Annotated in this window: 113 protein-coding genes and 2 riboswitches (1 of these 115 only partly in view); of the genes, 59 read left to right on the forward strand and 54 right to left on the reverse strand. The window is 67.0% G+C overall.

The annotated features are described in order from the left end of the window. The 3 genes from D6M19_RS20045 to D6M19_RS20055 all read right to left on the reverse strand — a co-directional run. Positions 1–287: aldehyde dehydrogenase family protein (locus tag D6M19_RS20045; RefSeq protein WP_123027123.1), on the reverse strand; the 287-nt coding region annotated here is incomplete at its 3' end. Beyond that, positions 284–1,576, reverse strand: a complete 1,293-nt coding sequence (locus D6M19_RS20050; RefSeq protein ID WP_123027015.1) for a GAF domain-containing protein — start codon at positions 1,574–1,576, stop codon at positions 284–286. The genes D6M19_RS20050 and D6M19_RS20045, both read right to left, overlap by 4 nt. Before the next feature lie 44 nt (positions 1,577–1,620). Beyond that, entirely contained in the window at positions 1,621–2,667 is a 1,047-nt protein-coding gene (locus D6M19_RS20055; RefSeq protein WP_123027124.1) for a 2,3-butanediol dehydrogenase, read from the reverse strand. Between the two features lie 157 nt (positions 2,668–2,824). On the opposite strand from D6M19_RS20055, the gene D6M19_RS20060 reads away from it, so the two are divergent. The 9 genes from D6M19_RS20060 to D6M19_RS20100 all read left to right on the forward strand — a co-directional run bounded on the left by D6M19_RS20060 (position 2,825) and on the right by D6M19_RS20100 (position 12,686). After that, on the forward strand, positions 2,825–4,651 hold the full coding sequence (locus D6M19_RS20060; RefSeq protein ID WP_123027016.1) for an NAD(P)/FAD-dependent oxidoreductase: 1,827 nt from the start codon (positions 2,825–2,827) through the stop codon (positions 4,649–4,651). A gap of 93 nt (positions 4,652–4,744) precedes the next feature. Continuing rightward, on the forward strand, positions 4,745–6,742 hold the full coding sequence (locus D6M19_RS20065) for a prolyl oligopeptidase family serine peptidase (protein WP_407665378.1): 1,998 nt from the start codon (positions 4,745–4,747) through the stop codon (positions 6,740–6,742). A gap of 61 nt (positions 6,743–6,803) precedes the next feature. Continuing rightward, positions 6,804–7,109: a DUF2563 family protein gene (locus D6M19_RS20070; RefSeq protein WP_123027018.1), complete on the forward strand. Its 306-nt coding sequence runs from the start codon at positions 6,804–6,806 to the stop codon at positions 7,107–7,109. Then, positions 7,102–8,619, forward strand: a complete 1,518-nt coding sequence (locus D6M19_RS20075; RefSeq protein ID WP_123027019.1) for a putative alpha/beta hydrolase — start codon at positions 7,102–7,104, stop codon at positions 8,617–8,619. Before D6M19_RS20070 ends, D6M19_RS20075 begins: the two co-directional genes overlap by 8 nt. 16 nt (positions 8,620–8,635) lie before the next feature. Further along, positions 8,636–10,318: a TNT domain-containing protein gene (locus tag D6M19_RS20080; RefSeq protein ID WP_234834951.1), complete on the forward strand. Its 1,683-nt coding sequence runs from the start codon at positions 8,636–8,638 to the stop codon at positions 10,316–10,318. A 49-nt stretch (positions 10,319–10,367) separates the two neighbouring features. Continuing rightward, complete coding sequence (locus tag D6M19_RS20085; RefSeq protein WP_327389813.1) at positions 10,368–10,700, forward strand: Imm63 family immunity protein; 333 nt, start codon at positions 10,368–10,370, stop codon at positions 10,698–10,700. Further along, complete coding sequence (locus tag D6M19_RS20090) at positions 10,697–11,107, forward strand: Imm63 family immunity protein (protein ID WP_234834952.1); 411 nt, start codon at positions 10,697–10,699, stop codon at positions 11,105–11,107. Before D6M19_RS20085 ends, D6M19_RS20090 begins: the two co-directional genes overlap by 4 nt. After that, positions 11,108–11,764, forward strand: coding sequence for an NAD(P)H-binding protein (locus tag D6M19_RS20095; protein WP_123027022.1), 657 nt, complete (start codon positions 11,108–11,110; stop codon positions 11,762–11,764). A gap of 16 nt (positions 11,765–11,780) precedes the next feature. Next, positions 11,781–12,686, forward strand: a complete 906-nt coding sequence (locus D6M19_RS20100) for a crotonase/enoyl-CoA hydratase family protein (protein WP_123027023.1) — start codon at positions 11,781–11,783, stop codon at positions 12,684–12,686. 75 nt (positions 12,687–12,761) lie between these two features. Here D6M19_RS20100 and D6M19_RS20105 read toward each other — a convergent pair whose 3' ends face one another. The 7 genes from D6M19_RS20105 to D6M19_RS20135 all read right to left on the reverse strand — a co-directional run bounded on the left by D6M19_RS20105 (position 12,762) and on the right by D6M19_RS20135 (position 19,008). Further along, on the reverse strand, positions 12,762–13,877 hold the full coding sequence (locus tag D6M19_RS20105) for an epoxide hydrolase family protein (protein ID WP_206428581.1): 1,116 nt from the start codon (positions 13,875–13,877) through the stop codon (positions 12,762–12,764). 274 nt (positions 13,878–14,151) lie between these two features. Further along, entirely contained in the window at positions 14,152–15,006 is an 855-nt protein-coding gene (locus D6M19_RS20110) for a hypothetical protein (RefSeq protein ID WP_123027025.1), read from the reverse strand. Positions 15,007–15,035: 29 nt separating this feature from the next. Continuing rightward, positions 15,036–15,896, reverse strand: coding sequence for a polyphosphate kinase 2 (gene ppk2, locus D6M19_RS20115; RefSeq protein ID WP_327389814.1), 861 nt, complete (start codon positions 15,894–15,896; stop codon positions 15,036–15,038). A 67-nt stretch (positions 15,897–15,963) separates the two neighbouring features. Beyond that, positions 15,964–17,484 carry an aldehyde dehydrogenase family protein gene (locus tag D6M19_RS20120; RefSeq protein ID WP_123027026.1) on the reverse strand — a complete coding sequence of 507 codons (1,521 nt, stop codon included), beginning with the start codon at positions 17,482–17,484 and terminating at the stop codon, positions 15,964–15,966. Positions 17,485–17,493: 9 nt separating this feature from the next. Next, positions 17,494–18,048 carry a phosphatase PAP2 family protein gene (locus D6M19_RS20125; protein ID WP_234834953.1) on the reverse strand — a complete coding sequence of 185 codons (555 nt, stop codon included), beginning with the start codon at positions 18,046–18,048 and terminating at the stop codon, positions 17,494–17,496. A 31-nt stretch (positions 18,049–18,079) separates the two neighbouring features. Beyond that, positions 18,080–18,601, reverse strand: a complete 522-nt coding sequence (locus D6M19_RS20130; protein ID WP_123027027.1) for a mycothiol transferase — start codon at positions 18,599–18,601, stop codon at positions 18,080–18,082. Positions 18,602–18,621: 20 nt separating this feature from the next. After that, positions 18,622–19,008: a VOC family protein gene (locus D6M19_RS20135; RefSeq protein ID WP_123027028.1), complete on the reverse strand. Its 387-nt coding sequence runs from the start codon at positions 19,006–19,008 to the stop codon at positions 18,622–18,624. Positions 19,009–19,054: 46 nt separating this feature from the next. Between D6M19_RS20135 and D6M19_RS20140 the strand changes: the two genes are divergently transcribed. The 3 genes from D6M19_RS20140 to D6M19_RS20150 all read left to right on the forward strand — a co-directional run bounded on the left by D6M19_RS20140 (position 19,055) and on the right by D6M19_RS20150 (position 22,552). Then, on the forward strand, positions 19,055–20,830 hold the full coding sequence (locus D6M19_RS20140; protein WP_123027029.1) for an N-acyl-D-amino-acid deacylase family protein: 1,776 nt from the start codon (positions 19,055–19,057) through the stop codon (positions 20,828–20,830). A 93-nt stretch (positions 20,831–20,923) separates the two neighbouring features. Further along, positions 20,924–22,180 carry a threonine/serine exporter family protein gene (locus D6M19_RS20145; protein WP_164478593.1) on the forward strand — a complete coding sequence of 419 codons (1,257 nt, stop codon included), beginning with the start codon at positions 20,924–20,926 and terminating at the stop codon, positions 22,178–22,180. A gap of 9 nt (positions 22,181–22,189) precedes the next feature. Then, complete coding sequence (locus D6M19_RS20150; protein WP_123027031.1) at positions 22,190–22,552, forward strand: pyridoxamine 5'-phosphate oxidase family protein; 363 nt, start codon at positions 22,190–22,192, stop codon at positions 22,550–22,552. A 58-nt stretch (positions 22,553–22,610) separates the two neighbouring features. Here D6M19_RS20150 and groL read toward each other — a convergent pair whose 3' ends face one another. Both groL and D6M19_RS20165 read right to left on the reverse strand, forming a co-directional pair. Further along, positions 22,611–24,236: a chaperonin GroEL gene (gene groL, locus D6M19_RS20155; RefSeq protein WP_123027032.1), complete on the reverse strand. Its 1,626-nt coding sequence runs from the start codon at positions 24,234–24,236 to the stop codon at positions 22,611–22,613. Positions 24,237–24,419: 183 nt separating this feature from the next. Continuing rightward, positions 24,420–24,980, reverse strand: coding sequence for a TetR/AcrR family transcriptional regulator (locus D6M19_RS20165; protein WP_123027033.1), 561 nt, complete (start codon positions 24,978–24,980; stop codon positions 24,420–24,422). A 94-nt stretch (positions 24,981–25,074) separates the two neighbouring features. Here D6M19_RS20165 and D6M19_RS20170 point away from each other — a divergent pair, with 94 nt between their 5' ends. Then, the gene (locus D6M19_RS20170; protein WP_123027034.1) at positions 25,075–26,004 is read left to right on the forward strand and encodes an SDR family NAD(P)-dependent oxidoreductase; all 930 of its coding nucleotides are present in this window, start codon (positions 25,075–25,077) and stop codon (positions 26,002–26,004) included. A 1-nt stretch (position 26,005) separates the two neighbouring features. Here the strand turns inward: D6M19_RS20170 and D6M19_RS20175 are convergent, their stop codons facing one another. Next, positions 26,006–26,668 carry a M24 family metallopeptidase gene (locus D6M19_RS20175; protein WP_123027128.1) on the reverse strand — a complete coding sequence of 221 codons (663 nt, stop codon included), beginning with the start codon at positions 26,666–26,668 and terminating at the stop codon, positions 26,006–26,008. A gap of 62 nt (positions 26,669–26,730) precedes the next feature. Between D6M19_RS20175 and D6M19_RS20180 the strand changes: the two genes are divergently transcribed. After that, positions 26,731–27,228: a cupin domain-containing protein gene (locus D6M19_RS20180; protein ID WP_123027035.1), complete on the forward strand. Its 498-nt coding sequence runs from the start codon at positions 26,731–26,733 to the stop codon at positions 27,226–27,228. Here the strand turns inward: D6M19_RS20180 and D6M19_RS20185 are convergent. Beyond that, positions 27,215–29,758 (reverse strand): excinuclease ABC subunit UvrA, encoded by a 2,544-nt coding sequence (locus tag D6M19_RS20185; protein ID WP_123027129.1) that lies wholly within the window; start codon positions 29,756–29,758, stop codon positions 27,215–27,217. The two genes, D6M19_RS20180 and D6M19_RS20185, sit on opposite strands and share 14 nt — an antisense overlap. Before the next feature lie 220 nt (positions 29,759–29,978). On the opposite strand from D6M19_RS20185, the gene D6M19_RS20190 reads away from it, so the two are divergent. Then, positions 29,979–31,670 carry a DEAD/DEAH box helicase gene (locus tag D6M19_RS20190; RefSeq protein ID WP_123027036.1) on the forward strand — a complete coding sequence of 564 codons (1,692 nt, stop codon included), beginning with the start codon at positions 29,979–29,981 and terminating at the stop codon, positions 31,668–31,670. On the opposite strand, the gene D6M19_RS20195 is transcribed toward D6M19_RS20190, so the two are convergent. From D6M19_RS20195 to D6M19_RS20215, 5 genes are all read right to left on the reverse strand, one after another. After that, entirely contained in the window at positions 31,667–32,170 is a 504-nt protein-coding gene (locus D6M19_RS20195) for an SRPBCC family protein (protein WP_123027037.1), read from the reverse strand. The genes D6M19_RS20190 and D6M19_RS20195 overlap by 4 nt on opposite strands. 116 nt (positions 32,171–32,286) lie before the next feature. Continuing rightward, positions 32,287–33,105 (reverse strand): HAD-IIA family hydrolase, encoded by an 819-nt coding sequence (locus D6M19_RS20200; RefSeq protein WP_123027038.1) that lies wholly within the window; start codon positions 33,103–33,105, stop codon positions 32,287–32,289. 45 nt (positions 33,106–33,150) lie between these two features. Next, the gene (locus D6M19_RS20205) at positions 33,151–34,578 is read right to left on the reverse strand and encodes a PH domain-containing protein (protein ID WP_123027130.1); all 1,428 of its coding nucleotides are present in this window, start codon (positions 34,576–34,578) and stop codon (positions 33,151–33,153) included. Positions 34,579–34,625: 47 nt separating this feature from the next. After that, positions 34,626–35,108 (reverse strand): PH domain-containing protein, encoded by a 483-nt coding sequence (locus D6M19_RS20210; protein WP_123027039.1) that lies wholly within the window; start codon positions 35,106–35,108, stop codon positions 34,626–34,628. Next, positions 35,095–35,601, reverse strand: a complete 507-nt coding sequence (locus D6M19_RS20215; RefSeq protein WP_123027040.1) for a PNPOx family protein — start codon at positions 35,599–35,601, stop codon at positions 35,095–35,097. Before D6M19_RS20215 ends, D6M19_RS20210 begins: the two co-directional genes overlap by 14 nt. A gap of 38 nt (positions 35,602–35,639) precedes the next feature. Here D6M19_RS20215 and D6M19_RS20220 point away from each other — a divergent pair, with 38 nt between their 5' ends. The 5 genes from D6M19_RS20220 to D6M19_RS20240 are packed head-to-tail and all read left to right on the forward strand — an operon-like array spanning position 35,640 to position 41,543. Continuing rightward, positions 35,640–36,551 (forward strand): SDR family NAD(P)-dependent oxidoreductase, encoded by a 912-nt coding sequence (locus D6M19_RS20220; protein ID WP_123027131.1) that lies wholly within the window; start codon positions 35,640–35,642, stop codon positions 36,549–36,551. Beyond that, complete coding sequence (moeA, locus tag D6M19_RS20225; RefSeq protein ID WP_123027041.1) at positions 36,551–37,753, forward strand: molybdopterin molybdotransferase MoeA; 1,203 nt, start codon at positions 36,551–36,553, stop codon at positions 37,751–37,753. Before D6M19_RS20220 ends, moeA begins: the two co-directional genes overlap by 1 nt. 22 nt (positions 37,754–37,775) lie before the next feature. Beyond that, a complete protein-coding gene (locus tag D6M19_RS20230; protein ID WP_123027042.1) occupies positions 37,776–38,477 on the forward strand; it encodes a phosphatidylserine decarboxylase in 702 nt (233 codons plus the stop codon). Continuing rightward, positions 38,474–39,340, forward strand: coding sequence for a CDP-diacylglycerol--serine O-phosphatidyltransferase (pssA, locus tag D6M19_RS20235; protein ID WP_123027043.1), 867 nt, complete (start codon positions 38,474–38,476; stop codon positions 39,338–39,340). The genes D6M19_RS20230 and pssA overlap by 4 nt, the downstream gene beginning before the upstream one ends. 1 nt (position 39,341) lies before the next feature. Beyond that, entirely contained in the window at positions 39,342–41,543 is a 2,202-nt protein-coding gene (locus tag D6M19_RS20240; RefSeq protein WP_123027044.1) for an AAA family ATPase, read from the forward strand. A 4-nt stretch (positions 41,544–41,547) separates the two neighbouring features. Here D6M19_RS20240 and D6M19_RS20245 read toward each other — a convergent pair whose 3' ends face one another. Next, on the reverse strand, positions 41,548–42,600 hold the full coding sequence (locus tag D6M19_RS20245) for a class I SAM-dependent methyltransferase (RefSeq protein ID WP_123027045.1): 1,053 nt from the start codon (positions 42,598–42,600) through the stop codon (positions 41,548–41,550). 160 nt (positions 42,601–42,760) lie between these two features. On the opposite strand from D6M19_RS20245, the gene D6M19_RS20250 reads away from it, so the two are divergent. Next, complete coding sequence (locus tag D6M19_RS20250) at positions 42,761–43,222, forward strand: DUF1707 domain-containing protein (protein ID WP_123027046.1); 462 nt, start codon at positions 42,761–42,763, stop codon at positions 43,220–43,222. Between the two features lie 79 nt (positions 43,223–43,301). On the opposite strand, the gene D6M19_RS20255 is transcribed toward D6M19_RS20250, so the two are convergent. Next, positions 43,302–44,735: an FAD-dependent monooxygenase gene (locus D6M19_RS20255; protein ID WP_123027047.1), complete on the reverse strand. Its 1,434-nt coding sequence runs from the start codon at positions 44,733–44,735 to the stop codon at positions 43,302–43,304. A gap of 46 nt (positions 44,736–44,781) precedes the next feature. Between D6M19_RS20255 and D6M19_RS20260 the strand changes: the two genes are divergently transcribed. Genes D6M19_RS20260 through D6M19_RS20290 form a run of 7 tightly spaced genes read left to right on the forward strand, consistent with a single transcriptional unit; the run spans position 44,782 to position 51,790 of the window. Further along, the gene (locus D6M19_RS20260; RefSeq protein ID WP_123027048.1) at positions 44,782–47,661 is read left to right on the forward strand and encodes a Na+/H+ antiporter subunit A; all 2,880 of its coding nucleotides are present in this window, start codon (positions 44,782–44,784) and stop codon (positions 47,659–47,661) included. Beyond that, the gene (locus D6M19_RS20265; RefSeq protein ID WP_123027049.1) at positions 47,658–48,128 is read left to right on the forward strand and encodes a Na(+)/H(+) antiporter subunit C; all 471 of its coding nucleotides are present in this window, start codon (positions 47,658–47,660) and stop codon (positions 48,126–48,128) included. The genes D6M19_RS20260 and D6M19_RS20265 overlap by 4 nt, the downstream gene beginning before the upstream one ends. Then, positions 48,125–49,732: a Na+/H+ antiporter subunit D gene (locus D6M19_RS20270; protein ID WP_123027050.1), complete on the forward strand. Its 1,608-nt coding sequence runs from the start codon at positions 48,125–48,127 to the stop codon at positions 49,730–49,732. Before D6M19_RS20265 ends, D6M19_RS20270 begins: the two co-directional genes overlap by 4 nt. Next, a complete protein-coding gene (locus D6M19_RS20275) occupies positions 49,729–50,262 on the forward strand; it encodes a Na+/H+ antiporter subunit E (RefSeq protein WP_123027051.1) in 534 nt (177 codons plus the stop codon). The genes D6M19_RS20270 and D6M19_RS20275 overlap by 4 nt, the downstream gene beginning before the upstream one ends. Beyond that, positions 50,259–50,546, forward strand: a complete 288-nt coding sequence (locus D6M19_RS20280) for a monovalent cation/H+ antiporter complex subunit F (protein WP_123027052.1) — start codon at positions 50,259–50,261, stop codon at positions 50,544–50,546. The genes D6M19_RS20275 and D6M19_RS20280 overlap by 4 nt, the downstream gene beginning before the upstream one ends. Next, complete coding sequence (mnhG, locus tag D6M19_RS20285) at positions 50,543–50,869, forward strand: monovalent cation/H(+) antiporter subunit G (RefSeq protein WP_123027053.1); 327 nt, start codon at positions 50,543–50,545, stop codon at positions 50,867–50,869. The genes D6M19_RS20280 and mnhG overlap by 4 nt, the downstream gene beginning before the upstream one ends. 15 nt (positions 50,870–50,884) lie before the next feature. After that, a complete protein-coding gene (locus tag D6M19_RS20290) occupies positions 50,885–51,790 on the forward strand; it encodes an SAM-dependent methyltransferase (RefSeq protein WP_123027054.1) in 906 nt (301 codons plus the stop codon). On the opposite strand, the gene D6M19_RS20295 is transcribed toward D6M19_RS20290, so the two are convergent. Genes D6M19_RS20295 through D6M19_RS20315 form a run of 5 tightly spaced genes read right to left on the reverse strand, consistent with a single transcriptional unit; the run spans position 51,772 to position 55,047 of the window. Continuing rightward, on the reverse strand, positions 51,772–52,407 hold the full coding sequence (locus tag D6M19_RS20295; protein WP_123027055.1) for an LON peptidase substrate-binding domain-containing protein: 636 nt from the start codon (positions 52,405–52,407) through the stop codon (positions 51,772–51,774). The genes D6M19_RS20290 and D6M19_RS20295 overlap by 19 nt on opposite strands. A gap of 2 nt (positions 52,408–52,409) precedes the next feature. Beyond that, on the reverse strand, positions 52,410–53,540 hold the full coding sequence (locus D6M19_RS20300; RefSeq protein WP_123027056.1) for a glutamate--cysteine ligase: 1,131 nt from the start codon (positions 53,538–53,540) through the stop codon (positions 52,410–52,412). Then, positions 53,521–54,213, reverse strand: a complete 693-nt coding sequence (sodC, locus tag D6M19_RS20305) for a superoxide dismutase[Cu-Zn] (RefSeq protein ID WP_123027057.1) — start codon at positions 54,211–54,213, stop codon at positions 53,521–53,523. The genes D6M19_RS20300 and sodC overlap by 20 nt, the downstream gene beginning before the upstream one ends. A 9-nt stretch (positions 54,214–54,222) precedes the next feature. Then, complete coding sequence (locus tag D6M19_RS20310; RefSeq protein WP_123027058.1) at positions 54,223–54,696, reverse strand: LytR C-terminal domain-containing protein; 474 nt, start codon at positions 54,694–54,696, stop codon at positions 54,223–54,225. A gap of 42 nt (positions 54,697–54,738) precedes the next feature. Then, positions 54,739–55,047, reverse strand: coding sequence for a nucleoid-associated protein NapA (locus tag D6M19_RS20315; protein WP_123027059.1), 309 nt, complete (start codon positions 55,045–55,047; stop codon positions 54,739–54,741). Between the two features lie 120 nt (positions 55,048–55,167). Here D6M19_RS20315 and D6M19_RS20320 point away from each other — a divergent pair, with 120 nt between their 5' ends. The 3 genes from D6M19_RS20320 to D6M19_RS20330 are packed head-to-tail and all read left to right on the forward strand — an operon-like array spanning position 55,168 to position 57,487. Then, positions 55,168–55,761, forward strand: coding sequence for a peptide deformylase (locus D6M19_RS20320; RefSeq protein WP_123027060.1), 594 nt, complete (start codon positions 55,168–55,170; stop codon positions 55,759–55,761). A 1-nt stretch (position 55,762) separates the two neighbouring features. Beyond that, the gene (locus D6M19_RS20325; protein ID WP_123027061.1) at positions 55,763–56,677 is read left to right on the forward strand and encodes an N-acetylglutamate synthase, CG3035 family; all 915 of its coding nucleotides are present in this window, start codon (positions 55,763–55,765) and stop codon (positions 56,675–56,677) included. A 9-nt stretch (positions 56,678–56,686) separates the two neighbouring features. Next, the gene (locus D6M19_RS20330) at positions 56,687–57,487 is read left to right on the forward strand and encodes an exodeoxyribonuclease III (protein WP_123027062.1); all 801 of its coding nucleotides are present in this window, start codon (positions 56,687–56,689) and stop codon (positions 57,485–57,487) included. A gap of 6 nt (positions 57,488–57,493) precedes the next feature. Here D6M19_RS20330 and D6M19_RS20335 read toward each other — a convergent pair whose 3' ends face one another. From D6M19_RS20335 to D6M19_RS20355, 5 genes are all read right to left on the reverse strand, one after another. Continuing rightward, positions 57,494–58,045: a hypothetical protein gene (locus D6M19_RS20335; RefSeq protein ID WP_164478594.1), complete on the reverse strand. Its 552-nt coding sequence runs from the start codon at positions 58,043–58,045 to the stop codon at positions 57,494–57,496. 13 nt (positions 58,046–58,058) lie between these two features. Beyond that, positions 58,059–58,901: a hypothetical protein gene (locus tag D6M19_RS20340; RefSeq protein WP_123027064.1), complete on the reverse strand. Its 843-nt coding sequence runs from the start codon at positions 58,899–58,901 to the stop codon at positions 58,059–58,061. Positions 58,902–59,011: 110 nt separating this feature from the next. Continuing rightward, a complete protein-coding gene (locus D6M19_RS20345) occupies positions 59,012–59,947 on the reverse strand; it encodes a lysophospholipid acyltransferase family protein (protein WP_123027065.1) in 936 nt (311 codons plus the stop codon). Between the two features lie 50 nt (positions 59,948–59,997). Beyond that, the gene (locus tag D6M19_RS20350) at positions 59,998–61,836 is read right to left on the reverse strand and encodes an AMP-dependent synthetase/ligase (protein ID WP_234834954.1); all 1,839 of its coding nucleotides are present in this window, start codon (positions 61,834–61,836) and stop codon (positions 59,998–60,000) included. A gap of 64 nt (positions 61,837–61,900) precedes the next feature. Beyond that, on the reverse strand, positions 61,901–63,658 hold the full coding sequence (locus tag D6M19_RS20355) for an MFS transporter (protein WP_206428580.1): 1,758 nt from the start codon (positions 63,656–63,658) through the stop codon (positions 61,901–61,903). A 98-nt stretch (positions 63,659–63,756) separates the two neighbouring features. Then, a riboswitch (TPP riboswitch) is annotated at positions 63,757–63,870 on the forward strand. Between D6M19_RS20355 and thiD the strand changes: the two genes are divergently transcribed. From thiD to D6M19_RS20380, 5 genes are all read left to right on the forward strand, one after another. Then, complete coding sequence (gene thiD / locus D6M19_RS20360) at positions 63,860–64,711, forward strand: bifunctional hydroxymethylpyrimidine kinase/phosphomethylpyrimidine kinase (protein ID WP_123027067.1); 852 nt, start codon at positions 63,860–63,862, stop codon at positions 64,709–64,711. It overlaps the preceding riboswitch by 11 nt. Then, positions 64,708–65,325: an alpha/beta hydrolase family protein gene (locus D6M19_RS20365; protein WP_123027068.1), complete on the forward strand. Its 618-nt coding sequence runs from the start codon at positions 64,708–64,710 to the stop codon at positions 65,323–65,325. The genes thiD and D6M19_RS20365 overlap by 4 nt, the downstream gene beginning before the upstream one ends. Beyond that, positions 65,322–66,080, forward strand: a complete 759-nt coding sequence (locus D6M19_RS20370; RefSeq protein WP_123027069.1) for a DUF4190 domain-containing protein — start codon at positions 65,322–65,324, stop codon at positions 66,078–66,080. The genes D6M19_RS20365 and D6M19_RS20370 overlap by 4 nt, the downstream gene beginning before the upstream one ends. Positions 66,081–66,098: 18 nt before the next feature. Continuing rightward, the gene (locus tag D6M19_RS20375; RefSeq protein WP_123027070.1) at positions 66,099–67,586 is read left to right on the forward strand and encodes a flavin-containing monooxygenase; all 1,488 of its coding nucleotides are present in this window, start codon (positions 66,099–66,101) and stop codon (positions 67,584–67,586) included. Between the two features lie 14 nt (positions 67,587–67,600). Further along, a complete protein-coding gene (locus D6M19_RS20380) occupies positions 67,601–67,876 on the forward strand; it encodes a DoxX-related protein (protein WP_234834955.1) in 276 nt (91 codons plus the stop codon). Here the strand turns inward: D6M19_RS20380 and D6M19_RS20385 are convergent. Next, entirely contained in the window at positions 67,843–69,108 is a 1,266-nt protein-coding gene (locus D6M19_RS20385; protein ID WP_123027072.1) for a TetR/AcrR family transcriptional regulator, read from the reverse strand. The two genes, D6M19_RS20380 and D6M19_RS20385, sit on opposite strands and share 34 nt — an antisense overlap. A 143-nt stretch (positions 69,109–69,251) precedes the next feature. Between D6M19_RS20385 and D6M19_RS20390 the strand changes: the two genes are divergently transcribed. The 7 genes from D6M19_RS20390 (at position 69,252) to D6M19_RS20420 (ending at position 74,966) form a co-directional block, all read left to right on the forward strand. Continuing rightward, a complete protein-coding gene (locus tag D6M19_RS20390) occupies positions 69,252–69,590 on the forward strand; it encodes a hypothetical protein (protein WP_123027073.1) in 339 nt (112 codons plus the stop codon). 16 nt (positions 69,591–69,606) lie between these two features. Next, positions 69,607–70,827 carry an APC family permease gene (locus tag D6M19_RS20395; RefSeq protein ID WP_123027074.1) on the forward strand — a complete coding sequence of 407 codons (1,221 nt, stop codon included), beginning with the start codon at positions 69,607–69,609 and terminating at the stop codon, positions 70,825–70,827. 22 nt (positions 70,828–70,849) lie between these two features. Further along, positions 70,850–71,284: a MarR family winged helix-turn-helix transcriptional regulator gene (locus D6M19_RS20400; RefSeq protein WP_123027075.1), complete on the forward strand. Its 435-nt coding sequence runs from the start codon at positions 70,850–70,852 to the stop codon at positions 71,282–71,284. Between the two features lie 16 nt (positions 71,285–71,300). Next, the gene (locus tag D6M19_RS20405; RefSeq protein WP_123027076.1) at positions 71,301–72,170 is read left to right on the forward strand and encodes an LLM class F420-dependent oxidoreductase; all 870 of its coding nucleotides are present in this window, start codon (positions 71,301–71,303) and stop codon (positions 72,168–72,170) included. Between the two features lie 15 nt (positions 72,171–72,185). Further along, positions 72,186–73,466 (forward strand): uracil-xanthine permease family protein, encoded by a 1,281-nt coding sequence (locus D6M19_RS20410; RefSeq protein WP_123027077.1) that lies wholly within the window; start codon positions 72,186–72,188, stop codon positions 73,464–73,466. Beyond that, on the forward strand, positions 73,466–74,254 hold the full coding sequence (gene ddaH, locus D6M19_RS20415) for a dimethylargininase (RefSeq protein ID WP_123027078.1): 789 nt from the start codon (positions 73,466–73,468) through the stop codon (positions 74,252–74,254). Before D6M19_RS20410 ends, ddaH begins: the two co-directional genes overlap by 1 nt. A 190-nt stretch (positions 74,255–74,444) precedes the next feature. After that, positions 74,445–74,966: a glyoxalase superfamily protein gene (locus D6M19_RS20420; RefSeq protein ID WP_164478595.1), complete on the forward strand. Its 522-nt coding sequence runs from the start codon at positions 74,445–74,447 to the stop codon at positions 74,964–74,966. Positions 74,967–75,007: 41 nt separating this feature from the next. Here D6M19_RS20420 and D6M19_RS20425 read toward each other — a convergent pair whose 3' ends face one another. After that, the gene (locus D6M19_RS20425; RefSeq protein WP_123027080.1) at positions 75,008–76,183 is read right to left on the reverse strand and encodes an acyl-CoA dehydrogenase family protein; all 1,176 of its coding nucleotides are present in this window, start codon (positions 76,181–76,183) and stop codon (positions 75,008–75,010) included. A 59-nt stretch (positions 76,184–76,242) separates the two neighbouring features. Here D6M19_RS20425 and D6M19_RS20430 point away from each other — a divergent pair, with 59 nt between their 5' ends. From D6M19_RS20430 to D6M19_RS20440, 3 genes are all read left to right on the forward strand, one after another. Beyond that, positions 76,243–77,436 carry an NAD(P)/FAD-dependent oxidoreductase gene (locus D6M19_RS20430; RefSeq protein ID WP_123027081.1) on the forward strand — a complete coding sequence of 398 codons (1,194 nt, stop codon included), beginning with the start codon at positions 76,243–76,245 and terminating at the stop codon, positions 77,434–77,436. Beyond that, positions 77,433–77,777 carry a cupin domain-containing protein gene (locus D6M19_RS20435; RefSeq protein ID WP_123027082.1) on the forward strand — a complete coding sequence of 115 codons (345 nt, stop codon included), beginning with the start codon at positions 77,433–77,435 and terminating at the stop codon, positions 77,775–77,777. The genes D6M19_RS20430 and D6M19_RS20435 overlap by 4 nt, the downstream gene beginning before the upstream one ends. 102 nt (positions 77,778–77,879) lie before the next feature. Further along, positions 77,880–79,316 carry an FAD-dependent oxidoreductase gene (locus tag D6M19_RS20440; protein WP_123027083.1) on the forward strand — a complete coding sequence of 479 codons (1,437 nt, stop codon included), beginning with the start codon at positions 77,880–77,882 and terminating at the stop codon, positions 79,314–79,316. A 33-nt stretch (positions 79,317–79,349) separates the two neighbouring features. On the opposite strand, the gene D6M19_RS20445 is transcribed toward D6M19_RS20440, so the two are convergent. From D6M19_RS20445 to D6M19_RS20460, 4 genes are read right to left on the reverse strand one after another with little or no spacing between them, the layout of a single operon-like run. Further along, on the reverse strand, positions 79,350–80,633 hold the full coding sequence (locus tag D6M19_RS20445; RefSeq protein WP_123027084.1) for an acyl-CoA dehydrogenase family protein: 1,284 nt from the start codon (positions 80,631–80,633) through the stop codon (positions 79,350–79,352). Positions 80,634–80,668: 35 nt separating this feature from the next. Next, positions 80,669–81,049: a DUF4267 domain-containing protein gene (locus tag D6M19_RS20450; protein WP_123027133.1), complete on the reverse strand. Its 381-nt coding sequence runs from the start codon at positions 81,047–81,049 to the stop codon at positions 80,669–80,671. A 22-nt stretch (positions 81,050–81,071) separates the two neighbouring features. Next, positions 81,072–81,389, reverse strand: coding sequence for an NIPSNAP family protein (locus D6M19_RS20455; protein WP_123027134.1), 318 nt, complete (start codon positions 81,387–81,389; stop codon positions 81,072–81,074). Next, positions 81,389–81,865, reverse strand: a complete 477-nt coding sequence (locus tag D6M19_RS20460) for a DUF1772 domain-containing protein (RefSeq protein WP_123027085.1) — start codon at positions 81,863–81,865, stop codon at positions 81,389–81,391. Before D6M19_RS20460 ends, D6M19_RS20455 begins: the two co-directional genes overlap by 1 nt. A 99-nt stretch (positions 81,866–81,964) precedes the next feature. Here D6M19_RS20460 and D6M19_RS20465 point away from each other — a divergent pair, with 99 nt between their 5' ends. Beyond that, positions 81,965–82,537 (forward strand): TetR/AcrR family transcriptional regulator, encoded by a 573-nt coding sequence (locus D6M19_RS20465; RefSeq protein ID WP_123027086.1) that lies wholly within the window; start codon positions 81,965–81,967, stop codon positions 82,535–82,537. A 1-nt stretch (position 82,538) separates the two neighbouring features. Here the strand turns inward: D6M19_RS20465 and D6M19_RS20470 are convergent, their stop codons facing one another. From D6M19_RS20470 to xylA, 4 genes are read right to left on the reverse strand one after another with little or no spacing between them, the layout of a single operon-like run. Next, positions 82,539–83,798, reverse strand: coding sequence for a sugar ABC transporter permease (locus D6M19_RS20470; RefSeq protein WP_123027087.1), 1,260 nt, complete (start codon positions 83,796–83,798; stop codon positions 82,539–82,541). A gap of 34 nt (positions 83,799–83,832) precedes the next feature. Next, positions 83,833–84,612 carry an ATP-binding cassette domain-containing protein gene (locus D6M19_RS20475; RefSeq protein ID WP_123027088.1) on the reverse strand — a complete coding sequence of 260 codons (780 nt, stop codon included), beginning with the start codon at positions 84,610–84,612 and terminating at the stop codon, positions 83,833–83,835. Positions 84,613–84,644: 32 nt separating this feature from the next. Beyond that, positions 84,645–85,718, reverse strand: a complete 1,074-nt coding sequence (locus tag D6M19_RS20480) for a sugar ABC transporter substrate-binding protein (protein WP_123027135.1) — start codon at positions 85,716–85,718, stop codon at positions 84,645–84,647. A gap of 41 nt (positions 85,719–85,759) precedes the next feature. Continuing rightward, positions 85,760–86,980 (reverse strand): xylose isomerase, encoded by a 1,221-nt coding sequence (xylA, locus tag D6M19_RS20485; protein WP_123027089.1) that lies wholly within the window; start codon positions 86,978–86,980, stop codon positions 85,760–85,762. Between the two features lie 108 nt (positions 86,981–87,088). Here xylA and D6M19_RS20490 point away from each other — a divergent pair, with 108 nt between their 5' ends. Next, positions 87,089–88,228, forward strand: coding sequence for an ROK family transcriptional regulator (locus tag D6M19_RS20490; protein WP_123027090.1), 1,140 nt, complete (start codon positions 87,089–87,091; stop codon positions 88,226–88,228). On the opposite strand, the gene D6M19_RS20495 is transcribed toward D6M19_RS20490, so the two are convergent. Together D6M19_RS20495 and D6M19_RS20500 are read right to left on the reverse strand one after the other, a co-directional pair. Beyond that, complete coding sequence (locus tag D6M19_RS20495; protein WP_123027091.1) at positions 88,169–90,202, reverse strand: acetate--CoA ligase family protein; 2,034 nt, start codon at positions 90,200–90,202, stop codon at positions 88,169–88,171. The genes D6M19_RS20490 and D6M19_RS20495 overlap by 60 nt on opposite strands. After that, positions 90,199–91,833 carry a phytoene desaturase family protein gene (locus D6M19_RS20500; RefSeq protein WP_123027092.1) on the reverse strand — a complete coding sequence of 545 codons (1,635 nt, stop codon included), beginning with the start codon at positions 91,831–91,833 and terminating at the stop codon, positions 90,199–90,201. The genes D6M19_RS20495 and D6M19_RS20500 overlap by 4 nt, the downstream gene beginning before the upstream one ends. A 116-nt stretch (positions 91,834–91,949) precedes the next feature. On the opposite strand from D6M19_RS20500, the gene D6M19_RS20505 reads away from it, so the two are divergent. After that, the gene (locus D6M19_RS20505) at positions 91,950–92,585 is read left to right on the forward strand and encodes a TetR/AcrR family transcriptional regulator (protein WP_123027093.1); all 636 of its coding nucleotides are present in this window, start codon (positions 91,950–91,952) and stop codon (positions 92,583–92,585) included. On the opposite strand, the gene D6M19_RS20510 is transcribed toward D6M19_RS20505, so the two are convergent. After that, on the reverse strand, positions 92,572–93,723 hold the full coding sequence (locus tag D6M19_RS20510) for an ABC transporter ATP-binding protein (protein ID WP_123027094.1): 1,152 nt from the start codon (positions 93,721–93,723) through the stop codon (positions 92,572–92,574). The two genes, D6M19_RS20505 and D6M19_RS20510, sit on opposite strands and share 14 nt — an antisense overlap. 13 nt (positions 93,724–93,736) lie before the next feature. Further along, positions 93,737–95,113 (reverse strand): aspartate aminotransferase family protein, encoded by a 1,377-nt coding sequence (locus tag D6M19_RS20515; protein ID WP_123027095.1) that lies wholly within the window; start codon positions 95,111–95,113, stop codon positions 93,737–93,739. Positions 95,114–95,207: 94 nt separating this feature from the next. On the opposite strand from D6M19_RS20515, the gene D6M19_RS20520 reads away from it, so the two are divergent. From D6M19_RS20520 to D6M19_RS20550, 7 genes are all read left to right on the forward strand, one after another. Next, positions 95,208–96,461: a polyamine ABC transporter substrate-binding protein gene (locus D6M19_RS20520; protein WP_123027096.1), complete on the forward strand. Its 1,254-nt coding sequence runs from the start codon at positions 95,208–95,210 to the stop codon at positions 96,459–96,461. An 84-nt stretch (positions 96,462–96,545) separates the two neighbouring features. Further along, complete coding sequence (locus D6M19_RS20525) at positions 96,546–97,409, forward strand: ABC transporter permease (protein ID WP_234834956.1); 864 nt, start codon at positions 96,546–96,548, stop codon at positions 97,407–97,409. Then, positions 97,406–98,284 carry an ABC transporter permease gene (locus D6M19_RS20530; RefSeq protein WP_123027098.1) on the forward strand — a complete coding sequence of 293 codons (879 nt, stop codon included), beginning with the start codon at positions 97,406–97,408 and terminating at the stop codon, positions 98,282–98,284. The genes D6M19_RS20525 and D6M19_RS20530 overlap by 4 nt, the downstream gene beginning before the upstream one ends. A 46-nt stretch (positions 98,285–98,330) precedes the next feature. Beyond that, positions 98,331–98,894, forward strand: coding sequence for a (2Fe-2S)-binding protein (locus D6M19_RS20535; protein WP_164478599.1), 564 nt, complete (start codon positions 98,331–98,333; stop codon positions 98,892–98,894). 8 nt (positions 98,895–98,902) lie between these two features. Beyond that, positions 98,903–99,880 (forward strand): FAD binding domain-containing protein, encoded by a 978-nt coding sequence (locus tag D6M19_RS20540; RefSeq protein ID WP_123027100.1) that lies wholly within the window; start codon positions 98,903–98,905, stop codon positions 99,878–99,880. Further along, entirely contained in the window at positions 99,877–102,042 is a 2,166-nt protein-coding gene (locus tag D6M19_RS20545; RefSeq protein ID WP_123027101.1) for a xanthine dehydrogenase family protein molybdopterin-binding subunit, read from the forward strand. Before D6M19_RS20540 ends, D6M19_RS20545 begins: the two co-directional genes overlap by 4 nt. Positions 102,043–102,092: 50 nt before the next feature. Next, complete coding sequence (locus D6M19_RS20550; RefSeq protein WP_123027102.1) at positions 102,093–103,250, forward strand: aromatic ring-hydroxylating oxygenase subunit alpha; 1,158 nt, start codon at positions 102,093–102,095, stop codon at positions 103,248–103,250. On the opposite strand, the gene D6M19_RS20555 is transcribed toward D6M19_RS20550, so the two are convergent. From D6M19_RS20555 to thiO, 8 genes are all read right to left on the reverse strand, one after another. Beyond that, positions 103,216–104,676 carry a M28 family peptidase gene (locus D6M19_RS20555; protein WP_234834957.1) on the reverse strand — a complete coding sequence of 487 codons (1,461 nt, stop codon included), beginning with the start codon at positions 104,674–104,676 and terminating at the stop codon, positions 103,216–103,218. The two genes, D6M19_RS20550 and D6M19_RS20555, sit on opposite strands and share 35 nt — an antisense overlap. Beyond that, positions 104,673–106,190 carry a M28 family metallopeptidase gene (locus D6M19_RS20560; protein WP_123027103.1) on the reverse strand — a complete coding sequence of 506 codons (1,518 nt, stop codon included), beginning with the start codon at positions 106,188–106,190 and terminating at the stop codon, positions 104,673–104,675. Before D6M19_RS20560 ends, D6M19_RS20555 begins: the two co-directional genes overlap by 4 nt. 44 nt (positions 106,191–106,234) lie before the next feature. Further along, positions 106,235–106,951, reverse strand: coding sequence for an ABC transporter permease (locus tag D6M19_RS20565; RefSeq protein WP_123027104.1), 717 nt, complete (start codon positions 106,949–106,951; stop codon positions 106,235–106,237). Next, complete coding sequence (locus tag D6M19_RS20570) at positions 106,948–107,850, reverse strand: ABC transporter ATP-binding protein (RefSeq protein ID WP_123027137.1); 903 nt, start codon at positions 107,848–107,850, stop codon at positions 106,948–106,950. Before D6M19_RS20570 ends, D6M19_RS20565 begins: the two co-directional genes overlap by 4 nt. Before the next feature lie 70 nt (positions 107,851–107,920). After that, a complete protein-coding gene (locus tag D6M19_RS20575) occupies positions 107,921–108,700 on the reverse strand; it encodes an SGNH/GDSL hydrolase family protein (RefSeq protein WP_268812324.1) in 780 nt (259 codons plus the stop codon). After that, a complete protein-coding gene (gene thiG / locus D6M19_RS20580; protein ID WP_123027106.1) occupies positions 108,697–109,452 on the reverse strand; it encodes a thiazole synthase in 756 nt (251 codons plus the stop codon). The genes D6M19_RS20575 and thiG overlap by 4 nt, the downstream gene beginning before the upstream one ends. After that, positions 109,445–109,642, reverse strand: coding sequence for a sulfur carrier protein ThiS (thiS, locus tag D6M19_RS20585; RefSeq protein ID WP_123027107.1), 198 nt, complete (start codon positions 109,640–109,642; stop codon positions 109,445–109,447). The genes thiG and thiS overlap by 8 nt, the downstream gene beginning before the upstream one ends. Next, positions 109,639–110,670 carry a glycine oxidase ThiO gene (gene thiO / locus D6M19_RS20590; RefSeq protein WP_123027138.1) on the reverse strand — a complete coding sequence of 344 codons (1,032 nt, stop codon included), beginning with the start codon at positions 110,668–110,670 and terminating at the stop codon, positions 109,639–109,641. Before thiO ends, thiS begins: the two co-directional genes overlap by 4 nt. Beyond that, positions 110,659–110,774, reverse strand: a riboswitch (TPP riboswitch). (Overlaps the previous gene by 12 nt.) A gap of 18 nt (positions 110,775–110,792) precedes the next feature. On the opposite strand from thiO, the gene thiE reads away from it, so the two are divergent. Further along, on the forward strand, positions 110,793–111,473 hold the full coding sequence (gene thiE, locus D6M19_RS20595; RefSeq protein WP_123027108.1) for a thiamine phosphate synthase: 681 nt from the start codon (positions 110,793–110,795) through the stop codon (positions 111,471–111,473). Here thiE and D6M19_RS20600 read toward each other — a convergent pair. Then, positions 111,445–111,945, reverse strand: coding sequence for an NUDIX hydrolase (locus tag D6M19_RS20600; RefSeq protein WP_123027109.1), 501 nt, complete (start codon positions 111,943–111,945; stop codon positions 111,445–111,447). The genes thiE and D6M19_RS20600 overlap by 29 nt on opposite strands. Positions 111,946–112,090: 145 nt before the next feature. Between D6M19_RS20600 and glnX the strand changes: the two genes are divergently transcribed. Next, the gene (glnX, locus tag D6M19_RS20605; protein WP_123027110.1) at positions 112,091–113,410 is read left to right on the forward strand and encodes a protein kinase G-activating protein GlnX; all 1,320 of its coding nucleotides are present in this window, start codon (positions 112,091–112,093) and stop codon (positions 113,408–113,410) included. A gap of 62 nt (positions 113,411–113,472) precedes the next feature. After that, a protein-coding gene (locus D6M19_RS20610) for a glutamate ABC transporter substrate-binding protein (RefSeq protein ID WP_407665382.1) crosses the window boundary here: on the forward strand, positions 113,473–114,030 show its 5' portion. Its footprint extends 375 nt past the window's final position; 558 of the gene's 933 nt are visible here — the first part of the coding sequence; the start codon lies at positions 113,473–113,475; its stop codon lies off the right edge, out of view.

Genomic DNA, 114,030 nt, shown 5'->3' on the forward strand with positions numbered 1-114,030 from the left:
AGGTTCTCCTCGATGCGATCGGCGATCTTGTTCAGGATCACCGCACGCTCGGCCGGCGACGTCTTGCCCCAGGCCGGAGCCGCGGCGTGCGCGGCATCCAGCGCCTTCTCGACGTCGGTTTCGTCGGAGCGGGGTACCTCGCAGAACACCTGACCCGTCACGGGACTCGGGTTCTCGAAGTATTCGCCGCCCGCCGGCGGGACCCATTCGCCCCCAATGAAATTGCCGTAGCGCGACTCGTAGGCCATCAGGGCGTCTGCTGAACCGGGGCGGGAGAACACTGTCATGACTGACTCCTTCGGATGGAACGGATGGCGGGCGCCGTCGACGACCGCAACAGCGTGGACATATCCACGGGGTATGTGACTTCGAGATCAACCGTCGCCGCGAATCGATACGGTTGAGCGGCAAGCAATCCCGCGAACTGCTTGCGGATCCGTGAGACCTCGGCGCGTACGGTGACTCCCCGCGACGGGTCGCCGTAGAGGTCGGCGGCCAGTTCGGTGGCGGTCCTGCCCGCCGATGACGTCGCCAACACCAGAAGGATCTCGGCGTGGCGCAGTGAGATGTCGTGTCGCCATGCGGCGAACTGCCCCGTCATCGCCAACGACGGCGCATCGGGGTTGCTCAGGTCAAGTGTTACGTGAGCGAGTCGGCCCGCCGAGTCGTCGGTGGCCAGCCGCACCAACCAGCCTCCCGGCAACGGCTCGACGTCGCACGGGCCCAGCGCCGAGAGCCGCACGCGTCCCGGCGCGATGTCCATGATGTCGGCGGGCAGAAGGATGCGGTTGTGCAGCGGCATCGCGTCAACGGCCGCCACCCAGCCGTCCTGATCGACCGCGAGGGCGGGGCTGCCGATGCGCGCGAGGATGGGCGCGGCCACCGTCCGCAGCCGGTTCAGCGTGCGGTCGTGCTGTTCGCGCAGGTGTGACTCGGCCAGCCGGGCTACCGCATCCACCAGCGCGACGGTGGTCGGATGGACGGTCGCCGCGGGCCCCGATACGTCGACGACGCCGATGACGTGACCGGTTCTCGGATCCCTGATCGGCGCACCCGCGCAGGTCCACGGATGGTGACTACGCAGGTAATGCTCGGCGGAGAACACCTGAACCGCCCGTTTTGACGCCAGCGCGGTGCCGATCGCGTTCGTGCCGACGGCGTTCTCACCCCAGTGCGCGCCCTCGACGAAGCCGAGCCGGTCGGCGTGGTTGAGCACCTGCGTCGACCCCGACCGCCACAGCACCCGGCCGGCAGCGTCGGCCACGACCAGGATGTTCTCCCCTTCGGCGACAAGCGATTCCAGCCCGTGCGCGATCTCGTCGAGAACGTCGAGCAGACCTGATGCACCGCGCAGCGCCTCCAGCCCGACCGACTCGACGATCGGCGCGGGCATCTCGTCGGGACCTATCCCCTGCGACATCAATCGCCGCCACGAGTCCTCGATGACCTGACGCGGACGCGCAGGCGCGCGGTCGCCCGCCATCGTGGCGTCGTATACAGCCGACATCAGCCGGGCGTAGGTACGCGGATCCTCGCCGACCGCCACCGCGGGCTCAGGCACTAGCTGACCTTGCATCAGTGCCGATTGTGCTCTCCATCACACTTCCCCGCCAGCCGCCCCTAGACCGCCGGATCGACCAGCACTTTCATCTTCCTGCCCGCGTGCAACGCCTCGAAGCCCTCGTCGATGACGTCGTCGAGCGCGATTTCTGTCACCCAGCCGGTGGTGTCATAGGCGTCTCGCGCCATCAGCGCGATGACCGCCTCGAAATCTTCTGCGGTGTAGCACAGCGAGCCTTGGATGCGGGATTCGTTCATCACCAGGTTCAGCAGCGGTGTCATCAGCGGCTTCTCGTAGATCGCGACGCTGACCATCGGCCTGCGGGCGCCAACGCACGCAAGGGCGGTCTGGATCGCGGGCGTGACGCCCGCCGCGTCGTATACGGCGTCGGCGCCGCGGCCGTCGGTGTGCTCGGCGATGAACGCCGGGATGTCGACGCTGGCCGGATCCAGCGTGCGCGCACCAAGTGCCTCGATCGACGTGCGCCTCGTCGGCGATGGTTCGACGACGAACGTGTCCTCTAATCCCTTGCCGCGCAGCGCGAACCAGAGGCCGATGCCGATCGGACCCGCCCCGAAGACCATCGCGGTGTCGCCTGACTTCACGTCTCCGAGCGTCGCCGCGTGGTAGGCCACCGACATCGGCTCGACGAGAGCGCCCAATTTCAGGGACACGTTGTCGGGCAGCTTGTGCAGCATGTTGGTGGGCACCACGGTGTACTCGGCCATGCCACCGTCAGACATCAGCCCGTGAAAGCCGATCTGGGCGCAGATGTTGTAGTTGCCTGCCGTGCATGCCGGGCAGTGGCCACACCGGTAGATGGGTTCGACGGCCACCCGGTCCCCCTCGGACCACCCGGCGACTCCTGCGCCGACGTCTGTGATGACGCCGGAGAACTCGTGGCCGATGACCAAGGGCATCTGCGCGTGGGTCAGCGGGTGCGGTTCGGTCGGCACGAAGATCGGGCCTGCGTAGTACTCGTGCAGGTCGGTGCCGCATATCCCGTTGAAGCCGACCTTGATCTTCACCGTGCCCGGCGCAGGCGACGGCTCGACGACGTCGGCGATCTCGATCTTGTTCGGTCCGTGGTACACAGCTGCTCGCATCACCCAGTTGTATGTGACCGCTGCCACATGCCGAAAGAGTTGCAGACCGTTGCATGCCTCGCCTGCATGCCTCTCCTGGTTGCCGTGGGAGGTCATTGCCGCTGCAACCCGGTGCAACCCTTGTGGCGGGCGGCGTCGAGGGTGTGTGGTGGGTCACATGACTCAGACGCTTGACCCTGCCACCGATCTCACCCCGCAGGACCGCATGACTGCCTGGCTCGCCGACTTCGAGGCGGCGTTGGCGGCACGCGATATCGACCGCGCGGTGGCGAAGTTCGCCACCGACAGCTTCTGGCGCGACCTGGTCGCCTTCACTTGGAACATCAAGACCCTCGAGGGTCGCGACCAGATCGCAGGAATGCTCGGTGAACGGCTGGCCGGCACCGAACCGTCGGGGTTCCGCACCCGCGAAGAGGCGACCGAGGACGGCGGCGTCGTCTCGGCGTTCATCGAGTTCGATACGGCCGTCGGCCGCGGCATCGGCCACCTGCGCCTCAAAGACGACCAGGCGTGGACGCTGCTCACGGCACTTCAGGAACTGAAGGGCCACGAGGAACCCAACGGCCCTTCGCGGGTGCTGGGTGCGGTGCACGGCTCCGACCCGGACCCACGGTCGTGGGCGGAGAAGCGTCAGGCCGAGGACGAGTCGCTCGGCTACACCACCCAGCCGTACGCGTTGGTCGTCGGCGGCGGCCAGGGCGGCATCGCCCTTGGTGCGCGGCTTCGGCAGCTGGGGGTCCCCGTGATCGTCGTCGACCGCCACGAGCGCCCAGGCGACCAGTGGCGCAAGCGCTACAAGTCGCTGTGCCTGCACGACCCGGTCTGGTACGACCACCTGCCCTATCTGCCGTTCCCGCAGAACTGGCCGGTCTTCGCGCCGAAGGACAAGATCGGCGATTGGCTCGAGTTCTACACCAGGGTGATGGAAGTGCCGTACTGGTCGAAGACCGCGTGCTTGTCGGCTGTGTTCAACCCTGGGGTCGACGGGGGCCCTAAGACCTGGACCGTCGAGGTGGACCGCGACGGCGAGCGGGTGACTCTCCGGCCGACGCAACTCATCCTGGCCACCGGCATGTCGGGCAAACCCAACGTGCCGACATTGCCAGGCCAGGACGTCTTCAAGGGCGACCAGCACCATTCCAGTGCACATCCCGGCCCCGACGCGTACGTGGGCAAGCGGGCCGTCGTCGTCGGGTCGAACAACTCGGCACATGACATCGCAAAGGCGCTGTACGAGAACGGCGTCGACGTGACGATGGTGCAACGCTCGTCGACGCACATCGTCAGGTCGGACACGTTGATGGACATCGGGCTCGGCGACCTCTACTCCGAGCGTGCAGTGGCAAGCGGAATGACCACGGAGAAGGCCGATCTGACGTTCGCATCGCTGCCGTACCGGATCATGCACGAATTCCAGATCCCGCTGTACGACAAGATGCGCGAACGGGACAAGGAGTTCTACGACAGGCTGGCGGCGGCGGGCTTCGAACTGGACTGGGGCGACGACGATTCCGGGCTGTTCATGAAATACCTGCGCCGCGGCTCCGGCTACTACATCGACGTCGGCGCATGCGACTTGGTGGCCGATGGCAGGATCAAGCTGGCCCACGGTCAGGTCGAACGGCTGACCGAGGATTCGGTGGTGCTGGCCGACGGCACGACGTTGCCCGCCGACGTCGTCGTCTATGCGACCGGATACGGCTCGATGAACGGCTGGGCGGCCGACCTCATCGGCCAGGACGTCGCCGACAAGGTCGGCAAGGTCTGGGGCCTTGGCAGCGACACGACCAAAGATCCCGGGCCGTGGGAGGGCGAGCAGCGCAACATGTGGAAGCCGACCCAGCAGGAGAACCTCTGGTTCCACGGCGGGAACCTGCACCAGTCGCGGCATTACTCGCTCTACCTGGCGCTGCAGATCAAGGCGCGTCAGGCTGGCATCCCCACGCCCGTCTACGGCCTGCAGGAGGTCCATCACCTGAGTTGACTTCGCCTCGTCGAGATCGACGAAATGGTGGACTGCACTGGCACTTCTGCTCCCAAATGTCGGTTTGGGCGTGGGGGACCGCACAATGTGAGGGTGACCGACCCCTACCTCTGGCTGGAGGACATCACCGGCGACGACGCGCTGGACTGGGTTCGCAGGCACAACGAGCCGACGCTGGCCCAGTTGTGCGACGAACGCTTCGAGCAGATGCGGGCCGAGGCGCTGGAGGTGCTCGACACCGATGCGCGTATTCCCTACGTCCGCCGCCGCGGCGACTGGCTGTACAACTTCTGGCGCGACGCGGCGAACCCCCGCGGCCTGTGGCGTCGCACCACGCTGGACAGTTACCGCACCGACGCGCCGGACTGGGAGGTGGTGATCGATCTCGACGCACTGGCCGCCGAAGAGGACGAGAACTGGGTATGGGCAGGTGCCAAGGTGATCGAACCCGACCATTCTCTCGCGCTGATCACCCTGTCGCGCGGTGGCTCTGACGCCGGGGTGGTGCGCGAATTCGATATGCGCACAGGCGAATTCGTTGTCGACGGTTTCGAGGTGCCCGAGGCCAAGACCCAGATCAGCTGGGAAGACGAGAAATCCGTGCTGATCGGCACGGACTGGGGCGAGGATTCGCTGACCGATTCCGGCTATCCGCGGCTGGTCAAGCGCTGGCGAAGGGGCACCCCGCTCGGCGATGCCGAGACGCTGTTCAGCGGTGCACATTCCGACGTGATCGTCGCGGCGTCGAGGGACCGCACACCCGGCTTCGAGCGGACGTTGCTGAGCCGCGCCGTCGACTTCTTCAACGACGAGGTCTACGAACTGCGCGACGACGAGTTGATCCGCATCGACGCACCCACCGACGCGACCGTGTCGATGCACCGAGAATGGCTGCTGATCGAGCTGCGCACCGACTGGTACACCGGCACCGGCTCGCTTCGGGCGGGTTCCCTGATCGCCGCCGACTACGACGAATTCCTCGCCGGGACAGCCGATCTCCATGTCATCTTCGAGCCCGACGACCACACCAGCCTCAACCACTACGCGTGGACGAAGGACAAGCTTGTCATCGTCACGCTCGCCGATGTGGTGAGCCGGGTGCACACGGTGACACCGGGCAGCTGGGTCACCCAACCGGTGCCAGGGATCCCGGACAACACCAACGCCGTCATCGTCGACACCGACGACCTGGGTGACGAGATATTCCTGGACTTCAGCGGGTTCACCACGCCCTCGCGGCTGCTCTACGGGCCCGTCGAGGGCCCGCTCGAAGAGATCAAGTCGGCGCCCGCCTTCTTCGACGCCGACGACCTCACCGTCACACAACATTTCGCCAAGTCGGCGGACGGCACCGCGATCCCCTACTTCGTGGTCGGTCACCGCGACAGCGCCGGGCCAGGCCCGACCTTGCTCGGCGGCTACGGCGGCTTCGAGGTATCCCGGACGCCGGGCTACGACGGTGTGCTCGGCCGTCTGTGGCTGTCCCGCGGCGGCACCTACGTGTTGGCCAACATCCGCGGCGGCGGCGAATACGGACCGGGTTGGCACACCCAGGCGATGCGGGAGGGGCGCCACCTCGTCGCCGAGGACTTCGCGGCTGTCGCACAGGATTTGGTGCAAAGCGGGATCACCACGGTCGAACAGCTCGGCGCGCAGGGTGGCAGCAACGGCGGCCTGCTGATGGGGATCATGCTGACCCAGTACCCGGAGTCGTTCGGGGCGCTCGTGTGCAGCGTGCCCCTGCTCGACATGCGGCGGTTCCACCTTCTGCTTGCGGGCGCGTCCTGGGTGGCGGAGTACGGCGACCCCGACAGCACGGAGGATTGGGAGTTCATCGGCGAATACTCGCCGTACCAGAACATCTCGGCGGTGCGGCGGTATCCACCCGTGCTGATCACCACATCGACGCGCGACGACCGAGTCCACCCCGGACACGCACGCAAGATGACCGCAGCGCTCGAGGAGGCGGGCCATCGCGTGCACTACTACGAGAACATCGAAGGCGGGCACGCAGGAGCGGCCGACAACGCGCAGACCGCATTCCGGTCCGCCCTGATCTATCAGTTCCTTCATCGCACGCTGTCAGATTGATGTCACGGGCTGTATCGAACCGCCGGTAAGCTGACAGCAAACGTCGTTCGGAGGTCGTCGAATGTGGGTTGAGCCGGAATTGCTGCACTCGGGCGGTGACGTGGCGCGCAGCGCAGGCCAGCGTGTCCTCGGTGGTGCGGAGGCGCTGTCCGCGGCCGCGATAGGGTCGAGCATCTTCGGCGACTTCGACGCGGCACGCTCGTTTCATCAGCGCCTGAGCGCACATCGGACCAGCCGCGTCGATGCCATGCGGGGCAACCATCAGACGCTGACCGACGTCGGACAGAAGGCGCAGACCGCGTCGGGCTGGTTCAGCCAAACCGAGCGCGAGAACACCAGAGACGTCTCGCACATCACGGATGCCTAGCTATCCGCAACTGGTCTACCTGAGTGTTCCCGAACTGATCGGTGCGGCCGGAGGCGACCCCTGGCAGATCGACGACACGATTCAGGCGGGCGCACCGGGCGAGATCAGCGAGCTCGCGACGTCGTTCCGAAATGCGGGTCTGTGCATCACCGAGACCGACGAAGAGTTCTATCAGGCCAAGAAGCGCTTCACCGAAGCCTGGGACCGCGACGATCCCGCGCATCCCGTCAACGACTCCGAAGAGGTCAGGCGCGCAACGCAGTGGCTTCGGCTCAGCCCGCGACAGATGGCGAAAGTTGCCGCCGACCTTCAGGACATCGCCGCCACGCTCGCCGAGGCGCAGCGCAGCGGTCACGTCTCGGTGAGCAACCTCAACGGCAGGCTCGTCCAGATCGACAACACGATCGCCGCAGAGATCGCGCGAGCCCAGGCCGACGGCGTCAACCTGGACTGGTCGGAACTCAAAGCCGCCGCCATCGAGGCCACCAGAAACTCGCTGGGCGAGATGACCGCGGTCCGCGACGCGTACGGCACCAAGTTGGATGCCGCCGAGTTGGACATGGCGGCCGACGGTTACGACATGGATGCCATCCAGGGTGCCGAGGGCGAGGGCGACCCGTCCCTGCAGGACCAGGCTCGAAGCGCCGCCCAGAGGTATGACGAGACCCAGCGCGCGGGCGACGAGGCGCTTGTCAACAGCGGCGGCCCGATGACGCCGGAGAAACAGGCGGCGGCCGCACGCCTGCGCGACTTCGCCACGGCCAACGATCCCACCGCCAACCCGTACGCCAAGCAGTATGCGGGCGAGCGCCTCGACGACTTCAACATGTCCAATTTCGTCGGGCCGCTGCCCGTCGACCCGGTCCTTGGCACCGATGCCCGCCAACAGGCGAGAACGCGGCTGGAGTTCCAACAAAAGCTGGAAGCGGGTCTTCTCGGTTCGGGGCCGATGTCCCCGGACGCCGCGACCGCGTTTCTGGACAGCTCCGAAACGCAGGCCAGAGCGATGGTGCTGAATCGAGCGGAGCAGCAGCTCACCCAGAACGGCATGACGCACGACGGCGCCATCACCGTGATCAAGGGCCTGGCGTCGCTGTCCGACAGCATCGGCACCGGCGTCGGTCAGTACGGCGATTCGGTGGAGACCGGACGGCACGCACTGGACGGCCTTTCCAAGGCCGACGCCGAACTCTTCTCCAAATGGGGTGGTCGGCTGGGCAACGTCGGCAACGTGGCGCAGCTTGTTCTCGCGATGACGGAGTTCGACAACAACACCTGGAATCCCAACGAAGAGTTCGGCGAGGGCGTCGGCGGCGTGGTGGGCAGCGTCCTTGCCGGCATGGGCTCGGGTGCTGCCGTCGGCTCGTTCGGCGGCCCCTACACAGCGGCAGCCGCCGCGATCATCGGCGGGCTACTCGGCGGCTTCGCGGGCAGCGACATCGGCGGTGGGCTCGGCAGTCTCGCCGACCCGAGTCGCTACCTTCCCGGTGGCGGAGCGGGTAGTTGGTAACTGCGCGATGCTCGCCTTGAAACATCTGAGCGTCGCCGAACTGATCGGCGCCGCAGGCGGCGACCCGTGGCAGGTGAACGACACCATCGCGGCCGGATCGCCCGGTGAAATCAGCGAGCTCGCAACGTCTTTCCACAACGCCGCGGTATGCACCACACAGACCGGTGAGGAGTTTGCGCAAGCCAAGAAGCGCTTCGCCGAAGCGTGGGATCGCGACGACCCGGCGCATCCGATCAACGACGCCGACGAGGTCCGGCGCGCGACCGAGTCGTTGCACATGAGCAGCCAACAGATGGGCCGCGTGGCAGTCGACCTGCAGGACATCGCCGCAGACCTCGCCGAGGCGCAGCGCAGCGGGCACATCTCTATCGGCAACCTGGAAGCTCGGCTCACACAGATCGACGACCTGATCGAATCGGAATTGCAGGCTGCGGCCGCGGCGGGCCATCAGCTCGACTCGTCGGAGCTCAAGAGGGCCGCCGTCGACGCCACCAAGCATTCACTGGGCGAGATGACCGCGCTCCGCAACGCGTACGGCGCCAAGCTCGACGCGACCCAACGGGAGATGGCGGCCGACGGATACGACACCGATACGGTCAACGGTGCCGTCCCGAATTCCCCTGCGGCACAATCGAACGAAAGGCACGGCAGCCAACCAGGCAGTCTTGACGACGCCCTCGACCAGATCGCCGGTGCCCCTGTGCCCGCTGCGGCCCCTGCACCGCAGCGGGCGCCGATGGATCCGAAGGACGTCGAGACCTTCAAGGCGATGGCTCGAAAGGTGCTCGAAGCACAAGACGTGCCTGCCGACCAGATCGAATCGCGGCTGACCGCGATGGTCGCCCAGGCTCAACAGGGTTTGGGCCGCCCCAGCCATCGGGCGCCAGATCCGCCGCGTCAGCCACCCCCGGGCTTCGGAGAGGGGTTCGCCGACCGTTGGTTCTCCACCGAGCAGGGCATCAAGAACCTTCTCGGCCAAGGCGGTCCTGGCGCGCCCGGGGTACTCGAGTCCTGGGGCGGGCTGCTCCAGGGCACCGCCGAGACCGTCGTCAACCCCGCCGGTGCCGCGGTTGAGGAAATCAAGAACGCCGTGAACTCACCATCCCCGGCCTACTACCTGGGCGAGAAGACGTTCGATGCGGCGTCCACCGCCGTCACCCTGCCCTGGGGCGGCGAAGGTGCTGCGATTCGGGACGCCCTTCCTGTCAGAACTATCGTCGAGGGCGGCGCGCCGGAGGCTCTCGTGCGGGGCTGGCACCCCACCGGCGGCATGCCCTCGGATGAGTTCGGGCCACGGTTCGGCGCCCCCGGGTCCCGAATCTGGCCGGAGAACAACGGGTTTCCCCCTGGCTACGAACCGCAGCCCGTCCAGCTGCCCGCGGGGACCATCATCGACAGGTTCGGCCATGAGGGGGGCCGTTATCTCGCGCCGGACGGCACGCTCTTCGCGGATCGCGCCCTGAGTCCGGAGACGGTCAGCGTCGAGTACCACCGGTACTCGGTCACCGGCAAACCGCTACCCGATGGCTGGCAGATCCTCGAAGGGCCCGTGGAACCCTGGTATGGCCAGACGCCGTCGCCGGGAACCGTCCAATATATGATCGTGGGCCCGGACGGCGTCAAAGTTGATGTAGAAGAGCTGGTCGACAAGGAGATTCTTACTGACCATGGACCCGTCCTCGGATACGAATACAAGTGAACTTCAAAGCGAGATCAACCGGCTGGCGGAGAGACTCGACGTTCGTCCGATGACTGTCGGACTGCTAACGAACGATGGACTGAACATCTTCGTCGACGACGACGGCACCTACCACTACACGACCTACGAGCGAGGAAAACTCGTCTGGGACAACGCAGGCAGCCGCGACGACGTCCTGTACTGGTACTGCAAAGGAATCGTGCGCGGCCAAGGCTCCAGATACTTCGAGGACCGCAAGGAACGCTTCCTGTTCGAGTACCAGGTACTGAGCCATTACCACCCCGACTGGGCCAAGCGACGGGTGCGTGAACTGGCCGCGTCGTTCCGAGACAGTCAGCCGGAGGACATCGCGTTACTCCCCGACATCGGCGAACCGCTGTGACAACGACAGACAAATCCAGTCACCTCCAAGCGGAGATCGATCGGCTCGCAGAGGGGCTCGGGGTAGAGCCGACGCCCGTCGGGCTCGGACTGCGAAAGAACGACGACCTCTACGTGTTCGTCGATGACGACGGCACCTACCACTACAGGTATTACGAGCGGGGCAAGCTCGTCTTCGACGATGCAGGCAACTTGGACGATGTTCTGTACTGGTACTGCGCTGGCGTTGTCGGCAGCCTCGCCGGCTTCGGCGACCGCAAGGACCGCTTCCTCTTCGAGTACCAGGTACTGAGCCACTACAACCCCGACTGGGGCACCAGAATGGTGCGCGAACTGGCCACGAAATTTCGTGAATGGGGAAACCCGCAGGACGTTGCGCTGCTTCCCGATATCGGCGAGCCTCTGTAAATGCACGTAGTCATCGCGGGCGGACACGGAAAGATCGCGTTGATCCTCGAGCGGCTGCTGTCGGCGCGAGGCGACTCGGTGGCCGGATTCATCAGGAACCCGGCGCAGGTCGCTGACCTGGAGGCGGCGGGCGCGGACGCGTTGGTCGTCGATCTGGAAAAGGCGTCGGTCGACGAGGTGGCCGGCCACCTTCGCGGCGCCGACGCCGTCGTCTTCGCCGCGGGGGCGGGCCCGGGCAGCGGTGCGGCGCGCAAGGAGACCGTCGACCGCGACGCCGCCGTCCTGCTGGCCGACGCGGCGGAAGCGGCTGGCGTCGAGCGGTACGTGATGGTCTCCTCGATGGCGGCCGACCCGCAGGCCACCGCCGACGACGAGGTCTTCCAGGCGTACCTGCGCGCGAAAGGCGTTGCCGATGAGGCGATCCGGGGTCGCGCCGCGCTGAAATGGACCATCGTGCGGCCAGGGGCGCTGACAAATGGTGCGGCCATCGGCCGCGTGGCCATCGCCGAGTCGACCGGCCGGGGCAGCATTCCCCGCGCCGACGTCGCGGCGGTGCTGGTCGCGGTGCTCGACGAACCGCGCACCGCCGGCCGCAGCTTCGACCTGATCTCGGGTCAGACGCCGATCGCCGAAGCCGTGTCCGCGCTCGTGCACTGACAGCGATACTGCAGGTATGCCGACGACGCCCCCGTTCGAGACCCTGCTGTACAAGACGGAGCCGCCCGTCGCCACCATCACGCTGAACCGCCCCGACGAGCTGAACACAATCGTTCCGCCGATGCCAGACGAGATCGAGGCGGCCGTCGGGCTGGCCGAACGCGATCCGGCGGTCAAGGTGATCGTGCTTCGCGGAGCCGGCCGCGCATTCTCGGGGGGCTACGACTTCGGCGGCGGCTTTACGCACTGGGGTGAATCGATGAGCACCGACGGCCGCTGGGATCCGGGCAAGGACTTCGCGATGGTCAGCGCCAGGGAGACCGGGCCGACGCAGAAGTTCATGGCAATCTGGCGCGCGTCGAAACCCGTGATCGCTGCGGTACACGGCTGGTGTGTCGGCGGTGCAAGCGATTACGCGCTGTGCGCGGACATCGTGATCGCCAGCGACGACGCCGTCATCGGCACGCCGTACGCCAGGATGTGGGGCGCCTACCTGACCGGGATGTGGCTGTACCGGCTGAGTTTGGCTAAGGCGAAATGGCATTCGCTGACCGGTGAGCCACTGACGGGCCGCGAAGCAGCGGACGTCGAACTCATCAACGAGTCCGTACCCTTCGAGCGGCTGGAGGCCCGGGTAGCCGAGGTGGCGGCGATGTTGTGTCGAATTCCGTTGTCGCAGTTGCAGGCCCAGAAGCTGATCGTCAACCAGGCCTACGAGAACATGGGGCTGGCGTCGACGCAGACTCTCGGCGGCATCCTGGACGGACTGATGCGCAACACACCCGACGCACTGCAGTTCATCGAGACCGCGTCGACCGAAGGCGTGCGGGCCGCAGTCGAGCGCCGCGACGGCCCGTGGGGCGACTACAGCCAGGCACCGCCCGAGCGGCGCCCCGACCCGTCACATGTCATCGAGCCCTAGAGCCCGGACACCGAATGTTTGGGAATGGCTCTCCGCCGAGAGGACGCAAGCGTCGGGGGTCTCGGGGCACCGAGGCTAGAACCGCTGGAAGAACGAACGAAGTTCGGCGACAAACAATTCCGGTTGCTCGAGTGCCGCGAAATGGCCACCCTTTTCGAGCTCGTTCCAATGTTGGATATTGGTGAATCGACGCGCCGCCCAGCGGCGCGATGGTCGCTGGTTCTCCTTGGGGAAGATCGAGCAGGCAGTAGGGACGTCCACGGTGTCTCCCACCTCTTCGGTGATGATGTCGTTGACGCGCCTGATGCTCTCCCAGTACAGGCGGCCCGAGGAGGCCCCGGTGCCGGGAAGCCAGTAAAGCATCAGGTTGTCGAGCAGCTCGTCGCGCGAGACGGCGTCCTCGAGGTGCTCATCGCAGTCGGTCCATGCCCAGAACTTCTCCACGATCCAAGCGCACAGACCCGCAGGTGAGTCGACGAGCCCATATCCGACGGTCTGCGGACGAGTGGCGTGTTCCTCGGCGTAGCCGGAGTCCCAGCTGCGCGAGTGCTCCAGCGCGTCAAGGGCCGCCTGTTCCGGCTGAGTGAGGTCGTCGAATGTCGCCGGGTCGGGCGGCGCGAGCGGCGGGATGAGATGAATGCCGGCGACATGCTGGGCGTCTTGTTGTGCGATGCTCGTGGAAATGCTTGTGCCCCAGTCGGACCCAGCGGCACCGTATCGCTGGTAGCCGAGCCGCGCCATGAGTACGGACCAGGCGCGTGCGATCCGCTCGACCCCCCAGCCGGGCTCAGTTGGCTTGTCGCTGAAACCGTAGCCGGGCATTGACGGGCATACGACGTCGAACGTATCCGAGAGCGGTTCGATCACCTTCTCGAATTCGACAATTGACCCGGGCCAGCCGTGGGTGATGATGAGCGGCAGCGCGTCCGGGCGTCGGCACCGTACGTGCACGAAGTGGATTCCCACCCCGTCGATCTCGGTGCGGAACTGCGGCAGGGCGTTCAGCCGCGTCTCGGTGGCTCTCCAGTCGTACTCGTCGGCCCAGTAGCGGCATAGCTCCTGGACGTACTCAAGCGGAACGCCCTGCGACCAATCATCGACCGTCTCCCGTTCCGGCCAACGCGTGCGCCGAAGTCGGTGGCGCAGGTCGTCGAGCGCGGATTCGGGAGTCTGGATGCGAAAGGGCGTCACATCGTCGGACATCGTTGCCCCTGTACCCATACCTGCGCGGCGCAAAACAACCTCGCCAGCCCGCGTGCCCCGGTGTTCGCCCTGGACGCGGGCACCTGCCGCGTTGGAGGTGAGGATGTGAGCGACCTTCGCCGAGCCTCATAAGGCCTGTCTCCCACCACATCTGGACCAGCCCCATGCGGTGCAGCTCCTCGGGGTCGTACTGGCGCCGGCGCGACCCGCGCTCCGCTGGACTCAATAGCCCACGCCTTCCCAATACCGCAGCGGCGAGACTCTAATCGCTGCGGCGCATGCCGCCGAGCATCGAGACCACGATGCCGAACACCAGCAGCACGCCGCCCACCGCCAGCGTCAGGTTCAGCCAGTGGTGCAGGCTGGCTTGCGCCACGCCGACCATGACGTCGGCCACCTGGCGGATGTCACCGGTCGTCTTGTTCAGCGCGTCGTCGATGTAGCGTCTGCCCACCTCCAGGCCAGCCCATCCCGCCGCGCCGACCAGAAGCGCCGAAACCCCGAGCGCAGCAAGGGCTTTACCGCGGGAACGCGCTGAAGCGAGGGTCAGTAGGGCGAACACCCCGGTGACCACGCAGACGCCGATGCTCGCCAACGGACCCCACGTCGACAACACCATCAGCTCGCCGGGCCGCAGCGAAGAGGACTCGGGCACGGTGATCGGGACGGTCAGCGTCTCTGGAACGTCGAGATTGAGGTCGCCGAGCGTTTGGCGAAGCGAGTCGTCGCGCAGCATCGGCGCGATGTCGACCAGCCACCGGTCATCAGAACCTGGATCGTGGCGGACCGAGTCGGTGAACATCCACCGGTGCGCGATGCGGTTGGCCTGGGCGAACTGACCAGGGAATCCCGCGTTTGCGGTATAGGCAGATGTGACCCCGCCGACGAGCTCGGTGTTGGCGAGGTCATACCCGTTGTCGGCGGCCAGCGCGGTGATCTGCGTCGTCAACTCCGACGCCATCGCCTCCTGCAACTGCGGATCTTTGGCGGCCGTCGCGGCGAGCGAGGCGTAGCCGTCCTCGCTGACCACATTCGTCTGCGCCCACGACACCGGCACCGCAACCGCCAGCGCCGCCGTCGTGACGAGCCAGAACAGCAGCGCCGCCAGAAACCGCACGCTGCCCTCCTACGGAAGGGACGCGCCGTTCAGTCGGCCAATGCGCGTCCGACGATGAGGGGGTCGGGCCGGCCGACCACCTCATGGTCCTTGTTGTCGTAGTCGAACTTACTCAGTACATGCCGCATCGCATTGATGCGGGCACGCTTCTTGTCGTTGCTCTTGACGACTGTCCACGGCGCCGCCTCGGTGTCCGTCCAGGCGAACATGTCCTCCTTGGCCGACGTGTAGTCGTCCCACTTGTCCAGCGAGGCGAGGTCCGTCGGCGACAGCTTCCACTGCCGGACCGGGTCGACCTGACGGATGGTGAACCGGGTGCGCTGCTCGGACTGCGTCACCGAGAACCACAGCTTGGTGAGGCTGATGCCGTCGTTGACCAGCATCTGCTCGAACAAGGGGACCTGACGGATGAACTCGGCATGTTGCTTGGGGGTGCAGAACTCCATCACGCGCTCGACGCCTGCACGGTTGTACCAGGATCTGTCGAACAACACGATCTCGCCCGCGGCGGGAAAGTGGTTGATGTATCGCTGGAAATACCACTGCGTGCGCTCGCGGTCGGTCGGCTTCTCCAGCGCGACCACCCGCGCCCCGCGTGGGTTGAGGTGTTCCATGAAGCGCTTGATGGTGCCGCCCTTGCCCGCTGCGTCGCGACCCTCGAACACGATGACGTGCCGGTGGCCGTGCGCCTGGCCCCATTTCTGCAGCTTCAGCAATTCGATCTGCAGCAGCCGCTTCTGCTCCTCGTACTCATCGCGCTTCATGCGCTCGTCGTACGGGTAGTTCTCGCGCCAGGTGTCGACCACCTCGCCGCCGGGATGGATCAACAGCTCCGGGTCGTCATCGTCATCGTCGCGAACGGTATAGCTATAGCTCTCTGCCAGGGCCACGCGGCAAAAGGTAGCGACCGAGGTGAACGCAACGGTGACGCGCCGGTGAACGGCGGGTGTCGACGCGCTATTTCGCGGTTCGGCGCGGACGCCGAAGGGCCAGCCGGGTCATCAGCTTGTTCATCCGCGTCAGAGCCTTGTGCGAGTTGTTGTAGTAGTTACCACCCGCCCCGACACTCGTCCGCGGCGCGACAACGGTTTCCTGCCTGCAGTACTTGCGCAGACCCTCGGCCCCGCCGAAGCGTGCACCCATCCCCGAGGTCTTCCAGCCGCCCATCGGCGCGGTGGTGCACATCAGGTTCGAGATCACGTCGTTGACGTTGACCGCCCCGCAATCAAGCTGCACCGCAACGTCTTTGGCGCGCTCAACGTCCTTGGAGAACACCGAGGCCGAAAGGCCGTATGGGCTGTCGTTGGCGAGGCGGATCGCTTCGGAGACCGTCGACACCTTCATGATCGGCAGCGTCGGGCCGAACGTCTCCTCGGTCATGCAGGTCATCGAGTGATCGACGTCGACGAGCACCGTCGGTGGGTAGAAGCTGCCCTTGCCCGTCGTGCGCTCTCCGCCGGTGAGCGCCTTGGCGCCTGCGGCCACCGCTTCGCGCACATGCCGTTCGGTGACGGCGACCTGGTCGTCGTCGATCATCGCGCCGAAGTCGTAGCCCTGCCCCGCGCCCACCTTCAGCTTCTCGACGTTGTGCACGACCGCGTCGACGAACTGGTCGTAGACCGGCTCGAGGACATAGACCCGCTCGACCGACACACACGTCTGGCCCGCGTTGAACATCGCCCCCCACACTGCGGCGTGCGCGGCCAGGTCGATGTCGGCGTCCTCAAGCACGATCATCGGGTCCTTGCCGCCGAGTTCGAGGCTGACCGGCGTGAGCCGCCGCGCGGCCCGCTCCATCACCTTGGCGCCGGTGGCGCACGACCCGGTGAACTGGATGAAGTCAACAGTGTCGATGACGGCCTCCGACACCTCGCGGGCACCCTGAGCCAGCGCCAACACCTCGGGCGCTCCGGAGTCCTGCCATCCGCGCAGCAGCACCTCCGCGGTCAGCGGGGTGCGTTCGGACGGCTTAAGCAGCACCGAGCAGCCTGCTGCCAGCGCGCCGATGGCGTCCATCAGGGCGTTGGCCACCGGGTAGTTCCACGGCGCGATGATGCCCACCACGTGGCGTGGCCGGTAGTGCACGGTGACCTTCTTGATCGCCAGGAACGGCAGCGACGCGGGCCGCGTCTCGGGCGCGAGCGCCTTCTCCATCGTCTTGATGTAGTACGACAGGATCATGATCAGCAGCGGAACCTCTTGGGCCGCATCGACGGCGGACTTGCCCGTCTCCTCGATCAGCAACGACTCGATCTCGTCGCGGTGCTCGCCGAGCCAGACGGCGTAGCGGGCGAGCACCTTGGCGCGGCCCCTGGCGCCGCGCGCCTCCCACTGTCTCTGCGCCTCTCGTAGCCCGGCCGCGATGCGCGGCACGTCGGCGGGGTCGGTCCAGCGCACCTGTCCGGCGACGGCTCCGGTGGCCGGGTTGCGGATCGTGGTCGCAGACGTGGGCGAATCAACTTCTGGCGTCGCGGTCATGGAGCAATGTTAACCACCGGTGTGATCTGCATCGCAGCCGGGTTGACGCGTGTCAAGTTTGCCGATGAGCGCGGCGATGCACACGACCGCGCTGCCAAGCAGCAGGCCGCCGACCGTATCGGTGAAGTAATGGAACGTGACACCGACACCCAGCATGACAAGCGGAATCAGGACAACGGCGAGCGCGACCGCCCATCTGGCGGCGCACGCCGCGAGCACGACAAGGCCCACCACGATCACCGTGGCGGTCACGTGGCCGCTCGGATAGGCCAGCCCGCCCTCCTTCTCCCGCTCGAATATCGGTTTGATCAGCCTGACCACGGCAATGCCGACCAGCGGCGCGATGACAACCATGGCCGCCAGTCGCCGACGCCGCTGATAAAGGAGGACGGCGAACACCGCGATGCACGCCGCGACGAGCAGAAGCGGGTTTGCGATGACCACGAGGTGCCGGGCCTCGCTGTCGCGGTACCGGCCGAACCAGTCGTCGACGGGCGTCGATGTCTTCCCGACCGCGAAGCCGAGGATGAGCATTGCCGCAACGGCGATTGGCGGCCACAGCACGACCGCCCTTTCGGCCGCCGTGTGGCGCACGTCAGACCGCGATGCCGCGAATGTAGGCGGCCTGCCCCAGGTGCTGTGCGGCGTCGTCGACGATGCTGACCAGCCGCGCGCTTGCGGTGACCGGCGGTGTCCAGTGGGTGTCGACGACGCGGTTCAACTCCTCGATCGTCACCGACGCAACGTACTCCAGCGTCACCTTGTGCACCGCGTGGTAGTAGCCGGCCAGCAGGTCGGCAGGTACGCGGACCTTCCCGACATCGTCGGGGCTGTGTCCGTAACCGTTGTCGTTGCCCGCCAGGTCGAGGCCGAACCGGTCGTCCCAGCCGTCGCGGGTCCACACCTGCTCGATGCCCGCGATGTCGCAGAGTTGGAGGTCCTGCTGACGGGCGCTGTGCCAGATCAACCACGCGATGCTGTTGGCTTCGGCCGTCGGCCGGAAGAACGACACCTCGTCGGTCAGGTCGTCGGTGAGGTCGTCGACGTGCTCGATCTGCCGGGTGAACGCGTCGCGCAGAAGTTCGCGGACGGCTTGCAGGTCGTCGGTGTCAGCCATGCGGTTGACGCTACCCGGGGCTACTGCGATGGGATGTCGTGGAATACCGCCTCGACGTTGTTGCCGTCCGGATCGCGGACGAAGGCGCCGTAGTAGCCAGGGTGGTACTCCGGCCACAGCCGGGGTGCGTGCAGCGACTCGGCGCCGAGTTGCAGCGCGGTGTCGTAGAAGGTGTGCACGGCGTCACGATCCTTGGCGTGGAACGCGACGTGCACCTCGCGGTTGGGGCCGGCGGCCTCACCGGCATTCATGTCGGCGATCCAGAAGTCGGGCTTACCGTTCGTGCCGTAACCGATGGCCACTTGGAAGTCCATCTGCCGGGTGTAGCCAAGCACGCCAAGCACCCCGTCGTAGAAGGACTTCGACTTCTCCCAGTCCGCACAGTTGATTCCCAGGTGATCGATCACGGCCCCATCCTGGCATGGCCCCCTGACACAGTCGTAAATTCAGCCTATGGCGCACGACTCCGGAGTCGCACCGGTGACGACATTCGACATATGCATTCGCAACGGCACCATCGTCGACGGCCTCGGCGGCGAGCCCTTCGTCGGTGACGTCGCGATCTCCGACGGTGTGATCACCGCGGTAAGCCGCGCAGACGGCACGGCCGTCGGTTCCTTCGACGGCGGGGCGCGCCGTGAGATCGACGCCACCGGGCTGCTGGTCACTCCTGGCTTCGTCGATCTGCACACCCACTACGACGGGCAGGCGATCTGGTCGGACCGCATGACGCCGTCGTCGGCGCACGGTGTGACGACCGCGGTGATGGGCAACTGCGGCGTCGGCTTCGCGCCGTGCCGGCCCGCCGACCACGAGGTACTCGTCGACGTGATGGCCGGCGTCGAGGACATCCCAGGGGTGGTGATGGTCGACGGGCTGCCGTGGACGTGGGAGACCTTCCCGGAGTTCATGGAGGCGCTCGACGCGGGCAGACGCGACATCGACGTCGCCGCGTTCCTGCCGCACTCGCCGTTGCGCGTTTACGTGATGGGTCGGCGTGGCGTCGACCGCGAACCCGCGACGCCCGAGGATCTGTCGCAGATGCGCAAACTGGCCGCCGAGGCGATAGACGTCGGGGCGCTCGGGTTCGCGTCGTCGCGGCTGACGATCCACAAGACCGAGAGCGGACACCCGATTCCGAGCTACGACGCGGGCCACGACGAGATCGAGGCCATCGCACGTGGCGTGGATGACGCGGGCGGAGGGCTCATCCAGTTCGTGCCCGACCTCGTGGCAGGTGATTACGAACCGGCGCTGCAGACGGTGTTCGACGTCGCCGCCGACGTCGGATTGCCGGTCACGTTCACGCTGGCGATCGGCAACGCGGGCCCGGCCTTCTTCGAGAATGCGTTGACGATGGTGGAGAAGGCCAACGCCAACGGTGGGGACATCACCGCACAGGTCTTTCCGAGGCCGATCGGCCTCGTGATCGGGCTCGAACTGTCGGGCAACCCGTTCGTGATGTACCCCAGCTATCGCGAGATCGCCGATCTGCCGCTCGCCGAGCGGGTGGCCGAGATGCGCAAACCCGAAGTGCGGGAACGCATTCTGAACGACAAGCCGGCATCTGACGGCCATCCGCTGATGTTCGCGGTGCAGGCCTTCGACTGGATCTTCCCGCTCGGCGATCCGCCCGACTACGAGCCCGATCCCGCCAACAGCATCGGCGCTAGGGCCAAGGCCCGCGGCGTGAGCCCGCAGGAGGAGGCCTACGACCGACTCCTCGACGACGACGGCCACGCGATGCTGCTCGTGACGCTGGCCAACTTCCGCGACGCCTCGCTGGACACCATCGCCGAACTGGTCCGCCGCGACGACGTCGTTCTCGGGCTGGGCGACGGCGGTGCGCACTACGGGATGATCTGCGATGCAAGCTTTCCCACCTTCATGCTCACCCATTGGGTGCGCGACCGCGCGTCGGGCAGGCTGACTGTCGCCGAGGCGGTCCGCGAGCTGACGTCGGCGCCAGCCCGCGTCGCGGGTCTTGCCGATCGCGGCCGAATCGCGGTGGGATACAAGGCCGATCTGAACATCATCGACCACGACGCGATGCGACTGCACAAGCCGACCGTGCGATACGACCTGCCCGCGCGCGGGCGTCGACTCGACCAGACCGCCGACGGCTACGTCGCGACAATCGTCTCAGGCGAGGTCATCGCCGAGAACGGTGTGCCCACCGATGCGCGCCCCGGCAGGCTGGTGCGCGGCCGTCAGCACGCGCCGGGCTGACGCCGCCCCTGGCCGATTGTGCGGATTTGGACACCAGCACGGCGTGTCGCGTACGAAACTGCACAATCGGCGGCCAGAAATAGGATGAGCGGCATGAGCGGCCGCGACGACAGTGCCGAAAGCGACAGTGCCGAACGCTACGACACCCTGCTTGCGGCGAGCGCGCTGCTGTACGCCAACGGTCAGTCCACCCAGATGACCCAGACCGCCGTCCAGCGGCTCAATCGCGGGCTGGAAACCGACGCCGTGGTGGTCCCGTCCTGGTCGATGCTGACGCTGACCGCGGCAGGTTCGCGCGCCACGGTGTTGACCGCCGCCGTATCACCGACGGCGATCAACATGCATCGGGTCGCCACCATGATGGGCGTCGTCGACCGGGCACAGGACGGTCCGTTGGAACTCGAACGCGTGGCCGAAGGGATCGCCGAGGCCGAGGCCCAACCAGTCTCCAACACAGCGGCTTTCGTGGTCGCCTGCGCAACGGGCGCCGCCGCGCTGGCCGTGATCTATGGCGCAAGCCAGCCGCTGGCGATACTGCTGGTGGCGCTCGCCGCGGCGGTCGGCGGTCTGCTGCGAAGGTGGTCGGGCGCGCTTGGCGCGGGCCCGCTGGTGCAGGTGTTCGCGGCAGCGCTGATCGCGGGGGCGGTCGGCGCGGCGGCCACCCATCTGCATCTCGGCGCGTCGGCCGCGGTGGTCGCCATCTGCCCGGCGATGGTGCTGGTGCCGGGACCGCACCTCCTCAACGGTGCACTGGATCTGCTCGACCTGCGGGTGACGCTCGGACTGGCGCGGCTGGCCTACGGGCTGCTGCTGCTGACCTCGATCAGCGGGGGTCTGATGCTGGGCCTGCACACCGGCGGCCAGACGCTTGCGGTGACGGCGCCGTCGAGCAGTGCACCCTTCATCGTCGACGTTCTCGCCGCGGGTGTCGCCGCGGCGTCCTACCCGGTCTACTTCTCGATGCCGTGGCGGATGATCGGCTGGTCGGTCGGCGCAGGCATGCTGGCCCACGCCGCGCACTGGGTTGCCCTTTACGCGGGAGCCAACCTGGCGATCGCGGCGTTCGTATCCTGCCTGCTGGTCGGGGTGCTGTTGGTGCCGGTGTCACACCGCATGCGAATCCCCTTCGCGGGCATCGGGTTTGCCTCCGTCGTCGCGCTGGTGCCCGGCGTATTGGTGTTCCGCACGCTGGCGGGTTTCGTCGAATTCGCCAGCCACCCGTCGGCGCAGCTGTTCACCTCCGCTTCGGCGGATCTGATCGTCGCGACGGTCATCATCGCGGGGATGGCGCTCGGCCTTGCGCTGCCGATGCACCTGCGCGCCGACGGCGCTGTTCCGGCGCGGGCATAGGCTCAAGCCATGAGCGTGAAGGTGGATCTCGACCGGCTGGCCGACGAATTGGCCAACTACAAGTTCGCCTATCTGGTCACCGTCGGCGACGACTTTCACGCGCACACCGTCGCGGTCGAACCCGTCTTCGTCGACGGCAGATTCGACGTCGGCCCCGTCGGCGGCACCACGAGCAGAAACCTCGCCTCCCACGACAGCGCCACGCTCGTCTGGCCGCCCAGCGCGCCTGGTGGTTACACGCTCATCGTCGACGGCCGCGCCGACTCGCGATACGTCGTCCCCGACCGCGCGGTCCTGCACCGCAAGGCACCCCCTGGCGTCGCAACCAAGCCCGGCTGCAAAGACGACTGCCACCCGCTGGAAAGAAGCTGAGACACGAAAAAACCCGACCCCTTGTGGGGGCCGGGCCTTTTCGTAGGCGAAGGACTCTTTAGAAGTCCATGCCGCCCATGCCACCGGTCGGGTCGCCCGCAGGTGCGGCGGCCTTCTCCGGCTTGTCTGCGACGACCGCTTCGGTCGTCAGGAACAGCGCAGCGATGGACGCCGCGTTCTGCAGCGCCGAACGGGTCACCTTGACCGGGTCGGCGACGCCGGCCTTGAGCAGGTCCTCGTACTCGCCGGTGGCGGCGTTGAGGCCGGTGCCCGCCGGGGAGTTGCGAACCTTCTCGGCGACCACGCCGGGCTCCAGACCCGAGTTGAAGGCGATCTGCTTCAGCGGGGCTTCGAGTGCAACCTTGACGATGTTGGCGCCGGTGGCTTCGTCACCGGTCAGCTCCAGATCGTCGAGCGCAGGCGAGGACTGCAGCAGGGCCACGCCACCGCCGGCGACGATGCCCTCCTCGACGGCCGCCTTCGCGTTGCGGACGGCGTCCTCGATGCGGTGCTTGCGCTCCTTGAGCTCCACCTCGGTGGCGGCTCCGGCCTTGATCACCGCAACACCGCCTGCCAGCTTGGCCAGGCGCTCCTGCAGCTTCTCGCGGTCGTAGTCGGAGTCGCTGTTCTCGATCTCGGCGCGGATCTGGCTGACCCGGCCCGCGATGGCGTCCGGGTCACCGGAGCCCTCGATGATCGTGGTCTCGTCCTTGGTGACGACGATCTTGCGCGCCTTGCCGAGCAGCTCGACGCCTGCGGTCTCCAGGGAGAGGCCGACCTCTTCGCTGATGACCTGGCCACCGGTGAGGATCGCCATGTCCTGCAGCATCGCCTTGCGACGGTCACCGAAGCCGGGCGCCTTGACGGCGACGGACTTGAAGGTGCCGCGGATCTTGTTCACCACGAGCGTGGAAAGGGCCTCGCCCTCGACATCCTCGGCGATGATCAGCAGCGGCTTGCCGGACTGAATGACCTTCTCCAGCAGGGGCAGCAGATCCTTGACGGTCGAGATCTTCGACGAGACGAGCAGGATGTACGGATCCTCGAGGACCGCTTCCTGACGCTCGGCGTCGGTCACGAAGTAACCCGAGATGTAGCCCTTGTCGAAGCGCATGCCTTCGGTGAGCTCCAGCTGCAGGCCGAAGGTGTTGCTCTCCTCGACGGTGATGACGCCCTCGTTGCCGACCTTGTCCATGGCCTCGGCGATCAGCTCGCCGATGGACGGGTCGCCTGCCGAGATGCCCGCGGTGGCAGCGATCTGCTCCTTGGTCTCGACCTCCTTGGCCGACTTCAGCAGCGTCTCGGTGACCTTCTCGACGGCCTTCTCGATGCCGCGCTTGAGGCCGAGCGGGTTGGCACCCGCCGCGACGTTGCGCAGACCCTCGCGCACGAGCGCCTGGGCCAGCACGGTGGCGGTGGTGGTGCCGTCGCCCGCGACGTCGTCGGTCTTCTTGGCGACTTCCTTGACCAGCTCAGCGCCGATCTTCTCGTAGGGGTCCTCCAGCTCGATCTCCTTGGCGATGGACACACCATCGTTGGTGATCGTGGGGGCGCCCCACTTCTTCTCCAGGACGACGTTGCGGCCCTTGGGACCCAACGTCACCTTTACCGCGTCGGCGAGGGCGTTGAGGCCCCGCTCGAGGCCGCGACGGGCCTCTTCGTCGTACGCAATTGTCTTGGCCATTGCGAAGTAATTCCTCCGGATTGGGGATGGCACACGTATGTGGTCGGGTGCAGTGCCCGCGACGGACGGCTGTGGGTGTGCTCCGCGTGTGCGGACCCTGGCCTCACCGTCCCGACCTAGCACTCACTGGTCGCGAGTGCCAACTGCATTTTTAGCACTCGGGCATGGAGAGTGCAAGCAGGTTCACCGCGGGCGAAGCCCGTCAAGAACAACTTCGGCCAACCGCTCGGCCTGAGCCGGGGTGGATGCCTGGATGGCCAGGTACCCGCCGAGGATCGCCTTTACGTCGCGCACGTCGATATCGGAGCGCACGGCGCCCGCCTGCTGGCCGACGCTCAGCAGGTCGGCCAGCATCTGGAGAAAGGCTTCCTCGACGTCCGGCAGGGCCGTCTCGATATTGATGCCGATCCCCGCGAGCGCGTCGGTCAGGCCACGGTCGGTCGCGCCCCACTGCAGGACGATCGACCGCAAGAACGTGAACAGCGCCTCCGGGTCCTGGCCCGCCACTAGCGCCTGACCCTGGTCGACGAGGTGACGGATCCGGTCCTCGACGACCGCCCGGAACAGATCCTCCTTGGTGGGGAAATGCCGGTAGACGGTGCCCGCGCCGACTCCAGCGCGACGGGCGATCTCGTCGATGGGTACCGAAAGCCCTTCGGCGGCGAACGTGTCGTAGGCGACCTCGAGCACCCGCGCGCGGTTGCGGGCGGCGTCCGCACGTAGCGGACGGTCCGGTTGAGCCACCTGTCACCTCGGGAATAAGAAAGCGGGGCGCGCGTTCCGTATAGTCGTATCAAACGGAGCCGACGCCCCGTTTACCCGATTCTAGGAGATTCTCATGGCCAACTGGACCACTACCGACATTCCCGACCAGGCCGGTCGCACCGCCGTCGTCACCGGATCCAACACGGGCCTCGGCTTCGAAACCGCCGCAGCACTCGCCGCCAAGGGCGCCCACGTGGTGCTCGCGGTCCGCAACGTCGACAAAGGCAATCAAGCCGCCGCCCGCATCGGCGACCGGACGCCGGGCGCCAGCGTCGCGGTGACCGAACTCGACCTCACCTCGCTGGACTCCGTTCGCGCGGCCGCCGAAGCGCTGCGATCCGAGCACGACACCATCGACCTGCTGATCAACAACGCAGGCGTGATGATGACGCCGAAGGCGACCACCAAGGACGGCTTCGAATTGCAGTTCGGCACAAACCATCTGGGCCACTTTGCGTTCACGGGCCTGCTGCTCGACTGCCTGCTGCCGGTGCCCGGCTCTCGCGTCGTCACAGTCAGCAGCGTCGGACACCGCTTCGCGCGCAACGGAATCCGCTTCGATGACCTGCAGTGGGAGAAGGACTACGGCCGCGTCGCGGCGTACGGACAGGCCAAACTCGCCAACCTGATGTTCACCTACGAACTGCAACGCCGCTTGCAGAACACCAACAGCACCACCATCGCCGCCGCCGCGCACCCTGGCGGGTCACGGACCGAACTGATGCGCAACCTGCCGCGGGTGCTCGTTTTGGCGGCCACGCCGGTGATCGAGCCGCTCATCCAGGACCCCGACATGGGTGCACTGCCGACCCTGCGCGCCGCCACCGACCCCGGCGTCATCGGCGGGCAGTACTTCGGCCCCGACGGTTTCGGTGAGCAGCGCGGCTACCCGGTCGTGGTGGCCTCCAGCAGGCCATCGCACGACGTGGCAGCGCAGAAGCGGCTGTGGACCGTCTCCGAAGAGCTGACCGGCGTGACGTTCCCAGTCCCTGCCCTGGTCTGAGTCACCGGATGTCGAGCAGCTCCTCGTAGAAGCCGCCGAACCCGCGCACTGGGTCGGTCAGGTGCACTTCGAGGATCCAGTGGCAGACCTGCCCGGTGCGGTCGGTGCGCCGCATCGGGTGGTCTGACCCCGGCGCGATGTAGGACTCGACGTCTTCGCCGTCGATCTTTTCGTGCGGGAACTCGCCGACCAGATGTCCTGCGATCGTTCCGCCGAACTCCCAGCCCGCCTCGTGGCTGAGCTCGACGACGTGAGCGAACAGCTGGGCACCCGTGACGTCGGGGTTGGCCTCGAAGTAATCCCGCCCCTTCGCCCACACCCGAGCCAGGTCGTCGCGCAGAGCATGCTTACCGGCGTCGTCGCCGAGCACGAACGTGCGGCCGAAGTCTGCCTCCCAACGATCGAAGATCGGGCCGAAATCGCAGAACACGATGTCGTCGTCGGTGATCAGCCGGTTCGGCGGATTCTTCGAATAGGGATGCAGCGTGTTCTCGCCCGCCCGCACGATCCGCTTGTGCCAGTGCCTGCTGACGCCGAACTTCTCCGCGGCCAGATCCCGGATCTCATCGGACAACTCCTTCTCGCGAACGCCCGCGCGGACCATCCCGCTACGCTCGATCTCGGCGAACAACTCCGCCGCCTTGTTCTGGGCGTCGAGAAGCATCTCGACACGGGAACCCTCGATCTCACCCACCCTGGAATGCTACGACCGCAACGGGAGCGTTGATGTCACTCGTCGTGCCGCCCTACCCACCGCAGCGATACACCAAGGACACCCCGGAGATCAGCGCCTGGCTTCGGAGAGGCAGCCAACCCGCCGACTACGACTCGTTCGGCCTAGTGCAGTACCACTACCTCGCCAACCAGAAACAGACGAACGGCGACTACGGCCTTTACCGCGTCGACATCGCGCCCAACGGCGGCGGCCCAGGGCCACACTTTCACCGTGCCATGTCGGAGGCGTTCTTCGTGCTGTCGGGAACCGTCAGGCTCTACGATGGCAGCCAATGGGTGGACGGAACACAGAACGACTTCCTGTACGTCCCGCCCGGCGGCATCCACGGTTTCCGCAATGAGGCCGACGCCGAGGCGTCCATCTTGATGCTGTTTGCTCCGGGCGCGCCTCGGGAGCATTATTTCGAGGGCTTCGCCCAACTGGGTGACCTCACCGACGAGGAACGACGAGAGTGGTTCATCAAGAACGACAACTTCATCGTCGAGTGACCAGCCGCGCGGCCAGGTACGGCGCGGTGCGGCTGCCCTTGGCCTGACTCACCTTTCGCGGTGTTCCCGTCGCGACAACCCGACCGCCGTCATTGCCTGCACCCGGTCCCAGATCGATCACCCAGTCCGAGCCGGCCACCATCCGCATGTCGTGTTCGGCCACCACCACGGTGTTGCCCGAGTCGACGAGCCGATGCAGCTGCGCATCGAGAGTGTCCACATCGGCGGGATGCAACCCGGTGGTGGGTTCGTCGAACACGTAGAGCGTGTGGCCGCGGCGGGGTCGTTGCAGTTCCGAGGCCAACTTGATCCGCTGCGCTTCGCCGCCGGACAGTTCGGTGGCGGGCTGCCCGAGACGCAGATAGCCCAACCCGACCTCGTGCAGCGTTGTCAGGCTGCGCGCCGCGCCCTGGATATCAGCGAAGAACTCCGCCGCCTCGTCGACAGTCATGGCCAGTACGTCGGCAATCGTGCGCTCGCGGTACCGCACACGCAGCGTGGCCTCGTTGTATCGCGCGCCGTTGCATGCCGGGCAGGTGGCGTAAGTGCCCGGCAGGAAAAGCAATTCGACCGATACGAAGCCCTCACCTTGACAGGTCTCGCATCGGCCCTCGGCGACGTTGAACGAGAACCGGCCGGCCGTCCAGCCGCGTCGGCGCGCCGCGGGCGTCGCGGCGAATTCCCGCCGAACGGCGTCGAAAAGTCCCGTATAGGTGGCAAGTGTCGAGCGCGGAGTCCGCCCGATCGGCCGCTGGTCAACGGCGACCAGTCGGCCGATCGCAGCCACGCCGTCGACTGTCACTCCGACACTGGCGTCGTGATCGAGGTCGATGATCTCGGTGTCGGAATCGTCTGCGTCGGTGTCGGTTTCGGGTTGACCCGCCGCGCGGCCCAGTTGGCGCTTGACCACGTCGCCGAGAACCTTCACGACGAGCGTTGACTTACCCGAGCCGGACACACCGGTGACCGCGGTGTAGACGCCCAACGGCAGGTCGACGTCGATGTCGCGCAAATTGTGAAAGCAGATGCCCCGCATCCGCAAGCGTCCCGACGGCTTGCGCGGGGTCCGCGTCTTTGCGGACACATCGCTACCGAAAAGGTACCTGCGGGTGATCGACTCGTCGATGTCGACCAGACCCGGCACGGGCCCGCTGTAGAGAACTTTGCCTCCGTGTTCGCCTGCGCCGGGGCCGACGTCGACGATCCAGTCGGCACGGCGCACCACATCCATGTCGTGCTCGACCACGAACAGCGAATTGCCTGCTCGCCGAAGTCGATCCAGAACATCGAGCAGCGGTTCGGCGTCAGCGGGATGCAGGCCTGCTGATGGTTCGTCCAGCACGTAGAGCACTCCGAACAACCCTGCGCGCAGCTGCGTGGCCAACCGCAGCCGCTGTAGTTCACCCGGTGAGACGGTCGGGGTGCGACGGTTCAGTGTCAGATAACCCAGGCCGAGATCGATGAGCACCTGGATGCGGGCCACGAGGTCGGCGGCGATCATCGCGGCGACCTCGGTCAGTTCACCGGACTCCGTCGACTCGAAGGCCGCTCCGGCATCCCTGAGCGCCGCGGTCGGGCCCAACACGTCGGCGAGTTCGGCCAATGGCATTGCCACGTAGTCGGCAATGGTGCGGCCCGCGAAGCTCACCTTCAGCGCCTCGGGCCGCAGTCCCGAGCCATGGCACAGTCCGCATTCGACGCTGTCGACGAACTGCAGGACGCGACGGCGCATCATCGCGCTCTGCGAGTTGGCCAGCGTGTGCCGAACGTGGCGTTCGGCGCTGGAGAAGGTCCCGTTGTAGTAGTAATCTGCGGTGACCGGATGTTGGCTCGGATCGATCTCGACGGTCGGCTGCTCGTCGGTGAACAGGATCCAATCACGTTGTCGCTTGGGCAGTTTCCGCCACGGTTTGTCGATGTCGTAGCCAAGGGTGATGAGGATGTCCCGCAAATTCTGTCCCTGCCAGGCGCCCGGCCATGCGGCCACTGCGCCCGCGCGAATGGTCAGCGACGGGTCAGGCACGAGCGTCTGTTCCGTCACCTGATGGATCCGGCCGAGACCGTGGCACTCCGGGCACGCACCGACCGCGGTGTTGGGCGAGAACGCATCGGAGTCGAGTCGTTCGGTGGCTCCGCGCGGGTACGTCCCGGCACGCGAGAACAGCATCCTCAGGAGATTGGACAGTGTCGTGACAGTGCCCACCGTCGACCGCGACGTCGCCGACCCTCTGCGCTGCTGCAGCGCGACGGCCGGTGGCAGTCCCGTGATGTCGTCCACCTTTGGCGCGCCCGTCGGCAGCAGCAGCCGCCTCGCGTACGGCGCGACGGACTCGAAGTACCGGCGTTGCGCCTCGGCGTAGATGGTGCCGAAGGCGAGCGACGACTTGCCCGACCCCGAAATCCCGGTGAACGCGACCAGCGCGTCGCGGGGGGCCGCAACGTCGACTCCCCTTAAATTGTGTACCCGGGTGCCAAAGACGCGCACGCAGGGATCGATTTCGTCGTTTCGCGGATCAGGGGTCGCTGGCATGGTGGGCAGAGGGTACCCATGCTGTACCGGGGCAAGCATCATGTTTGCTGCCGTTGACCGCGGTTGGACGCGCCGCGCCGGTTGGCAGCCTTGGCCGATGGGCTAGGCCGCGGGTGTCGGCCACCCGCGACACTCCGTCTGTCCGGCGACGCGCCACGCAGAGATGCGTACTCGTAATCCGTTGCGTTAGGCTGCTGTCCGATCAGTTGAGGAGTCTTGGGTGCGGGCTAACGGCGCGCCCGACACCCAGGCTCTGCGGAGCTGGCAGCGTCGGGCATTGGTGCGGTATCTTGCCGCGCAGCCGCGCGATTTTCTGGCCGTGGCAACCCCCGGCTCGGGTAAGACGGCGTTTGCCTTGCGGGTCGCCGGCGAGCTGCTGGCCGATGGCGTCGTCGAGCAGATCACCGTCGTGGTGCCCACCGAACACCTCAAGACACAGTGGGCGCTGGCAGCCGCACGGGTGGGTATCGCACTCGACCCGAAGTTCAGCAACTCCGCGGCGCACACGTCGTCGGAATACCACGGCGTCGTGGTCACCTACGCCCAGGTCGCCAGCCACCCGACGCGGCACCGGGTGCGCACCGAGAACCGTCGGACGCTCGTGGTGTTCGACGAGATCCACCACGGAGGCGACGCGAAAAGCTGGGGTGACGCCATCCGCGAAGCCTTCGACGATGCGACGCGACGCCTTGCGCTCACCGGCACGCCGTTCCGCAGCGACGACTCCGCGATCCCGTTCGTCACCTACGCGCCCGACGCCGACGGGCTGATGCGCTCGACGGCGGACCACACCTACGGCTATGCCGAGGCGCTCGCCGACGGCGTGGTCCGGCCGGTGGTGTTCCTCGCGTACTCCGGGGAGGCGCGCTGGCGAACCAGCGCGGGCGAGGAACATTCGGCCCGGCTCGGCGAGCCGCTGAACGCCGAGCAGACGGCGCGGGCCTGGCGCACGGTCCTCGACGCCAAGGGCGAGTGGATACCTGCGGTGCTGCAGGCCGCCGACACCCGGCTCACCCAGAAGCGCAACGGCGGCGTGCCCGACGCGGGCGCCATGGTCATCGCGTCCGACCAGAAGGCGGCGCGCGCCTACGCCGCCGTGCTGACAAAGCTGACCGGCGAGACTCCGACCGTGGTGCTGTCCGACGACCCCGGCTCGTCGGCGCGGATCTCGGAGTTCGCGGCGGGAACCGCCCGTTGGCTCGTCGCCGTGCGAATGGTGTCAGAGGGTGTCGACGTGCCCCGGCTTGCGGTGGGCGTGTACGCCACCAGCGCGTCGACGCCGCTGTTCTTCGCCCAGGCGATCGGCCGCTACGTTCGTTCGCGGCAGCCCGGTGAGACCGCGAGCATCTTCCTGCCCTCGGTGCCGACGCTGCTCGACCTGGCCAGTCAGATGGAGGCCCAGCGCGACCACGTGCTCGGCAAGCCGCACCGCGAGGAGCAGGGCTTCGACGACGAGGCGGTCGAGGACGCGAATCGCAAGAAGTCCGAGGCCGACGAGGACAAGGGCTTCGAGTCGCTGGGCGCCGACGCGGAGCTGGATCAGGTCATCTTCGACGGCTCGTCGTTCGGCACGGCGACACCTGCGGGCAGCGACGAGGAAGCCGACTACCTCGGCATCCCCGGCCTTCTGGATGCAGGGGCGATGCGAGATCTGTTGCGGCGCAGGCAAGAAGCACAGATCAGTAAGCGCACGGCAACGGGCGAGGTGCCGCGGTTGTCGACGCACGGGCAGCTGCGTGAACTGCGCAGCCAACTCAACGCGCTCGTGTCGGTGGCACACCACCGCACGGGTAAGCCGCACGGCTGGATTCACAAGGAGTTGCGCCGGATCTGCGGCGGCCCGCCGATCGCTGCGGCGACCTCCGATCAGCTGAAGGCCCGCATCGAAGCGGTGCGCGGCCTGAACGCCTAGCGCGCCTGCGCCAGCTCGCTGAGGTGGCGCAGCGAGCTGTCGAGGTGCGACACATCGAACGGCGGGAACTGGATGTGTTCGCGCGTCTCACGCGGCACCGCCGACCAGTCGTAGGTCAGCGTGACTTCGGTGCGGTCGTCGCCGACGGGTTCGAGGTCGTATCGCCAGATCCATCCGCCGAAGTCGAGAGGGGCGTCGTCGGGACCCTGGTAACCAGGGATATGCCGGGGTTCTGCTCCGGGCTGCCACGCGATGGCCCGCGGCGGCTCGAAAACCTCGACCCGGTTCGCCATTTCGTAGTGCTTGTCGGGGTGGTTGTCGTGGTACATCCCCATCCGGAAGATCTGGCCGGTTTCGGTCAACGCCTTGCCGTCGCGTGATTCGCGCACCCAGCCGGTGCCGTCGATCGCTTCGTGGGTCGTCGGGTCGGCGAGCACCGCGAACACGGTGTCGACGGGTGCCTTGACGGTGGCGCTGACGCTCATGGTGTCTTGGCTCATGTCAGTACAGACCGCCCGCGCCGGCGGAACTCATCGACATTGCGCGTATGGCGCAAAAGTGCGAGCAACCTCCGCCATCAACGCAGAGTCAACGCCCGCGGCCCCAGAACTCGTCGCTACAGGCCGAGCACCTCGGGCAGATCGGCAACCGAGTCGATCACATGGCTGGGCTGCATCGCGAATTCGTCGGCCGCCCACCGGTCCAGGGTGTCCTGACGGAACTTGCCCGTGCGCACCAGCACACCCGTCATTCCGACCACCTGCGCGGCCAGCACGTCGTTGTTGAGGTCATCGCCGATCATGTACATCTCGTCGGGGTCAACGCCCAGACGCGAAGCGGCGGCGAGGAAGCCTGCGGGAGCCGGCTTGCCGACCGCGATCGCCTTGCGGCCCGACGTCTCCTCCATCCCGATCAGGTACATGCCGGTGTCGATACGCAGACCCTCTGCGGTGTTCCACGACGTGCTGCGGTGCATGGCGACCACCGGAACGCCCTGCGCCATCCAGTCGTACACACGGCTGAGCGTCACGTGGTCGTACTCCGGGCCCGCCCCGCCGAGCAGGATCACATCCGGGGTCTCCGGTGTCGGGCCGTCCGGGCCGTAGTCGCTTGCGTAGGCGATGTCGATGCCCGGCATGTCCTCGGCAATCTGCCCGTTGTTCACCAGGAAGCACCGCGCATCGGGGTACTGGCCGCGAACGTATTCGGCCGTCAGCGCGGCGGCGGTGATCACCTCGTCGGCGGTCACATCCATGCCCGCGTCGGTCAGCAGACCGGCGATCTGGCTGCGGGTGCGCGTCGTCGTGTTGGTCAGATACGACCGGGCAATCTGGTTGTCTGCCAGCACTCGAAGCGTCTCGGCCGCCCCCTCGATGGGCTCCCACGAGGTCACCAAGACGCCATCGATGTCAAACAGCACGCCACCGACCGCCATGAGGCGACAGTAAACGCCGTGCGTGGCCGCGCAAGTCGGGCCCGGCTACGAGCGTGCCCAGCGACTGTCGGCCACCCACGGTGACGCCGTCCCCGCAATCGACCAACCGAGCTCGGCGGGAACGTCGATCACCTGATATTGCTTCACCCCGGCCGCGGTCGCCGCGATCAGCGTGGCCACCCCCGCCCGCCGCTGGAAGAACGTCTGGCGCACGGTCCACCCGATGATGCCTTCGGCCGCGATGCAGTCCCGACGGCGTTCCAGGCTGCCCGCCCGAGCGACCAGCCACCGGCCGTCGACGCGATGTCCGAGCGCTCGCACCCGGTCGGCGGCCAGCAGTGCGCACACCAGCGCCAGCACCGCCACGGCCACCCACGCCCACAGTGGAACCGCCACGTATGCCGCGGCGACGGCCAATCCGACCGCGGCGACGACCGGAAACGCGAGCCCGCGCGTCCAGCGCCTACGCGTCGCGGCCGGTCCATGCCCACGCACCGGGCCGGACACCGCGTTGACGTCGGTGATCAAGTCGGTCAACACCGCCTCCGCGGTGTGCACGGGGCACGGCGGCAGCAGCAGCGACGCCTCCCCCGCGCCTTCGACACCCGTCATCACCGCGTCCAGCCGCGCGCCGCCGAGCAGCCGGACGAGCAGCGGCTGTCGCAGCGTGCCGCCCCTCAGCCTGCGCATGTCGAAGGTGTGCTCACGCTTGCGCAGCAGGCCGTGCTGCAGATGGAGCACCTCCACATCGCGGCGCAGCACCAGGTTCCCGAACGTCACCAGCGACCGCAACACCGAAAGCACGACCGACGCGAGCACCACGACCGCGACGACGACGGCGATGCTTGCGACGACGCCGAACCGTTGCGTGGCGTCGCGACCCGACTCGGCGACCCGCGAATGCTCAAGCGCCGCACCGAGACCCGCCTGATAAACCACGCCAACCGCGGCGAGGATCATGGCGAGTCCGGTGAAGCTCAGCGGGCTGTAGCGCAGCCACGACGGATGCCAGCTGGCCAGCAGCCTGCCCGGCGACTGCTGCTGATCGCCTGCATCGTCAGCGGCGGGGGCCAGCGAGTCGGAAAGCAGAATCGAGCGCAGCCGCGGCACCTCTTCGGCACGCACCGCGTCGAGCGCGAACTCGGTGTCGCCCCTGGCCTGCTGGCCGGTGCTCACCCGAAGCACGGTAAGCCCGAGCGCCTGGTGCAGCAGCCGCGCGTCGGTCTGCACCGAACGAATCCTGTTGCGCGGCACCGAAACCACCTTGCGCTGCAGCACGCCGGTGCGCAGCTGCACCTCGTCGGGTTCGATGCGGTAGGTGGTGGTGAACCAGCGCAGCACACCGAAGGCGATCGTCACGCCGAGGATGGCCACCGTCCACCACGAGTTGCCCGTCGCCGAACCCAACACGACCGCACCGACCAGCAACGGAATCTGTCGCAACACCTCATGGACGGGGTGCACCAACAACATTCGCGGGCTGAGCCGGTGCCACACCCGCTCGGCGGCCTGCGAGGTGGTCACGTCGCGTCCTCCGCGCCGATCGCGGCGATGTCGGTGAGCTGTCCGACGACCCGGTCGGCGACCGCCGAGTCGAGGGCCACGATCCGCACCGCACCCGCCGACGACGCCGTCGTCACCGTGACGTTGGCCAGCCCGAACAGCCGGTCCAGCGGGCCGCGGTACGTGTCGACGGTCTGCACGCGGGAGACCGGCGCGATCCGGCGCTCCTGGACCAGCCAGCCCGACCGGGTGTAGACGGCCTGCGGGCTGATATCCCAGCGGTGCACCCGGTACCGCCACAACGGCACGACGACGACGAAGACCACCATGCCGACCGCGGTGACGGCGGCAGCGACGACATGCAGCCAGGCAAGCCTGCTGTCGAGGACGAACCACACCACCTGCCCCACCGCAAGCACCAGCCACGGGATCGCCGCGCCGATCGCCCACACCAGGGGCGCTTTGCGGCTCGGCGGATTTGCGGGATCAACCAAGTCCATCGGTCGCCCTCTGCAGATGCAGGCATTCGGTGACGCCGAACAGGCTCAGCGTGCGAAGCGTCCTTGCGGGCAGTTGGCCCGCGACCTCGGCGGTGGCGGCGATGATCGGCGCCGCGACGTCGACGCTTTCGCCCTGGCTGACGATCGTGGCGGAGCCGGCGGCGAGCACGTTGCGCACCCAGTCGGCGCGGGTGCCGTACGGAAGCGCGATGACGAACCCGTCGGCGGTCGCGATGACGTCAACCGGCGTCTCGTAGGTGCGGCCGCTGGTTCTGCCCGTATGACGGATGACCGACGTCTGGGTGCCCGCCGATCCCGCCGTGCGCATCACCCGCGGGTTCGTCAAGAACCTGTTCATCCGCCGCACCGCGTCGATCACCGGCGGCACCTTCCAGCGCATTCCTGCGATCAGTACCGAGACCAACACCACGGCAATACCGGCGACCACCCCGACCACCAGCCCGGCCGCTCGGGCGCTCGCGCGAACTGACATGGGAACGACGGTAACCGCCCGTGGGTAATGTGCTGATCATGAGCCAGAAGTGGACCTCCGCCGATGTACCCGATCAGTCAGGCCGCATCGCCATCGTCACGGGCGCGAACTCGGGCCTTGGCTATGACACCGCCGCCGTACTCGCCGACAAGGGCGCGCACGTCGTGCTCGCCGTACGCAACCTCGACAAGGGCGCCGAGGCCGTCGACCGGATCAAGGCGGCCAGCCCGAACGCGGTCGTCACCCTCCAGGCACTGGATCTGTCGTCGCTAGCCAGCGTCCGCGCGGCCGCCGACGAACTGCGCGCCGCGCACCCGCGCATCGACCTGCTGATCAACAACGCGGGTGTGATGTACGTGCCGACGCGGGAGACCACCAAGGACGGTTTCGAAATGCAGTTCGGCACCAACCACCTCGGCCACTTCGCGTTGACGGGCCTGCTGCTGGACAACATGCTGTCCGTCGACGGGTCGCGGGTGGTCACGGTCGCCAGCGTGGGGCACCGCATCCTGGCCCGGATTCATTTCGACGACCCCCAGCTGACGCGGAAGTACAACCGCATCGAGGCATACGGCCAGTCCAAGCTGGCCAACCTGATGTTCACCTACGACCTGGCGCGGCGGCTGAAACTCAAGGGCGCCCCGACGGTCGCACTCGCGGCTCATCCCGGTTTCGCCGACACCGAGCTGATGCGCCACCTGCCCGACTTCATCCCGGCTTTCATGTGGAAGCCGATCACCCAGCCGGCCGACAAGGGCGCGCTGCCGACCCTGCGGGCCGCGACCGACCCGACCGCACAGGGTGGCCAGTACTACGGGCCGGACGGCATCGGCGAGGTCAAGGGCAACCCCAAAATCGTTGCCTCCAGCGCGCAATCGCGCAACGAGGACCTGCAGCGACGGCTTTGGACCCTGTCGGAAGAGCTGACCGGCGTCACCTACCCCGTCTGATGCGGTCCGTCGACGAGCACCAACGCGCCGTTGCTGGGTTGATCGCGCGACGCGAACCCGTCGCGGTCGCGATCGCCGACGCGCTCGGGCTTGCTCTTGCCGAGGATGTCGTTGCGCCGCTTTCCCTTCCGGGTTTCGACAATTCGGCCATGGACGGCTACGCCGTCGTCGCCGAAGACATTTCGGGGGCCTGCGACCAACAGCCGGTGATGCTGCCGGTCGCCGAGGACATCCCCGCGGGCCGAACCGACCCGCTGACGCTGAAACCCGGCACGGCACACCGAATCATGACGGGCGCGCCGCTTCCGTCGGGCGCCACCGCCGTGGTGCCCGTCGAACTGACCGACGGTGCGACGGACACCGTTGCGATCCGCGCGACCGCGACCGCGGGAGCGCACATCCGACGCGCTGGCGAGGACGTCGAAGCGGGCACCACCGTGCTGCGGGCAGGCCAGGTCGTGACGCCCGCGGTGCTGGGGCTCGTTGCTGCCCTCGGCCTCGATGAGCTGAAAGTTGTTCCCCGGCAACGGGTTGTGGTGATGTCTACCGGCTCCGAGCTGGTGGCGCCCGGCACGCCGTTGAAACCCGGTCAGATCTACGAGTCGAACGCGGTGATGCTTGCCGCGGCCGCGAAAGACGCGGGCGCGCAGGTGACAACGGCGCCGATGAGCAGTGACGACGTCGACGAATTCCGAGCGGTGCTGGCCCGTCACGCCGGCGAGGCCGACCTGATCATCACCACCGGCGGCGTGAGTGCGGGCGCCTATGAGGTCGTCAAGGACGCGCTTTGGGCCGCGGGGGTGGAATTCGTCAAGGTGGCGATGCAACCGGGCATGCCGCAGGGTGCAGGCCGGATAGGCGACACCCCGATCATCACGCTGCCGGGCAATCCGGTCAGCGCACTTGTGTCGTTCGAGGTCTTCATCCGAGCACCCCTCCGCGAAGCGATGGGACTGCCACAGGCCCAGCGACCGCTGCTGACGGCCGAGCTCGAGGAGGATCTGAAGTCACCGCGGGGCAAGCGGCAGTTTCGGCGTGGCGTGCTGGACGCCGACAAGCGCGCGGTCAGCAGCTACGGGCCGCCCGCGTCGCATCATCTGCGCTGGCTGGCGTCGGCGAACTGTCTCCTGGAGATCGACGAGGACGTCGTGGAACTGACCGCGGGATCTCCTGTGCGGGTTTGGGACCTATCGAGCGGGTAGCCACCCGTAGAATCGCGACACGATGGCCAGACGCCCCGACCTCAGATCAGGCCCCGCGCGACTGGTGGCCCTGGCGAGAACCACGATCCCCCCGATGCATCCCGCCGGCCTACCATTCGTCGGCGCGGCCCTCGCGGTCGCAGCGGCGGGCCGCCGACATCGGTGGCTGCGCAACGCCGGCCTGCTGGCCGCGGGTGCCAACGCCGCGTTCTTCCGCCACCCGCCCCGCGTGCCGCCGACCCGCCCCGGCGTGGTCGTGGCTCCCGCCGACGGGCTGATCTGCCTCGTCGAGGATGCGGTGCCGCCCGCCGAGCTGAACCTGCCAGACCGGCCGATGCCTCGAATCAGCATCTTCCTGTCGATCTTCGACGCCCACGTCCAGCGCATCCCGATAAGCGGTGAGGTGGTGTCGGTCGTGCACCGCCCTGGGCTTTACAGATCCGCCGAGCTCGCCGCCGCCAGCGCGGACAACGAACGCAACAGCGTGCTGATCCGCACCCCGGACGGGCACGAGGTGGTGGCCGTCCAGATCGCGGGGCTGGTGGCCCGCCGCATCGTCTGCGACATCCGGCCTGGCGAGAAGGTGGCGATCGGCAACACCTACGGCCTCATCCGGTACGGGTCGCGGCTGGACACCTACCTGCCGGAGGGCACAGAGCCACTGGTGCTGCCGGGTCAACGGGCGGTCGGCGGCGAGACGATCCTTGCGGAGCTACCGCGGTGAAGCCGCGCGTCAAGAGGCCTGTCGTCAGCCTGCGCATGTTGCCGAGCGCGATGACGGTCGCGGCGATCTGCCTCGGGTTGTCGGCGGTGAAGTTCGCGCTCGACGACAGGCCGACCGAGGCGATGGCGTTTCTGGCCGTGGCCGCGATCCTTGATGCGCTCGACGGTCGCATCGCCCGGCTGCTCAAGGCCACGTCGAAGATGGGCGAGGAGATCGACTCCCTCGCCGATGCAGTGAACTTCGGTGTCGCACCGGCATTCATCGTCTACGGCACGCTGCTGTCTCATTCGCGCATCGGCTGGATCGTCGTGCTCCTCTACGCCGTGTGCATCGTGCTGAGGCTGGCGCGGTACAACACGATGCTCGCCGAGGACCAACCGCCGTACACCAAGGAGTTCTTCGTCGGCATGCCCGCACCCGCGGGCGCGATCGGCGCGATCGGCCCGCTGGCGGCCAAATTGCAATTCGGCGACGGGTGGTGGACCTCGGAGCCCGCCGTGGTGATCTGGATGATCGGCGTCTCGCTCCTCGTGGTCAGCACCATCCCGATGCGCAAGGTGCACACCTTCGCGATATCGCAGAACATGGTGGTTCCGCTGCTGGCGCTGCTGGCGATCCTTGTCGCCGCCTCGATCCTCTACGGCTACATCGTCATCATGCTGATCATCTTGGGCTACGTGATCCACATTCCGTTCGCGATACGGACGGAGGCTTGGCTTTCGAAACACCCTGAGGTGTGGGGAGACAAGCCGAAGGAGCAGCGTCAGGCGCGGCGGGCGGTTCGCCGGGTCCGCCGGGCCCAGCCGCGCACCCACCGTCGTTCGATGGCCCGACTCGGGCTCCGCAGACCGCCGGGCCCCTGATATGACCGGGTTCGACGTAGCGGACCGCCCGACGCCACGGCAGCAGCTCACACTCACCGCGCGGCTGAACACCTCGGCGCTGGACTCGCGTCGCGGTGTCGTCCGGCTTCATCCCGAAGCCATTGCGGCGCTGGGCATTCGGGAATGGGATGCGGTCTCGCTCACCGGATCGCGGACCACCGCGGCGGTGGCCGGGGTGGCGCCGGACGGTACCCCGGTCGGCACCGCGCTGCTCGACGACGTGACGCTGTCCAACGCCGGGCTGCGGGAGAACACGACGGTGCTCGTCGCGCCGGTGACGGTGTACGGCGCCCGGTCGGTGACGGTGCGCGGATCGAATCTGGCCACCCGGTCGATCTCGTCGGCGACCCTGCGCCAGGCGCTGCTCGGCAAGGTGATGACCGTCGGCGACACCGTGTCGCTGTTGCCGCGTGAGTTAGGGCCTGACATCCCGACTTCGGCGGCGAGCAGCGCGCTTGCCTCGGCCGTCGGGATCACCTGGACGTCGGAGCTGCTGACGGTGACCGGCGTCGACCCCGCCGGACCGGTTAGCGTGCAACCGAATTCGGTGGTCAGCTGGGGCGACACAATCACGCCGCCAACACAGGCCGCGTCCGGTCAGTACGTCGTGATCACGCCCGACAAGTCGGCGACGGTCAACATCGACGACCTCAAGGGTTCGCACGCGCAGGCCAGCAGGCTGACCGAATGGCTGAAGCTCGCACTCGACCAGCCGGAGTTGCTCCAAACCTTGGGCGCCAAACCGAATCTCGGCGTGCTCGTGTCCGGGCCCGCGGGTGTCGGTAAAGCGGCGCTGGTGCGTGCGGTGTGCGCAGACCGGCGGTTGGTCGAACTCGACGGGCCCGAGGTGGGCGCGCTGCGCGCCGAGGACCGGCTGAAAAGCGTTGCATCGGCGGTGGCGAGCGTGCGCGACGGCGGCGGCGTCCTGCTGATCACCGACGTCGATGCGCTGCTGCCGACGGCGGCTGACCCGGTGTCGACGCTGATCCTCACCGAGCTGCGCAACGCGGTCGCCACACCCGGCGTCGCCTTCGTCGCCACCTCGCAGCGACCCGACGACCTCGACCCGCGACTGCGGGCACCCGACCTGTGCGACCGCGAACTCGGCCTCAGCCTGCCCGACGGAGCAGTCCGCAAGCAGCTTCTCGAGGTGTTGCTGCGCGACGTGCCGGCCGAGGACCTGAACCTCGACGAAATCAGCGAACGCACACCGGGTTTCGTGGTCGCCGACCTGGCCGCGCTGGTGCGCGAGGCCGCGCTTCGGGCGGCGGCGAGGGCCAGCGAGGACGAGAAGCCCCCGACGCTGACGCAGGACGACCTGACGGGTGCGCTCAGCGTAATCCGGCCGCTGTCGCGGTCGGCCTCCGAAGAGGTGGCCGTCGGTTCTGTCACGCTCGACGATGTCGGCGACATGGTCGAGACGAAGCAGGCGCTCACCGAAGCGGTGTTGTGGCCGCTGCAGCATCCCGAGACGTTCGAGCGGCTCGGCGTCGATCCGCCGCGCGGCGTGCTGCTGTACGGGCCGCCCGGCTGCGGTAAGACGTTCATCGTGCGCGCGCTGGCCAGCTCCGGGCGGCTGTCCGTGCACGCGGTCAAGGGCGCCGAGCTGATGGACAAGTGGGTCGGCGCATCGGAGAAGGCCGTTCGCGACCTGTTCCGTCGGGCCCGCGACTCCGCGCCGTCGCTGATTTTCCTCGACGAGCTCGACGCGCTTGCGCCACGGCGCGGGCAGAGTTTCGACTCCGGGGTCACCGACCGCGTGGTGGCCGCACTGCTGACCGAGCTCGACGGCATCGAGCCGTTGCGCAACGTGGTGGTGCTCGGCGCGACGAACCGGCCAGACCTGATCGACCCGGCACTACTTCGGCCGGGACGGCTGGAGAAGCTGGTGTTCGTCGAGCCGCCCGACGCCGCGGCCCGACGCGACATCCTGCGCACCGCGGGCAAGGCCGTTCCGCTCAGCGACGACGTCAACCTCGACGCCCTCGCCGACGACCTCGACGGCTACAGCGCTGCCGATTGCGTCGCGCTCCTGCGTGAGGCCGCGTTGACCGCGATGCGGCGTTCGATCGACGCCGCGGATGTGACGGCCGCCGACGTCGCAAAGGCCCGCGAAAACGTTCGCCCTTCGCTGGACCCGGTCCAGGTCGAGGCGCTGCGCGCGTTCTCGGCCACCCGCTGAGTGATTACGGTCGCGCCTCGAGCACGAGGTTGAACGGTGTCTCGGTGGCACGCCGGAATCGAGTGAAGCCGCCGCCGTCGACGACGACCTCGCGCAGCCGGGCTTCACCGGCCTGAGCGCCAAGAGCAGGACCCTTGCGCGCCAACGAAACCGGCACGCAGATCTGCGTGGAAGCGCCGTACATCACTCGGCCGACCGGGTTCAGGTTGTCTGCAAGCCGGTCGTTGGCGAACGGCTCAACGATCATCGCGGTGCCGTCGTCGCTGATCGCCTCGCGAGCGTGCCGAGACACACCGACCGGATCCCCCATGTCGTGCAGGCAGTCGAAGAATGCGATCAGGTCGAAATCCGTGCCCGGATATCCGACCGCATCGGCGACCTCGAACCGCGCATTGGAGGCACCTGCCGCCGCCGCCTTTTCGGTTGCGGCACTGATCGATTCGTCGTGGTAGTCGTAGCCGACGAATTCCGAATCCGGATATGTCAGCGCCATCAGGATGGTGCTGGCGCCGTGCCCGCAGCCGACGTCGGCGACCTTGGCCCCGCGCTGCAGCTTGTCGACGACGCCGTCCAGCGCGGGCAGCCACGAGCCGATCAGGTTGGTGTTGTAGCCGGCCCGGAAGAACCGCTCGGTTCCCTCGAAAAGGCACCGATGGTGCTCGCCCCACTCCATGCCTGCCCCGGACCGGAAGTTGTCGAGGGTGCTCTCGAGCGCGTGGAACGTCGCCTCGACGATGTTGTATGCGCCCGGCATGTCGACGGGGCCGTTCGGGTCGGTCAGGCACAGCGCCTGCTCAGGGCTCAGCGACCACTCGTCGCGAGCGGGGTCGTACTCGACATATCCGCCTGCGCCTTGATTGCCCAGCCATTCGCGGACGTAGCGCTCGTCGGTGCCGGTGCGCTGCGCCAGTTGGGCCGACGTGATGGCGCCTTTCGCCAATTCGCGGTACAGCCCGAGCCGATCGCCGACCAGTATCAGCGCCGCGCTCATCGCGGCGCCGAGATCGCCCACCGCCTTGCCGAGGAATTCGTTCAACTTGGTCTCGTCGACAGCCATGGCTGCCTCATTTCAGGTTGTCGGGTTCTGGCGCCTTCATGGTCCTGCGCATCACGGGCCTGCGGACGAGATTCGACAACTAGATCTTGACAGTGGCTAGTTGAAAGCGCATAGTCATATCAGAAACTAGGCACTGTCAAGATCGAGACGGAGGCACGCCATGACCGCCCCAACGAATCCGTCCATTCGGGCCGGCGACCGCGAGCGGGAGAAGACCGCGAACCAACTCGGTTCGGCACTGGCCCAGGGGTACCTCGCAATGGACGAATACGAGACCCGGCTACAGGCCGCATTCGCCGCCAACACCACCGCCGAGCTGCGCCGGCTCCTCGCCGATCTGCCGCTGGCCCAGTTGCGGCGCAACGACCCGCGACGCAGGGAGGCACGTCGGGCCGCCGCGCGCCGCGGCGTCCGGATCCATCTGGCCGGCTACCTGGCGATGGTCGTCGTCGTGCTCACAGTGTGGCTCGCCGTCGGGCTGAGCGCCGGCGCCTGGTACTTCTGGCCGGTCTGGCCCATCCTCGGCGCGGGCATCGGCGTCATCGGCCACGCACTGCCGATCCGGTTCACGACGGGGTGCGGCGCGCGTCAGGGCTCGATCAGCCCCGCGCGGATTGCATAGCGGAGCACCGCCTCCTCGCGCGGCGTGAGGATCGTGTCGGGAAGCGCGTCGCCCTGGCGTGGGTCTATGCCTGGCTGCGCTACTTCTGAGCTGTCCGTTTCCAGTGGGCGATCGCGGCCGCGATGTGCGCTTCGGTCGGCACCTGGTCATCGGCCCACCCGACGTAGCAGTCCGGGCGCACCAGCACGGCGGCAGGCAGATCGCTGTCGCGGTGGGTGGCATGCACGACGTCGGCGCGATCGACGTCGACCTCTCCGTTCGTCAGCATCACGAACCGGCCCTCGCGCAGCAGCTCGTAGAGCCGGGTGCCGCCGCAATCGGTGTCGGGCATGCGCTTGCCGATCAAGCGGTGCTCCCCGCGAGATGCGCGTGGATAGTCGATGCCGATCTGGCTGAGGCGGCCCGCCATGAACCGACGGCCCGCTGGCAGCCGGGTGATCGTCCCGATGGCGAGGGACTGCACCAGCCGCTGCGCCTTGGACCGGCCGAGCACCAGTTGGTTGAACGCGTCGGTCAGCCGGAGCACCGCCGCGCCGACGGGACGACGCTCGCTCTCATAGCTGTCCAGCAGCCAGCCCGGCGCCGTGCCGCCCACCGCCTCGGCGAGCTTCCAGCCCAGGTTCATCGCGTCGGCGATGCCGGTGTTCATGCCCTGCCCGCCGAGCGGCGAATGGACATGCGCGGCGTCCCCGGCGATGAACACCCGCCCGGCCCGGTAACGCTCGGCCTGCTTGCGTTCGGACAGGAACCGCGAGCTCCAGCGCATGTCGGTCATGCCGTAGTCCTCGTCGGCGATGCGGTGGAACGAGTCGCGGATCTCGTCGAAGGTGACCGGCTCCTTCAGCGGCGCCTGCTCCCGCAGCCGGTCCCATGCGATGGCGCGAAACCAGCCGTCGCCGAACGGGATAATCAGCACCGCACCGCGCTCGTTGGTCACGCCGGACAACGTCTCCTGCGGTGCCCGCGTCAGGTGCACGTCGGCGAGCAGGATGTGGGTTTCGTACTGCTTGCCGGTGAACTCGATACCGGCCAGGCGCCGGACGGTGCTGTGCGCGCCGTCGCAGCCGACGACGTAGCGCGTCGAGATGGACGTGCCGTCTGCGCACTGCACGTTGACGCCGTGATCGTCCTCGGCCAGCCCGACCACCTCGGCGCCGCGCGCGACCTGCACCCCGAGGTCGTCGACCCGCGTCTGCAACACCTGCTCGGTGCCGCTCTGCGGGACGATCAACAGCATGCCGAATCTGCTCGGCAGCTCCCGCAGGTTCATCGTCACCCCGCCGGGCGGCGCGACCTCGTAGACCGGCGTCCCGCGCGTCAGCAGCTCGTCGGCCAACCCGCGCGCGTCGAGCAGCTCGAGCGTGCGCGCGTGCACGGCGAACGCCCTTGTGATGTTCGGCATGTCGACGCGCTCTTCGAGCAGCTGCACCTTTGCGCCGCCGACCGCCAGTTCGGCGGCCATCATCAGGCCGGTCGGTCCGGCGCCGACCACTACCACATCGGGGGTATCCACGGGCCGGATGCTAGCTGCATCGGCCCACGTAGACTGGGGTTCAGCCATGCTCGTTGTCCTGTTCGCCCATGCGGTCGCAACCGCGTTGGCTCCGCTGCTGGTGCACCGGTGGGGGCGAAAGGCTTTCTATCCGCTGGCGCTCGTCCCGCTCGTCTCCCTGGTCTGGGTGGCGCAGAACTGGCCGGGGCACGGACAGGCCCGCAGCGTGACCGTGACCTGGGTGCCCGAGCTGTCGATGGACATCACCCTGCGGTTCGATGCGCTCTCGGCGATCATGAGCGTGCTGGTGCTCGGCATCGGCGCACTCGTGCTGTTCTACTGCGCCGACTACTTCCACCACCACGACGGGCACGACGAGAAGCGGCTACCTAGCTTCGCCGCCGAACTGGTCGCGTTCTCTGGCGCCATGTTCGGCCTGGTGGTCAGTGACAACATGCTGGTGCTCTACGTGTTCTGGGAGCTCACCACCGTGCTGTCCTTCCTCCTGGTTGGTCATTACGCCGAACGCGCAAGCAGCCGCAAGGCCGCGGTGCAAGCGCTGCTGGTGACGACGGCGGGCGGGCTGGCGATGCTGGTCGGCATCATCGTGCTCGGCACCATCTCGGGCACCTACCTGTTGTCCGAGCTGGTCGCGGCGCCTCCGACCGGGCTGGCGGCGTCGATCGCGATCGCGCTGATTCTCATTGGTGCACTGGCGAAGTCGGCAATCGTGCCGTTGCACTTCTGGCTGCCCGGCGCGATGGCCGCGCCTACCCCGGTGAGCGCCTACCTGCACGCCGCCGCCATGGTCAAGGCAGGCGTCTACCTGGTCGCCAGGATGAACCCGGGATTCGCCGACTCACCGCCGTGGCGGCCCATGGTGATCACGCTGGGCGTGGTGACCGTGCTGCTTGCCGGCTGGCGGGCGATCCGCGAATACGACCTGAAGCTGATCCTGGCGTTCGGCACGGTGAGCCAACTCGGCTTCATCACGGTGATGGTCGGCGCGGGCGGCAGCGACCTGATGCTGGCCGGGCTGGCGCTGCTGTGCGCACACGCGATGTTCAAGGCCGCGCTGTTCATGGTCGTCGGCATCATCGACCACACCACCGGCACCCGCGACATCCGCAGGCTGGCCTGGCTCGGGCATGCCAACTGGCCGCTGCTCGTCATCGCCGTCGGCGCCACGGCGAGCATGGCGGCGCTGCCACCGTTCCTCGGCTTCGTCGCCAAGGAAGCCGACTACGAAACCCTTTTGCACAGCCAGGCATTGGGGCATTTCGCGCCGTTCGTGCTTGGCGCCATCGTCGCAGGCTCGGTGTTCACCACCATGTACAGCCTGCGTTTCCTGTGGGGTGCGTTCGCGAAAAAGGGCAGGACGGAACCCAGCAAGCGCGTCGCGGCCATGCACGTTCCGCCTGTGACGTTCCTGGCCGCACCCGCCATCCTCGCCGCGGCGGGTCTGCTGTTCGGGCTGTGGCCGTCGCCGCTCGACAGTGCCCTTGACACCTATGCCGACACGATCCCCGGCGAAGGCGACTACGAGCTCGCGCTCTGGCACGGCTTCAACCTGCCGCTGCTGCTGTCGGCCCTGGTGCTGGCGATCGGCACTGCCGCGTTCTTCGGCCGGTCACGGTTTCCGCGGGCGAGGCTGGTGTACCTACCGCTTGGCAACGCGGACCGCATTTACGACGCCGTGATCCGCGGCGCCGACGTGTTCTCGGTCCGGCTGACGGGCACCACCCAGCGCGGCTCGATTCCAGCGACGCAGTCGGTGATCCTGGCCACGCTCGCGATCGTCCCCGCGGTGGTGCTGACGCTGGGGGCACGCGACCGCCCGGAGTTCGCGCTGTGGGGGTCGCCGCTGCAGGTGATCGTCGGCGTGCTGATACTGGCCGCCGCGGTCGGGGCGGCCGTCATGCGTAACCGTCTCGCGGCGGTGCTGCTCGTCGGCGTGACCGGCTACGGCTGCGGCACCATCTTCGCGTTCCACGGCGCACCCGACCTGGCCCTGACCCAATTCCTGGTGGAGACCCTGACGCTGGTCATCTTCGTGCTGGCGCTGCGCACGCTGCCCGCCGAGTCCGACCGCACCAACATCCGCAGGCACCGGCTGCCGCGCGCGGCCCTTGCGCTGGCCGTCGGGGCGAGCGTGACCACACTGGCGACGTTCGCGATGGCGGCCCGCACCGGTGTCCCGATCGCCGCGCTGCTGCCCAACGCCGCGTACTACCGCGGCAACGGCGCCAACACCGTCAACGTCCTGTTGGTCGACATCAGGGCATGGGACACCCTCGGCGAGATCTCGGTGTTGTTGGTCGCCGCGACCGGTGTGGCGTCAATGGTGTTCCGGCACAGGCGTTTCGGCGCCGCCCCGCGGGTCGCCGACGCCGGTCAACCCGACATCGGTCCAGTGGATGCGATCGCGACGAGCCCGGCCGCGGGCGACACCACCTGGTTGCGCGGCAGCGAACTGCGTGACCCGCGGAACCGGTCGCTGGTGCTGGAGGTGGCGACCCGGATGATCTTCCCGCTCATCATGGTGGCATCGGCATACTTCTTCTTCGCCGGGCACAACACACCCGGCGGCGGCTTCGCGGGCGGACTGACCGCCGGGCTGGCGCTGGTGTTGCGATATCTCGCGGGCGGTCGCTACGAACTCGGCGAGACGCTGCCACTGGACGCGGGCAAGATCCTCGGCACCGGCCTTGCGCTGTCGGCGGGCACCGCAGTGGCCTCGCTGCTGCTCGGCGCGCCGGTGCTTTCGTCGGCGGTGCTGGAGTTCGACGTTCCGGTGCTCGGTCACATCAAGCTCGTCACCGCATTGTTCTTCGACCTCGGCGTGTATCTGATCGTCGTCGGCCTTGTGCTCGACGTGCTGCGCAGCCTCGGCGCGCGGGTGGACGTCGAGATATCCGCGCAGCGACCGGCGGCGGTGCCACGATGACCGCCCTGCTCGTTCCGCTCGTGTTGATCGGCGGCCTCACCAGCGTCGGGGTTTACCTGCTTCTGGAACGCGGCCTGACGCGAATGTTGTTGGGGCTGTTATTGATCGGCAACGCCGTCAACCTGTTGATTCTTCTCGTTGGCGGTCCGTCGGGAAACCCACCGGTGCGCGGCCGGATCAGCGACGGCCAGACCGCGACCGCCGATCCCTTGGCCCAGGGGATGATCCTCACCGCCATCGTCATCAGCATGGGCATCGCGGCGTTCGTGCTGTCGCTGATCTACCGGACCTACCAGCTGACCACCGACGAAGAGGTCGCCAACGACCCCGAGGACACCCGGGTCGCCCAGCTGACGGACGAAGAGCTCGCCGCCCTGGACGAGGCCAGGCCGACTCCCGATGTGTCGCGCGACACCGACGATCCCGACGAACTGGACGCGTTGCCGGGGCTGGAGGGGTCGCGATGACGAGCACAGCCTCCGCGGTGTTGACCCCGCTGCCCGTGTTGATTCCGTTGATCGCCTCGGCCGCCACGCTGGTGGCCGGTCGCCGACCCCGACTGCAGCGGACCATCACGCTGGTCGCGTTGTCCTCGGTGGTCGCGGTGTGCGCGGCTCTGCTCTATCTCGCCGACCGTGACGGCACTATCGCCCTGCACGTCGGCGGCTGGGGACAGAGCGTGGCAGGAATGGGTCCGCTTGGCATCACGCTTGTGGTGGACCGGCTTTCGGCGCTGATGCTTATCGTCTCGTCGATCGTCCTGCTCGCCGTGGTGCTTTACGCCATCGGGCAGGGCATCCGCGACGGGGACGACCGCCAACCCGTTTCGATCTTCCTGCCCACCTACCTCGTGCTGTCGGCGGGGGTGTGCAACGCGTTCCTGGCCGGGGACCTTTTCAACCTCTTCGTCGGGTTCGAGGTGCTGCTTGCCGCGAGCTTCGTGCTGTTGACCATCGGCGCGAGCACAGAGCGCGTCCGCGTCGGCATCTCCTACGTCATGGTCTCGATGGTGTCGTCGGTGATCTTCCTGATCGGCATCGCGCTGATCTACGCCGCGACCGGCACACTGAACATGGCCGAGGTCGCGGTCCGGATGGACGGGGTCGCGGCGGGCACGCGCAGCGCACTGTTCGCGGTGCTGCTCGTCGCGTTCGGCATCAAGGCCGCGGTGTTCCCGCTGTCCTCCTGGTTGCCCGACTCCTACCCGACCGCCCCTGCACCCGTCACCGCGGTGTTCGCCGGCTTGCTCACGAAAGTCGGTGTCTACGCGATCATCCGCGCGCACACGCTGCTGTTCCCGAACGGTGGGCTGGATCGGATGTTGATGGTGGCGGCGTTCCTCACCATGCTCGTCGGTATTTTCGGCGCCATCGCGCAGAGCGATATCAAGCGACTGTTGTCCTTCACTTTGGTCAGCCACATCGGCTACATGGTGTTCGGCGTCGCCCTGTCGAGTGAGCTCGGCCTCTCCGGTGCGATCTACTACGTCACACACCACATCCTGGTGCAGACGGCGCTCTTCCTGGTCGTCGGCCTCATCGAGCGACAGGCAGGCGCGTCCACGCTTCAGCGACTCGGCGGGCTGGCGGCGGCGAGCCCCCTGCTGGCCTTCGTATTCGTCGTACCCGCGCTCAATCTCGGTGGGATACCGCCGTTTTCCGGATTCATCGGCAAGGTCGCACTGCTGCAGGCCGGCGCCCAGGACGGTTCGGTACTGGCCTGGCTGCTGGTGGGCGGCAGCGTGGTGACCAGCCTGCTGACGCTGTACGTGGTGTCCCGCGTCTGGACGCTTGCCTTCTGGCGCACTCGCACCGACGCGCCAGAGGGCGACGTCGCGGCCGCTGCGCCGTCGGCCCTGCTCGACGACACAGAGGACATCCTGCTAGCCGACCGAACAGACGTCGGACGGATGCCGGTGGGCATGATGGTGCCGACCGGGGCACTGATCGCCGTCGGGCTCACGCTGACGGTGATAGCCGGTCCGATCGTCGCGTACACCGATCGCGCGGCCGCCGAAGTGCTTGACCGTGATCGCTACATCTCGGCGGTCCTCGGGGAGGCGCCACGATGAGAAGCCGCCTGCTGCGAGTTTGGGTGCTCTGCTGGCTGATGCTGGTCTGGGTGTTGTTGTGGGGCACGGCAACACCTGCCAACATCATCGGTGGTTTTGCGGTGGCGTTGGTGGTCACACTGCTGCTGCCGCTACCCGTTGTGCCCGTCGAGGGCCGGGTGCACCCGCTGTCGCTGGTGAAGCTGATCGCGGTCGTCGCCTACCAGTTGGTGTTGTCCTCGCTGCAGGTGGCCTGGCTGGCGATCAGACCGGGGCCGCCACCGCTGACCGCGGTGCTGCGCGCGAGGCTCGCGATCAAGTCGGATCTGGTGCTCGCGCTGGCCGTCAACATCTTCAACCTGATCCCCGGGTCGATCGTGCTGGAGATCAATCAGGAGCGGCGGCAGCTCTACATGCATGTCATCGACGTCGGCAACGTGAAGGCCGTCGACCGCTTCTACCACCAGGTCGCCCAGGTGGAGCGCTTGCTGGTGTCGACGTTCGAGCGCGATGCGGACTGGCAGCCTGCCGTCAGCAAGGAGGAGCAATGAACACCGTGTGGATCATCGCCGCGGTGATGCTGATCGCGGCCGCGGTGATCGTGATGTTCCGGATCCTGGCCGGGCCGAGCACGTTGGACCGCATCGTCGCGCTGGACACCCTGGTGGCCGTGACGATGTGCGCGATCGGCACATGGGCGGCATTCAGCCTGGACACCACCGTCACATACAGCCTGACGGCGCTCGCACTGATCAGCTTCGTCGGCGCGGTCAGCGTCGCGCGGTTCCGGGTCCCCGATATCCGCCGCAACCGCGAGAGCAGGTACCAGCGATGAACATCGCAGACATCGTCGCCGCGGTGCTGGTGCTCAGCGGCTCGGCGCTGGCGCTCACCGCGGCGATCGGCGTAGTCCGGTTCCCTGACACCCTGTCTCGGATGCACGCGGCCAGCAAGCCGCAGGTGCTGGGCCTGCTGTTGGTACTGGCGGGCGCGGCGATCCGGCTGCGTGGCAATGTGGATGTCGGCATGCTGATCCTGACGGGCATATTCACCGTCATCACGGCGCCGGTCGTGGCCAACCGGGTGGGGCAACTCGCATACCGCGAACAGAACGTGCACGACAAGCTCACAAAGGACGAATTGAGCGAGCAAAGTTGACCGAAGGCGGCACGAATGGCCAGAACTGACGACGACTCCTGGGACATCACCGAAAGTGTCGGTGCCACCGCATTGGGCGTCGCGTGGGCGCGATCTCAAGAGTCGACGTCGGAGTGCCCGTTGTACACGGACCCGTACGCGGAGGTGTTCATCGCAGAGGCCGTCACGCGCGGCTGGGAACTGCCGCAGCGGCACATGGCCGAGCGGATCCGATCCATTTCCGGTTACGCCGCGTCCCGCACCAAGTGGTTCGACGAATTCTTCATCGCGGCGGGCGCAGCCGGTATCGAGCAGGCGGTGATCCTCGCCGCCGGGCTCGACGCCAGGGCGTGGCGGCTGCCGTGGAACGACGGCAGCGTGGTTTACGAGATCGATCAGCCGAAGGTGCTGGCGTTCAAGACCGAGACACTGCGCGCCCACGGCGCGGCTCCCGCGGCCCGTTACGTGGCGGTACCCGTCGACCTGCGGCGCGACTGGCCGCAGGCGTTGCGGGAGGCGGGATTCGATGCAGGCGAGCCGACCGCTTGGGCGGCCGAGGGGCTGTTGCCGTACCTCCCCGCCGACGGTCAGGATCTTCTGTTCGAGCGAATCGCGGCCCTCAGCGCCAAGGGCAGCCGTGTCGCCGTGGAGGCTTTCGGCGCCGGGTTCTTCGATCCGGAGTACCTCGCCAGCCGCCGCGAGCGGTTACGTCAGCTGCGTGAGCAGGCCGGTGTGCCCGACGACACCCCCGACGTGGCGGATCTCTGGTTCATCGAGGAGCGCACCGAGGTCACCGACTGGTTCTCCGCGCACGGCTGGGAGGTGTCGACGATCGACGCCGCGGACCTGATGAAGAGATACAACCGCACGACCGACGACGACACAACGCCGCGAACGGCTTTCGTCGAGGCGAGACTCAGCGGTTATTCGCCCGACAACTGAAATTCGACGAGCGCGCTGACCGTTTCGACGGCTTCGCTCAGTGCCGCCAACCGTGCCGCGACCGTCGGCGCGGACAGCACCGCGTAGCGATCGGCCTGTCCCATCGGCAAGCGGGTCGTCAACGCGTACAACCACATTGCCGCGTCCGGCACGGCGTCCGCCCCGGCCACGATATCCCGCGCGTTGATCTCGGCACCGCGGGCACCGGCGATCCGTTCGAACAAGGCGACCATTTTGTCCTCGATGTCGCGGATGGCGTCGGCGCCGACCGGTTCACCCGGCTCGTCGGGCCACAGCTCGATCGCGGCCCGCGGATAGGGATGATCGGGCTGCCATTCCACTACCCGGATCCGCTCGGCCATCACGCAGTTGAGCCGGTAGCGCCCGTCGCCGAAGTCGGCGACCTCGGCGATGTGGGCCAGCGTGCCGACATCGCTGCGCGCATCGCCGCCGCCGACCTCGCGGCCCGCCTCGATCAACACGACACCGAAGGCGGGGTCGTCCATCGCGAGGCAGTCGGAGACCAGCGCGGAATACCGCGGTTCGAAAATCCGCAGCGGAAGTTCCTCGCCGGGCAGCATCGCCCGCTCGAGCGGAAACATCGGGACGGTCGGCACGCTCAGATGTCCAACTCGCCGACCAAGGCGTCGACCACCGCGCGCAGGTCGCCGTCGGTGTCTTCGGCGATGCGTCGCTGGCGCTGATAGGACGCGCCGAGCCGGTAGATGTCGGCCACCCCGGCCAGCTCGTCGCTGCAGTGCAGCGATCTCGCCACGGGTTCGAGCCGGTTGAGCAGCTCGTCGAGGTCCTCGGTGACCAATCGCTCGTTGCTGTCGGCGTCCAGGATGATCACCGCGTCGAGGCCGTATCGCGCTGCACGCCATTTGTTTTCCTGCACATGCCACGGCGGCATCGTCGGCAGCTCTTCACCGGCGTCCAGCCTGCGGTCGAGATCGACGATCAGGCAGTGCGTCAGCGCGGTAAGGGCACCGAGCTCGCGGAGGTTGGAGACGCCGTCGAATACGCGCACCTCCACCGTGCCGAGATGTGGGGAAGGCCGGATGTCCCAACGGATCTCGTTCATGTGGTCGATGATGCCGGTCTTCTTCTGGTCGTGGACGAACCCCTCCCACTGCGCCCACGTCTGGAACTGGAACGGCAGGCCCGCCGTCGGCAGCTGCTGAAACATCATCGCGCGGTTGCTCGCATACCCGGTGTCTTCACCGTCCCAGTACGGCGACGACGACGACAGCGCCAGCAGGTGCGGGTAGTGGTTGAGCAGCGACGTGACGATCGGCATCACCTTGTGCGCCGAGGAGATGCCGACGTGCACGTGCACACCCCAGATGAGCATCTGCCGACCCCACCACTGGGTGCGTTTGATCAGTTCCGCGTACCGCGGCGCATCGGTCAACTTCTGAGCGGACCACTTCGCGAACGGGTGCGTGCCCGCGCAGAAAAGTTCCATGCCGCGTTTGCGCACGACTTCGCGCGCGGGCAGCAGGGTGGACCGCAGGTCTTCCATCGCCTGACCCGCGTTGTCGCAGATGCCGGTGACGACCTCGACCGTGTTGCGCAGCAATTCCTTGTGTACGCGCGGGTTTTCACCGATCTCGGCGATCACCGCAGCCGCTTCGTTGCTCAGGTCGCGGGTCTCGGCGTCGACGAGGGCGAATTCCCATTCGACACCAACGGTCGGCCGAGCCGACCCGGCGAAATCTATTCGACTGCTAACCGGTACCGATGACACCGCACGCGACCCGCTTCCCGGCGTCGCCGGTGGCCAGCGTGGTCTGGTCCGGAGGCGGGGTGCCGTTGATCTGCTGGTAGCGCTCCGGCGGGATGTTGGCGAAGTTGTCGGCCTTCTCGTGAATGATGATCGACGTCTTGGCGCCCGCGAGCAGATCCTCGGAGGTGAAGGCATCGGCGGTCGTCACCAACTCGGCGGTGCCGTCCTCGCGCACCTGCAGCGACGTGAGGTCGCCGCTTGCCGGATGCCCGCTGTGCCCTGGCACCTGGAAATGCCCTCCTGCGGAGTTGAAGTCGCCCGGCTCGCCACCTGTCGGTGCGACCGAGCTCGCTTCGCACTTGCCAACCGAATGGATGTGCAGCCCGTGGAAGCCCGGTGTCAGCTGACCGGGTTCGGTGGTCTTCACGGTCACGGTCACAAAGCCGCTGGAGAACTCGAAGTCGGCGGTGGCCACCGTGGCGCCGGCTGCGTTCTTGAGTTGAGCGGTCAGCTTGTCGCCCGCGGGCGCCGCCTCTCCTTGGCGCTCGGTGGCCGAAGCCGACGGCGCAGGCGACCCCGTCCAAACCGGCGGGGGGGTGCCCGGCGTCGAGCTCGGCGTCTCGGGTGCGCTGCAGGCGCTCAGCGCCAAAGCGGGGAATGCGAATAGGGCAGCGACTGTGACGGTCCTAAACATGCGGTGAGCCTATCCCGTGACCGCCACGATCACGCCCGGTGGTTGCTCGGCCAGCTCGGGAGACCTCGGCTCGACCGGAGCCGCGAGCAGCTGGCCCACCTCATCGGCGGACTCCCGCTCGCCCGGCGCCTCGCTGAAGTAGACGGTGGTCGCGGTGACCCCCTCGAGGGTCAGGTTGCCGGTCTCGGTGACGTTCCAACCCGCGTCCCGCAGCTGATTGGCGGTGTTCTCGGCGGCGCCTGCGGTCTCCGAGATGTTGTACACGCGGACGTCTGCCTTGGCGGCAGGTGCCGGCTCCTCCGACGTCGGCGACGGCGTCGAGGTCGTGTTGACCGTCGCCACCGGCGACTCGTCGGCGCTCGAGTCGTCTCCCGACCCCATCGCCTGGAATCCGACCAGCAGGAATACCACTCCCAGGAACAGCAGCACCATCACCATGGCGCGCAGGGGCAGCCCGGAAGAGTCGGAATGGCGCTCGTTCATTTGGCCCACTGTATCGGCGTGGTGCGCGAACCCACGAAAGGCTCAGGTCACCTCGAAGCCGAGACGGCGAGCCGCCCTGGCCTTCTGCCTGCTCGCACGGAGCCGTCGCAGCCGCTTGACCAGCATCGGATCGGCTGCCAGCGCCTCCGGCCGGTCGACCAGCGCGTTCAGCACCTGGTAGTAGCGGGTCGCCGACATCGAGAACAGTTCCTTGATGGCATCTTCCTTGGCGCCTGCGTACTTCCACCACTGTCGTTCGAAGGCGAGAATGTCGTGTTCGCGTCGGGTCAGGCCATCGGTGAGTTCAGAATCGTCCCCGGATTGCTCAGTCCGCGCCATGGCGCCGTCCATGTGGCTCCTGGACCCTTCCCACACTCGATGTCGCTAGCGATACGGCGAATATTGAACCACGGCATTGCTTGTTGGGCCGTCAGCCAACCGGGCGAGTCGGCTCACTTAAGCTTGCCAACCGTGGCAGTCGTACCCATCCGAATCGTCGGAGATCCCGTCTTACACACCGCGACCACTCCGGTGCCGGTGGCCGACGATGGTTCGCTGCCGCCCGAAGTCGCCGACTTGATCACAGATCTCTTCGACACGATGGACGCCGCGTACGGCGTCGGCCTTGCGGCCAACCAGATCGGCGTGTCGGCGCGGGTGTTCGTCTACGACTGCGCAGAGGATCGCGGCAAGACGGCCCGCAGGCGGGGCGTGATCGTCAACCCGGTGCTGGAGACCTCCGATGTACCCGAGACGATGCCCGACCCCGAGAACGACGACGAGGGCTGCCTTTCGGTGCCCGGAGAGTCGTTCCCGACCGGCCGTGCCGACTGGGCGCGGGTCACCGGGCTGGACGCCGACGGCACGCCGATCACCCTGGAGGGCAGCGGGCTGTTCGCGCGGATGCTGCAGCACGAGACCGGACACCTGGACGGGTTCTTGTACCTCGACCGGTTGGTCGGCAGGCATGCGCGCAGCGCCAAGCGGGCGGTCAAGTCGCACGGTTGGGGTGTGCCGGGCCTGACGTGGATGCCCGGTGAGGACCCTGACCCGTTCGGCCATTGACGTGACCGACCTTCCCACGGTGGGCACCAGGGTCAGCCTGCGCTACCGGCGCGAGGAAGGGTCGGTGCCGCCGCTGACCGATGTGATCGGCCACCTGTTGCAAGCTGGCCCGCTCGTCCGTGTCAAGACGAAAACAGGTGCGGTGGTGGAGATCTCGGCCGAGGACGTCGTCGCAGTAAGGGCACTGACGGCGGCACCGGTGCGGACGTCGCAGATCCGGGCGACCGAGCATGCCGCCGCGCTGGCGTGGCCCGGCACCGAGCGGCAGTGGCTCGACGGCTGGCTGCTGCGCGCCGCGGGCGGACACACTCACCGGGCGAATTCCGCTGTGCCGCTTGGCGTTGAGGCGGGAATGGATACCGTGCCCGCCATCGTCGACTGGTACGCGCAACGCGGCCAGACGCCGTGGCTTTCGCTGCCCGACCGGCTGCTTACGCTGCCGAAGGGGCAGCCCGCCCATCTCGAGACGGTGGTCATGGTGCGCGACCTGCCGATGGGTGAGGCCGATGTGACGGTGACGCTCGCACACCGTCCCGACGGCAGGTGGCTGCGCATCTACGAGCGCCCGGTCCCCGTCGATGTGCTCACCGCAGTCGTCGACGGCGACCTGGTGTTCGCCACCCGCGGCGACGCCGCCGTCGGCCGCGCGGCGGTCACTACCGCACCGGACGGAACCCGCTGGGCAGGTATGTCGGCCGTGCGCGTCGCCGAAGGGCGGCGGCGAGAAGGCCACGCGCGGGCCATGTGCCTCGCGCTGATGGCCTGGGCCGGCGAACGGGGTGCACAGCACTGCTACGTGCAGGTCCTCGTCGACAACGCACCCGCGATCGCGCTGTACGAACAACTCGGCTTCAGCACGCAGCACCACGCCCGCTACGTCGACGGTGCGCACCTGGGCAGCGGTGTGGATCCGTAACCTGTAGCCATGCGGCTGGCCACCTGGAACGTGAACTCGATCCGGGCCCGCGTCGACCGCGTCACCGACTGGCTGGAACGCGCCGACGTCGACGTGCTGGCAATGCAGGAGACCAAGTGCGCCGACGACCAATTCCCCACCATGCCGTTCGCCGCCCTCGGATACGACGTCGTGCACTGCGGCTTCAACCAGTGGAACGGCGTGGCGATCGCATCGCGTGTCGGCATCGACGACGTTGCGGTCGGCTTCGACGGGCAGCCGACGTGGGGTGACAAGCCCGACGTCGAAGCCGTGGCCGAGGCACGTGCGCTCGGTGCCACATGCAACGGCGTGCGGGTGTGGAGCCTTTACATACCCAACGGCCGCACGGTGGATTCCCCGCACTACAGCTACAAGCTGGAATGGCTTGCCGCGCTGAAGGATACCGCGCAGCAGTGGCTGGCCGAGAACCCGCAGGCGCAGATCGCACTGACCGGCGACTGGAACATCGCGCCGACCGACGAGGACGTGTGGAGCGTCGAGGCCTACCAGGGCAGCACCCACGTGACCGGACCAGAACGCGCGGCGTTCAACGCGATCGTCGACGCGCAATACGCCGACGTGGTGCGGCCTTTCGCGCCGGGCCCCGCGGTCTACACCTACTGGGACTACACCCAGCTGCGGTTCCCGAAGAACCGAGGCATGCGCATCGACTTCATCCTCGGCTCACCCGCGCTGGCGCAGCGCGTCTCGCACGCCGAGATCGTCCGCGAGGAACGAAAAGGCAAGGCGCCAAGCGATCACGCGCCGGTGCTCGTCGAGCTTGGCTAGCGGGCCTCAGTTGACATCGAGACCATCCGGCGGTCCAGGGAAGCCGAGGTCCGGAAGCTGAAACTTGGGCACGTCCGGCTGCCCTATCGGTGCGGCGTCCGGCGTGAAGTCGACACGCAGTGTTCCTCCCCATGCGTCGAGATGGCCGGTGTTGCAACCGCCGTCGATCCCTTCGGCCTGCACTTTGATGACATGGCCGCCGGCCGTGCGGTCAACTGTCGGACTGTCGACGGTCTGCCCTGGACCAACTCGCATCCAGTCACTCATCGGATACCAACCGGTGCTCTTCTCGTCCTTGATGAAGCGCACGTTGATGTCCGAGCAATGGTTGGCATTCGCGGTGAAGTGCGCTTGGACCACCCCTTCCGCGGGGACGTTGTAGTTGACCTGCGGCTCCTGTGGGCATCTTTGGCTGGTGTTCGGCTGGCACTGCCCCACCCCTACGGGCTGGTCGGCTATGGTGTCCGCCGAGGCCGCACCCGCGAAGCCGAGGGCGGCCAGGCCACTGCCCGCCAACATTGCCGCGACTGCGACACACCTACTTAATTTCGGACTCATAGTCGAACTCCTCTCAACCGGTTTTCTGGACGGGCTGAAGCGTCAGCGCGGTGCCGTTGTTGCCCGGCGTCGTGTCGCCACCCCCGCTCACCTGTGCATGGATGGTCCCGAAGCCCGCACTGTTGAACGTGACCATCACGGCGGGATTGGTATGGTCCTTGGCCTTCAGGGTGCCGCCTCGACACGTCATCGCCGACGACTCGCCGCCGACGGGAGGCCTTGTGGCACAGGAGTATCCACCTGCCGCCCAGCCGGGTGCGACCAGACCTTGGTCGGCCGCCAACGTCGCGACACCGGAGGTGGAGATATCGACGGTGACGTCCTTCGCGTCGTTGGCGCTGTTGTTGTCCACGAGGATCAGGTATGCGTAAGTCTCGGGTGCGAGAGGTTCCTGCTTGCCGCGGATGTTCTGCAGGGCGAGGTCGGCCTGACTCGCTGTCGTCTCAGGGTCCGTGCAGATCTGATTCGACGGGGGCGACGGGTCGTCGTTTATCCCGAGGTGCACGTACTTCCACACGACAACGCTCACGCACACCGCTGTGCCCTCCGGCATGCCGGCCGCCGTTCGGGTGATGTCGCGGAAGGCTCCCGGTATCGGATGGATGTCGACGTCCTGCCCGCTGACGATGACATTGTCCGGGTTGTCCCGCTCCCGCACCGTCAGCCAAATGCCGCCGACATCTTCGGTGTCCTGCAATGCAAACGTGTAGGTCAGCGTCGTCTTCTTGACCGTGGCACTCTTCAGCTGTGCCGCGGCCGTGTCGGCCCCGGCCATCGGCACGAGAGGGCCGAACACGAGGCCGAACAGCAGCGTCGCGACGACGGACAACACGCGAATGACCTGTGAGAGCGTCATGAGCCACCCACTTCTTCGACGGTGAAATTCCTGCCTCGACGCTATTGGGTGGAGGCCCCCGAAGAAATCAGGTGTTTCCCTATGATTTGCGGGTTCGAACCGCCCGAACATCAGCCGAACAGCGGCAGCGCCCGCTTTCGGGCCAATGCATCCATTCCGCACTGGATGCTGGACTGCACCTCGCGATACTTGGATTCGACGTACTCGTCGTCGTCGACACGTTGTGGATCGTGGTCGAGTTCGATGGCAGGCATCAGCCTGGTTCTGATCTTGGCGGGCAACGGAAACTGCGGCAACGCCGCAGGCGCTATCCCCCAGGGCAGCGACACGGCGATGGGAAAGACCTTCAGACGCAACAGCTTGTCCAGCCTGAGCGCCTTCGCAAGCGCGTCACCACGGATGAGCACCGGCATCGCGTCGGCGCCCCCGACCGTGGCGATCGGCACGATTGGAACGCCTGCACGGATCGCCATCTTCACGAATCCGCTGCGGCCCGCCAGATTTGCCCGATCGCGTTCGCTCCACGGCCTCAGTGAGTCGACCTCGCCGCCGGGCCACACTGCGACGTCGCGTCCCTCCGCCAACGCCGTGGCCATCGAGTCGGGCGCCGCGGGAAGCACGCCCATCGCGCGGAAGTAGCGGCCGATTCCCGGGATTGCCATCAGCGCGTCATGCGCGGTGCCGTGCAGAAGCCTGTCCTGGCCGAACCGACGCCACCACTGCACACCAACCGTCCAGGCGTCCCAGACGAACGGCGCACCAGAGTGAATGCCCACCAACAACACCGGCGTTTCGGGCAGGTTCTCCCAGCCATCCATCTCCATGCGGAACCAGTAGTCGACAAGAAAGTTCCAGAAGAACTTCTGCCGCTGCATCGTCGCCTCGTCGGGTCCCTGCAGATCCCACTGGCCCGCACGCTCGGCAAGCCAGCCGCTGAGTCCCCCGTCGGACTCGTCGCGGCGGGTCGCCATCTTCGCCCGTGCTTCCTGCGCCTGCTGCGCCGCCTGCAGTCGGATCTCGCTGGGCCGGTTATCGGTCGACGTCATAGCGACGGGGTACCCACCTTGTGCCCGGCATCACACCGCTCCTGGCGGCGCTATTCGTACAGTCCGGTGACCTGGTCGCCGAACGCTGCGGTGACGACGTTGCGCTTCAGCTTGAGGCTCGGCGTGAGATCTCCTGACTCAACCGACAATTCGCGATCGATGATGACGAACTTCTTGATCTGTTCCCAACGGTTGAGCTGGTTGTTCAGCGTGTCGACGTACCCGCTGATCAGTCTGTGAGTGCGGTCATCTCGGGCGATCTCGGCGAAGGTTGCGTCGGCCATCTCGTTGCGGGCCGCCCATTCGGTGATCGCCTCCGCGTCGAGGCTGATCAGGGCGACGCAATACGGCTTGCCCTCGCCGATCACGATCAGCTCACCCGCGTACGGGCAGAGGCCCTTGAACGCCGCTGAAATCGGTGAGGGTGCGACGAACTTGCCCTGCGACGTCTTGAACATGTCCTTCTTGCGGTCGGTGATCCGCAGGAAGCCGTCGGCGTCCACCTCGCCGATATCGCCGGTGTGGAACCAGCCGTCCGCCTCGAGCGCCTCGGCGGTGGCGTCGGGCAGGTCGTGGTAACCCGTCATCACGCCCGGCCCACGCAGCAGGATCTCGCCGTCGCCGGCGATCTTGAGCTCCGTTTCCGGGAACGGCCAGCCCACGGTGCCGAACCGGTAGGCGTCGGGGCGGTTGATGAACGACGCGGCCGCGGTCTCGGTCAACCCGTAGCCTTCCAGCACGACGATGCCGACGGCGTCGAACCACTGCGCGACGTCGCGGTCCAGCGCGGCAGCCGCGGAAACAAAGAAGCGCAGCCTGCCACCGAACCGCTTTCGGATCGTCGAGAACACCAGCCTGTCGGCGACCTTGTGCTTGGCCTTCAGCGTCAACGGGATCTTCTGACCCGCCTGTCGTGCCCGTGACACCTCAAGCCCCACCTCGAGTGCCCAGTCGAAGATCCGCTTTTTGAGGGCGCCCTCGGTCGCCGCCATGGCGACGATTCGCGAGTGCGCCTTTTCGAAGATCCGTGGCGCTGCGCCCATCACCGTGGGATGCAGCTGGGCGAGGTTGTCCACGATCCGGTCCACCCGTCCGTCGATCGCGGTCGGGAAGCCGATCAGCAGCGGCAGCGCCAGCATGACCTTCCCGAACGCGTGCGCCAGCGGCAGCCACAGGAAGTTCAGGTCGTCGGGTCCCAGCACATCCAACGCGTCGATCGCCGCGGCGGTATACGTCCAGGCCCCGTGTGTGAGGCGCACACCCTTCGGCCTGCCGGTGGTGCCCGACGTGTAGATGATGCTGGCCAGCTGACCCGAGTTGATCGATGCGATGCGATGCGAGACCGCGTCGGGCGTCTCGTCGAGCAGCTTCTGGCCCCGCTCCTCGAGTTCGGCGAGGGTGATCACCCAGTCGCCGTCCCCCTCGCCGTCGATGACCACGACCTTCATCACGTTGGTGAGTTCGGCACGGTGTTCTCGCAGCTTGTCGATCTGATTCTGGTCCTCGGCGACGACGACCCGGCTGCCCGAGTTGCCGACGATATAGGCGACATCACTTGCTTTCGTCGTCGGATACACGGTGGTGGTGGCCGCACCCGAGCACATGATCGCGAAGTCGACAAGCACCCATTCGTAACGCGTCGAGCAGGCTAGCGCCACCCGGTCCTCGGGCTGCACGCCGAGTGATATCAAGCCAGCCGCGATGTGGTCGACGCGCTTACCGACGTCTCCCCAACTGACGCTCGTCCACGCATGGTCGGTCGGATAACGGAAGGCCTCCCGCAGAGGAGTTGCCTTCACGCGGTCGACGATCATCTGCGCGACCGAGGGCGGATGTTTCTGTATTACGGGGCGGCTCCGGGCTTCGGTGACCATTGGCGACGCTGCCATGTGCGGAGCCTAGGTGCGCGCATGATCCGGCTGTCAGGGTCGAAAGGCCCTCTTTCGACCCGCGTCAGTCCTCGTCGCTGGTGCCGTACCGGCCTGCGTTGAACATCGAGGCGACGGCCCCGATGAGCATCATCACGGCCGCGGCGATGAACACGACGCTGAGCCCGGAGTGGAACGGCTCGGTGATCAGCTGCGGGAAGAACGTCTTGCCGGTCAGCACATCGGCGTTGACGGCGGGGTCCTGCAAGGCTCCCGACGGCTCCAGCAGTTCGGCGATCGGGTTGTAGCCGAGGAATGCCGCGAACAGGCTGCCGACGGGGGGCAGGTTGGCCACCTCGTGCGCGACGGACGCCGAAACTCCCTGCGCTTGCAGCCCGCTGCTCATGGCCGAAGGAAGGGTGTGCGCCAGCCCGACGATCATCAGCGAGAAGAACACGCCGATCGACAGCGATGAGCCTGCGTTGAAGAACGTCGCACGCACGCCTGAGGCGGCGCCGCGCTGGGCGGCCGGGACGCTGGACATGATCGCCGCGGTGTTGGGTGCGGTGAAGATGCCGCCGCCGAGGCCGTTGAAGAACACCAGAACCGCGAAGAGCCAGTAGTTGAAGTTCACCGGGATCATCACCAGCGCGACGAAGGTCGCGGCCATCAGCAGCATGCCGCCGACCGTGAAGGGGCGCGCACCGAAGCGGTCGGACAGCGAGCCCGCCAGCGGCCCGGCCACCAGGAAGCCCGCCGTCATGGGCAGCATGTATATGCCTGCCCACAGCGGTGTCGACTCGAAGCTGTAGCCGTGCAACGGAAGCCAGATGCCCTGCAGCCAGATGATGAGCATGAACTGCAGACCGCCGCGGCCCATGGAGGACATCAGCCCGGCGAGGTTACCCATGCCGAACGACGCGGAGCGGAAGAGCCTGATATCGACCATGGGATCGGCGACCCGCAACTCGATGAAGCAGAAAGCCACCAGCGACAGCAGGCCGAAGAGGATGGCGCCGAGAACATAGGGGCTCGTCCACCCGGTCGTCGACTCACCGTAGGGCTGAATGCCGTAGGTGATGCCGGTCAGCAGCACCGTCAGGCCGACCCCGAAGGACAGGATGCCGGCCCAGTCGAGTCGGCCCGGCGTGCGGACGCCGAGTTCCTTCAGCGACCGGATGCTCCACACGGTGCCGAGGATGCCGATGGGCACCCCGACCCAGAAGATCGCCTTCCAGTGCCACTCGGAGAGAAATCCGCCGATGAGCAAGCCGAGGAAGGATCCCGCGACGGCGGCCACCATGTTCACGCCGAGTGCCATGCCGCGCTGGTTCGACGGGAACGCATCGGTGAGGATCGCCGACGACGACGCCATCAGCATCGCGCCTCCGACGCCCTGCACGACCCGCCAGCCGATCAGCCACAGGGCACCGCCGCCGAGGTGAAAGGGGTCGAAGGACAACGCGACAGCCGCGAGGGTGAACACCACGAAGCCGAGGTTGTAGATCTTCACCCGGCCGAACATGTCGCCGAGACGGCCGAACGGGACCACAAGCACGGCCGTGACCACGAGATAGCCCATCAGCATCCACAGCAGGTAACTGACGTTGCCCGGCGCCAATGGATTAAGACCGATGCCACGGAAGATGGCAGGAAGCGAGATGAGGACGATCGACGCGTTGATGGTGGCCAGCAGCGTGCCCAGCGTGGTGTTGGACAGCACCACCCACTTGTAGAAGGGGTGGTCGTGGTCCATCCGCTTGCGGCGGCGCGCGGTCTCCACGACAGCCACGTCGGCGTCAGCCACGACTGGGGGTTTCGTCATCTCTATCTCGGTCGACATCAAGTTCGCTTACGTATCGTTTCGGTGCAAAACACATATGTTAGCTATACAAACCATTGCGGGGCAATTTGTGTTCCATGCGATAGCGTGAGGACGGCCTGTAACCACGCGGGAGCGCGCACTTCAGCGCGCTGAGAGGACGGCTGTAACCGCCGTCGACCGTATGAACCTGACCGGGTAATGCCGGCGTAGGGAGTTGTCGTGAGTTTCCTACCTCTGACCCCCGGCGGTCAGACCCCTCCGAGGGTGATGACGATCGCAGGCTCGGATTCCGGCGGCGGTGCAGGCATCCAGGCCGATATGCGCACGTTCGCGTTGCTCGGCGTGCACGGTTGCGTCGCGGTGACCGCGGTGACCGTGCAGAACTCGATGGGGGTCAAGGGCTTCCACGAGATCCCCGTCGACGTCATCGCCGGCCAGATCGAGGCGGTGGCCAGCGACATCGGAATACAGGCCGCCAAGACCGGGATGCTGGCGTCGTCGGAGATCATCGGGACGGTCGCCGACACCTGGCGTTCGCAGGGCTTGGCCGGTGTGGTGCCGCTGGTCGTCGACCCGGTCTGCGCGTCGATGCACGGCGACCCGCTGCTGCACCCGAGCGCGCTGGATTCCCTTCGGGGCGAGCTGTTTCCGCTTGCCACCCTGGTGACGCCGAACCTCGACGAGGTACGCCTGCTCGTCAACATCGACGTCGTCGACGACGCGTCCCAGCGCGATGCCGCCCGCGCGCTGCACGCGCTGGGGCCGACCTGGGCGCTGGTCAAGGGCGGCCATCTGCGGTCCTCCCCGGAGAGCCCCGATCTGCTGTACGACGGCACCGACTTCTACGAGTTCGGCGCGGCCCGCATCGACACCGGCGACGACCACGGCGCAGGCGACACGCTCGGGGCCGCCGTGGCCAGCGCGCTGGCGCACGGCTACACCGTGCCGGACGCGGTGGCGTTCGCAAAGTCGTGGGTGACCGAATGTCTGCGCGCCGCCTACCCGTTGGGCCACGGCCACGGCCACGGCCCGGTGTCACCGCTGTTCCGGCTCGCGCGGGGGCCGTCGTGAGCCTCGACGACATCGCTGGTATCGCGCATTTGCCCGACGGCACGCCGAACGGCACGGTCATGCTGACCCACGGCGCGGGGGGAAGCCGAGAAGCCGTGCTGCTCAAGAAGATCTGCGAAGAATGGGCACGCCGCGGTTGGCTCGCCGTGCGCTACAACCTGCCGTACCGCAGGCGCAGGCCGAAGGGCCCGCCATCGGGGTCCGCGGCCACCGACCAGGCGGGCGTCGTCGAGGCGATAGAACTGGCCGCCACGCTGGCCACGGGTCCCGTCATCGCGGGCGGCCATTCATACGGCGGCCGGATGACGTCGATGGCGGTTGCCGACGGCACAGCGCGCGTCGACGCGCTTACGCTGTTCTCCTACCCTCTTCATCCGCCCGGTAAACCCGAAAGGCTTCGCACCGAACACCTTCCGCGGATCGGGGCGCCGACGGTGTTCACGCACGGCACGTCCGATCCGTTCGGCTCCATCGAGGAGCTGCGCGCCGCCGCCGCGCTGATTCCTGCGTCCACCGAAGTCGTCGAGATCACCGGCGCCCGCCACGACCTCGGCTCCAAGACACTCGATGTACCGGTGCTTGCGGTGGATGCGGCGCTACGGTTGCTTTCGTGACCACGCCGCCGGGCTATCCTCCTCCACCCGACCAGCCGCCGCCGGGACCGTATCCCCCGCCGCCGCCACCGTCAGGCGCGTATCCCCCGCCGCCGCCAGGGGCGTATCCCGCACCGCCGTACTACCCGCCACCACAAGGCCAGTACCCGCCACCGCCGGGCCCGTACGGGCCACCGCAAGGCCAGTACGCGCCGCCTGCTCCTGGCACCAACTGGTGGGCCGTCATTTCGTTGATCTTCGGTGTCCTTGGCGGTGTCCTGATCAGCGTGGTCTGCGGCATCGTCGGGCTGAACAGGGCCAAGAAGGGCCAGGGCGGGCGCGGGATGGCGATCGCGGGTCTGGTGCTCTCGGGGCTCTGGATATTGGCGATCGTCGCCCTTGTGATCTTTCTGGTGATCTTCGACAAGGGCACCGTCAGCGCCACCGACGTGAAGGCGGGCGACTGTCTCAAGGAACTGCCCGCGTCCGGACTGGTGATCACCGTCGACACCGCGCCGTGTGGCGAACCGCACACCGGCGAAATCTTCTCGGTGATGACGATGCCCGACGGAGATTTCCCCGGCCAGTTCGCGATCGAGGAGTACCAAAACAAGTGTGCGCCTGAGCTTGCGAAGTATTCGCCCGAGGCCGCAGAGGATCCCGACGTCGGGCTGTTCGTGCTGTACCCGAGTGAGGACTCATGGGGCCAGGGCGACCGCTTCGTCACCTGCATTGCGACCACGGAGCTGCCACGCACAGGCGCCCTCAAGAAATAAATATGTACCGTTTTAAGGGTGACTCCGCAGCAATTTGAGGCGGTCGTCGTCGGGGCTGGATTCGGGGGAATCGGAGCCGCCATCCAGCTGAGGCGGCTCGGCTATGAAAACTTCGTCATCCTCGAACGCGCAGCCGACCTGGGTGGGACCTGGCTGGTCAACCACTACCCGGGGTTGGCCGTTGACGTCCCCGCCACCACGTACTCCTATTTCTTCGAGCCGAATCCGAACTGGTCGCGGCTGTACTCGACCGGCACGGAGATCAAGCGGTACGCCAACGACGTCGCCGACAAATACGATGTTCGCCGCCACATGCGTTTCAACACCGCAGTTGAGTCGGCAGGCTGGGACGAGGACGCGAAGGTGTGGAATATCGCGCTCGCCGGCGGCGAGACGATCGCCACCCGGATCCTCATCACCGCGACAGGATTTCTCTCACAGCCTCGGCTACCGGAGATCCCTGGCATCGGCGATTTCGCGGGCAAAATCGTCCATACCTCCGATTGGGACGACAGCTACAACGCGGCCGGTCGGCGGATCGCGGTCATCGGCACCGGCGCGACCGCGGTGCAGCTCGTTCCCGAGCTGGCCGAGGAGGCTGCCGATCTCACCGTGTACCAGCGCACACCGATTTGGGTCGTGCCGAAGATCGACTTCCGATTCCCCGCTTGGGCCAAGCGCTTGTTTCGCCGTTTTCCATTGGTGCAGAGAGTCATTCGAGCGATCACCGATGGAATTTACGAATTCCTCATCTACACCGGCCTACACCATCGGCAGCTTTTCTTTCGCAGGCTCAACATCGGCGCGACCGACCTCGCCAAGATGCTTCGGTTCATGCAGATCCGCGACAGGGGCCTACGCGAAAAACTCACACCTGACTACGATCTCGGATGCAAACGACCGACGTTCTCGAACAGGTACTACCGCACCTTCGCCAAGCCCAACGCACATCTACACGACAGCGGCATCGACCACATCGAGGCGGACGGCATCGTTGCCGCTGACGGCACGAAGAACGTCGTCGACACGCTGGTACTGGCTACCGGGTTCGACCTGTGGGAAGCCAACTTCCCGGCGTTCGAAATCATCGGACGTGACGAGCGCAATCTCGGAAAGTGGTGGCGTGAGAATCGCTTCCAAGCCTATCAGGGCGTGTCGATGCCATGCTTTCCGAATTTCCTCAGCCTCTCCAGCCCATATGCGTTTCTCGGGCTGAACTTCTTCAACACGGTCGAATACCAGATGCGGCTGATGGACCGGTTACTCGGCGAGATGAAGCGGCGAGCAGCCGACACCTTCGAGGTGACGGTGGAGGCCAACGCCCAGTACCTGGACCGGATGACCAAACTGATCGGCGACTCGGTGTTCGCGGTCGGTAACTGCGCCACCTCGCGCTCCTACTACTTCAATCCGAGCGGCGAGGCGGCGCTCTTGCGACCCATGTCCGCCAGGGCCGCCATCGAAGAAGCCTCTCGATTCCCGTTGACCGACTACCAATTCGCATGATTAAGTTCGAACTCGTGTCCACTGAAAGTACTGGCGGTTCGCGCCTCGCGCGGCTCGTCGGCCTCGGGATTGCCGGGGCCGGGGTCGCGCATTTCGCCAAGCCCGAATTGTTCGACGACATCACCGGTCAGGCGTTCCCGCGCGACACCCGCAAGCACGTCTACATCGACGGCGGCATCGAAACCGCGATCGGCCTGGCGCTCACTGCGCGAAAGACCCGGCCACTGGCCGTTATCGGGTTGATCGGTTACGGCGCCTACCTGGCGGGCAACGTCGTTCGCAACCGGTAGCGGCCAAGCAGCGCGAGGTCCAGCAACCCACCGACAGCAAGGCGCGATGCGGCGGTGTTGTCGTAATGCACCAACCTGCCCACGTCGATCACCAACGCCATAGCGGCATGCACGGCGAACCGCGCCTGCCCCACGGTCCAGTCCGAACGGATCTCGGTCAACAACCGCACCCACGATTCGACCGTCGCCCTCTGCAGATTGCGCAGGATCTTCTGGTCGGCGGGCGACATGTTCACCCGCTCGGTGTAGTAGACGTAGGCGAGTTCCGGGTGGTCGAAAGAACGCTTCACGTAGGCGTCGATCAACCCGGTCAGCGCCTGCTCCGGCCCGGTGACCACGCCGAGGATCGACGAGGCCTCCGAGGACAGCCGATCGGCCGCCCGCCGGTATATCGCGGCAAGAATGTCGTTCTTGCCGGAGAAGTATCGGTAGATCCCTGACGTCGGCATGCCGACCGTCGACGCTATCTCCTCCATCGTGGTGTCGCGGTAGCCCTTTCGGTTGAACAGCCGCAACGACTCTGTCAGCAGCGCTTCGTATTTCGACGGGTCGACCCCCGTCGGCCTCCTACGTTGTGCTTCGGCAGCGGAACCGTCGGACAGGTCGGGCACGTCAGCGGTCGAGATGGCGGTGGCGATTTCGCCAAGCACGGCACGAATGTGGACGGCGGGCAACTTCGCGTGATGATCGACGATGCTGCCGATCACGCTCAGCATCGACGAGGACAGCATCCAGCGCTGTCGCCAGGACAGTTCCGGCCGAAGTGCCAACAGCGGCAGTTGAATCCGGCGGTTCACCGTCCGCATCTGGCCGTTCAGAGTGGCCTGGTCGTCGCCGCGCAGATAGCGCGCCTCCCAGCGGTAGAGCCCGCCCGACTCGCGATTGGCGAGCGCGGTTTCGGTGATCGCGGAGATCAGCCGCTGCAGCGTCTCCGCGTCGGGTTGCGCGTCCTCGGCGAACGCCGTGCATCCGACCAACTGCTCACCTAGTGCCAGCACGGCGTCGCGAAACAGGTCGTACTTGCTCGGGTAGTGCCGGTACAGCGCGGCCGCCGAAATCCCGACCCGCGACGCGATCGCCTCCATGCTGACCGCGTGATAGCCGAACGTGCTGAATGCCTCTGCGGACGCACGAGCGATCTGTGCCTTGCGGTCCTTGGGCCGTCGCCGGACGCCGCCATCTGGGATCGGCCGGCTGGGACTGATCCGCTGCTCGCGTGCGCGGCGCGCCATGGCGCTCACCCTAACGGACCGGGCCAACACTTACCGGCCGACTTCTGTTGCAAAATATCGACAAAGTAATAGCTGGAATCAGAATGGCCGTTAACATAGCCGACGGGCGTAGGCATGAGCGAGGGAGACTGGAGGCCTAGGAAGTGCATCACTACCACCACCGCGCCTTCTACGTCGGTGTGCTCAGCGTCGCCCTGATCGCCACCGGGTTGCTCGCGCTGAACTTCCCCGTCTTCATCGACTCCTACGACCAATTCGGGTTCCAGATCAAATGCGGTACCGGATACTTCGCCAACCTGACGCAGGCGACCGAGGCCACCGGAGGCGACTACGTCGGCCACTGCGAGACCGCACTGATGCTGCGCCGTCTCTGGACGATCCCGCTGGTGGCCATCGGCGCGAGCCTCCTCGCCGTCGTCGTCTTCGTGGCCGCCACCATTTGGGGCCGCGAGTCGGTGTTCGGAGAGGACGCCACGGCCTGACCTAGTATCAGCTCCGGTGAGCACGCCGGAGGAGCCCGCACTGCAACGGCGGCTCGGAATCGCGGACGCCGTGACTATCGGTCTCGGCTCGATGATCGGCGCCGGGATCTTCGTCGTACTCGGACCCGCCGCGGCTGCCGCGGGTTCGGGCCTACTCATCGCGCTGGCGGTCGCCGCCGTCGTCGCCTACTGCAATGCGACCTCGTCGGCGCGGCTGGCCGCGCTTTACCCACAGTCCGGCGGAACCTACGTGTACGGCCGCGAGCGTCTTGGCGAATTCTGGGGTTACACCGCGGGCTGGAGTTTCGTTGTCGGCAAGACAGCCTCGTGCGCGGCGATGGCGCTCACGGTCGGCGTCTACGCGTGGCCCGCGCACGCGCATGCTGTCGCCGTCGCCGCTGTCGCCGTGCTTACCGCGGTCAACTACGCGGGCATCCAGAAGTCGGCGTTGCTCACCCGGGTCATCGTCGCGATCGTGCTGGCCGTGCTCGCCGCGGTCGTGGCGGCCGTCTTCGAATCCGGTGTCGTGCGCGCACCCCTGTCGGGTTTCGACGGCAGCAGCGTCGGCGGGGTGCTGCAGGCGGCGGGCCTGTTGTTCTTCGCGTTTGCGGGTTATGCCCGCATCGCCACCCTCGGCGAGGAGGTGCGCGACCCGGCGCGCACGATCCCTCGGGCCATTCCCATCGCGCTCGGCATCACGTTGGCCGTCTATGCGACCGTCACGGTGGCGGTCGGGCTGCAGCTGGGCGGCGACGTCCTTGCGACGTCGAGTGCGCCGCTCGCCGATGCCGTACGGGCCGCGGGCCACCCGGGTTTCGAACCCTTGATCCGCGCAGGCGCGACGGTCGCGGCGCTGGGATCGTTGTTGTCGCTGATCCTCGGCGTGTCGCGGACGACGCTGGCGATGGCCCGCGACGGCCATCTGCCGCACACCCTTGCCGCGGTTCACCCGCGCTTCGCGGTTCCACACCGCGCCGAGCTGGTCGTGGGTGTCGTCGTCGCGGTGGTCGCCGCGTTCGCAGACGTGCGGGGGGCGATCGGTTTCTCGGCGTTCGCGGTGCTGGTTTACTACGCGATCGCCAACGCGGCGGCTATCACGTTGGGCCGCACGTTGATTCCCGTGGTTGGCCTCATCGGCTGCTTGATGTTGGCGATCCTGCTGCCGATCTCCTCGGTGCTCGTCGGAGCCGGCGTTGTGGTCGTCGGTGTGGTCGCCTACGGAATTCGACAGTTATAACTGTGCAGTCTAGGCTGTCCATATGTCAACGGTCAGCACATCGGCGGTAGCGGCGGCCCAAGATCTCCGCGTGGTCTTCAGCAGGCTGCGCAGACGCCTGCGGGAGATCGCGACCGCCGACGATCTGACCCCGTCGCAGACGGCGGTTCTGATCAGGCTCGTCAAGGACGGTCCGGCCTCGACGAGTGAGTTGGCAGGAGCGGAGCGGGTCCGTCCGCAGTCCATGGCGACCACGCTCTCCGGACTTGACCGCCACGGCCTGATCGAACGCAAACCCGATCCGGACGACGGTCGGCGCCAGCTGATCGCACTTACCGCCGAAGGACGGCGCCACGCCGTAACCGACCGCCGGGTGCGGGAGGAATGGCTGGTCAAGGCCATGCAAGACCTCTACACCGAGTCGGAGCGGCGAACCATCAACGACGCGCTGGCGCTGCTGCATCGACTCACAGATTGAAAGGTGTTGTCGAACAATGGAATTGAGCGTGCACTACATAGACTTCCTGCCAGGCGCGCCGGAGCTGCTCGCCCCCACCGTGAGGGACACAGCCGTCGCCGCCGAAGAAGCAGGGGCCACGATGTTCACCCTCGCCGACCACTTCTTCCAGATGGAGAGTATGGCGCCGGCGGAGAACCCCTTCCTCGAGGTCTACTCGACCCTGGGATTCCTCACAGGCCTGACGCACACGATCGCGTTGGCACCGCTGGTCACCGGGGTCACCTATCGCCACCCCGGCCTGTTGGCCAAGACCGCCACCACGGTCGACGTGTTGTCCGGAGGCCGTCTGGTGTTCGGTATCGGCGCAGGTTGGTACGACCGCGAGCATTTCGGCCTCGGCGTGCCGTACCCGCCGGTCCGCGAGCGGTTCGAGATGCTCGAAGAGACGCTCCAGATCTGTCTGCAGATGTGGAGCGACGACAACGGGCCATACCGGGGCAAGCACTTTGCGCTCGCAGAAACGCTCTGCGAACCGCAACCGATAAGGCGCCCGCCGATCCTGATCGGCGGTCTCGGTGAGAAGAAGACGCTGCGACTGGTCGCACAGTACGCGGATGTGTGGAACGCCACGACGTCGACCACCGAAGAACTCGAGCACAAGATCGATGTGCTGCACCGGCACTGCGAGACGGTGGGCCGCGACCCTGCCGAGATCCGCCTGACCGCCGCCCAGTTCAGCAATCCTTTCGACGACATCGACGGCTATCTGCGCACGGCGGAACGCCACGCCGAGTTGGGCATCGAGCAGATCAATGCGGGCCCGTTGCCCGGTGACCCGGATCCCGTAGGGTTCGTCAAACGCTTGGGCGACGAGATCATCCCGCGCCTGAACGAGCTCGGCTAAGGCAAGATACCGCGGGTGACCCCGCTGACATGGACGCGCGTCGAGGCCAACACCGAAAGCGATTTCGTCGTCGCCCCCGACGAACGGCTGAGCTGGCCCCGCACCATCGGCATCGGCGCCCAGCATGTGGTGGCGATGTTCGGCGCCACCTTTCTGGTGCCGGTGCTCACCGGTTTCCCGCCCGCGACGACGCTGCTGTTCTCGGGCGTCGGCACGGTGCTGTTCCTGATCATCACCGGTAACCGGCTGCCCAGCTACCTCGGCTCGAGCTTCTCGGTGATCGCCCCCGTCACGGCGGCGGTCGCGTCGAACGGCACCGGCAGCGCCCTCGGCGGGCTGGTCGCCGTCGGCCTTGCGCTGATCGTCGTCGGCCTCGTCGTGCACGTCGTCGGTACGCACTGGATCGACGTGACCCTGCCGCCCGTTGTCACCGGGGCGATCGTCGCGCTGATCGGTTTCAACCTTGCGCCCGCGGCCAAATCCAACTTCGAGAAGGGCCCGCTGGTCGGCATCGTCACCCTGGTGCTGCTGGTCGCCACCCTCGCCTTCTTCCGCGGCATCATCGGCAGGCTCGCGATCTTCCTCGCCGTCGTCGCGGGATATGTGCTGGCGCTGATCCTCGGCGACGTCGACACGTCAAAAATCGCCGCGGCGCCGTGGATCGGGCTGCCGGAGTTCCAGACACCGACCTTCACGCTCGCGGTACTGCCGATGTTTCTGCCTGCGGTGATCGCACTGATCGCCGAGAACATCGGGCACGTGAAGTCCGTCGGTCAGATGACGGACACGGACGTCGACCCGGTCATGGGCCGTGCGCTGGCCGCCGACGGCGTCGCCACCACGCTTGCGGGCTTCGGAGGCGGATCGGCGACGACGACCTACGCCGAGAACATCGGGGTGATGGCGGCGACGCGCATCTATTCGACCGCCGCGTACTGGGTGGCCGCCGCTGTCGCGATCGCATTGTCGTTGTGCCCCAAGGTCGGCGCGGCGATCTCGGCCGTCCCGCCCGGCGTGCTCGGCGGCGCCACCATCGTGCTGTACGGGCTGGTCGGCGTGCTCGGCGTGCGGATCTGGATGACCAACGACGTCGACTTCTCCAAACCGCTGAATCAAATGACTGCGGCCATCCCGTTGATCATCGGGATCGCCGACTTCACCTGGCACCTGGGCGATTTGACGTTCACCGGCATCGCCCTCGGCTCGATCGCCGCGCTCGTGGTCTACCACGGCATGCGGCTGCTCGGGCTGCGGACAACCGGGACGGTCGACGACCCAAGTCCGGCTCAACGGTGATGTTCAGCCGCCACGCACTGGTCCGGCCGCCATCCCCTCTGCTCGCCGAAGGGCTGATCACCCACATCGATCGAAGTGATCGCGTGGACGTCGAACTCGCCCAACGTCAATGGGAGGGCTACGTCGCGGCCCTTCGAGCCGCGGGCTGGATCACCCACGAGGTGGCAGCCGCGCCGGACTGTCCGGACTCCGTGTTCGTGGAAGACACCATGGTCGTCTACGGCGACCTGGCGATCGTCAGCCGTCCCGGGGCCGATGAGCGGTGGCCCGAGATCTCCGCGGCCGAAGACGCCGTCAGCGCGCAGGGCTACCGCGTCGTGCGGATTGAGGCGCCGGGCACGCTCGACGGCGGTGACGTGCTCAAGCACGAGGGCACCGTTTGGGTCGGCGTCGGCGGGCGTACCAATGCCGACGGCGTCGCGCAGTTGCAGGAGCATCTGCAACAGTTCGGCGTCACCGTGGTGACCGTGTCGATGACGAAGGCGCTGCATCTCAAGTCCGCGGTCACCGCGCTTCCCGACGGCACGATCATCGGCTACGAACCCGTCGTCGACGATCCTGGTATCTGGGGTGAGCGGTTCCTCGCCGTCCCCGAGGAGCCGGGCGCACACGTCGTACTGCTCGAAGACGACACGCTCCTGATGTCGTCGGCCGCACCGCGCACGGCGGAACTCTTCGAACAGCGCGGTTACCGGGTGATGGGTGTCGACATCTCCGAATTCGAGAAGCTCGAGGGCTGTGTGACGTGTCTTTCCGTGCGACTGCGTGGCCGTCCAGGAGATCACTGATCTTGAGGCAGCGACCGCGGTGACGTAGCGTCGTCCTTGGTCAGATGTCACCCGCCGCCCGCGCCGATACTCGGTGAGGTGAAGACATCCGCGTCGGTCCCCAGGAAACTCAGCTACGAGCGACGGTGCCCGAACAACTCAGCAACGCGGGCACTGAATTGCAAACCGGCACCGGAACGTAGGTGAAGTGATGGACCTGACGGTAGACGACGCCAAACGCGCCGCGCGTGCGTTGCGGGATCAGATTCCCGATGCGCATCTCACCCATTCCAGGGCTCTTGAGATCGTCGCCGCGCAATTGGGTTTCCGCGATTGGAACGTGGCATCAGCCGTACTCCCGACGCGTGGAGGCATAGGCGCACCGATCCCCGTGGTCAGAAGTCTCGACGAAGCCCGGGCGCGAGAGTTCTACATCGACTATCTGCATTTCACGATCGAATGGGAACATCGGTTCGACGGCGAACTGCCTCTCTACATGCGCCTTCGACGTGACAGGTTCGTGCTTGACCTATCCGAGCACCACGGCGACGGCACTCCTGGCTCAACGGTATGGGTGCCCGTCACCGACGTCGTTGCCCTTCAGAGAGAACTTCTCGCCACCGGCTACCCGCGAATGAATCCGGGCATCGAAGCCGATGCTCCCGGCGGCCCGACCATGGAGGTCATCGACCCGTTCTCGAACACGATCCGGTTCTGTCAAACCTCGCCATAGTCCGCAATGCGAACTGGAAGTCCATACGCGCCGTCCGGACGTCAGCGGCCCTCGAGCACCGCAGCAGGACCGCGGGTCATCATCTGACGCGCCACGATGATCCGCTGAATCTCGCTGGCGCCCTCCCAGATTCGCTCCACTCGCAGTTCGCGGAACATCCGCTCGGCGACGTTCTCGCGCATGTAGCCGCGCCCGCCGAACACCTGCACGGCGCGGTCGGCGACCCGGCCGGCCATCTCCGAGCAGTACAACTTGGCCATCGAGGCCTGGCCGTGCAGGGTCTTGCGGTCCAGGCCTGCGTCGATCGATCGGGCCACCTCGTAGAGCATCGTGCGCGCGGCGAACAGTTCGGTCGCGCTGTCGGCCAGCATGCCCGCCACCAACTGATGCTCGCCGAGCGGCTTTCCGCCGATCTCGCGGGTCTGCGCGAACGCGGTCATCTCGTCGACGAGGCGCTGCGCAGCACCCACGCAACGCGCGGCGACCATCATCCGTTCGAACCGGAACCAGTCTTGGGTGAACGTCATCGGCTCACCCTCGGCCCCCACCAAATGCGATGCAGGAACCCGGACGTCGTTGAATGCGACGATCGGGTGCTCGTCGGCGATGTTGTGCGAATATTGCGGTGTACGAACGACTTCCATCCCCGGCCACGGCACGTCGACCACCAGCAGCACGTGGTCGCCTGCATGGTCGCCGGTCGTCAGCACGGCCTCGACGAAGACGTAGTCGGCGAGGTTGTACGACGTGACGTGCCACTTGACCCCGTTGATCACATACTCGTCGCCGTCACGGCGCGCTGTCGTCTGCAGCGCCGAAACGTCGGAACCGGCGAACTCCTCGGTGATCGCGTACGCCTCGTGCTTCTCGCCCCGCACCGACGGCAACAGCCAGCGCTGCAGCTGGTAGTCGGTGGCCACCTCGGGCCACCACTGCGGCGGCGTGGCCATCACCCAGGCGAGGCCGTTGGTGACGCGCCCGCACTGTTCCTGCACCAGCACCTGCTGCAGGGCGGTGCAGCCGGGACCGCCCACCGACGTCGGCATGTTCGTGGCGTACAAACCCAGCTCTTTCGCCCGCCGCGAATGCTCGGCCGTCAGCTCCTTTGGCAGCAGGCCGCCCGCAAGCTCGGCCTCCACCTCATGCGGCATCAACGACTCCACGAAGGCCCGCGCCGCGTCGCGGATCCGCAGATCCTCCTCCGAGAGTCCATACATCGTGGAACCACGCTCCTTGCTCTTGACTGAGCGTTCAGTCTATGCCAGCGTTCCTGGGTATGACCAGTGCTGACGTTGTAGTCGTGGGTGGCGGAACGGTCGGGGCGTGGACGGCCGTCCAGCTGGCGGAACGCGGCGTGAAACGGGTGGTCCTACTCGAGAAGGCGACCCTCGGCGACGGCGCGAGCAGCCGTGCAGCGGGGATGGTGCGCGCCCAGGGCGGCACCGAAGCCGCCATCGTGCTCGGCATGCGGACCCAGGACTTCTACGCAGCCAGCGGCGACCGGTTCCCGCTCGACTGCGGTTTCGTCGCACAGGGCTACCTGATGCCGTGCTTCAGCGACCCCGAGGTAGCCCAGGCTCACGACCGCATCGCGCTGCAGAAGAAACTCGGCCTCGATGTCGAGTGGCTGTCCGGCTCGGACGTCGACAACATGCACACCGGCATGGCGCGGGGCGCCACGCTCGGCTCGTCGTACGCACCGGGGGACGGCTACATCGACGCACCGCGAAATGTGCTGGCCTACACCGCCGCGCTGACCGCGCAGCGGGTCGACGTGCGGGAGCGCTGCCGGTTCACCGGTCTGCGCACCCAGGCCGGTCGGGTGGTCGGCGTCGACACCTCCGACGGGCCGATCGACACCGACCACGTCGTGCTCACCGGCGGGCCGAAGCTCGCCGAAGTCGGTACCACGGCGGGTGCGAGGGTGCCTGCGGGCGGGGCGCGCCACCAGGTGGTGGTCACCGCACCGGTGACGACGTTCAACGTGCACGAGGTGCCGATGGTGTTCGACCTGCCCTCCGGAATCTATTGGCGGCCAGGCGAAGCCGGTGGTCTGCTCTGGGGTATGAGCAATCCCGAAGAAGCGCCTGGGGTGGCGGCCGGCTTCGACGAGATCTACTACCAGAAGGTCCGCGACCGGATCGAAGAGCTGCTGCCCGGCCTGAAGGGGCTCGGGCTGCGCAGGACATGGGCGGCGACGATCGACTACACCCCCGACCACCTGCCGATCCTCGGCCCGCTGCTCACCGACGACGGCCCGATCGATGGCACCGTGGTCGCCAGCCCAGCGGGCCACGGCATGATGTGGGGCCCTGCGGTCGCCGAGGTGGCCGTCGACCTGACGATGACCGGCCGATGCGACTGGCTCGACCTCACCGATCTCGGCCTCGACCGCTTCGACGCCGACGGCAACAGTCGCGTTGCCCCCGAACCGATTTCACTCCCCTTCCCAGAGAAAGCCGCAATGTGAACACAATTACCACTGCAATCCTTGCCAAGGCAGCCGACGCCGAGCTGGAGGACTGGGGGCCGCTCGAAGAGGCCACCGGCGATCCGATGGCCACGCACGGCGTCGAGATGTGGGTCGACGGCGACAAGTCCGCGGGCATCTGGCAGTGCACACCGGGACCGTCCTACTGGGTGCAGGACGAGAACGAGGTCATCTACCTGTTGTCGGGCCGGATGACCGTGACTCCCGACGGCGGCGAGCCCGCGGAGGTCAAGGCCGGCGACATTGCGGTGTTCCCCACCGGCTGGAAGGGCACCTGGGATATTCACGAGACCGTGCGAAAGGTCTACTCCATCTTCTGATCTCTATTCGATCAAGGTCGCGTAACGGGTCGTGCGGCACCGCGGTTTTCGTCGTGCCGTGATCGACAATCCGATGCGTGACGCAATCGCGGGAGCCCGACGTTGGCGCGTGAGATATCCCGCCAGACGTTTCTGCGTGGTGCCGCAGGAGCGTTGGCCGCCGGCGCGGTTTTCGGCTCGGCACGGGCGGCCGCCGAGCCGATGGCCACTGGCTGGGACGCGCTTTCCACCGCCATCGGCAACCCGGTGCTACTGCCGGACAACGCGCAATTCGGAGCGGCGAAGCAGGTTTTCAACACCAACTTCAACGGCTCAACGCCCGCCGCGATCGTCACGCCGACGTCGGCGGCCGACGTGCAGAAGGCGATGGCTTTCGCCACCGCCAACAAGCTCAAGGTCGCTCCGCGCAGCGGCGGACATTCCTACATCGGCGCGTCGACGGCCAACGGTGCCATGGTGTTCGACCTTCGTCAGCTGCCCGGCGGAATCAATTACGACGCCGCCAGCGGACGGGTCACGGCGCCGCCAGCGACCAGTCTGTGGGACCTGCACCAGACGCTGGCCGCGGCGGGCAGGGGCATCCCGACGGGTATCTGCCCGACGGTTGGTGCTGCGGGGCATGCCCTTGGCGGTGGGCTTGGTGCCCAGTCCCGGCACGCGGGCTTGCTCTCCGACGCGCTGACGTCGGCGACGGTGGTGTTGCCCAGCGGCCAGGCGGTCACCGCTTCCGCCGCCGAGAACCCCGATCTGTTCTGGGCGTTGCGTGGTGGCGGCGGCGGCAATTTCGGGGTGACGACCTCGTTGACCTTTGCCACGTTCCCCACCTCCGATGTCGACGTCGTGAACCTCCATTTCCCGACAGAGTCTTTCGCGCAGGTCCTCGTCGGCTGGCAGAACTGGCTCAAGACCGCCGACCGGAGCAGCTGGGCGCTGGCCGACAGCACCACCGACGCGACGGGTACGCACTGCCGCATCATGGCGACCTGCCCGGCCGGGTCGGGTGGCAGCGTGGCCAACGCCGTCACGGCAGCAGTTGGAATGCAGCCGACCGGAACCGACACCCAGACGCTCAACTATTTGGACCTGGTGAAGTATCTGGCAGGCAACAATCTGAACCCGGCGCCGCTGGGATACGTCGGCGGCTCCGATGTTTTCCGGACCGTCGAGGCGGGCGCGGCCAAGGGCATCGCCGCTGCGGTCAACGCCTTCCCTGCCGGGGCGGGCCGCATGTTGGCGATCATGCATGCCCTCGACGGCGCCATGGCCACCGTCGCACCGGGGGCCACCGCATTTCCGTGGCGCGGGCACTCCGCGCTGGTGCAGTGGTACGTCGAACCGTCCGGTCCCCCGTCGGCAGCCATCAACTGGATCAACACGGCACACCAAGCGGTGCAGCCGTATTCGGTCGGCGGCTACGTGAACTACGTGGAGGCGGGCCAGCCGCCTGCGCGGTACTTCGGCCAGAACCTGACCAAGCTGAGCGCTGTCCGGCAGAAGTACGATCCCGGCCGGGTCATGTTCTCCGGGCTGAACTACTGACGCCGGCGCCCTCCTAGCGCGAGCGCGAAGAAATCAGCCCCTGCGCGCGAAGTACTTCTTATAGGCCTCGGCCGACGCGCGCAGCTCCGGGTCGGCTTCGAATTTCGGCTCGAACTTCGCCCATGCCGCCTCGCGCTTGGCGGGGAGGTACTCCGTCGGCCAATACGGGTGCTGCTGCGGCGAGTAGTCGCGCAACACGCGGCGCGCCACGGTGGCCTTGTGCACCTCGTCGGCACCGTCGGCCAGGCCCATCGTCGGTGCGCTCGCATACATCGCCTGCAGCGGGGTCAGGTCGGTCGTGCCGAGCGACCCGAGGATGTGCAGCGCGTTGAACGACACCTCCCGCAGCACCTTGGCCATCGTGAACTTGACGGTCGCGATGTCGGTGCGGGCTTCCTTGGTGCTGGAATTGTCGATCTTCCAAGCGGTTTCGAGGACCAGCAGCCGCAGCATGCGGATGGCGGCGTAGGAGTCGGCGATCTTCTCCTGGACCATCTGATGCTCGGCGATCACCTTGCCGTGCGACTCACGCGACAGCGCCCGCTCACACATCATGTCGAAGGCGAGCTTGCACTGGGCGATGGTGCGCATCGCGTGGTGGATACGGCCGCCGCCCAGCCGCCGCTGGGCAAGCGTCTTGGCGCCGTCCTCTGGGCCGAGCAGATGGTCGAGCGGCACCCTGACGTCGCGGTAGATGATGTGGTTGTGGTTTCGGGGCTCCGGCTGGATCTCCACGCCCGGCGTATTGCGCGGCACCACGAACATCCCGTTGGTGCACATGACGAAGAGGATGTCGGCGACGCGGCCCGCCGACGTGAACCACTTCTCGCCGTTGATCACCCACTCGTCGCCGTCGCGCACCGCGGTGGTCCGAAACAGGTTGGGGTCGGATCCGCCCTGGGGCTCGGTCATCGAGTACGCCGAGAAGATGTCCTGGTTCAGCAGCGGCTCGAGCCACCGCTTCTTCTGCTCCTCGGTGCCGAACGCGGCGAGCATCTCGATGTTGCCGGTGTCGGGGGCGGCGGCGCCGAACATCTGCGGCGCGCCGGAGTAGCGGCCGATGATCTCGTTCAGCAGCCCGAGCTTGAGCTGGCCGAAGCCAGGACCGCCGAGTTCCTCGTCAAGGAAGAGCGCCCACAGGCCCTGGTCCTTGATCTGCTGCTGCAGGCCGCGAACGTAGGCCTTCACCCTGGGATCGGGTGAGCGCACCGCATAGGGGAAGACGAACTCGAGCGGCTCGACCTCCTCCTTGCAGAACTCCTCGACCCAGTCGAGTTTCTTCTGGAAGTCCGGATCGGTCGAGAAGTCCCATGCCATACCTCGAGATTGTGCCCCACCGGTCTTCGTGTTCCCTAGGAAGCGAGAAGGAGCGCAGTAGTCACCAGCATGACGGCGGCGGTGAGGCCGTGGACTCCCATTGCGATTGACTTGGGGCCGCCGTTGCGGAGCACGATGGCCGCGTCGGCAAGCGGAATGATCGTGGCGGCCAGTATCACCCAGCCGAGCAGATGGGTCGCGCCCGCAACCATCAGGATGATGACGAACAGCCCCGATGCGATGTCGCGGACGCCCTTGACACTCAGGTAGGCGCCGACGGAAGGCTGGCCGAGATCTGGTTGCACCCCGTAGCCCGCGGCGGCGACGCGCGGCGCGACAAGGAATCGTGCGCCGATGAATATGATGCCCGCGGCAATGAGTCCGGCGAGCGTGTAGGCGACGGCGATGACGGTCATGTCGAGCACTCCTGAAGAGTTGTCAGTGAATCGGTGAGAATGATGTCGGGTCAAGCAGTCTCGACTCAACGTCGACGATCTCGGTGACGTCGAAGCCGGCCATGTCGGCCCCGAACTCTGGGCTGGCCATGATGTGCCGCGCGAGTTGTTCCGGGTCGGCACCGGGCGGGTAGCCGATCAGCGCCACAAGTCGATTCGCGCCGCCGCTCCGCTCGGTCCACACACCGTGAGTCGTCACCCCGAATGTGTTGAACGTGGCCAGGTGGCGGGCCCAGTGAACCGATGCGTACCGCTGTAGAGCTTCATGCGATCGCAGGGTGTAGATCCTGAGCTGGAACATCAGATCGCCAGCACCACGCACAGGGCGGCCACTGCCAGGCCCTGCAGGCCCGCGCGAACGCCGATGATCGAGTCCCACTTTGCTTGCAGCGCACGGCCGTTCGGGAGTGCACGGCCGGCTTCGGCCGCCGCAGTCAGTTGTCGATTGATGGGTGCGCTCAACCGGGTGTACAGCAGCAGCCAGATCAACAGCGCGACCAGAGCGGCACCCGCCGCAATGGCCTGTGCCCAGTTCGCGGCGACCGCGGCAAGCACCGCGGTGGTCGCGGTGGCGACGACCCCGAGCACTCCCGGGACGGGCATTCGCCGGTCTCCGTAGCGGTGCACGCTGCCCGTGACCGCGACCAACCCACGATCGTCGACCAGAGCCAACGCCGGCCTCAGCACGACTGCACAAAACACGTCGGTGCCGTAAACCACCGCGGTACCCAATACCGCGATCAGTGCGGCGGCACGGGTGATGTGGTCCAAGGCCATGTCCTGACTCCCTTGATGCGTAACTGCTAGCAACGCTAACCCCGGACTCGACGCACGTCAATAGCAGTGCTAGATCTTCTAGCGGTGCTAGCATGCGATATGGCCATCGAGGACCGCCGTCAGCGTGAGCGAGCCGACCGCCGACGGCTGATCATCACGACGGCCCGCAAGATGGCCGAGGCCGAAGGCTGGGATGCCGTCACCACCCGTCGGTTGTCCACCGAGATCGAATACAGCCAACCGGTGTTGTACAAGCACTTCACCGGCATGGAGCAAATCGCTGAGGCCGTCGCCATCGACGGGTTCGGCGAGCTCGCCGATGTGATTCGGGCCGCCCGGTCCCACGGGGGCGCGGGCAACGGCACCACCCTGACCCTGGTTGCGCGCGCCTACCTCGACTTCGCCCGCGACAACCCGGCCGTTTACGCCGCGATGTTCACCCGTGCGACCACCTTGCGCTTCGCCGCAGAAGACACGCCGCCTGAGCTGACGGCGGCCTTCGCGGAGCTGCGCCAAGCGATCGGCGTCGTCGGAGACCAACAGGATGCGGACACGCTCACCGAGGTGTTCTGGGCTGCCCTGCACGGACTGGTCACCCTCGGCGGCACAGGCCGACTACGCCCTGACTATGACCCGGACCGTCTCCGACTGCTGGTCAATCAGTTCAGCTGATTCAACTCAGGCCCGAGACAGACCGGCGTCGACGGGATATCGCGTCCACACTGGCCGCCAGCAGCAGCACGCCGCCAGTGACCAGGAAGTTGATGTAGGAGGACTGGTTGAGCAATCCGAGGCCGTTGGCAATGGTCGCCACGACCACGCCGCCGATCACGGCATCCAGCGCCCGGCCGCGGCCACCGAACAGGCTGGTACCGCCGATCACCGCGGCACCAACGGCATAGAGCAGGGTGTTGCCCGCTCCCGAGGACGCCGAGACCTTCCCGCCATACGAGGCGGCGATGATTCCGCTCAGCGCGGCGAGCGACGAGCACACCACGAAAGCCGACACCCTGATCCGGTCGACGTGGATGCCGGCGCGCCTTGCGGCCTCCCTGTTGCCGCCAACGGCGTAGATGTGCCTGCCGTAGGAAGTGCGGTTGAGCACAAAGGTCAGCACGATCAACAGAATGCCGACTATCGGCAGAACGTAAGGGATGCCGCGGATTTCGATGTTCGGGTTGACGCTGCGGTTCAGATTCAGCAGGTAGGTAACGCCGAGGATGACCACCGCGACGGCGGCCACCCGCGCCGCCACCACCCCGGTCGGCGGATGGGCAAGGCCGAGGGCGACCTTGTCGTGCTGGCGGTAGAACTCCAGGGCGCCATAGCCACCGGCGATCAGCACCGCGCATACCCAGCCGGTGACCGGAGACAGGTTGGTGATGGTGATTCCGCGGATAACGGGATCGTCGACCCGCACCGATCCACCCTCACCGATCAGCCTCAGCGTCACACCCTGCAGACCGAGGAAAAACCCCAGTGTCACCACGAAAGACGGTATCCCGAGCTTGGCGCACAGCAGGCCGATCAACGATCCGATGAGTGCACCGCAGACGACACCGGCCAGGATCGCGGCCCACCACGGCCACCCGCGCGCCACGATCGTCAGCGCCATCACACACGCCGAGACGCCGCCTGCCACCCCGGCGGACAGGTCGATGTCGCCGAGCAGCAGCACGAACACCAGGCCCATCGCCAGCACGCAGATCGACCCCGCCTGGGTGACCAGGTTGGCCAGATTCAGCGCCGACATGAACCGGTCGTTGGCCAGACCGAACACGATGAACAGCACGACCAGCCCGAGTACCGCGGGCAGCGAGCCCATATCCCCGCCGCGCACCCGACGGCCGTAACTGCGTAACGCGTCGATGACGGTGTCGTCGCCGCCGGAGTCGGCGGCGAAATCCGCGTCCGCCAGATTCACAGTGGCCATATCACGGTGTCCTTCACCTTCACGTCGGGCGGCTTCACATCGACTCGGCTGCTGCGGCGGGCGCCAGGCCCAGACTGCCGGACCGACCCGCGGTAATGAGCTCGACGATCTGGCTGTGGGTGACCTCCGACGCCTTCACCTCGGCGGCCACCCGGCCTAGATACAGTGCGCACACTCGGTCGGCGACCTCGAACACGTCGGCCATGTTGTGCGAGATGAACACCACGCCCAACCCCTGGTCGGCCAGCCTGCGCACCAGGTCGAGGACCTGGCGGGTCTGTGCCACCCCGAGCGCTGCGGTGGGCTCGTCGAGAAGCACCACCTTCGAGTTCCACAACACCGACTTGGCGATTGCCACCGTTTGACGCTGCCCGCCCGACAGACTTGATACCGGGGTCCGCACCGACCTCACGGTGCGCACCGACAGCGACGACAGCGCCTCGCGCGCCTTGGATTCCATCGCAGCCTCGTCCAGCGTGCCGCGGCGCTTGATCTCCCGACCAAGGAACATGTTCGAGACGATGTCCAGGTTGTCGCATAGTGCCAGATCCTGGTACACCACTTCAACACCAAGGGCCGCAACATCATTGGGCCCGTTGACATTGACCGGGCTGCCCTCGAACAGATAGGTCCCTGAGTCGATGCGGTAGATACCGGCGATCGCCTTCACCAGGGTCGACTTGCCCGCGCCGTTGTCACCGACCAGAGCGGTGACTTCGCCTGGGTAGACCCCGAAGTCGACGTCGTGCAGGACATGCACCACGCCGAAACTCTTGTTGACACCTCGCAATTCGAGGATCGGCTGGTTCGCCATGCCCGTCTCCGTTGTTGCGCCCGGCGCTCCCGTCACAGACCCGCGGACGCGCACATCGGTGCGAACCGACCGGCGCAAACGTCTGCCTTCGACTGTCCGCCGTCGGTGAACACCACGTCGACGTTGTCCTTGGTGATCGACTTCGGGGTCAGCAGTACCGAGGGCACATCGCGCTTGCCGGTATCGTCGCGGCTGGTCGAATTGGTCGTGACCTTCTCTCCCTTTGCCAGCGCGATGGCGGCTTCGGCGAGCGCGCCCGCCTCCTCCTGCGCCGATTTGTAGACCGTCATGCACTGGCTGCCGGACAGGATGTTCTGCAAACCCTCGACGGTGGCGTCCTGGCCGGTCACCGGGACCTGCCCGGCGCGGCCGTTCTTCTCCAGAATCGAGATCACCGAACCGGCCAGCCCGTCGTTGGCCGCGTAGACGCCGTCGACCTTTCCGTCGGCCGCGGTGTAGAGCTGCTCGAAGATGGTGACGGCGGCGTCGTTGTCCCAGTCCGGCACCGCCTGTTCGCCGACCACCTTGACGGTCGGAGTTTTGTCGACAACATCATGTGCGCCCGCGGTGAACAGGGTCGCGTTGTTGTCGGTCGGAGATCCGTTGAGGAACACCACATTCGCGGGCTTGCCCGCCAGGCAGTCCACCAGACCCTGCCCCTGCAGCTCGCCGACGGTGGTGTTGTCGAACGAGATGTAGGCGTCGGCCGAACCGCCCAGCGTCAGGCGGTCGTAGTCGAGTGTCTTGACACCCTGGGCCGCGGCCTTCTGCTGGATGGAGGCTCCGCTGTCGGAGTCGAGGTTGACGATGGCCAGCACGGTGACACCGTCGGCGATCATCCCGTCGGCGATGGTGGCCATCTTGTCGGCCGAACCTTCGGCGTTCTGAATGGTGTAGGCGATACCGGCCTTCTTGAACGCCTCTTCGAGCGCCGGACGGTCCTTGGACTCCCAGCGCACCGACGACTTGGTGTCGGGCAGGATGACGCCGATCTTGCCTGAGTCGGATGCCGAGCCGTTGCTTGCGTCGTCACCGCTGGAGCACCCGGTGAGCGTGAGGCCCGCGCCGATGACGATGGCGGCGGCCAGGCTGACGGTTCGCTTCATGAACTTTGCCTTCCTTGTGGGAAATGTGTTGGGTGGCCCGATCACCGCGCACCCATCAGATGCTCGATGGCGAGCTGGTTGAGCCGCACGAAGCCGAATCCTCTTCCGCCGAAATATGGCTCGGGGTCGAAGTCCTCCCAGGCCGAGCGGTCGGCGAGCAGATCGGCGTAGGTCTCCCCAGGGTTGCGCGTCGGCTCACGCAGTTCGCCCACCCGCGACTGCTGCATCGCCTCGGCCACCTCCGGATCCGCCCGGAACGCCGCCGCCCGCTGCTTGAGCAACAGGTACATCCGCATATTCGCGGCCGCCGAGACCCATACCCCGGTCGCATCCTCGGTTCGGCTGGGTTTGTAGTCGAAGTGTCTCGGCCCGGTGTAGCTCGGGCCGCCGTCCGGGCCGCCGTTCTCGAGCAGATCCACCAATGCGAACGCGTTGGCGAGGTCGCCGTGGCCGAACACCAGGTCCTGGTCGAACTTGATGCCGCGTTGACCGTTGAGGTCGATGTGAAAGAGCTTGCCGCTGTAGAGCGCCTGGCTGATGCCGTGCATGAAGTTCAGCCCGGCCATCTGTTCGTGGCCGGTTTCCGGGTTCACCCCGAACAACTCGGAGTGGTCGAGGGTGTCGATGAACGCCAGGGCGTGGCCGACGGTCGGCAGCAGAATGTCACCGCGCGGTTCGTTCGGTTTCGGTTCGATGGCGAATCGCAAGCCGATGTTCTGGTCGATAACATACTGCGACAACAGATTCAGCGCTTCGCGGTAGCGCTCCAGGGCGGCCTGGACATCCTTGGCGCTATCGTACTCACTGCCTTCCCTGCCGCCCCACATGACGAAGGTTCCCGCGCCCAGTTCGGCTGCAAGATCGATGTTGCGCAGCACCTTTCGCAGGGAGAACCGGCGCACCGCGCGGTCGTTGCTGGTGAAGCCGCCGTCCTTGAAGACCGGATGGGTGAACAGGTTGGTCGTCACCATCGGCACGACCATGCCGGTGGCCGCCAGCGCCGCGCCGAGCCGCTCGATCTGCCTGCGGCGCTCCGCGTCGGACGAGCCGAACGGGAAGAGGTCGTCGTCGTGCAACGTCAAACCGTAGGCGCCGAGGCCGGCCAGGCGTTCCACCGCCTCGACGACGTCGAGGGCGGGCCGGGTGGCGGCGCCGAAAGGATCGGCGGCGACCCAACCCACCGTCCACAACCCGAAGGAGAATTTGTCGGCAGGCCGTGGCTGGAGTTCGTCAGCCAGGGGGCTGGACTCGAGAACGGACATATAGGAGGCTCCTGTATGCGTCTGGATTTGTTCTGCCGCCGAACATATGATGTGACGGGCACCACTGTCAATAGCCACCCGTGCCAATATCACTCCGAGAGGGGGCAGATGCGGATCGGGACAAGCACCGACGACGTCCGCCGGCGCAATCTATCCGTGGTGCTGACGCTGGTGCACCGCCACCGGTTGCTCAGCCGGGCCGACCTCACCAGACGCACCGGCCTGTCCCGGTCCACCGTCAAGGCGCTCGTCGAGGAACTCGCAGGCGCCGGTCTGGTCGAAGAGGTCGAGGCCGGTGCGCCGAGCCAGGTCGGCCGGCCCAGCCCGATTGTGCGACCACAGGCCCGCACCCTGGCCGTCGCGGTCAATCCCGAAGTGGACGCGATCACCATCGGGCTGGTGGCGCTCGGCGGGCGGGTGCTGGCGATGAAACGCCGGCCGACCGCAGGCATCCCCAGCGCTGCCGAGACTGTCACGGTCGCCGCGAGGGCCATCGCCGGGATGCGTCGCGCGCTCGACCCCGGGTGCAGCATCGACGCGATCGGAGTTGCCGTTCCCGGCTTGGTGCACGCTTCCGACAAGACCGTGCAGCTGGCGCCACATCTGGACTGGCACGACGAATCGATCGGCCAGATGCTCAGCGCCGCAACCGGTCTGCCGGTGTTCGCGGTCAATGACGCTAATGCCGGGGCGATCGCCGAGCACATCTTCGGCAGTCACCTCGACCCCGATCACATGATCTATGTCAACGGCGGCGCCAGCGGCATCGGCGCCGGATTCGTGGTGGCAGGCGAGCTGCTCGAGGGCGCGGCCGGCTATGCGGGCGAACTCGGCCACACCTTCGTCGGCGGTGTCGGGCTGTGTCACTGTGGCCGCACCGGCTGCCTCGAGACCGAGGTCAGCCAGGCGCAGATCAGCGCCGCCGGCGCGGGCACAAAGTCGATCATCGTCGAACGCCAAGCCCAGTATCTCGGTATCGCCCTCGGCAATGCGATCAACATGCTCAACCCGCAGTTGATCGTGCTCGGCGGGTTCCTGCGCGAGATCCCTGAACTGGCGCCGCAAACGCTGCTCGACGCCGTGGCCCGGCACAGCTTGCGCGGCCCCAATGACATGGTCCGCATCGTGCCTGCCAGCCTGGGCGCCGAAACATTGATGATCGGTGCAGCCGAGTTGGCCTTCGCGCCTTTACTGAGCGACCCTGCGGGAGATCACCAGCGCATCGACGGCGACAACGCCGTGCGGTGACACGATCACCGGGTTGGCCTCCACCGCATCCACCAGATCGCCGATTTCGACCGCCATCTGCGAGAACGCGACGATGACCCGCGCGAGCGCGTCGATGTCGACCGCGGATTGACCGCGCCACCCGGCCAGCAGCGGGCGGATGCGTAGTCGGTCGAGCAGGTTTCTGGCGCCAACGTGTGATACCGGCGGGCATGCCACCACCCGGTCGGCGATCAGCTCGACAAGTGTGCCCCCCGCCGCGACGATCAGCAGCGGCCCGAAGCCCGGGTCACACACGATGCCTACCGACACCTCGCAACCTGCGGTGACCATCGGCTCGACGGTCACCGCGGGCCCGAGCGAGGCCGCCATCGCTGGGTAGGCCGCCCGCAACGCGGTCTCGTCGCGCAGATCCAGCGACACGCCGCCGACGTCGCTCTTATGCAGGGCGGCAACGGTTTTCAGGGCGACGGGATATCCGACCGCTCGGGCGGCATCGAGCACCGCTTCGACCGATTCGGCCACGCGGACGTCCACAACGGGCACGCCGTAGTCCGCCAGCAGCTCGAACGGCGCAACCTCGGAGACCAATCGTGTGGCCCACCGCGCCCGCCGCACAGGATCCGCGACCGCATCGGGCGTATCGACGGGTCGCGGCCAGCGCGCGAGGTGATTCAGCGCGGCCAGCCCGCTGCGGGCGCCTTCCAGCACCGCGATCCCGCTGTCCCGCAATCGTTCCGCGGTGGACCGGTCGATCGCCGATGCCACCGAGGCCATCACCGCGATCGGCGCGTCGGTGTGCTTGGCGACGTCGGTGACCGCGTCGGCGTATGCGGTGTCGCCGTCGAACTCGGTGACAAGGTCGACGGCCAGCGCGGTGACCGCGACGGCCGGATCGTCCACCATCGCGCGCAGGCAGGCGCCGAACAGGTTTCGGGTGTCGGCGCCCGTTCCCCACACGTCCAGCGGGTTGGTGGCCGCCAGCCCGTCGTCGAGCATGCCGCCAATGGTCGTCAGCGTCTCGGGTGCGAGGTCGGCGAACTCGACACCGAGCTCGTGGGCGAGGTCGGCCACCAGCGCGCGTTCGGCCCCCGAATCATGCACGGTCGCAATGCCTCCCGGCTTGGCCCTTCGGCTCGCAGAGAACAGTTCGAGGGTGTCGCTGAACTCGGCCAGATCGCCGACGTGCACCGCCCCGGTCGCCGCGCAGAACGCCTCCCACGCCGCCCGCTCGCCTGCAAGGGCGCCCGAGTGCGCGGCCACCATGGCGCTCCCGCGCGGCGAACCGCCGACGGTGAGGATCACGACGGGCACGTCCTGCTCGGCGGCGCGCAACAGCGCTGCCCGTAATCGCGGGACGGAGCGCGGTGCTTCGAGTAGCAGCCCGACGATGCGCGTCTCGGGATCATCCAGCGCGTAGTCGACGTAATCCGCTGTGTTCGTGACGATCTCCTGCCCGGACGATACCGCAAGCCGGAAGCCGAACCCGCGGCGCGCACGCAGCAGCGTGGAGAACGCCGAACCGGAATGGGTGACCAGGCTGACGCCGCCGTCGGGCAGCGGGTCCGGCTCGAGATACCCCAACGCCCGCACCCCGAGCGCGTTGTTCACAAAGCCCATGCAGCCCGCACCGCACACCGCCATCCCGGCATCGGTCGCGATGGCCGATATCTCATCACGCAGGCCATGCGCGGATCCGAAGAGCACGGCCGACTTGGCGCCCGTCGCCGCCGCGGCCGCCAACTGGTCGGTCAGCGCAGCATCGGGAACGCCGAGCAGGACCACGTCAACGGGTTCGTCCACATCGGCGATCGAGGGCGTGCACGGTAGCTCGCCGATCCGGTCGTAGCGCGGGTTGACGAGATGGAACCGCGCCGAACCCCGTTGCGCCTCGAGGATCATCCGCGATCCGAAGCTGTCCGGGCGCGGGCTTGCGCCCACCAGCGCCATCGACCGCGCGCCCAGCATCGCGGCAACGGGATCGGGTGAGCTCATCGATTGCGCCGGAACCGCTTCAACCCTCGCGTCTTGTCGGCCAGCGCCGCGCGCGCCGCCTGCCAACCGGGGATGCCGCAGACGCCACCACCGGCATGCGTGCCGGAGCTTCCGTTGTACAGCCCGGCGATCGGGGTGCGGTAGTCGGCGTAACCCGGTGCCGGGCGCATGTGGAACAGCTGCTCCAGCGACAGCTCACCGTGGAAGATGTTGCCGCCGATCAGGCCGTACTCCTGCTCCATCTCGTACGGACCTACGACGTCGCGATGCGTGATCGATGCCTTGAAGCCGGGCGCCACCTGATCGTAGGTGTCGATCACCCGGTCGGCGTAGGCGTCGAGTTCCTCGGTATGGGGCGCCTCACTCCACTCGGCTGGCACCCACTGGGTGAACAGCGACATGATGTGCGTGCCATCGGGATTCAGCGTCTTGTCCAGAGTCGTCGGGATGACGCCATCGCTGAACGGCAGCGTCGCAGGCTTGCCGACGCGGGCCTCTTGGAACGCGGCCTCCAGGTAGTCGATCGAAGGCGCCATCTCGATCGAGCCGGTCAGGTGTTCGGCCATCCCGGAACTCGGGTTGGCCGTGAAGCTGGGCAGCTCCGAGAGCGCGACGTTGACCTTCACCACACCGCTTCGCGTCTTGAAGTGCTCGATGTCGCTGACGAAGTCGTCGGGCAGCTCGGAACTCGAAAGGTGGTCGAGGAAGGCGATCTTCGGATGAAGCGTGGTGACGACGAGCGGAGCCGAGATCTCGTCGCCGTTCTCCAACACCACGCCGGTCACCTTCCCGCCGCGCGTCAGCACGCGGGAAACCTTTGCGTTGGTGCGAATCTCGGCGCCGAAGGAACGGGCCGACTTGGCGATGGCCGCAGACACCCCGCCCATGCCGCCCTCGGGGAAACCCCAGCTGCCGAGCTGGCCGTCGCCGACGTCGCCGATCGAGTGGTGCGCCATCACGTACGCGGTGCCGGGTTCGCACGGCCCTGCCCAGGTGCCGATGATGCCGTTGACCGCCATCAGACCTTTGACTTGCGGTGATTCAAACCAGTCGTCGAGCAGATCAGCGATGCTCATGGTCAACAGCCGGGTGATATCGGCAGTCATTCGCGGCGTGATCTTGTTGCGCATCGGCCAGGCCAGCTTCGCAAGGTCGAGTAGGTCGCCGGGCCGCTTCGAGCCGACATTCGGCGGCACCTGGGTCAACAGCGGACCCATCACCTCGGCGATACGTCCGATCCAGTCGTAATACTCCGGCAGCGCGTCGGCGTCCTTCTTGGAGAATTTGGATAGCTGCTCGTGGGTGCGCTTGGGGTCATCCTCGTAGATGATCAGCGAGCCGCCCTCGGGAAACGCCTGGTAGGACGGCCCCATCGGGTGCACCTTGTAGCCGTGCCGCTCGAGTTCGAGCTCACGCACGATGGTCGGCGGCATCAGGCTCATCACATACGACAATCGGGTGACCCGCAGGTGCGGGGCGTCCTCCCACGGCGATTCGGTGGTGGCCGCACCGCCAAGCGAGTTGCGAGATTCCAGCACCAACGTCTTGGCGCCCGACCGCGCGAGATACGCCGCGGAGACCAGCCCGTTGTGGCCACCGCCGACGACGATGGCGTCGTATGTGTTCGACATAAAGAGCCCTAACTTTCACGCCTCGCTCAGCGTCTTTGACTGACTGTTCAATCTAATCAAGTGTTAGGCTTTAGAGCAAGTGGCAACGCTGCGACGACAAGGGGGAGCTTCACGCCATGGCGGAACCGGCACCCGCGACGGAGAACAACGAACCCCGTCGCATCGAAATGCTTCGCGCGGCAGCGGAGCTGATCTGCGAGCGGGGCTTCGGCGACACCCGCATCGCCGACGTCGCGAAGCGCGCGGGGGTCAGCTCGGCGCTCGTCATCTACTACTTCGGCACGCGTGACCGCCTCCTGGTCGACGCGCTGCGCTATTCCGAGGAGTCGTTCTACGAGGCGGGCGAGAGGATGCTCGCCGAGATTCCGTCGCTTCACGAACGGCTGTCCCTGCTGATCAAGTGGACCTGCGTACCGTCAGCCGACAACGAGATTCCCGGCGCATGGGGGCTGTGGTTCGACCTGTGGGCGCAGGCTTTTCGGCACGACGAGGTGAAAGCGGGACGGGTCGAGCTCGACGCACGCTGGCGAAAGATGATCATCGACGCGGTGAAATCCGCCGAACTCGACACCGACGTCGACGTGCGCATGTTCGCGCTTGAGTTCTCCGCGCTGCTCGACGGACTGTCCATCCAGGTCGCGCTCGAGGACCCTGAAGTCGACTCCGCGGTGGCCTACGACATCGCCATGCGGTTCGCCGAACGGGAGCTGAATCTGCCTGCGGAGAAGGCGTCTTCGGTCAAGAAACGCTGAGTGCCCCAAGGTCTTCGGCGACCGGGTCGGAGATGACCGGGGCCGAGCTTCGGTGCAGCACGCGCACCGCGTCGTGCGTGCAGACGCAGTTAACTCGTTCCCCCGGCTGGTGGCTGACCGACCCCGGACCGGAATGGTTGGGCACCTCGACGATCAGCGCCATGGGAGCACCGACATCCACGTGCACCTGCGTGCAGTGGCCGAGGTAGACCACCTGCGCCACCACGCCCGCGATGGCGTTGTGCCCGTGCGCAACCGGCTCGTCGGCACCCTGCACCGTGATGCGTTCGGGCCGGATGACGATGGCCGCCTCGCCTGGTTTGGCGGCACCGTCCTCGACGGCCGCACCCAGCCGCGTGTCGAGCGCTGAGCACACCGCTGAACCGTTGCCCGCCTCGAGCACTTCGGCGTCAAAGATGTTGGCAGCGCCCAAGAATCCGGCTACGAACGTAGTGGCCGGGGCGGAGTAGATCTCCTGCGGCGGTCCCACCTGCTCGATGCGCCCCTCGGCCAAGACCGCGATCTGGTCGCTCATCGTGAGCGCTTCCTCTTGATCGTGGGTGACGTACACGAACGTGATGCCGACCTCGCGCTGAACGGCGCGCAACTCCAGCTGCAACTGTTTGCGCAGCTTGGCGTCAAGGGCGCCGAGTGGCTCGTCGAGCAGCAGCACCTTCGGGCGAAGCACCAGTGCCCGCGCCAGTGCCACGCGCTGCTGCTGTCCGCCGGACAGCTGGGCGGGACGCCGCTTGGCGAAATCGCCCATCCGCGCCAGCTCGAGCGCTTCTCCGACACGCCTCTTGGTGTCTTCCTTGGACGCCTTCTGGTATTTCAGCCCGAACGCGACGTTGTCCCACACCGTCATGAACGGGAACAGCGCGTAGGTCTGGAAAACGGTGTTGACGGGCCGCTTGTGCGGTGGATCGCCCGCGACGTCACGGCCGTCGAGTTCGATGCGACCGGAGTCGGGCTTCTCGAAGCCTGCGATCATGCGCAGGGTGGTGGTCTTGCCGCAGCCTGAAGCGCCAAGCAGTGAATAGAACTGACCGGCCGGGATGTCGAGATCGATACCGGTCACCGCCGGGATCCCGTCGAACGACTTGACCAGCTGCTCGAGCCGGATCGCACCGCCCTTCACCCGGGCCGGCCCATCACGGTGCGACCGCTTCTGCGAACCGGGCGAAGTTGGCCGCGAACCGATCGACGTCGTCGCGGTCGTGCTGAACCGACAGCAGCCATTGCTCCACCTTGCCCCATGGCGGGAGAAATACCCCGCCATTGTGCTGCATCAGCCAGTGCAGGTGGCCCAGCCTGGCGTCGATTTGCAGGAAGTCGCGGAATTCGCGCACGGGTTCGCGGCGGAAGGTCACACATCCTTTCGCGCCTGCGGTGACGACGTGCCAGCCGAAACCGTAGGTGGCGATGGTGGCTTCCAGCGAGCCGCGCAGCCGGGTCGCCAGCTCGTCGAGGTGCGCATAGGCCTTCGGCGTGAGGACGTCGGTGAGGGTTGCCCTGGTGGCCGCCATCGCAAGGGGGTTGCCGTTGAAGGTGCCCACCTGCTCGTAGCGGCCGTCGGCGATCGCCGACATCACGGTCTCGGTGCCGCCGATCGCCGCGACCGAGATGCCGCCACCCAGTGCCTTGGCCAGACACACCATGTCGGGCACCACACCACTGCGGGCGGTGACGCCGCCCGGTCCCGTGGTGAACCCGGTCTTCACCTCGTCGTAAATCAGGAATGCGCCTTCGCCGTGCAACATGTCGCGGATGACGGCCAGATATCCGTCGTCGGGCGCGATGATGCCCGCGTTCATCATCACCGGCTCGAGAATCATCGCGGCCACCTGCCCGCGGTGCTCGGCGAGTGCCCGGGCCACCGCGCCGGTGTCGTTGAACGGCACCACGATGACCAGATCGCGGATCGCGGAGGGAATGCCGGAGTTACCGGGTACCGCGTTGGGCCGCTCCCGCGGTCCGACCTCGTCGGCCTCCGGCAGCACCGAGACCTGCACCGAGTCGTGGTGTCCGTGATAGCAGCCCTCGACCTTGATGATCCTGTCGCGTCCTGTCAGTGCGCGGGCCAGGTGGACGGCGTCCATGGTGGCTTCGGTGCCGGAGTTGGCGAACCGCCACAGTGGCAGCTCGAAGCGGCGGGACAGCTCGCCTGCGATCCAGATGGCGTCTTCGGTCGGCTGCGCGAAATGCGTTCCGCGCCTTACCCGATCGCTGACCGCCGCGACGATCGCCGGGTGGGCGTGTCCGGCGATGGCGGCGCCGTAGCCGCCGTGCATGTCGACATAGGAGGTGCCGTCGACGTCATACACCTTCGAGCCAAGGCCGTGGCTCATCCAGACCGCCTGCGGTTCGGCGATCTGCCAGTTGGAAGTCGCCCCTCCGGCAAGGTGCACGCGCGCCTCGGCGATGAGCTCCGAGCTGCGCGGCTGACGGCGAAGGAACACCTGCTCTTCGTCGGCAATCAGTTTGTCTACGGTGTCGGCCACAGGGCTTTCCACCAACGACGAAGACACGGTTGAACCTCCACTTCACAACGGTTGACTGAGCATTCAGTCTATGCGAGAGTCCTACCAGCGACAAGCCGCGAAATCAACGGGGAGGCCCCGGATGCCAGTGCCCAATGGACCGCACAGCCACGGTCCGACCCGACGACAATTCCTGACCCGAGCGGCGATTCTCGCCGCCTCTGCACCGACCCTCGGCGCCTTCCTTGCGGCGTGCTCGAAGTCGGGGCCGTCCTCGGGTCAGCCGACGCTGACGCTCGCCTCGCCGGACAGCCCGGTCAAGTGGGACATCGCCGACGACAACAAGGCGATCGCCGACGGGCTCGCGCCGGAGAAGGGCGCAACCCTTCAGCTCTACACCTACGCCGACTACACCAGCCCGGACGCGGTCAAGGCATTCGAAGACCGCTACGGCGTCAAGGTCGAGATCTCGACGTTCAACGACACCGACGAGGCGATCACCAAGATCCGCGGCGGCAGCGTCAACTACGACATCTACTTCCCCAGCTACGACCAGATCAGCAGGCTGGTGACGGGCAAGCTCGTGCAACCGCTGAACCACAGCTACATCACGAACATCAAGAACGTCTGGCCGACGTTCACCAACCCCTGGTACGACCAGGATTGGCGTTACTCCGTGCCGTACACGATCTACACCACGGGCATCGGCTGGCGCAACGACCAGGTGAAGACCGACATCCCCGCGATGAAGAATCCCTATGACGTGCTGTGGGATCCGCAGTACAAGGGCAAGACCGCCGTCATCGACGACTGGCACACCGCGATGTCGATGGTCCTTCTGCAGCAGGGCATCACGGACGTGAACACCAGCAACGAGGCCGACCTGAAGAAGGTCGGCGACCAGCTCAACGCATTGGTCGCCGCGACGTCGCCGAAGGTCACCATCACGATGTACAACGACCTGCCCGCGGGCCAACTCGGTGTCTCGCAGATGTGGTCCGGCGACATCATCAACGCCCAGTCGTACCTGCCCGAGGGCACCTCGACGGACATCCTGCAGTACTGGTTCCCGCCGGACGGCAAGGGCCTGGTCGACAACGATCTGATGGTGGTGCTCAAGAGCGGCAAGAACCCGGTGCTCGCCCACCTGTTCATCAACCACATGTTGGCGCCGGACGTCGCCATGCAGAACTTCACCGCCATCGGCTACCAGCCACCGCAGAACTCGATCACTGCGGATTCGCTTGTGGCAGAGGAGTTCATCCCCGAGAACCTGCGCACCGCCATCGTCAAGCCGGAATACTTCGACGCCGGTTACCGGCTGCTCGAGCTGGACGCGGCAAACCAGGACGCGTGGCAGAAGGTGTGGCAGGCGTTCAACGCCGGCGGGTCATAGCCTGTCGTGGCGGTCCCGGTTGTCACCCCACCATCGCGGGCGCACCCACCGCCCCGCGAGCGCCGAACCCGACTCTGGTCATTGTTGGCGGCCCCCGGAATCTTCTGGCTGGCAGCGTTTTTCATCTTTCCGCTGTACGTGGTGCTGTGCATCGTTTTCGGCCAGATCGACCCGCTGTTCCGCACGCCGATCCCGGTGTGGAATCCACTGCAATGGGACCCGACCCAGTTCAACTACGTGCTCACGCACATCGTCGGCGAAAACGGCGTCTACGGGCCTGCGATACTGCGCACCTTCATCTACGTGTTCGTCGCGAGTTGCCTGTGCCTGCTGATCGCGTTCCCGGTCTCGTACTACGTGGCCCGGCTGTCCGGTAAGCGCAAGGGCCTGCTGCTGGCGTTGCTCATCGCGCCGTTCTGGATCAGCTACATGATGCGAATGTTCGCATGGGTCAACCTTTTACAGGACGACGGCCTGTTCAACAAGGTGCTCAGCTTCGGCGGCTTGCTCCATCCCGACGTGAAATGGCTGACCGGCCAGCCCGCGGTAGTGGTGCTCGGGCTGGCGTACGGCTATGTGCCCTACATGATTCTGCCGCTCTACGCGGGCCTCGACCGGCTTTCCCAGCCGATGCTCGAGGCATCGCGAGACCTTGGCGCCGCACGGCTTTCGTCGTTCTGGCGGGTGACGTTGCCCCTGTGTCGGCCGACGATCGTCGCAGCGGTGCTGCTGACGTGTCTGCCGATGCTGGGCGACTACTTCACCAGCGACATGCTGTCGGCGTCGCCGAAGACCACGATGGTCGGGAACCTGATCAACGACAGCGTCCAATCGCCAGGACAAACGGGACAGGCGGGCGCGTTCGTCATGCTGGTGTTCATCGCCGCGCTGATTCCGATGCTCTACTACATCCGGGTGACCTCGCGACCTGACGAGGTGTCGACGTGAAGGGCCCGCTGGCGTGGTGGAACAACCCGTGGCGGCCGCCGCGGTTCCTCATCGCCATCACCATCGGCTATCTGGTCTGGTCGCTGCTGCCGGTCCTCATCGCGGTGGCCTACTCATTCAACGACGGCAAGTCGCGCACGACGTGGCAAGGCTTTTCGTTCCGTTGGTACTGGGGCGATCAGACGCTGTCGGTGTGGCACAACGAGGCTTTGCACACCGCGCTGCTGCAGACGCTGAAGCTGGGCGTGATCGCGACGCTGATCACCGTTCCCCTCGGCACGTTGTTCGCCATCGGGATCGACCGCTGGCGGGGCAGGTTGCCCGCGGGCGCCAACTTCCTGATGCTGTTGTCGTTCGTGTTGCCGGAGGTGCTGCTCGCCGTCGCGTTGCTGTTCGTGATCACCACCGTGGCCGTCCCGATCCAGCTCGGCACCACCGCGCAGGTGATCGGCCTTGTCACCTTCCAGGTGTCCTATCCTGCGGTGCTCGTGCGCGCCCGACTGGCCACCATCGGACCTCAATACGAAGAAGCCGCAATGGATCTGGGCGCGTCGCCGCTTGCCGCGCTGCGCCGGATCATCGTGCCGATGCTGGTGCCTGCGATCTTCGCGAGCACCGTGCTGGTGTTCGCCGATGTCATCGACGACTTCGTCCTTGTGCGGTACCTGTCCGGCGACGCCTCCACCGAGCCGGTGTCGGTCAAGATCTACAACACCGCCCGCGCCGCGCCGACACCGGCGCTCAACGCGCTTGCCAGCCTGTTGCTGTTCGCCGCGCTGGCCGCCGTCGTCGTCGGCTTCCTGGTGTACCGGCGCATGACACGCGGCGACAGCACCGCCGACAGCGGGATCGGCGGCTTCACCGGAGAGGCGTAATAGCCACTTCACAGGGTGGCTGCCTACCCTGGGTGAAGTGCCCGAGATCAACCGAAGAACATTCGTTGGTGCGTCCATCGCGGTCGGCGGGGTGGTCGCGACGCCGCCACTCGTGGCCGGTTGCGGCGAGGGTGAACACGACACCGGGCAGTCGTCGACCGTGCGGCTCCGTATCAACGGTGAAACCCGCGAGATCAGCGTCGACAACCGCACCTCGCTGTTGGACATGCTTCGTGAACGCGCGGGGCTGACCGGCACGAAGAAGGGTTGCGACCAGGGCGCATGCGGTGCGTGCACGATCCTGGTGAACGGTAGCCGGATCAATTCCTGCCTGACCCTTGCGGTGATGCACGACGGCGCGGAGATCACCACCATCGAGGGGCTGGCACGCAACGGTCGGCTGCACCCGCTGCAGCAGGCGTTCATCGACGAGGACGCGTTCCAGTGCGGGTACTGCACGTCGGGCCAGATCATGTCCGGCGTCGGGTGCATCATCGAAGGCCACACAGGCTCGCCTGCCGAGATCCGCGAACAGATGAGCGGCAACATCTGCCGGTGCGGCGCATACACCAACATCGTCACCGCGGTCGCCAACACGGCGCGGGCCTGAAAGCGCGCGTGTACCCGTTCCGGTTCACCAAGGCGTCCGATGAGGCATCGGCACTGCGCGCGGGCGCATCCGGCGCCCGCTACATCGCGGGCGGCACCACGCTGGTCGACCTGATGCGCGAGACGGTGGAGCGGCCCGACGCGGTGGTCGATATCAACGCGCTGCCCTACCGCGATATCGATCTCAAACCGGCACGGCTGCGCATCGGAGCGCTCGCACGCATGTCCGAGGTCGCCGCCCATCCCGGTGTCCGGCAACAGTTTCCGGTGATCGCCGAGGCGCTGGACCTGTCCGCGTCCGCCCAGCTGCGCAATATGGCGTCGATCGGCGGCAACCTCATGCAACGCCCCCGTTGCCTGTACTTCCGGGATGTGTCGGCATCGTGCAATCGGCGCAGTCCCGGCGCAGGATGCGCGGCGATCGAGGGACGCAACCGCACGCACGCGATCCTCGGCACCAGCGATGCCTGCGTGGCCACTCACCCATCGGACCTGGCCGTTGCGCTCGTTGCTCTGGACGCCCGGGTGATCACGCGAACCCGCGAGGGTGAGCGATCAACTCCGATCGCCGACTTCTTCCGTCAGCCGGGTGCCACCCCCGACAAGGAGCACAACCTGCATCCCGGCGCGTTGATCGCCGCGGTCGAGGTGACGGCACATCCCGAGTCCCGACGGTCCGGCTACCTGAAGGTTCGCGACCGAGAATCCTTTGAGTTCGCGATCGCCTCGGCAGCTGTGGCACTCGACATCACGGCGGGCACGGTCCAGACCGCACGCGTGGCCGCGGGCGGCGTCGGCACCGTGCCGTGGCGTCTGACCGCCGTCGAAAAGGCGCTCACCGGCAGACCCGCAACTCCCGAAACGTGGCGCGCGGCGGCCGCTAGAGCCGCCGACGGTGCAAAACCACTGTCGGAGAACGGGTTCAAGGTGGAGCTGATCAAACGCACGGTGGCGCGGCAGCTCGTGACCGTGGCGGGTATGCCGTGACGAGGCCCCTGCCCGCGGCGCTCGTCACCGGCCGGCCCGTCACCCGGGTGGACGGCAGGCTGAAGGTCACCGGCCAAGCGCGATACGCGGCGGACAATCCCGCCGACGACATGGTGTACGCCGCGCTGGTGACCGCCACCGTCGCCCGCGGCGCCGTCGACAGGATCGACCCGGCGGCAGCGGTCCGGCATCCCGGCGTGTTGCGCGTGCTCACCGACTTCGGCGGGCTGACGCTGCCCTACGACATCCGGCAGGTGTCCTGCTTCGGGCAGCCCGTCGCCTTGGTGGTGGCGACCGACCTTGAGGCCGCCAACCACGGTGCCTCACTGGTCAATGTGCGGTACCGGGGTGCACCGCAGCTGACGAACATCGATGCGCCGCAGTCAGAACGGGTACCGGGCAAAAGAACGGAAGACTACGCCCGCGGCGACGCAGACGGGGCACTGCGCACCGCTGCGGTCGTCACAGATCTGCGCTACTCCATCGAGCGCAACAACCACAATCCGATGGAGATCCCGGCTACCGTCGCCCGCTGGGACGGCGACCGGCTCACCGTGTGGGACAAGGTGCAGAGCATCAGCTCGGCGCAGGAGGCGTACGCGGACGCATTGGGTGTTCCGGTTGACAGCGTTCGGGTCATCTCGCCGTTCGTCGGCGGGGCGTTCGGCAGTGCGGGCACGACGTGGCCGCATCAGCTGCTGGCGGCCTTCGCGGCGCGGCAGATTCGCAGGCCGGTGAAACTGATGCTCACCCGAAGGCAGTACTACAGCGGCGTCGGGTTCCGACCGACCAGCAGGCAGCGGATGGCAATCGGCGCAGAGCCCGATGGACGCATCGGCTCCATCGTGCACGAGGCGCACACCGAAACCTCGCGCTATGACCCCTATGAGGACAACCTGATGACCGGTGCCAGGTTCGTCTACCGCGCACCGAACATGCGGTCGACGTATCGCCTTGTGCCGCTGGACATCAACCCGCCCACCTATATGCGCGGCCCGGGTGCGACGACGGGCGCGTTCGCGCTCGAGTGCGCGATGGACGACCTCGCCCACCGGCTGGCGATGGACCCCATCGAGCTGCGATTGCGCAATGAACCCACGCGCGACTTCTCAGAAGACCTGCCGTTCTCCACCCGCAGGCTCACCGACTGCCTTCGCGAGGGCGCTGCGACGTTCGGCTGGTCGAGGCGAAACCCCACGCCGCGATCGGTGCGCGACGGCGACGAACTGGTTGGTATCGGCGTCGCCGCCGCGGCTTATCACACCAGCCGCAGCGAGTGCGCCGCGATCGCACGCATCAACGCCGACGGCATCGCCGAGGTGCAGAGCGGGACAAGCGACATGGGGCCAGGGACCTACACCTCGATGACGCAGGTGGCGGCCGACGCCCTCGGCCTGCCAATCGCCAAGGTGCGCTTCTCGTTGGGCGACAGCAACTTTCCGAAGGCGCCGTCGCACTCGGGCTCACGGACCATGGCAAGTGTCGGCTCGGCGGTCCTGACGGCTGCCGATATGCTCCGCGACCGCTTCATCCGGACCGCGGTCGTCGACCCCGGCTCGCCGCTGAACGGCACAAGGCCGGGCCAGGTCTCGGTCGCAGACGGACGGATGTTTGTGACCTCACAGCCCGCGCGCGGTGAGACTTACCAGGACCTGCTGCGCCGCCGGGGTTGGAAAACCCTTGACACACAAAAGACCTGGACACCCGATGACGCAGATCAGCGCTTCTCGATGTCCGCGTACGGAGCGGTGTTCGCCGAGGTCGCCGTGGACGAACTGCTAGGCACCGTTCGCATCCGGCGCGTCTACGCGTGCTACGACGCCGGCCGAATCATCAATCCGAAACTGGCGCACAGCCAGGCGATCGGCGGCATGGTCGGCGGGATAAGCATGGCGCTGCTCGAGGGCACCCACCTGGATTACCGGGACGGGCGGATCGTCAACGCGAACATGTCCGACTACCTGGTGCCGGTCAACGCCGACATACCCGCCCTCGATGCAGCGTTTCTGCCCGCCGAGGACAAGATCGCCGACCCCCTCGGCGTCAAGGGTCTCGGCGAGCTGGTGATCGTCGGAGTCCCCGCGGCGATCGCCAACGGCGTGTTCAACGCAACGGGGAAACGCGTCACCGACCTGCCGATCACGCTGGAGAAACTTCTCTGACCACCCAGTCCCGGTAGACCGGTAGGGGTCTCGCAGACTAGTCTGACTGTATGTTCAAACAGCATCCTCCGGCTCCTCTCCCCGCCGACGGCGTCGCCGCGGCAATGGCCCCGTTCGGCCAGTCCCGGATGCTGCCGCGCGAAGCCTATGTCGACCCCGCCGTCTTCGCCTGGGAGCAGCAGCACATCTTCTCCGGATGGACCTGCGTCGGCCACGCATCCGATCTGGCCGCGGTCGGCGCCCAGAAGGCCGTCGGCACCGGCGCCAACGCGGTACTGCTTGTCCGCGGCGAAGACACCGTCCGCGCGTTCGCCAACACCTGCCGCCACCGCGGCCACGAACTGTTGGCCTGTAACGCGACCACAAGGGGACGCAGCATCGTTTGTCCGTACCACTCCTGGTCGTATCGGCTGGACGGCAGCCTGCGCAACGCGCCGCACTTCTCGAAAGTCGAGGGTTTCCAACCCGACGAGTTCGGGCTGGCCGAGCTGCGGCTGGTGAACTGGCACGGCTGGCTGTTCGTCGACCCAAGCGGCGAGGACGCTGACTTCGCTGAGCACGTCGCGGGGTGGGAGGACGTCGTCGCCCCCTATCGGCCGGAGGACCTCGTTGTCGTGGACCGGCATTCCTACGAGCTGGAGACCAACTGGAAGGTCATCGCCGAGAACTATCAGGAGTGCTACCACTGCTCGACGATCCACCCCGAGCTGTCCCGGATCAGCCCACCCACCAGCGGCGAGAACCTGGCCACGGCTGGCTCCTGGATGGGCGGCTGGATGTCGATCATCGAAGGCGCCGAAACGATGTCGCTGACCGGGGCCAGCGGCGGTGTCGCGATCAAGGGGCTCTCCGAGCACGAGCTACACACCGTGATGTACGTGGTGGGCTACCCCAACCTGCTGGTCAGCCTGCACCCCGACTACGTGATGACTCACCTCATGACGCCATTGGCTGTTGACCGCACCCACGTCGAATGCGCATGGGCGTTCCCAACGGAGGCCGCCGAGAAGCCGGGCTTCGATCCGTCCTATGCGGTCGACTTCTGGGATCTGACCAACCGTCAGGACTGGGCCGCGTGCGAGTCGGTGCAGCGCGGCCTGGCGTCGCAGCACGCGCGGCCAGGACCGCTCGCCCCCGACGAGGACGGCGTGTACCAGTTCGTCAGCCGGGTCGCTAAGGCGTATTCCGGCGGCGCTGCTCGCGGCTAGGCACCCCGTTGACGCCGTCGATCGACGTGGCGTAAGTACCGACGGCGAAGGCCACACCGGGACCGGTCACAGCGAGCGCATCGCGGTCGACGTTGTCGACCGTGTCGCCTGGGAGGTGGTAGTTGCGGTCGAACGCCACCCCTGCGATACCGCCCCACAGCCGCGCCTGCACCTCCGTTTTCCGCTGCGCCGCACCGGTTGTCATGCCACCGATCGGGACGCCTGCGTCCAGGAACGGGCTGTAGTCGCTGGCCTTGCCAAGCGGCATGTCGGCGGGCCGGATCCCGGCCAGGTTCAAATAGCCGGCCAGCGTGCGTTCGATGCCTGCCGAGCCTGCGGGCACGGTATCGGCCGCGACGGCTGGGTTCGGTTGGCCGGACTGGTCACCGTCGTAGGTGAAGAATCCCGCGTTGGGCGAACCAAGCATGTCGAAGTTGAGGTAAAGGGCGATGTCGTTGAGGTGGTCGCGGTCCAGGCTCGAGACATACTTCGTCGACCCGTCCAGCACGGCCTCCTGGGCACCCCAGAAACCGAACCGCACGGCGTTGGCGATCTGCGGCCGCGACCCCAGCGCCGCAGCGGTTTCCAGCAGCGCCGCAACCCCGGTTCCGTTGTCGTTGATGCCGGGACTTCTTGCGACGGTGTCCAGATGCGCACCCGCCATCACCACGTTCTCCTGGTCGCCGGTCTTGGTCTGGGCTACCACGCTTTTTGACTTCACCATGGCAGCCTTGGCGTCGAGCGTGAGCAGTACGGCTGCATCGGTGCGGCGCAGCGCGGCGTCGGCGTCGGCGTCGATCACCCCGACCGGCACCTTGAGCGCCCGGTAGTAGCCCGGTGTGAACAAGCCTCTCGGGCTACCGGATGCACCGGGGTTGCTGACGACGAGAAGCCCGAGCGCACCCTCTGCGACAGCGACATTCTGCTTGTCGACGATCGAGCATCCCGTGTCGTCGACCACGGCGATGGCGTTCGTCATGCGCTTCGTGCCGTAATCGGCTGCAGCGCAACCCGCGGGTTTCTGCGGACGCTGGGTGGGCGCCCTCAACCCCCCTGCCCGGGTCGGCGTCAGCAGCGACGCCTGGTCGACGGCGTAGTCGCGGCCCGATGCCGTCAGCGTCGGCCTACCGGGCGACGCCACCCCGAGCCGTTCGAATTCCGGCGTTTCAACGTCGAAACCCTTGTCCCGCAGCGTCTGTGCGACGTAGTCGACGCTGGCGTCGTAGCCGGATGTGCCGTCCGCGCGGGACCGGTTGTTGGCGTCGGCGATCTCCTCGAGCTTGCGCAGGTGGACGTACATGCCGTCGACGCCGACCCGATCCGCCAGATCGCGCGCGAGGTCGACTGCCGGTTGCGGCGCCGACGAACAGCCGCCGAGCAGCAGGGCGACCACGACTGCCGCGCCGACTAACAGCCGCGCCTTCACGACTTCGCGAGCACGTGGCGGGTGCGGTCCTCGCGAACCGGAACGCCGTTGCGGCCGCGTTGATCCTGTGCGTAGATGCCGACGACATAGCCGACCCCGGCGCCGTTGATTGCCAGCGCGTCTCGATCGACGTGGTCCAGAGTGTCTGACTTCTTGTGGTAGTTCGGATCGAACGGCTCGTCGGCCTTGCCGTCCCACAGCTCTGCCTGCTGCCTGGTCATCTTCTCCTCGGCGCCGGAGTACAGGCCGCCGGCGGGAACTCCCGCCAACGTGAACCCGTCGTAGTCGGAGCGGCCGTCGAACCCGGTGTCCTGCGCCGTCTTACCCACTTCCTTGAGGTACGCGACGAAGTCGCGTTCGATGCCCGCCGACCCCTCCGGGACACGCGGGTTGGGGTCTCTGGGGTTCGGCGGTACCGACTGGTCACCGTCGTAGGTGAAATAGCCGGGGTTCGGCGAGCCGAGCATGTCGAAGTTCAGGTACAGCGCGATGTCCTTGAGCTGGTCCACATTCAGCGACTGGACATAGTTGTTCGAACCCTTCAGCCCGAGCTCCTCTGCGCCCCAGAAGCCGAACCGCACCGCGTTCTGCACAGCAGGCGACGGGCCAAGCTGCAGCGCGGTCTCCAGCACGGCGGCCACACCTGACCCGTTGTCGTTGATGCCGGGACCCTCCGGCACGCTGTCCAGGTGGGCGCCGACCATCACCACGTCGGCGGTAGAGCCGGTCTTCGTCTGCGCGATCACATTGCGGCTCTTCTCGACGCGCACCCCGGCGTCGAGAACGAGGGTGCTCTCACCCGGCGCGGCGCGCAGCCGCTCACCCGAGGCATTGGTGATGCTGACGACAGGGATCTTGGGGTTCGAATCCTCGCCGAGCGTGCCGCCCATCTCGTCGCCTTCGTCGTTGTTGGCGACGATCAGCGCGACCGCGCCGCGCTCGGCTGCCGCGGCCTGCTTCTGCGAGAACTGGCAGGAGCCGCGATCAACCAGCACCAACGCGCCCGCCACGGGCAGCCCGTCGTAGTCCGACGCCGTGCAGCCAGGCGTGTCCTCGACGCGGGCCGCGACCAGCGGACCAGAGACACCCCGCTGCGGGGTGCCGATGGTGAACTGCAGCGGCTTGGCCTCGATCGACGCGCCGCCGACGGTCAGCCGGGGATCCTCTGCGAACGGCAGTCGCACCTCGAACTCGGGTGTCTGGACATCGAAGCCCTTGTCGCGCAGCATCTTCGCCACATAGTCGACGCTCGCGTCGTAGCCGGCTGTGCCGAGCGCACGGTTTCCGTCGTGCGCGTCGGCGATCTCCTGAAGTTCCTGCAGGTGCGCCATCATCGCGTCGGCCTTGACCCGATCGCGCAGTTTCGATGCGAAATCGGTGGCCGCGCCAGACGCCGCGGGCGAAGACGGCGGGTTGGCGGCCTCCTTCGCGGGCTTGTCGCCGCAGCCACCGAACGCAGCCACGATGACGACGGCCGCGAGCGCAGCCAACACCCCACGCGATTTACGACCCATAGCACCCACGTTAGCCGGTGGCACACTCTCTGCTTCGACTCCGCTCATGCGTCCCGGCGGTTGACGGTGACCAGCGCCGCGACGAACACGACCGCGACCACGGCTGCGAAGTAGATGATCGATCCGAGCTGTCCCCACGGCATCGCGTAGTACGGGTAGAGCCACTGCACGTCGATGGACCTGAAGGCGTTACCGAACGGAAGGTACGGGCCGACCGCCGTGCTGATGTTGGGCAGGTTCCCGAGCAGGGGCTCGGCCACCAGCGGCCACAGCAACAACAGCGCAACGGCGCCCGCTGAGGCCCGCAGCAGTGCGCCGACGGCGACGCCGAGAACGGCGGCAAGCGCCGCGTACAGCGCAATCGCGCCGACAAGCCGCCAGTCGAAGTCCGAGTCCGCCACCACGATCGAGACCACCACCATCACCGCGGCATAGAAGCTGGAAAATGCGCCTGCCACAATCGCTTTCGCTACTAGCACCATGGACCGATTCGGCACCGCCATGAAGGTGGTACGGATCACGCCGTTGCGGTACTCGTTGGTGACGGTGAGCGTCGACAGGATCATCAGCACCGGCACCCCGAAGACAGCGACACCCATGGCGGCCTTCTGCGGCTCCAGCGGGAGGGGACCGTAGACGGTCGACGCCTGCATCGCGGCGAGTCCGAGGCTCAGCACCGCCACCGCGACCGCCGACCACAGCGGCGAACGGGTGGTGGTGAGCTTGATCCGTTCGGCGTTCAGCACCGCCGCCACACTCATGTCGCCGCCCGATACTGCACGGCGTCGTCGGTGAGCTTCATGTACGCGTCCTCGAGCGACGCCTGCTGTGAGGTCAATTCGTGCAGGGTGATTCCGTTGCGCGCGGCAAGCTCGCCGACCACCTCGCTGGCCGCCCCCCGCACCAGCAGCGCCGAGGCTTCCGCGTCGTCATCGACCCCGATACCCGCATCGGACAGCACCCCGCGCAGCAGTTCCAGCTGCGGGCTGCGCACTCGCACGGTGTCGGCGCGGCCGACGAACTCGCTGACCGTCGTCGACGCGATCAGCTTGCCGCGCCCGATCACCACCAGCCGGTCTGCGGTGTTGGACATCTCGGCGAGCAGATGGCTGGACACGAAGACGGTGCGGCCTTCGCCTGCGAGTGTCCGCATCAGCGTGCGCACCCAGCGGATGCCCTCGGGGTCGAGCCCGTTGACCGGCTCGTCGAACAGAAGCACCGGCGGGTCGCCGAGGAGCGCGGCCGCGATGCCCAGCCGCTGGCTCATGCCCAGCGAAAGCGTGCCTGCCTTCTTGGCCGCGACCGTGGCCAGCCCGACCATGTCGAGCACCTCGTCGATCCGGCCTGACGGCAGCCGCTGAGTGGCGGCGATCCAGCGCAGGTGGGCCCGCACCGACCGGTTGGGGTGCGTCTGCTTGGCGTCGAGCAGTGCACCGACGTGCCGCAGCGGTTCGGTCAGCTCCCGGTAGGGCTTGCCGTCGATGGTGGCGGTGCCCGAGGTCGGACGATCCAGGCCGAGGATCATCCGCATGGTCGTGGTCTTGCCTGCTCCGTTGGGCCCGAGAAACCCCGTCACCACCCCCGGCTCGATGGTGCAGGTCAGGTCGTCGACCGCGCGGGTGTCGCCAAATACTTTGGTAAGCCCGGCCAGTTCGATCATCGCCACCATGATCGCACGAGGCGGCAATTGTGAATCTGACGACGGAAGTGGCCAAAAAACGTCGTCAGACTCACAACCCGTCGACTTGCTCGATGATCAGGTCTGCCACGGCGCGCATGCCCGCCCCGTTGGGGTGTGCAGGGAAGGGCCTGCCGGGAATGGGCAGTCCGAACCGCGACGGTTTCGTCGTCCAAGGGTCCTTCGACCACGCGTGGTGTTCGCGGCTGGCATCGGATGCCCGCACCACTTTGCATCCGGTCTCCGCGGCGGCTTCCGACGTGAGCCGCTCGAGCGTGGCGGCGACCCGACGGCCGAGCGCGGCATCCACACCGGTCAGCGGCGAGGCATCCTCTCCTGCGGGCGGCAACACCGTCAGGTAGTCGACGAAAAGCACGCTGGCCTGCGGCGCCCGCCGCCGCACCGTGTGGCCCACTTCCTTCAGCGACTCGCCGACCTGCACCAGCGCGCGGTCGCGGGCGGTCGGGTCGAGCAGCTCCCGAAGGCGACCACCGAGCACCGGCACCGACCGCACCGCCCGCGGCAGGCCTGCCGCTGTCAGCAGCGGCACGTAGCCGACGTCGTTGCCGCCGATCGTGACGGTGACAAGCTCCTCAGAGCCGTCGAGTGCATGGATCTGCGGCGGCTCGCCGTTCTGCCGATCGGTCAGCACGTCGGCGGTGGTGGCGCCGGAGTAGGTCACATCGACCAGGTCGAGGCCGAGTCGCCGTGCCACCAGGTGCGGATAGTTTGCCGCCGAGCGCGCTGCCCGCAACGGCGCATCCTTGTCGCGCGGTGGGATGCCGGGGCCGGCAGCCATCGAACTACCCAGCGCGACATATCTTTTCGTCACAGCGACGGACTGGACGGCTGCGCCCAGAACCGCTTCGGGATCCGGCCCGCCTGACGCGCGAGGTAACCGGCGGTGACCGCGGCGGCCATCGCGGCGGCCATCAGCGGTGGGTCGGCGGCCCTGGTCACCGCGGTGGCGAGAAGCACGGCGGCACAGCCCAATTCCATCGCCTGCGCCGCATCGCTTGCGGTCCCGATTCCCGCGTCGAGGATCACCGGGACGCCCGCCTGCTCGACGATCATCTCGATGTTGTGCGGGTTGGCGATGCCAAGGCCGGTCCCGATCGGCGAACCCAGCGGCATCACGGCAGCACAGCCGGTGTCCTCCAGCCGGCGGGCCAGCACCGGATCGTCGTTCGTATACGGCAGCACGACGAAACCGTCGTCCACCAATTGTTCTGCGGCGCGGACCAGCTCGACGGCGTCGGGCAGCAGGGTGCGCTCGTCGGCGATCACCTCGAGCTTGACCCAGTCGGTCTGCAGCGCCTCACGGGCCAGCTGCGCAGTCATCACGGCTTCTGCGGCCCCCCGGCATCCCGCCGTGTTGGGCAGCGGCGTGATGTTAAGCCGGTTGAGTAGGTCGAGCACGCCGGTGCCGCCGTCGGCATCCACTCGGCGCATCGCGACGGTCGTCAGTTCGGTTCCCGACGCCAGCAGCGCCTCCTCCAGCACGGCCAGGTTGGCGGCTCCGCCGGTGCCCAGGATCAGCCGAGACCCGAACTCGCGGCCCGCGATCGTGAGTTTCTCAGCCACCCTGCACCGCCGTGAGCACTTCCAGCCGCGCACCGTCGGTCAATGTGGTCTGCCAGTCCGACCGCCGCAGCACCGTCTGATCCACCGCGACCGCAATGCCCTTCTCCGGGAAGCCGAGTCGGTCGAGCAGGCCGGCAACGGTCACCTGGTCGTCCACCTCGACGGGCTTGTCGTTGACGATGACTTTCATCGAACCTCCACCAGTTCGGCCTCCGGTAGCGGAGCGCCGTTGAGCTCGCCCGCGATCGCCTCCGCGGTCCACGGCGCCAACAGGAAGCCGGACCGTCCGTGCCCCGCCGCCACCAGGGTGCGGTCGTCGAGACGGCCGACGATGGGCAGGTTGTCGGGTGTCATCGGACGCAGGCCCGCCGCACATTCGGCCAGCTCGTACTCACCGAGCGCGGGCATCACCGCGCAGGCGTCGTCGAGCAGTTCCCGCACACCGGTCACCGCGGGGGCGGTGTCGCGGCCGTGCTCGTACTGGGTGGCGCCAACGACGACACCGTCGCGTCGTGGCACCAGATAGACCTGCCGTCCGTGCACGCGGGCGCGAATCACCCGTTGCGGCACCGGCATACAACCTTTTCGCCAGCGCAGCCGAAGCACCTCACCCTTGACCGGCCGAATCGGCAGGCCCGGCCACAACGTGGGCGCGTCGATTCCGTTGGCGATCACCCGCACGTCGGCGTCCAGCGCCGCGAGATCGTCCACCGGCGGGCACATGAGCACACCGAGCCGTTCACAATGCGAATCCAGCGCCTCCACCACCGCCCGATTGTCGACGGCGAGTTCGGTCTCGGCCACGAAGCCGTGCCGAATGCCCTGGGCGAGAAGCGGTTCGACATCGCGGGCCGCAGCCGTGACGTTCACCGGATGTCCCTGCGCCGCCAGCCACTCCCCGACCGTCTTGAGGTCGGCGACGTCGGCGCGGTCGACCGCGACCACCAGCGATTCGCGCGCCGTGATCACGCTTTCTGGCAGCCCGTCCATGAAATCGCCGTGCCACAGCGCAAGCGATGCAAGGCCGAGCCGCAGCAGCCGCTCCTCCCGCGGCCAGCCCTCGCTGTGCGGGGCGAGCATGCCGCCCGCGACCCACGAGGCACCGGGGTCCTTGCCCCGGTGCACAGCCACGGACCAACCGTCGAGCGCCGCGCGACGCGCGACGGATAGGCCGATGACGCCGCCGCCGACGACGGCAAGCGATCCGATCGACTGCATTCCCCTCCCTTCGCCGGCATGACCCGGAGCAGGTTCGACGGTAAGGGCAGGTTGCGCGTGCCCACTCTCAGTCCCCGGTTCCCGGGACTCCCGTGTCGACGTCCCACATTACTCTCGCGGGTGTGCATCACCCTTCCGACCGGCTGGCCCGGCTGGCTTCGGCGTCGCTGTATCTGTGCACCGACGCCCGCCGCGAGCGCGGTGATCTTGGCGCGTTCGCCGATGCGGCGCTGGCGGGCGGGGTCGACATCATCCAGCTGCGCGACAAGGGTTCGGCAGGCGAGGAGCGGTTCGGGCCGTTGGAGGCCGGCGGCGAGCTCGCCGCGCTGGAGGTGCTCGCAGACGCCGCGCGCCGCCACAACGCGCTGCTTGCGGTCAACGACCGCGCCGATATCGCCCGCGCCGCCCGAGCCGACGTGCTGCATCTGGGGCAGGACGACCTGCCGCTGCCGATCGCCCGTGACATCGTCGGGCCGCAGACGCTGATCGGCCGCTCCACCCACGACCCACAGCAAGTCGCCGCCGCGGTCGCCGAACCCGTCGACTACTTCTGCGTCGGCCCCTGCTGGCCCACCCCGACCAAACCCGGCAGAACGGCGCCCGGCCTCGGCCTGGTCCGCATTGCCGCCGAATCGGGTCCGGCCAAGCCCTGGTTCGCGATCGGTGGCATCGACGAAGAGCGGCTGCCTGAGGTGCTCGACGCGGGTGCGCGCCGCATCGTCGTGGTGCGGGCCATCACGGCCGCCGACGACCCGCAGGCGGCGGCGAGCCGGCTCAAAGCTCGGCTTGTAGCAGCGGAATAGCCGCCGCGACCTCGCGCAGCCGCTGCCAGCTGTTCGCGAACCCGGGGTGCAGAGGCAGCGCCTCGATGTCGTCCTCGGCCACCCAACGCAGCTCGGCACTCTCCCGGTTGGGCACGGTCTCGAGCTGTTCGGGGGCGTCTGCGATCACGGTGGTGTACGTCCATTGGCTGCCGCTCGCGGTCACGGTCGCGGTGACCTCGATCGTGCGCACAACCAGCCTGCCTGCATCAAGGCCCGCCTCCTCATGAGCCTCGCGCAGCGCTGCCTCTTCGGCGCTTTCATGGCTGTCGCGGGCCCCGCCGGGCAGACCCCAGGTGCCGCCCTGATGACTCCACGGCGCGCGGTGTTGCAGGAGCACGGCGGCCGATCCGTCGGGACAGGGCGCGCGGAGAAACAGACCAGCCGCGCCGTGCTTGCCCCAGTAGGGCGTGCCGCTGTCGGACACCACCCAGCCGTCGCCGTCGCCACGCACCCGTTCAGCTTAGGGAACACGCGGCAAATCAGTGGGCCGCGAATGCCCACACGTCACTCGAATAACTCTTAGAATTCTTTTATAGATTTGGAAGCAGGTCAGAACAGAAGCCGGAAAGAGCCGAAAAGATGAGGTCCGGGCACCCGTGACTGTGGAGCTGGCGCATCCGTCGACCGAACCACTCGCGTCGCGGTCGCCGACAACACCCGCGCATCCGCGCTGGTGGTTTCTTTGGACGACTCCCGGGCGAATCCTGACCATCGGCGTCGTGTTGTCGGCGTTGGTGATCGCCAGCGCATACGCCACCTCGACCACCGTCAACGACCGCCAGCAGGCGCTGACCACCGTCCTCGAACACACCGAGCCGCTGGCATTCGCGGCCGGGCAGCTCTACACCACGCTGTCGGTCGCCGACGCCGCCGCGGCGACGGCCTTCATCGCGGGCGCAGAGCCGCGCGACGTCCGGCAGCGCTACGAACAGGCGATCACCGACGCCGCCAGCGCCGTCACCAGGGCATCGAGCGGGCTCACCGACGAGCCGCTGGTCCAGCTTCTCGGCCGGATCAACGCCAACCTCGCGGTGTACACCGGGCTGGTCGAGACCGCGCGCACAAACAACCGGGCGGGCAACCCCGTCGGCTCGTCGTACCTGTCGGAGGCGTCGTCGCTGATGCAACGGACGATCCTGCCCGACGCCCAAAAGCTCTACGAGGAAACCTCGGCCCGGGTGGACAAGGAGACGACGGCGTCGACCCGCATCCCCGCGCCGGTCATCCTCGTCGTGCTGGCCACGCTGTTGTTCGGCGCGTTCGCCAACCGCTGGCTGGCCCGCAGGACCCGCAGGCGCGTGAACATCGGCTTCGTGGCAGGCGGGATGGCCGTGCTGATCATGTTGATCTGGGTGTTCACCGCGCTGGTGATCTCGACGATCGACAGCCGCAGCGCCAAGAACACCGCAGCGGAATCCCTCAAGACCGTCACCACCCTTGCGATCACCGCGCAGCAGGCGCGGGCCGACGAGACGCTGTCGCTGATCCGGCGCGGCGACGAGATTGTCCGCAAGCAGTCCTATTACCAGCGCATCGACACCATGCAGCAGGAGCTGTCCGAATATCTCGGCCGCGACGACGCGATCGACAAGGGGGATTTGTCCGACGCCGAGCAGTTGTTGCAGCGCTGGCGTGCGGCCGACGACCGAATCAGCTCCTACATCGCGGTCGGTAACTACCAGGCCGCGACGCAGGTCGCGCTCGGCCGGGGCGAGGACGACTCGACGCCCGCCTTCGACCGGCTCGACGAGGCGCTGAACAAGGGCATCGCCCAGAGCCGCGAGCAGCTGCGCAGCGACATCCTCAACGCCAGGCGGGTGCTGTCGGGCGCCACGGTCGGGGCGGCGGTGCTGTCCGTGATGGCCGCGATCGCGGTGGCGTTGGGGTTGTGGCCCAGGCTCAGTGAGTACCGATGATGAGCGTCTCAGGCGAAGATCGAAGGCGGGTGAAGTTCAGGATCTTCTGCGTCGCGGTCGCCATGGTGACCGTGCTTGCGGGTTGCGGCCGGGCGGACGGGGTGGCGCCGACGCCCACCCTCACGCTGGTCCCGCCGACACCCGCGGGCATGGAGGAGCTGGCGCCGGAGTTGGTGCCGCCGCAGGAGGACACCGACGACGACTGCGATTTGACCGCGAGCCTGCGGCCGTTCGGTAACCGCGCGCAGGCAGAAGACGCCGTCGCCACTATCAAGGCCCGCGGGCGGCTCATCGTCGGACTCGATATCGGCAGCAACCTTTTCAGTTTCCGCGACCCGATCACCGGCGAGATCACCGGATTCGACGTCGACATCGCAGGCGAGGTGGCGCGCGACATCTTCGGCACCCCGTCTCAGGTCGAGTACCGCATCCTGTCGTCGGCCGATCGTGTTGCGGCACTGCAGAACAACCAGGTAGACATCGTCGTCAAGACCATGAGCATCACGTGTGAACGCAAGAAGCTGGTCAACTTCTCGACGGTGTACCTCGTTGCCAACCAACGGATCCTGGCGCCACGCGACTCGCCGATCGCGCAGGCGAGCGACCTCGGGGGTAAGCGG

Source organism: Mycolicibacterium stellerae (assembly GCF_003719305.1).
In the GTDB taxonomy this organism is placed as follows: domain Bacteria; phylum Actinomycetota; class Actinomycetes; order Mycobacteriales; family Mycobacteriaceae; genus Mycobacterium; species Mycobacterium stellerae.

Bases quoted from the DNA above. Each gene is read 5' to 3' on its own strand.
- D6M19_RS20050 (WP_123027015.1), bottom strand. From the start codon at position 1,576: ATGCAAGGTCAGCTAGTGCCTGAGCCCGCGGTGGCGGTCGGCGAGGAT.
- D6M19_RS20055 (WP_123027124.1), bottom strand. From the start codon at position 2,667: ATGCGAGCAGCTGTGTACCACGGACCGAACAAGATCGAGATCGCCGAC.
- D6M19_RS20060 (WP_123027016.1), top strand. From the start codon at position 2,825: ATGACTCAGACGCTTGACCCTGCCACCGATCTCACCCCGCAGGACCGC.
- D6M19_RS20070 (WP_123027018.1), top strand. From the start codon at position 6,804: ATGTGGGTTGAGCCGGAATTGCTGCACTCGGGCGGTGACGTGGCGCGC.
- D6M19_RS20075 (WP_123027019.1), top strand. From the start codon at position 7,102: ATGCCTAGCTATCCGCAACTGGTCTACCTGAGTGTTCCCGAACTGATC.
- D6M19_RS20085 (WP_327389813.1), top strand. From the start codon at position 10,368: ATGACTGTCGGACTGCTAACGAACGATGGACTGAACATCTTCGTCGAC.
- D6M19_RS20095 (WP_123027022.1), top strand. From the start codon at position 11,108: ATGCACGTAGTCATCGCGGGCGGACACGGAAAGATCGCGTTGATCCTC.
- D6M19_RS20100 (WP_123027023.1), top strand. From the start codon at position 11,781: ATGCCGACGACGCCCCCGTTCGAGACCCTGCTGTACAAGACGGAGCCG.
- D6M19_RS20120 (WP_123027026.1), bottom strand. From the start codon at position 17,484: ATGACCGCGACGCCAGAAGTTGATTCGCCCACGTCTGCGACCACGATC.
- D6M19_RS20130 (WP_123027027.1), bottom strand. From the start codon at position 18,601: ATGGCTGACACCGACGACCTGCAAGCCGTCCGCGAACTTCTGCGCGAC.
- D6M19_RS20140 (WP_123027029.1), top strand. From the start codon at position 19,055: ATGGCGCACGACTCCGGAGTCGCACCGGTGACGACATTCGACATATGC.
- D6M19_RS20145 (WP_164478593.1), top strand. From the start codon at position 20,924: ATGAGCGGCCGCGACGACAGTGCCGAAAGCGACAGTGCCGAACGCTAC.
- D6M19_RS20150 (WP_123027031.1), top strand. From the start codon at position 22,190: ATGAGCGTGAAGGTGGATCTCGACCGGCTGGCCGACGAATTGGCCAAC.
- groL (WP_123027032.1), bottom strand. From the start codon at position 24,236: ATGGCCAAGACAATTGCGTACGACGAAGAGGCCCGTCGCGGCCTCGAG.
- D6M19_RS20170 (WP_123027034.1), top strand. From the start codon at position 25,075: ATGGCCAACTGGACCACTACCGACATTCCCGACCAGGCCGGTCGCACC.
- D6M19_RS20175 (WP_123027128.1), bottom strand. From the start codon at position 26,668: ATGCTTCTCGACGCCCAGAACAAGGCGGCGGAGTTGTTCGCCGAGATC.
- D6M19_RS20180 (WP_123027035.1), top strand. From the start codon at position 26,731: ATGTCACTCGTCGTGCCGCCCTACCCACCGCAGCGATACACCAAGGAC.
- D6M19_RS20185 (WP_123027129.1), bottom strand. From the start codon at position 29,758: ATGCCAGCGACCCCTGATCCGCGAAACGACGAAATCGATCCCTGCGTG.
- D6M19_RS20195 (WP_123027037.1), bottom strand. From the start codon at position 32,170: ATGAGCCAAGACACCATGAGCGTCAGCGCCACCGTCAAGGCACCCGTC.
- D6M19_RS20200 (WP_123027038.1), bottom strand. From the start codon at position 33,105: ATGGCGGTCGGTGGCGTGCTGTTTGACATCGATGGCGTCTTGGTGACC.
- D6M19_RS20205 (WP_123027130.1), bottom strand. From the start codon at position 34,578: ATGTTGTTGGTGCACCCCGTCCATGAGGTGTTGCGACAGATTCCGTTG.
- D6M19_RS20210 (WP_123027039.1), bottom strand. From the start codon at position 35,108: ATGGACTTGGTTGATCCCGCAAATCCGCCGAGCCGCAAAGCGCCCCTG.
- D6M19_RS20215 (WP_123027040.1), bottom strand. From the start codon at position 35,601: ATGTCAGTTCGCGCGAGCGCCCGAGCGGCCGGGCTGGTGGTCGGGGTG.
- D6M19_RS20220 (WP_123027131.1), top strand. From the start codon at position 35,640: ATGAGCCAGAAGTGGACCTCCGCCGATGTACCCGATCAGTCAGGCCGC.
- moeA (WP_123027041.1), top strand. From the start codon at position 36,551: ATGCGGTCCGTCGACGAGCACCAACGCGCCGTTGCTGGGTTGATCGCG.
- D6M19_RS20230 (WP_123027042.1), top strand. From the start codon at position 37,776: ATGGCCAGACGCCCCGACCTCAGATCAGGCCCCGCGCGACTGGTGGCC.
- D6M19_RS20240 (WP_123027044.1), top strand. From the start codon at position 39,342: ATGACCGGGTTCGACGTAGCGGACCGCCCGACGCCACGGCAGCAGCTC.
- D6M19_RS20245 (WP_123027045.1), bottom strand. From the start codon at position 42,600: ATGGCTGTCGACGAGACCAAGTTGAACGAATTCCTCGGCAAGGCGGTG.
- D6M19_RS20250 (WP_123027046.1), top strand. From the start codon at position 42,761: ATGACCGCCCCAACGAATCCGTCCATTCGGGCCGGCGACCGCGAGCGG.
- D6M19_RS20260 (WP_123027048.1), top strand. From the start codon at position 44,782: ATGCTCGTTGTCCTGTTCGCCCATGCGGTCGCAACCGCGTTGGCTCCG.
- D6M19_RS20265 (WP_123027049.1), top strand. From the start codon at position 47,658: ATGACCGCCCTGCTCGTTCCGCTCGTGTTGATCGGCGGCCTCACCAGC.
- D6M19_RS20270 (WP_123027050.1), top strand. From the start codon at position 48,125: ATGACGAGCACAGCCTCCGCGGTGTTGACCCCGCTGCCCGTGTTGATT.
- D6M19_RS20275 (WP_123027051.1), top strand. From the start codon at position 49,729: ATGAGAAGCCGCCTGCTGCGAGTTTGGGTGCTCTGCTGGCTGATGCTG.
- D6M19_RS20280 (WP_123027052.1), top strand. From the start codon at position 50,259: ATGAACACCGTGTGGATCATCGCCGCGGTGATGCTGATCGCGGCCGCG.
- mnhG (WP_123027053.1), top strand. From the start codon at position 50,543: ATGAACATCGCAGACATCGTCGCCGCGGTGCTGGTGCTCAGCGGCTCG.
- D6M19_RS20290 (WP_123027054.1), top strand. From the start codon at position 50,885: ATGGCCAGAACTGACGACGACTCCTGGGACATCACCGAAAGTGTCGGT.
- sodC (WP_123027057.1), bottom strand. From the start codon at position 54,213: ATGTTTAGGACCGTCACAGTCGCTGCCCTATTCGCATTCCCCGCTTTG.
- D6M19_RS20310 (WP_123027058.1), bottom strand. From the start codon at position 54,696: ATGAACGAGCGCCATTCCGACTCTTCCGGGCTGCCCCTGCGCGCCATG.
- D6M19_RS20315 (WP_123027059.1), bottom strand. From the start codon at position 55,047: ATGGACGGCGCCATGGCGCGGACTGAGCAATCCGGGGACGATTCTGAA.
- D6M19_RS20330 (WP_123027062.1), top strand. From the start codon at position 56,687: ATGCGGCTGGCCACCTGGAACGTGAACTCGATCCGGGCCCGCGTCGAC.
- D6M19_RS20335 (WP_164478594.1), bottom strand. From the start codon at position 58,045: ATGAGTCCGAAATTAAGTAGGTGTGTCGCAGTCGCGGCAATGTTGGCG.
- D6M19_RS20340 (WP_123027064.1), bottom strand. From the start codon at position 58,901: ATGACGCTCTCACAGGTCATTCGCGTGTTGTCCGTCGTCGCGACGCTG.
- D6M19_RS20345 (WP_123027065.1), bottom strand. From the start codon at position 59,947: ATGACGTCGACCGATAACCGGCCCAGCGAGATCCGACTGCAGGCGGCG.
- D6M19_RS20350 (WP_234834954.1), bottom strand. From the start codon at position 61,836: ATGGCAGCGTCGCCAATGGTCACCGAAGCCCGGAGCCGCCCCGTAATA.
- D6M19_RS20355 (WP_206428580.1), bottom strand. From the start codon at position 63,658: ATGTCGACCGAGATAGAGATGACGAAACCCCCAGTCGTGGCTGACGCC.
- D6M19_RS20385 (WP_123027072.1), bottom strand. From the start codon at position 69,108: ATGGCGCGCCGCGCACGCGAGCAGCGGATCAGTCCCAGCCGGCCGATC.
- D6M19_RS20400 (WP_123027075.1), top strand. From the start codon at position 70,850: ATGTCAACGGTCAGCACATCGGCGGTAGCGGCGGCCCAAGATCTCCGC.
- D6M19_RS20405 (WP_123027076.1), top strand. From the start codon at position 71,301: ATGGAATTGAGCGTGCACTACATAGACTTCCTGCCAGGCGCGCCGGAG.
- ddaH (WP_123027078.1), top strand. From the start codon at position 73,466: ATGTTCAGCCGCCACGCACTGGTCCGGCCGCCATCCCCTCTGCTCGCC.
- D6M19_RS20420 (WP_164478595.1), top strand. From the start codon at position 74,445: ATGGACCTGACGGTAGACGACGCCAAACGCGCCGCGCGTGCGTTGCGG.
- D6M19_RS20425 (WP_123027080.1), bottom strand. From the start codon at position 76,183: ATGTATGGACTCTCGGAGGAGGATCTGCGGATCCGCGACGCGGCGCGG.
- D6M19_RS20430 (WP_123027081.1), top strand. From the start codon at position 76,243: ATGACCAGTGCTGACGTTGTAGTCGTGGGTGGCGGAACGGTCGGGGCG.
- D6M19_RS20445 (WP_123027084.1), bottom strand. From the start codon at position 80,633: ATGGCATGGGACTTCTCGACCGATCCGGACTTCCAGAAGAAACTCGAC.
- D6M19_RS20450 (WP_123027133.1), bottom strand. From the start codon at position 81,049: ATGACCGTCATCGCCGTCGCCTACACGCTCGCCGGACTCATTGCCGCG.
- D6M19_RS20455 (WP_123027134.1), bottom strand. From the start codon at position 81,389: ATGTTCCAGCTCAGGATCTACACCCTGCGATCGCATGAAGCTCTACAG.
- D6M19_RS20460 (WP_123027085.1), bottom strand. From the start codon at position 81,865: ATGGCCTTGGACCACATCACCCGTGCCGCCGCACTGATCGCGGTATTG.
- D6M19_RS20465 (WP_123027086.1), top strand. From the start codon at position 81,965: ATGGCCATCGAGGACCGCCGTCAGCGTGAGCGAGCCGACCGCCGACGG.
- D6M19_RS20470 (WP_123027087.1), bottom strand. From the start codon at position 83,798: ATGGCCACTGTGAATCTGGCGGACGCGGATTTCGCCGCCGACTCCGGC.
- D6M19_RS20475 (WP_123027088.1), bottom strand. From the start codon at position 84,612: ATGGCGAACCAGCCGATCCTCGAATTGCGAGGTGTCAACAAGAGTTTC.
- D6M19_RS20480 (WP_123027135.1), bottom strand. From the start codon at position 85,718: ATGAAGCGAACCGTCAGCCTGGCCGCCGCCATCGTCATCGGCGCGGGC.
- xylA (WP_123027089.1), bottom strand. From the start codon at position 86,980: ATGTCCGTTCTCGAGTCCAGCCCCCTGGCTGACGAACTCCAGCCACGG.
- D6M19_RS20490 (WP_123027090.1), top strand. From the start codon at position 87,089: ATGCGGATCGGGACAAGCACCGACGACGTCCGCCGGCGCAATCTATCC.
- D6M19_RS20495 (WP_123027091.1), bottom strand. From the start codon at position 90,202: ATGAGCTCACCCGATCCCGTTGCCGCGATGCTGGGCGCGCGGTCGATG.
- D6M19_RS20500 (WP_123027092.1), bottom strand. From the start codon at position 91,833: ATGTCGAACACATACGACGCCATCGTCGTCGGCGGTGGCCACAACGGG.
- D6M19_RS20505 (WP_123027093.1), top strand. From the start codon at position 91,950: ATGGCGGAACCGGCACCCGCGACGGAGAACAACGAACCCCGTCGCATC.
- D6M19_RS20520 (WP_123027096.1), top strand. From the start codon at position 95,208: ATGCCAGTGCCCAATGGACCGCACAGCCACGGTCCGACCCGACGACAA.
- D6M19_RS20550 (WP_123027102.1), top strand. From the start codon at position 102,093: ATGTTCAAACAGCATCCTCCGGCTCCTCTCCCCGCCGACGGCGTCGCC.
- D6M19_RS20560 (WP_123027103.1), bottom strand. From the start codon at position 106,190: ATGGGTCGTAAATCGCGTGGGGTGTTGGCTGCGCTCGCGGCCGTCGTC.
- D6M19_RS20565 (WP_123027104.1), bottom strand. From the start codon at position 106,951: ATGAGTGTGGCGGCGGTGCTGAACGCCGAACGGATCAAGCTCACCACC.
- D6M19_RS20570 (WP_123027137.1), bottom strand. From the start codon at position 107,850: ATGATCGAACTGGCCGGGCTTACCAAAGTATTTGGCGACACCCGCGCG.
- thiS (WP_123027107.1), bottom strand. From the start codon at position 109,642: ATGAAAGTCATCGTCAACGACAAGCCCGTCGAGGTGGACGACCAGGTG.
- thiO (WP_123027138.1), bottom strand. From the start codon at position 110,670: ATGCAGTCGATCGGATCGCTTGCCGTCGTCGGCGGCGGCGTCATCGGC.